This window comes from Roseomonas aerilata DSM 19363 (assembly GCF_000711725.1).
Taxonomy (GTDB): Bacteria; Pseudomonadota; Alphaproteobacteria; order Acetobacterales; family Acetobacteraceae; genus Roseomonas; species Roseomonas aerilata.
On sequence record NZ_JONP01000009.1, the window covers coordinates 1 to 108,614 of the forward strand.

Sequence of the window (108,614 nt, forward strand, 5' to 3'; positions counted from 1 at the left end):
GGGTGGCAAGGGAGCTGGGGATCCAGCCTTCGGTGCTGCGCAACTGGCGAGGTCGGCTCGGATCTGATGCCAGTCGGGCTCCTGTTGCGGAGCGCCCCGTCTCGACAGCAGCGACGATGTCGGCGGAGGGGGCTGAGATCCGCCGGCTGCGCAAGGAGCTCGAGCGGGCGCAGATGGAGCGCGCCATCCTAAAAGAAGCAGTCGGCATCTTCTCGGGCCCGCCGAGATGAGGTCTCGTTTCATCGAGGACCATCGCGAGGTGTTCCACGTGCGGGTCCCGCGCTCCTTTCCGGTTTTGATTGGCAGCGCGCGACGCTGCTGCACTCACGCCAGCGGCCCGAGGACTGGCCACGCTGGCTCGCGGCCGCCGGGATCGAGGTTCCGGACCCCACCCGCGGCCCCCGGTTCGAGAGCATCGCCCTTGCGCTCGACGCGGCCGCCGAGGGGCTGGGCGTTGCGCTCGCCATCCGCGCCCTGGTGGGCGCAGATGTCACAGCCGGCCGCGTGGTCGCGCCGTACCCCTTCATCCGCACCACTACCCGCAGCTTCACCCTGCTGCATGACGCGGAGCGGGAGACGGATCCAGCCCTCGCTGCGCTGCGCGCCTGGCTAGGGGCGGAGGCCGCCCGGGAGGGCTTCGACGATCTCAGGCGAATTTATCCGTGAGGCTTGCCGGCCATCGATCATCCGCCTGATCCATCCGTCGAGCGCCTCGGTAGCAAGAGGCTTGCCGAGCTGTGCACCTTCAAAGCGCGGCCGGCGATGCGCGGCATCCGCCGCGGCAGGACGAAACCGGTGCGGTGGTCATCCGGTTGATGTCGGCACATATTCTCCTTGGCAGTGATGGCACGGAAGACTAGCTCATGCGGCCCATGATGGACCTCTCAACCTGGGCCGACCGCAGCATGGACCGGCTCCTCGCGCGCCTTGCGCGTGAAGGGGTTTCGCTTCCACATGGCGTGCATATGACGGTTCGTCGCCGGCCGGCGCCTACACCGAGGGAGCCGGCGAGGGGCCGGCACGCAGATGGCCTGATCACGATCGCGTCTTACAATATTCACAAATGCATTGGCGTGGACAAGCGCTTCGATCCCTCGCGCGTGGCCGATGTCATCGCCGAACTCGATGCGGACATCGTTGCGCTGCAAGAGGCAGATCGCCGCTTCGGGCGCCGCATCGGCCTGCTGGACATGACAGCGATCGAGCGGCGCACAGGCCTTCGGATGGTGCCGATATCGAGCGCACCGGGCGGCCATGGCTGGCACGGTAACGCGCTGCTGGTGAGAGTCGGCCGGGTCGCCGCCGTTCGTCGCCTTGCGCTGCCCGGGGGCGAGCCCCGCGGTGCGGTGATGGTTGATCTCGACCTGCCCATGGGGCGCCTGCGCATCGTTGCCGCTCACCTTGGCCTGCTCAAGCGGCACCGCGAGGGACAAGCCGCCGCCATCCTCGCCGCCCTGTCCGAGGGAACGGACGCGCCCAGCGTCGTCATCGGTGACCTGAACGAATGGCGCCTGGGCCGCCGCTCCTCACTCTGCTTGTTGGAGAAAAGCTTCGGTGAGACGGGGCCTGTTGTCCCGACCTTTCCGAGCCGCCTTCCGACGCTGCCGCTCGACCGAATCCTCGTGAACCGCCGCGGCCTGATCCAAGCCGTGGAGGTGCACAACACCGCGCTCGCGCGGATTGCCTCCGACCATCTGCCACTCAGCGCGACGCTCAACCTGGGCATGGTCGCGAGAGCTCGCTTGCCCGAGGATGCAATCCCGGAGGTAGCCTAGCCATGGTCCTTGCCCTACCTGGCCGGAGCGACGAACCGGCATTGATCCGCGCCGAAGCCGAGTGGGGGCAGACCGGAATAGGGCTTCTCGTCAGCGGGCGAGCGGCCTTTGCGGCGCGCGCACGGGCCGCCCGGCTCGCCACGCAGACGCTCGATCTTCAGTATTACATCTGGCGGGACGACCTGACCGGCAACCTGCTCGCCCGCGAGGCATTGCAGGCCGCCGATCGAGGCGTGCACGTGCGGCTGCTGCTCGATGACATGTATGCGATCGGCCGGGAGCGGTTGCTCTCGACCCTGGACGCGCACCGGCATATCGAGGTCCGTCTGTTCAACGCGACGCATTGGCGTCGCTTCGGTCAACTTGGTTTTCTGCTGGAGATGCTTTTCGGCGGATGGCATCTCAACCGCCGGATGCACAACAAGGCCTGGGTTGCGGACGGCCGCCTGGCGATTCTGGGCGGGCGCAACGTCGGTGACGAGTACTTCGACGCCTCCGACACGTTCAACTTCCGCGACCTCGACCTCGCGGTGACAGGCGCCGCGGCGCGCGATGCGAGGTCGATCTTCGAGGCATACTGGAACCACCGCCTGTCACGCCCGGTCGCGGAGGTGAGCCGCGCGCCGCACAACCGCCGGGGCGGGCTGCGCAAGCTTTCGCACCGGCTCGACCGGGCGACACGGCTGGCGAAGGCGGAGCCCTTCTTCGCCGAAATCCTCCGGGGCGCCTCCACATCGAGTTACTATGGCAAGCCGGCTCGCCTGGTCTCGGCGCCAGCCGAGGATGTGCGGGTTATCGCGGACCCGCCGGATAAGGCGGCCCGAAAGGGGAGTGCGGCCGAATGGCTCGTCAGCGACGTCGTCCAGCTCCTTAAGGGAGCGAAGAAGGAGGCGCTGCTCATTTCCCCCTACTTCGTTCCGGGCGAGGAAGGCGCGGCGCTTCTGGAGGATCTCGCGGCGCGCGGAGTGCATGTGTCAGTCGTGACGAACTCGCTTGCGGCAACCGATGTCGTTGCCGTTCACGGCGGATATGCACGCTATCGCAAGCGGCTTCTGCGCGCCGGCGTGCAACTGCACGAACTTCGACCATCCGGCGGGGAGGGCACGAGCATGCTTGGCTCGCGCGGCGCGAGCCTGCACACGAAGGCACTTGTGGTCGATGGCACACGCGCCTTCGTAGGTTCGTTCAACCTCGATCCTCGTTCGCGGGCGCTGAACACGGAGATGGGAACCTTCGTTGACGACGTGGTCGTCGCCCAGGGAGTCAGCGAGGAGCATGCGCGCCTGGCGTGCCCGGACCGCAGCTGGCAGGTGAGCATCGATCGAGCGGGCAGCCTCCGGTGGGCGACGATGATCGACGGAGCGCAGGCAGCCTGCCGGACCGAGCCCGACGCTTCAGGTGCGCGGCGGGCGCTGGCCTGGCTCGCTCGCCATGCTCCCGTCGAATCCCAGTTGTAGATCGCGTCGGACGGATCGCGTTGCATTGGGCATCGGATGCTCATCGAAGAAGGGGCGATTGATGATCCGGGCGAGGCTGGCCGGCATCGGTGATCTTCAGGCGATTGCAGCGCTGATCGCCGAGAACTCCTCCGCGAATGGCGGGGCGCTGACGGGCGACTGGTCGCTGGACCGGATCGAGCAATGGTTCGCCCGCGGGGATGCGATCATCGTGGCGAGCGACGGCGACCGGGTGGTCGGCGCCTTGCTCACGAGCGAGGGGAGGCAGGCCGCAGGGCCTGCGGCCGTCGCCATGCTCGACGCCTATCCCGTAGGCCCATCGGCCTATGTCTACGGCCCGGTCTGCATCGACGCGCGGGAGCGGGGCAGGGGCATCCTGCCCGCCCTCCATGCTGAGGCGCGGCGGTATTACCCAGGGCGCGAGGCCGTCCTGTTCATTCGCGCGGACAACCCTCGCTCCCTCCAGGCGCACAGGAAGCTGGGCATGCGCGTGGTGGGCGAGTTCCCCTTCGCGGGGCAGCGCCACCTGGTCCTCAGCGACGCCGCGGGCTGAGCCGGAAAGGATCACGCCCGCGGTGCCCTGGTGCCCTCAGCCCAGTTGCAGTCGCCCGGCCAGTTCGCGGAAGAACTCCCGGTCCTTTGCAATATGCGCGTCGAAGGTCTGCGCGTCGGCGTAGCTGTAGCCGAGATTCACCTTGGCCAGGGCCTCCTTGAAGCCCGGCTCCGCGGCGGCCTTGCGGGCAATGTCACCCAGCACCTCCACCACCGGCGCGGGGGTCGCGCGCGGCACGCCCAGGCCGCGCCAGGTGCCGATGGTCAGGTCCACGCCGCGCTCCTTCAGCGTCGGCACTGAGTCGAAGCCGGGAACGCGGGTGTCGGCCATCACGGTCAGGGCGCGCATCTTGCCGCCCTGCACGAAGGCATTGGCCTCCCCGGGGCCGCAGCACATGGCGTCCACATGGCCGCCGAGCAGCGCCGTCAGGCCCGGCGCCGCACCCGGATAGGGAACGTGGAGGAAGCGCACACCGGTCTTCTCGGCCATCGCGGCGCCGGAGAGATGCCAGATGGAGCCTACGCCGGAGTCGCCGAGGGTCACCCCGCCTGGGCGGCGCTTTGCCTCGGCCAGGAAATCCTCGATCGTCTGCCAGGGCGCTTCCGTGCGCACCATGATGGCGGCGGGATCGGCGTTGAGCTGCGCGATCATGCGGAAGTCGTCGGCGGTGAACTTGATCTGATTCAGGAAGGGCAGGATCGCCAGTTCGACGAAGACGACGCAGACCTTGTAGCCGTCCGGCCGGGCATTCAGCGTCTCGGCGAAGCCGATGGCGCCGCTCGCGCCGGGGCGGTTCACCGTGATGAAGGGCTGGGGCGAGTGGTTCTTCGCGGCCTCGGCGAAGGCGCGGGCCAGCACATCGGTGCCGCCGCCGGCGGAGGCGGGCACGATCAGCTCGATCGGGCGGGTGGGATAGTCGGCGGCGCGTGCCCGCGGCGCGAGGCCGAGGCCGGCCGCCCCGGCAGCCAGCGCGATGAATTCGGAGCGGCGAATGGTGGTCATGGAGCGCTTCCTCGCTTGCTTGCCCGGGGGAGGAGAGGGCCGCGCCGGCAAACAGCGCCGCGGCCCTCGCCCGCTCTAGGGAAACGGAGCATTCCCGATGCGCAAGCATGTCGCAAGCCGCGGTCTCGCGAGGCCGGGCTTACCCCGCCGGCGTTGGCGCCGCCTCCGGCAGCACACCGGTCCTTTTCAACTCCTGCCAGAAGGCAGCCGGGATCGGCTGGTCCATCAGGGTGACGTTCTCCTGCACACGCGCCGGGTTCTTGGTGCCAGGGATGACCGAGGCGACCACCGGGTGGGCGGCGCAGAATTGCAGCGCGGCCGCGCGCAGGTCTACGCCGTGATCCTTCGCGATCGCGGCGAGCCGGTCGCGCGCCGCCACCTTCTCGGGCGGGGCCTCCTGGTACTCGAAGGTCCTGCCGCCCGCGATGAGGCCTGAGTTGTAGGGGCCGCCCACCACCACGTTGACACCCCGCTCGGCGCAGCGTGGGAAGAACACGTCGAGGGCCGGGTGGTCCAGCAGGCTGTAGCGCCCCGCAAGCAGGAAGACGTCGGGGTCCGCGCGCTCCAGCGCGAGCACGCAGGGCTCCACCCGGTTCACGCCGAGGCCCCAGCCACGGATGACGCCCTCCTCCCGCAACCGCGTCAGCGCCACGGCGGCGCCCTTCATGGCGATGTCGAACACCTCGGGCCAGCGCTGGCCATGCGCGTCCTCCGCGCAGTCATGGATATAGGCGACGTCGATCCGGGCCAGCCCAAGCCGCTGGAGGCTGTCCTCGATCGAGCGCCGCACGCCATCGGCCGTGTAGTCGTAGTCCACGCGGAAGGGCAGGCCCTTCACGAAGGGGCCGTGCTTGCCGCCCTTGCTCGCGTCCGCCCGTAGCAGGCGGCCCACCTTGGTGGAGAGGACGAAATCGTCGCGCGGGCGGTCGCGAAGGGCATGGCCGAAGCGGTGCTCGGAGATGCCCGGCCCGTATTCCGGCGCGGTGTCGAAATACCGGATGCCGGCGTCCCAGGCAGCCCCGAGGGTGGCCGCCGCGACGTCGTCCGTCACCTCCTCGAACATGTTCCCGAGCGGGGCACCGCCGAAGCCGAGGGGGCCCGGTGGCGCGAAGCGCTTGCTGGCTGGCATGTGTCGCGTCTCCATCCGCCGGAGCGTCGGCGTGCAGGGGGGAGAATGACCTTGCGCCGACGCGGTTGCCTCCCGATCGGAGATCAGGCGCCCGGAACTCCCGCGCGCGGCACGAGTTCTCCCGGCTGATCGTTCGGAGATGATGACATGCTCGCCTCCTTCCTGATGGGCCTGGTCGGCGGACAGCGCGGATTGACCCCGCTGGCAGCGGTCTCCGTGGCGGCGGCGCGCGGCGACCTACCCGCGGGTAACGGCGCCCCGCGACTGCTCGGGCATCCAGCGGTCGCCGCGGCCACCCTGGCCCTCGCGGTGGCCGAACTCGCTGGGGACAAGATGAAATCGGCACCTGATCGCATCGTGCCGATCGGCTTGGCAACGCGGTTCATCACCTGCGCCATCGCGGGCGCCTCCCTTTCGCCGTTTCGGCAGCGCTGGCCCGCCGCGCTGCTCGGCGGCTCCACGGCCGTCGTCGCCTCCTATTTCGGCTGGCGCACGCGGATCGCCGCCATCCCGCGCTATGGCCAGACGCCGACCGGTCTCGTCGAGGATGCCCTCGTCATCCTCGGTGCCGTTGCCATCCTACGTGGGTTGGACAGATCCTCCGGCGGTGCCGGTGTGGGCGACATGCTTCGGCGCCGCTTCGCCTGATACCCGCCGCCTGCCGTCGGCGCCGCGACGGCCAGAGCCTTCAAGCCTCGTGCTGGCTGATGAAGCTCTCGGGCGTGCCGTCCGCGGGATTCACGAAGATGATGTCCTTCGGATCCCGCCGCGGTGTGTCCACCGAGAGGAAGACCACCGGCCCCTCCAGGAGGTCCGGGATCGCGTGCACGGTGCCGCGCCGGAAGAAGAGGAGCTGGCCCGGCCGAAATTCCTCCTGCGTGTCCGCGCTCTCCATCCAGAAGGTACCGCGGCCCGAAACGACGTAGAGGTACTCGTCGCAGGTCGCATGATAGTGCGGCGGCGTCGGGCGATAGACACGGAACACGCGCGCGCTCGCGGCCGCCTCGTTGGTGAGGTAGCGGTCCAGAAGAAGCGTGTCGGCGCTTTCCGGAAAGCTCCCGGCGATCGCCATGATGTCGAAGCGACCGTGGGAAGCGGTGGGGTCGTCGGGCATGATCTGCTCCCCTTGCGCCATGTCGGCGCAAGCCTGGCTGCAACGCGCAAGCCCCTCTATCGGACGAGCCGCAGGGTTCCAGCCGATGGGATTTCGGAGGCGGATTTCTGCAGGTTCAGCAACTGCGTCGTCAGGGCCAGCACCCGCAGCGTCAGATCCTCGCCCTCGTCGTACTCGGCCACCCACCAGCGCCGTCCCTGGTACTCGGCCGAGAGCCGCGGCCGGGCCGGCCTCTCGGACCACAGGCGGAAGAGGCGGGCCGTGCCCGCGGCGCCGATGTTGATGCGATAGGGGATTCCGGCCTCCTCGCGCCGCTGCACCTCGCCGAGGTAGCGCAGCACCTCGTCCACCGAGCGCAGGTACCAGGAGACACCGGGCATCGCCGCCTCGCCCGCGCTGGAGGGCCGGTCCGCCACCTCGTCCGCCGTGCAGGGAGAGCCCTCCTGCGACATGGGGGAGGCCTGGGGGGCGTCGTTGTCGAGGGCGAGCGCGGTGTAGCGCCCCGGCGTCCCGTTGCCGCCCCCGCCGGGCACGCAGACAACGAGCTGGGGCAGGGCGCGGTAGAGCTGCCAGCCTGTGCCGTCCTGCCGCATCGTCATTCCCGGCTGCCGGGCCGTGGTGAGGTTCTCCGGGGCGATCGCCTCGGCCCTTGTCAGGCGGGGCCCGACGGGCACGAGGCGCGTGTAGCCGTTGAACTGCAGTGGGCCGTGGCCGGTGATCGCGTCCACCATCGCCTGGAAGGGATCGCAGGGCGGAGGGGCCGCGAGCCCCTCGCGGGCGCAGGCCGCGCGCGTTGCCGGGTCCAGGTCCTGCCGGCGGCGCGGGTCGTTCACCGCGATCCGCCCGCCCGGCCCCTCGTCGAAGCGCGACACCAGCAGGTGGAGCAGCAACTGCGCCGGCCATCCCTGGTCGGAGAGCAGCCGGAGCAGCGCCGGGTCGATTGGGCGCAGGAGGCCGCGCGCGAATTCCTGCCGGTCCAGCGGCCCGATATCGAAGCTCGGGCTGGTGGAGGCGATGAGCGCCGGTTCCGTGCCGCCGTTGACCTTCGAGAGGTCGTAGCCGAGTGCCGCCGAGAGGCTGAGCGACCCGTGGATAGAGCCCACCTCGGTGAAGTGGAGCGGCGCCTGGTCCCGCGCGCGCAGCACGTTCAGGACGAGAACGGTATCGGTCGCCGTCTGGACGCTGCCGTTGTACGCGATGCCGTGCCGCCCGATCGTGTCGCCGAGCGAGCATCCGGCGGCAAGGAAGGCCAGGGCCAGGCACAGGAGGGGCCGGAAGGGGCGCCGGGGAGGTGCCCTCATCGACGGCGGGGAAGTCTGGAGATCATCGGGGCCGCACCTTCACCACGCCGGGCGGGCGCCTTGTAGAATGAGGGGAAGCGGCCTGGAAAGGCACCCACCCGGAGCTAGGGGCACGCCCCGGGGCTCCCTTACGACGGGTTCGGGTCGCCCTCCCTGGGGAGCAGGCTGCTCCTGAGCGCCTCGGCCGCGGGCGAAAGGCTGCGCCCGGCGCGCTGGATGAGGCTGATCGAGCGCCTGATCTCCGGCGCCCTGATCGGCCGGGTCTGGAGCACCGGAGCGACGCGCAGGTCAACGGCGGAGGAGGGCAGGACACCGACGCCGAGGCCGGCCCGCACGAGGGCGACCGCGGTGCTCATGTAGGTCACCTCGTAGGCCGGCAGCGGGATCGTGCCCGCCGCCCGGCAGGCGCGGTCGAAAAGGGCGCGCACGCTACTTTCCGGGTCCATCAGCACGAGCGCCTCGCCCGCCAGCTCCGACAGCGGGATCGCGCGGCGGGCCTCGAAGCGGTGGCCGGCCGGCAGCACGGCGACCATTCGGTCCTCGAGGAGCGGCGTCACCTCGATCTCGGGATCGCGCTCGATCTCGGTTCCGATCCCGAGCTCGACGGCGCCGCTCCTCACCAGCGCCACGACGCCTCCGGCCACCGCATCGCGAACAACGACCCGGATGCCCGGATGGGCCGCGCGCAGGCGGAGGAGGACGGTGGGCAGCACCGTCGCCCCGACCGAGGGCAGGACGGCCAGGCGCACGAGCCCGGCCCGTCCCGCGGCGGCCTCCTTCGCGCCGGCCACGACCGCGTCGAGATCCTCCAGCACCCGGGCGAAGGCCTCCACCAGCCCTTGCCCGACCTCGGTCGGCACCGCCCCCCGCGCGCCACGGTCGAAGAGCCGCAACCCGAGCTCGGTTTCGGCCTCGCGCAACTGGACGGTGAGCGCAGGCTGGGAAAGGTGGAGCAGCGCCGCCGCCCGACCGAGGCTTCCCGTCTGCGCCACCGCGACGACAGCGCGCATCTGCCGCAAGGAGAGGCTCATAATCTGTCATTATGGGCGACCTAAAGAACTTTCAATTGTATTATCCATGCCCTTCCGGCTCTCTTCCCCGCAACAATGGAGGAAGGCGCCAGCATGGCCATGTCACCCGGGTTCCCGAGGCGCCGGATGCTGGCGACCGCAGCCAGCGGCCTCGCGCTTCCCGCACTCTCCCGCGCAGCCCTCGCCCAGGCCGGCTGGCCCGACCGGCCGATCCGCGTCATCGTTCCCTTCGGCGCGGGCACGAGCACCGACATCATGACGCGCCTCGTGACACCGCGGATGTCGCAGGAGCTGGGCCAGCCGATCGTCGTCGAGAACCGGCCGGGCGCCGGCGGCGTCGTCGGATCGGAGGCCGTCGCGAAATCCGCGCCCGACGGCTACAACCTCTGCATGGGAAGCATCGCCTCCCACTCCGTGAACGTCTCGCTCATGCCGCGCCTGCCCTACGACGTGCTGCGCGACTTCACACCGGTCTCCCTCGTCACGAACGCGCCGAACCTGCTGGTCGTCGGCAACGGGGTGCCCGCGCGGAACCTGCAGGAGTTCCTCACCTGGGCGAAGGGGCAGCGGGGCGGCGCTTCCTACGCCTCGGCCGGCAACGGCACCTCCAGCCATCTTGCGGGGGAGCTTCTGAAGCAGCTGACCGGCGTGCCGCTGGAGCACGTGCCCTATCGCAGCGGCGCGCAGGCGCTCACCGACATCATCTCGGGCCAGGTGGCCATGACCGTCTATCAGGTCACGGCCGTGCTGCCCTTCGTGCGCGACGGCAAGATGCGCGCGCTGGCCACCACCTCCTCGCGCCGCCTCGAATGGACACCCGAGGTGCCTACCGTGGAGGAACAGGGGGTGAAGCCCTTCGACGTCGCGGCCTGGCACGGGCTCTTCGCGCCGGCGAACCTGCCCGCACCGATCCTCGACCGCCTCTATCGCGCGCTGACGGTGGCACTGAACGACTCCGAGCTGCGGCCGAAGCTGAACGAGCAGGGGCTGGAACCCGTCGGCATGTCCCCCACCGATTTCCGCCCCTGGCTGGAGGCCGATATCGCGAAGTGGCGCGAGGTGGTCCGCGCCGGCAACATCAGGCCGGATTGAGCGGGTGAAGAAGGTCCGCATCGGCGCCGGCTCCGGCTTCTCCGGAGACCGGATCGAGCCCGCGGTGGAACTGGCCGAGCGCGGGGGGCTCCGCTACCTTGTCTTCGAATGCCTGGCGGAGCGGACCATCGCCCTCGCCCAACTTGCAAGGCGGCGCGACCCCGAGGCGGGCTACGACACGCTGCTCGCGGCCCGCATGCGCGCGGTGCTCCCGGCCTGCCGGCGACAGGGCATCCGCATCGTCACGAACATGGGTGCCGCCAACCCGCTCGCGGCCGCCCGCCGCGTGGCGGAGGTGGCTCGCGGCCTGGGTCTCTCCGGCCTGCGGATCGCCGCGGTCACTGGCGACGACGTGACGGACAGCCTGCGCGGGACGGACGCCGCGCTCGACGAGGGCGGCACCGTCGCGGCCCTCGGCAACCGGCTCGTCTCCGCCAATGCCTATATCGGCGCGCAGCCGATCATGGAGGCGCTGGCGGCCGGGGCGGAGGTGGTGGTGACCGGCCGCGTCGCCGACCCGGCGCTGTTCCTCGGCCCGCTGATGCACGAGTTCGGCTGGGCGGCGGACGACTGGACCCGCCTCGGCCGCGGCACGGTCGTCGGTCACCTCCTCGAATGCGCGGGGCAGGTGACGGGTGGCTATTTCGCCGATCCGGGGCTGAAGGAGGTGCCGGACCTTGCGCGCCTCGGCTTCCCGCTGGCCGAGGTTTCCGAGGACGGGATGGCGACGATCACGAAGGTGCCGGGCTCCGGCGGACGGGTGACGGCTGCGACCGTGAAGGAGCAGCTTCTCTACGAGGTGCACGACCCCGCGCGCTACCTCCAGCCCGATGTCGTCGCCGACTTCTCCGGCGTCAGGATCGAGCCGGCGGGCGAGGACGCGGTGCGCGTCTCCGGCGGCGATGGCACGGCGCGGACGGGCACGCTCAAGGTGTCCGTCGGCTGCCACGAGGGTTGGTTCGGGGAGGGGGGGATCTCCTATGCCGGCCCCGGCGCTGCGGCCCGCGGGCGGCTGGCGCTCGAGATCGTGCGGGAACGTCTGCGCCTGATCGGCCATGAGGCGGAGGAACTGCGCTTCGAGCTTATCGGGGTGGATTCCATCCTCGGCCCCGCCGCCGGTGCACCCGAGCCGCGCGAGGTACGCGTGCGAGTCATCGGCCGCTGCGCCTCGCCCGAGGAGGCGGAGCGGATCGGGCATGAGGTGGACAGCCTCTACCTCAACGGCCCCGCGAGCGGGGGAGGGGTGGTGAAATCGGTGCGAGAGGTGATCGGCATCCGCTCCTGCCTCATCCCCGAGGCCGAGCCGCGCATCGGCCTGACCTGGGTGGAAGCCTGAGATGATCCTCCGCGACCTCGCCCATGCCCGCGCGGGCGACAAGGGTGACATCTCCTGTATCTCCGTCATCGCCTACGATCCTGCCGAATACCCACGGCTGGAGCGCGAGGTGACGGCCGAGCGCGTGGCCGCACATTTCGCGGGCATCGTGCGGGGGGAGGTGCGCCGCTATGCGCTTCCGGGCATCGGCGCGCTGAACTTCGTGCTGGAGGGTGCGCTCGGCGGCGGAGTCACCCGATCCCTTGCCCTCGACGCTCACGGCAAGTGCCTTGCCTCGCGGATGCTGGAGCTTGAGGTCCAGGCGGACGGAAGCAAGGCGGAGTAGGACTGCCAACACTACCGGAGGAGCTAAGGCCCGACGTAACGACGCCGCACCGCAGCCCAACCTGCCGAGGCTTCCCGCATGCAGAAGGGCAGGGGCGAATGGATAAAGCTCTATGGACTGACCTATTGCTTTTTGCCTCCTGATCAGCCCATGAAGGCCGTACAGCCCGGCCAACGGGCGCATGTCAGGAGGAATGGATGCGTCGGGCCGAATTTCTGAAGCTGGGCGTCGCGCTGAGCCTGTTGCGCGCGGGCGCCGCCCGTGCCGAGACCTTCCCCAACCGGCCGATCCGCCTCGTGCTTCCCTACGCGCCCGGCGGTCCTGCCGATGCCTTCAGCCGCGCCATGGGGCGCGCAATGACGGAACGCCTGGGGCAGCCGGTGGTGGTGGATAGCCGCGGCGGCGCGGGCGGCGTGCTCGGCATGGAGATCGTGGCGAAGGCGCCGCCGGACGGATACACCATCGGCATCGGCGGCACGGGCTCGCTGGCCGGTGCGCTCAGCCTCATGCCGCAGATGCCCTATGATCCGCTGAAGGATTTCGCGCCCATCTCCATGATGGCGGCGGTGCCGGAGATCCTGGCCGTGAATCCGGGCCTGCCCGTCCGCAGCGTGGCGGAGCTGATCGCCCACGCGAAGCGCAACCCAGGCAAGATCTCCTACGGTTCCGGCGGAAACGGCACGGGGCCACACCTCGCCGGGGAGCTGCTGCGGCTGCATGGCGGGATCGACATCGTCCACGTGCCCTATCGCGGCGCGGCACCCGCCACCACCGACCTCGTCTCCGGGCAGATACAGATGATGATCGGCGAGGGGCCAGCGCTGCTTCCCTTCATCCAGTCCGGCCAGCTTCGCGCGCTGGCCGTGACGACGCGCGAGCGCATCGCGGCCCTGCCGGACCTGCCCACCTTGGCGGAGGCCGGGGTTCCCGACATCGAGCTGATGAACTGGTACTGCGTCCTCGCCCCCGCGGCCGTGCCAACGGACCGGCTGGACCTGTTGCGCCGTTCCGTGACGGAGGCGCTGGCGGAGCCTGAAGTGCAGCGGGTTTTCGCGACGCAGGGTGCCAGCGCGGCGCCGGGCACGCCCGAGGCGCTGATGGAGCATATCCGCCGCGAGATCGCGCGCTGGGGCGAGGTTTCCCGCGCTGCCGGCACCCAGCCGGGCTGAAGGGGGCCGCATGGCCGGACAATCCGTTGCCCAGAAGATCCTCGCCCGCGCGCTGGGGCGGGATTCGGTCGAGGTGGGCGAGTACGTCACCGTCTCGGCCGACCACACGGTCTGCCAGGAACTCTTCTGGCCCGGCCACCAGCGCAACCTGGAGCGGATCGGCGTGGGCCGCATCCCGCGCCCGGACAAGGCGGTGATGGTCATCGACCACTCCACCTCCGCCGCCATGGGGTCGCACCATTACCAGACGCACCGCAGCTTGCGGGACTGGTGCACGGCGCAGGGCATCGTGAACTTCTTCGGCCCGGGCAGCGGGCTAAGGCACCTCGTGATGGTGGAGAACGGGCTGGCCCGGCCGGGAATGCTCATCTTTTCCGACGAGGGGAACATCGCGAGCCTCGGCGCCGTGGGCGCGCTGAACATCCCGATCTCGACCGAGGTGCTCGTCTCGCTCATTGAGGATCAGAACTGGTTGGCGGTGCCGCCCTCCGCGCGCATCGCGCTCACCGGGCGCCTGGCTTTCGGAGTGACGGCGCGGGACCTTATCCAGACGATCGTCCGCGATTTCGGTGCGACAGACCGACTGCTCGGCTGCTGCGTGGAGTTCACGGGAGAGGCGATTGCCGGTCTCTCGATGGACGACCGGCAGACGATCCTTGCCTCCCTCTTCCACAGCGGTGCCTACACGGGCGTGATGCCGGTGGACGATGTGGCGCTCGCCTATGTCGAGGCGCGGGCGAAGGGACGACCCTATCAGGTGGTCGAGCCGGACGCGGGTGCCGACTACGTGCTCGAGGCGGCCTACGATCTCTCCGCCCTGGCGCCGATGGTGACCCGTCCGCCCGACCTGCACGGCGGCGTGCCCGTGGACGACGTGAGCGGCCAGCGCATCGATCAGGCGACGATCGGCTCCTGCGCCGGCAACCGGCTGGAGGACATGCGCGCCGCGGCCGCCGTGCTGCGCGGGCGGCAGTTGGCGGGGCATGTTACGCTCTACATCACGCCCGGCAGCCGCGAAGTCTATTCCGCCGCGGCGCGGGAAGGCTTGCTGGAGATCTTCTCCGATGCTGGCGCCACGGTTCTCGCGCCGGGCTGCACGACCTGCTGGGGCTACCAGGGGCAGCTCAACGACCACGAGGTGCTGATCTCCACGCAGCAGTTCAACTACCAGGGCCGCAACGGCAGCCGCCTGGCGGATGTGTACCTCGCCGGCCCCTACGCCGTGGCCGCCGCCGCCGTGGCAGGCCGGATCATCGACCCGCGCGAGATGCTGGCCGAAACGCGGGAGCACGCCTGATGGGCGGCACGGCGCTGCGCGGCCGCGTGTGGAAGTTCGGCGACAACATCAGCGGCGACGACGGGATCATCGAGTTCTCGATCATCCGCGAGGGCTTCGGCAAGGCCTTCGACGAGGGGGCGCTGCGGGCCATGTGCTTCCGCCGCCTGCGCCCCGAGTTCCCAACCGAGGTCAGGCCGGGCGACATTGTCGTGGGCGGACGAAATTTCGGCCACCATAACCATGTCGAGGTGAGCGTGGCGATGAAGGCCTCGGGCATCACGGTCGTGGTCGTGGAATCCTGCGAATCCGGCATTATCCGCCGCGCCCTGAACGTCGGGCTGCCGGTCATGATCTGTCCGGGCATCACGGATGCCGTGGCGGACGGCGAGGTGCTGGAGGCCGACCCTGCCACGGGCGCGATCCGCACCGCCTCCGGCCAGCATTTGCAGTCACGGCCCTTCTCCCCGCGCATGGTGGAGATCTGGCAGGCCGGCGGCTCGATCCCGCTGCTGCAGCGGGAATTCGCTGAGCGTCGTGCAAGAGAGTCACAAGAAATGGATGCGAGATGAGCGCCAGCGACAACTTCCACTTCGTGGATGGCGAAGGGCTGGACACGGCCGCCGCCTACCGGCTGATCGTCGGCTGCGTGGTGCCGCGCCCGGTCGCCTGGATCACCACGGTGGACGGGGAGGGGCGCGTGAACGCGGCGCCCTTCAGCTCCTACAACTACGTCGCGACCAGCCCGCCGATGCTCGGCGTGAACATCGCCGCCCGGGCGGGCGACGGCGCGATGAAGGACACGGCCCGGAATATCCTCGCGAGCCGCGAGTTCGTCGTGAATGTCGCGACCGAGGCGACGATGGAGGCGATGCACGGCTCCGCCCAGGAATTCCCGCCGGAGATCAGCGAGGCGGAGGCACTGGGCATCGACCTGCTGCCAAGCCGCCACGTGCGCGCGCCTCGAATCGCGGCCTCGCCCGTGCAGATGGAATGCCGCCTGGACCAGGTCGTGCCACTCGGGCGCGGCGTGAACACGCTCTATATCGGCGAGGTCGTGGCCTTCCACCTATCGCCCGAGATCTATGACGGCTCGCGCGTCGACAGCGTGAAAATGCGGCCCGTGGCGCGCCTCGGCGGCCCCTTCTACGCGGCGCTGGGGGAGATCATCCACCGCCCCATGCTTCAGCGCCCGCCGGGTGGCGAGGGGTGGACCGGCGTCGGGAAGGAAAAGGCCTGAGCGAGCGATGGCGTGGCGGCTCTGGAAAGGAGCTGCTCGCCGCTGGTGCGGGCCTGCTGGTCCTGAACTGGGTGAAGATGGCGGACAGGGTGGGATTCGAACCCACGATAGGCTTTTGACCTATACGCACTTTCCAGGCGCGCGCCTTCGACCGCTCGGCCACCTGTCCCGTGGCGGCGGGGTATAGGGGGCCTCGGCCGCAGGGGCAAGCCGGGTCAGAGCGATTTCAGCAGGGCCACTAGCGCTTCCTCGAAGGCCGAGAGGTTCCGCCAGCGCTCCGCCTCTGGCACGGCGCGCGCGACCAGCCGGTTTCCGGCCGCGCGAAGCCCACCGTCGATCATGAGGTTGTCGTGCAAGCCGAAGGACTCGATGTGTAGGCCCTCAGGGTCCTCCCAGTCGCCATCGGCCCTCTGCCGGGCGCCACCGCCGAGGAATCCCTGCGTGCGCTCGAGGAAGGGGAGGGCGTCGTTCGAGTACCCCGCCACCGGCCGCCCGAGGGCGCGCATGAAGCCCAGTTCGTACACTGTGCCGGCGTCGGCGGAGGGCCCGCGGAAGGGGGTCAGGTTGGCGATCAGCGCGTCCGCGCGGCGGATATGCGCCTCGTTGCGGAGATAGATCGCGAGCCACTCCTCGCCCGCGGCATCCGCTTCGGGGCAGGTCACGGGATCGGTGGGGAAAATGCCGGTGGCGCCGTGCCGGGCGCAGATGGAACGCTTGGCATCGGCCAGGGCGCTGGCATCCGGCAGGAAGACCTCGGGGCCCGCGAGATAGATGTGCATGCGGACCAGATAGCAGCTACGCGGCGGATCGCCAGCAACCGCCGGTGGTCATGGCGCTGCGGATGGCCCTGTCAGCCCCCCTTCCGCCGGGCCTCGACCTGCTCCGGCGTCACGCGCGGCATGTCGAAAAGGTCTGTCGTGCGGGCGTACCAGCCTCCCCCGTGCATGCGTCCGACGAGGCCAAGCTTCGGCGTGTCCACGTAGAGGCGGACGGGATCGAGCATGAATTCGTCCCGGATATGCACCGCCAGCACCTCGCCCAGCACCAGGTTGTGCGTTCCGATCGGCACTGTCTGAAAAAGCCGGCATTCCAGGGCGACGGGGCTCTCCGCGATCCGCGGCACCCTGATCCGCTCGGAAGCGGCGGTGGTCAGCCCAGCCATGGCCAACTCGTCCACGCCCGGCGGGTAGTCGGCGCCGGTCACGTTCATGGCCTCCGCCGTGCTCTCGCTGACGAGGCAGAGGGTGAATTCGCCGGTCGCGCGGATGTTGGACATGGTGTCCTTCATGTCCGTGCCCTCCTCGCCGCCCATGCCGCGCGCGCCCACGCCGATGCCCACCACCACCGGGTCGTTGCTGAGCACGTTGAAGAAGGAATAGGGCGCGGCGTTGTTCCGCCCCTCGGCATCCTGGGTCACCAGCCAGGCGATCGGCCGTGGGACGATGGTGGAGACCACCAGCTTGTAGCGGTCCCGCTTCGGCAAGGCCGCGAAATCGAAGTACATGCGGCGTTTCCCTCAGGCGGCGCGATGGGGCGGCTCGGTGCCGTGGATCAGCAGTGCGTCCAGGTTTTCGAGGCAGCGCAAACCCATGGCGTCGCGCGTCTCCACCGTCGCGCTGCCGAGATGTGGCAGCAGCGTGACGTTGGGCGCGCTGTAGTAGCCCTCGAAAATTGCAGGCTCCCCCGTGAACACGTCGAGGCCCGCCGCGCGGAGGTGCCCGGCCCGCAGGGCCTCGCAGAGGGCCGCGTCGTCCACCGTCGTGCCGCGGCCGGTGTTCACCACGATGGCGCCCCGGGGCAGCCTCGCGATGCGCGCGGAATCCAGCCAGTGGCGCGTCGCCTCGCCGCCGGGGATGTGCATCGACAGCACGTCGCAGGAGGCGAGGAAGGCGTCGTCCTCGGCGTGGAAGGTCGCGCCCTCTTCCTCCGCGGGCGGCAGGCGCGTGCGGTTGCGGTAGTGGATCGCCATGCCCATCCCGCGCGCCATCCGGGCCAGCTCCCGCCCGATCCGGCCCATGCCGAGGATGCCCAGCCGCTTGCCCTCCAGCGTCACGCCCATGAGCTGCGTGGGCGCCCAGCCCATCCACTCCCGGGCGCGCAGCAGCCGCTCGGCCTCCCCCGCGCGCCGGGCGCACATGAGGATGAGGAGCATCGCGATTTCGGCCGTCGCCACGCTCAGCACCTCCGGCGTGTTGGTGACGGCGATGCCCCGGGCGCGGGCGGCGTCGAGCGCAATGTGGTCGGTGCCGACGCTGAAGGTGGCGATGATCCGCACGCTGTCGGGCAGGGCCGCGATGGTCGCGGCGTCCAGCGCGTCGCCGGCGGCACAAAGTATCCCCTCGCAGCCCTCCGCGGCGTGCAGGAGGGAGGCGGAATCCAGGGCCCGGTCGGGCCCCTCCGGTCGCCGGATCTCGTAGTCGCGGGCGGCACGCGCCTCCACGGCCTCGGGCAGGGATCGGGTCTGGAGGAGGGTGGGGCGGCGCATGGCCGCGAGGATGCCCCGCCGCCGCGCCCTTGCCAAACCGCCGGGGCTGGCGTCCACAGGCGGCCGATATTGCCAGGACGAGGGGGCCGGTTCAGGTTCCCTGCCCTGATTCGACGGGAGGTCTGCGATGGAACTCGGGCTGCGGGGCAAGCGGGCGCTTGTGATGGGTGCCTCCAAGGGGCTGGGCCGCGCCATCGCGGAGGCGCTGGCGGCGGACGGGGCGTCCCTGGCCATCTCCGGCCGTGACGCGGAGCGCCTGGCGCCGGTCTGCGAGGCGCTGAAGGCCAAGGGCGCCGCCGCGGCCCACGCCTTCGCCGCCGATGTCGGCCGGGGCGAGGACATGGACGCCCTGGCCAAGGGCGCGGTCGCGGCCCTCGGCGGGATCGACATCCTCGTGCTCAACCACGGCGGCCCACCGGCCGGCACGGCGACGGACGTGACGGAGGAGGCGCTGGAGACCTGGTTCCGCCGCATCGTCCTCTCCCCGATCCGCCTCGCCAACCTGCTGCTGCCCGCCATGCGCGCGCAGAAGCACGGCCGTATCATTGCCGTGGGCAGCACGGGCATGGTCCAGCCGCTGCCGAACCTCGCGCTGTCGAACATCCTGCGTGCCAACATCGTCGGCTGGGCCAAGACCCTCGCGGACGAGGTCGGGCCGGACGGCGTGACGGTGAACATCGTCGCCCCCGGCGCCATCATGACCGACCGCAGCGTTGAACTGGCCGGCGCCGCCGCGTCGAAGAGCAACTCCACGCCGGAGAAGGTGATCGCCGACCGCGAGAAGACGATCCCCATGCGCCGCTATGGCACCCCGGAGGAGTTCGGCCGCGCCGCCGCCTTCCTTGCCTCCGACGGTGGCTCCTACGTCACGGGCACCATCCTGCGCGTGGATGGCGGTGTGGTCCGGGGGTTCTGAGGCTTGAGCACGGGCGCGAGGCTTGCCGCCGATATCGGCGGCACCTTCACTGACCTCGCTCTCGAGCGGGTGGACGGGCAAGGGGGAGTGGAGCGCTGGACCGCCAAGGTCCTCACCACCCCCTCCGCCCCCGAAGCCGGCGTGCTGGCGGGCATCCGCGCGGTGCTCGCCAAGGCCGGGATGGGACCGGCGGACGTGGCGCTCTTCATCCACGGCACCACGCTGGCCACCAACGCGGTGATCGAGCGCAAGGGCGCCCGCACCGCGCTGCTGACGACCGAGGGCTTCCGCGACGTTCTCGCGCTGGGCAATGAGAGCCGCTACGACCAGTACGACCTGAACATCACCCTGCCGCAGCCGCTCGTGCCCCGCCGCTGGCGCGTGACCGTGCCGGAGCGGCTGGAGAACACCGGCCGCGTGCTGCTGCCGCTGGACGAGGGCGAGGTTCGCCGCGCCACCGGCTTCCTGCGGGAGGAGGGCATCGAGAGCCTCGCCATCGGCTTCCTCCATGCCTTCGTGAACCCCGCGCATGAGCGGCGTGCCGCCGCCATCGTGCGCGAGGAATGGCCAGACCTTCCCCTCTCGCTCTCCTCCGAGGTGAGCCCGGAGATGCGGGAGTGGGAACGTTTCTCCACCACGGCCGCCAACGCCTATGTGCAGCCGCTGATGGCCAGCTATCTCGGCCGTCTGCGCGAGGGGATGAAGGAGGCGGGCTTCGCCTGCCCGCTCTTCCTCATGCTCTCCGGCGGCGGCCTGACCACGCTCGAGACGGCCGCGCGCTTCCCCATCCGGCTGGTGGAGAGCGGCCCAGCGGGTGGCGCCATCTTCTCCGCCCATGTGGCGCGGCAGAAGGGCTGGGACCGCGTGCTCTCCTTCGACATGGGCGGCACCACGGCGAAGGTCTGCCTCATCGACGATTTCGTGCCCCAGACCTCCCGCAGTTTCGAGGTCGCGCGCATCGGCCGCTTCAAGAAGGGCTCCGGCCTGCCGCTGCGCATCCCCGTGATCGAGATGGTGGAGATCGGGGCAGGCGGCGGCTCCATCGCCTCCGTCGACGCACTCGGCCGCATCCAGGTCGGGCCCGAGAGCGCGGGCGCCGACCCCGGCCCCGCGTGTTACGGCCGCGGCGGCGAGAAGCCGGCGGTGACGGACGCGAACCTCCTCCTCGGCCGCTACGATCCCGCGAGCTTCGCCGGCGGCAGCCTCGCGCTGCACCCCGATGCCTCCCGCGCGGCGATGGACGGCTCCCTCGGCGCGCTCGGCCTCCCGCCCGAGATGGCGGCGCTCGGCGTCGTGGAGGTGGTGGACGAGAACATGGCGAACGCCGCCCGCGTGCACGCGATCGAGAGCGGCAAGAGCTATGACGGCCGCGCGGTGATCGCCTTCGGCGGCGGCGGCCCCGTGCACGGTTACCGCGTGGCGGAAAAGATCGGCGTGAACCGCCTTCTCGTGCCCTCCGGCGCCGGGGTGGGCTCGGCCATCGGCTTCCTGCGCGCGCCCGTGGGCTATGAGGTGGTGCGCAGCCTCTACCAGCGCTTCCGGACCTTCGACCCGGTGGCGGTGAACGCGCTGCTGGCAGAGATGTCGGCCGAGGCGCGTGAGGTTGTCGCGCAAGGGGCCTTCGGAGCGCCCCTGGTGGAGCGGCGCATCGCTTACATGCGCTATGTCGGCCAGGGCCACGAGATTGCGGTGGACCTGCCGGTGAAGGAGCTGGCGGCGGAGGACGTGGAGGCCGTACGAGCCGCCTACGATGTCGCTTATGCCGGCTTCTACGACCGCCCCGTGCCGGGCAGCGATGTGGAGATCCTCTCCTTCGCCGTGACGGTCGCGACGGAGGTTGAGGCGCCGGAGCCGGTTGCCGACGTGCCCGTTGCCCCCGGCCCCGCGCCCATCCGCCACCAGGCCGTGCGCGACACGGCGCGCGGCGAGGTCTCGGAATGGCCGGTCTATGACCGCGCCGCTTTTGCGCCGGGCGCGGAAGTCCGTGGCCCCTGCATCGTGGCCGAGGCGGAGACGAGCACGCTGGTGGGGCCGGGCTGGACCTGCCGGATGGATGGGCTTGGCTATCTGGAGCTGACGCGATGAGTGACACCGCCCTCGCCACCATCCAGCGCCAGATCCAGTGGAACCGCCTCATCGCGGTGGTGGAGGAGCAGGCGCAGATCATGATCCGCACCGCCTTCAGCACCACGGTGCGGGAAGCGGGCGATCTCTCCGCCGGCGTCTTCGACCTCCGCGGGCGCATGCTGGCGCAGGCCGTCACGGGCACGCCGGGCCATGTGAACTCCATGATGGAATCTGTCGGCCACTTCCTCGCGAAGTTCCCGGCCCGCACGATGAAGCCCGGCGACCACTACATCACCAACGACCCCTGGCTCGGCACCGGACACCTGCACGACCTCACCGTCGTCACGCCGGCCTTCCGCAATGGTCGCATCGTCGCCCTCTTCGCCAACACCGCGCATGTCATCGATGTCGGCGGTCTCGGCATGGGGCCGGAGGGGCGCTCGGTCTTCGAGGAAGGCCTCTACATCCCCATCGTGAAGTGCTTCGACGGGGGGCGCGCGAACGAGACCTTCTTCGACATCCTCCGCGCCGGCACCCGCACGCCGGCCGAGTTGGAAGGCGATGTCTACTCCCTGTGCGCCTGCAACGACGCCGGTGCGCGCCGTCTCGTCGAGATGATGGACGAGTACGGGATGGAGACGATCGACGACCTCGCGGAATCTATCTTCGATGCCTCCTCTCGCGCCACGCTCGCCGAGATCGCGAAGCTTCCGCACGGTGAGTTCGCTGCCCAGATCAGCTCGGACGGCTACGAGGCCCCCGTCACGCTACGCGCCCGCATGACCATTGCCGAGGACCACATCAGGGTCGATTACGCCGGCACCTCCGGCCTCTCGGGGCGCGGAATCAACGTTCCGGCCGCTTACTGCCGCGCCTATGCCTGCTTCGGGATCAAATGCGTCGTTGCGCCGGAGGTGCCGAACAACTGGGCCTCCCTGCAGCCCTTCCGGATGAGCATCCCGGAGGGCTGCATCCTCAACGCGCCGCGCCCCTACCCCGTGGCCGTGCGCCACGTCGTCGGCCAGCTCCTGCCCGACCTGATGATGGGCTGCCTGCACCAGGCGGTGCCGGACCGCGTAGTCGCGGAGGGCTCCTCCTGCCTCTGGAACCCGCCCCTGCGCGGCGGCGGCCAGGTCAGCGGCGCCGAGGCCGAGTTGCCGGATTTCGAGGTCATCACCTTCAACTCCGGCGGCACTGGCGCGCGGCCGGGCCAGGACGGGCTGGACGCCACAGCCTTCCCCTCGGGCGTGCGGACCATGCCGGTGGAGGCAACCGAGAACGTCGCCCCCGTCGTCTTCTGGAAGAAGGAACTCCGCCCCGGCTCCGGCGGCCCAGGCCGCACCCGCGGTGGCCTTGGGCAGGTGATGGAGATCGGCGCGCGCGACGACGCGGAATTCGCCGTCAACGCCATCTTCGATCGCGTGGCGAACCCGCCGCGCGGCCGGGACGGCGGCGGCGATGGTGCGCCGGGCTGGGTCGGCCTGACGGACGGCACGACGATCCGCACCAAGGGCTATCAGGTCATCCCCCGCGGCAAGCGGCTGCGCCTGATGCTGCCGGGCGGCGGCGGCATGGGCGACCCAGCCGAGCGCGACCCGGCGCTCGCTGCGCGCGACCTGGCGGACGGCCTGCTCTGAGCGCGCCGCACATCCTGGTGGACGGCGACGCCTGTCCCGTCCGCGACGAGGTCTTCCGCGTCGCCGAGCGGCACGGCCTGCCGGTCACGGTCGTCGCCAACGGCTCGCGCGGGGTGCGCCTGCCGGATTGGGTGCGCCGGGTCATCGTACCCGACGGCCCCGACGTGGCGGATGACTGGATCGCGGACTCGATCCGCCCCGACGACATCTGCGTGACCGCCGACATCCCGCTCGCCTCGCGTTGCCTCGCCAACGGCGGCCACGCGGTGGCCCCCAGCGGCAAGGTCTGGGACACGACGAATATCGGCCAGGCCCTCGCCGGGCGCGAGATCGCCCGCCACATGCGCGAGGTGACGAACGGCCAGACGCGCCATTCCAGCTTCAGCGCCGACAACCGCTCCCGCTTCCTCCAGGCGTTGGAAACGACGGTTCAGCGGGCGATGCGCGGCCCCGCCCCGCCACCGCCGGCCATGCCGGACTTCTTCTCGGACTGAACCGCCTTCACGCGCGAGAAGGCCCAGACCATCCCGAGCCCGACCAGCGCCCCCCAGGCCACCTCGCCGACACGGGAGAGGAGCATGTGCTGGGGTGATCCCGAATGGGGCACGAGGATGATGATGGTGGCCGTGATGCCCGCCAGCCGGCTGGCCGAGGCGACGTTGATCAGCGCGCAGGCGAGCACCGAGAGAACGACGGCCAGCACATAGGCGGGCAAGGACTGCCCGAGGCCGAGCACGACCGCCACCGCGATCGCCCCACCGGTGGCCGAGCCGATCACTTGGTCACGCCCGGTGTTACGAGCCGCGCCGAACTCCGTCTGCATCACCGCGATGGCGGTGATGGCGCCCCAGAACCCCTCCCGCAGGCCCAGTGCCTGGGTCGGCAGGTAGGCCACCACTGCTCCCAGGGAGGAGAGCAGAGCCTGCTGCGCCCCGCCCTGCAGCCGGTCCGCCACCGGGATCGCCTTGGAAAGCGCCGTCGCCCGCTTCTCGAGCCGGTCGATCCGCCCGGCCAGCCGCTCGGCGGCCAAGCCGGGGAGTTCCTCGGGCGGGGGTGACGGAGGGACGATCGGCATCACCCCAAGAAGGCTGCCAGGCGCCGAAGGTTCCCCCGGCCCTGGATCGCCGCGCCGGGCGGGGCCATCATGCCCGCACCCTCCGGGAAGGTTCCGACATGGCGCTCCGCTGCGACACGATCATCCGCGATGCCACCCTCTTCGACGGCACGGGCGCCGCCCGGCGCCTCGGCGATGTCGGGCTGCGAGGCGACCGGATCGTGGGGGTGGGCGACCTCGGCGCCGCGACGGCAGACCGGGAAGTGATCGCGACCGGCAAGGCGCTGGCCCCCGGATTCATCGACAGCCACACCCATGACGACCGCGCCGTCCTCTGCGGCCCGGACTGCACCACCTGCAAGACAAGCCAGGGCGTGACAACGGTGGTGGTCGGCAATTGCGGCGTCAGCCTCACCCCGCTGCGCCTGAGCACCCGTCCCATCCCGCCGCTCGACCTGCTGGGCGACGAGGCCTGGTGGACCTTCGACAGCTTCGGCGATTATGCCCACGCGCTGCGGACCAAGGGCTCGGAGGTGAACACCTACGCCTTCGTCGGCCACCAGACGCTGCGCGTGGAGGCGATGAACGGCGACGTCTACCGCCCCGCGAAGGACGTCGAGATCGCCCGCATGCACGACCGCCTGCGCCAGGCGATGGGGGAGGGGGCGAGCGGCTTCTCAACCGGCCTCTACTATCCTCCCAACGCGGCCGCGACGACGGAGGAGGTGATCGCCGTCGCCGAGGCCATCCGCCCCTTCGGCGGCCTCTACTGCACCCATATGCGCGACGAGGCCGACCGCATCCTCGCCTCCATCGAGGAGACGGCGAAGATCGGCAAGCGCGCCGGGATCGCCGTGCATGTCAGCCACCACAAGTGCTCCATGCCCGAGAACTACGGCCGCTCCACCCAGACGCTGCCGCTGCTGGCCGAGTACGCGCGCACGCAGACGCTGACCTACGACGCCTATCCCTATCCCGCGGGCTCGACCGTGCTGATGCCGGACAAGCTGCGGGACGACGTGGAGGTGATGGTCACCTGGTCCGTCCCGCACCCCGAGATGGCCGGGAAGTACCTCAAGGACGTGGCGCGTGGCTGGAACACCGACATCAAGACCGCCGCCGCCCGCCTGCTGCCCGCGGGCCAGGTGACCTGGCAGATGGACGAGGAGGACGTGCGCCGCATCCTCGCCCACCCGCTCTCCGTCATCGGCTCCGACGGCATACCGCACGACGCGCACCCGCACCCGCGGCTCTGGGGCACCTTCCCGCGCGTGCTCGGCCACTACGTACGCGACGTCGGCCTCTTCAGCCTTGAGACAGCCGTGCACAAGATGACGGGGCAGGCCGCCGACCTCTTCGGCATGACGGACCGCGGCGTGCTGCGCGAGGGCGCGATGGCCGACATCGTGCTCTTCGACCCACACACGGTGCGCGACCGCGCGACCTTCGAGGATCCGAAGCAGCTCTCCGAGGGGATCGAGGAGGTCTGGTGCAATGGCGTGCCCACCTACGCCGCCGCGAAGGGCGCAACGGGCGAGAAGCCGGGCCGGCTCCTCACCCGCAACCGCTAGGGGCGCTACTCGGTCAGGCCGAGGGCGCGGATCAGCTCGCCCACTACCTTGTCGTCCGCTTCCATGCGGGCGGCGAAGGCGCCGCGGCCGAGATAGGTGGCGCGCACCGCCTGCTTCTCCGCGACCTCGCCATAGGCGTGGCTCGCTACCACCTCGCGGCAGGCCTCCTCCACGCGCGCCACGATCGGCTCCGGCGTGCCGGCGCGGAGGAAGAGCCCGCCATAGGTGACCGAGGCGACCGGCCCCAGCCCCAGTTCCGCCAGCGTCGGAACGTCCGGCATCGCCGGCAGCCGCTCGGCCGAGGCGGCGCCGAGGGAGCGCAGCCCCTGGGTTTGGATGAGGAAGGTCGTCGCGATGCCCATGTCGAGCGTGCCGGAGACAAGGTTCGTCGCGAAGTCCGCCTCTCCGCGATAGGGGATGTCCACCACCTCTACCCCCGCGTTGCGCCAGACCTGCGCCGCCAGCAGATGCGGTCCCGAAGCCGGACCCGTGTGCCCATAGCGTAGCTTACCCGGGTTGGCGCGCGCGAACTCGATGACCGAGCGCAGGTCTCGGAACGGCGAGGACTGCGGCACCGCGATGTGGAAGATGTTGTCGAAGGTCTGGCAGACCGGGATCACCGCCTCCTTGCCGTAGCCGAGGTTCCGGACCCGGTGCGGTTGGATGACGATGGGCGTGACCGGCGAGAAGGCGATCATGTAGCCGTCGGGCGGTGCATTCACCACCGCCTGCATCCCGATCGTCAGCGAGGCGCCGGTGCGGTTGTTTACCACCGCCCGCTGGCCAAGAACGGTCCCCAACTCCGTCGCGAAAACCCGCGCCATGAGGTCCGTGCCCGAGCCGGGCGGCAGGGGCATGACGATCTGCAGCGGCCGCGAGGGAAAGGTCTCCTGCGCGGCCGCACCGCCGACCAGCCCGAGGAAGGCGCCGAGCAGCGCCACCCTTGCGATATGCCGCCTTTCTTGGAACGCCATTTTTCCTGTCTCCTCCATTCCTTGTTGTCCGTGGCCGGGCTTCAGCCCGATGGCAGCCAGGGCAGGCGGGCCGCGTTACCGCCGGCCATTGCCGCGCAATCCGCTTCGGTGAAGCCTTCGGCCCGTCGCAGAAAGCCGAGCGGGTCGGCCTCGCCCACGGGGTAGTCCGAACCCATCAGAAGCCGGTCTGCGCCGACCACCCGCGCGAGCGCGCCGAGCACCCCGGGTTCATAGACGCAGGTGTCGTAATGGAAGTCGCGGAGGTAGTCGCTCGGCCTGCGGCTGATGTTGCGGGCGCTGGCGGGCATGTTCGCCACGTTGCGGTCCAGCCGCCCGCAGTAATGCGGCAGGAACCCGCCGCCATGGGAGACGACGATGGTCATCGCCGGAAAAGCGTCGAGCACGCCCTCGTAGATGAGGGAGGCCATGACCTTCGCCTCCTCGATCGGCTGGCCGAGCGAGTTCCAAAGGCTGTATCCCTGAAACCACGGCTCGCGGATGCCGTCGGGATGGATGAGCACGGCGACGCCCATCGCGTGCATCGCCTCCCAGAGCGGCCGCAGCGAAGGATGTCCAAGATAGCGCCCGCCGACCTGAGCCGGCAGGTTCGCCCAGCGAAGACCGAGCCCCTCCACCGCGCGCCGCATCTCGGTCAGGGAGAGATCCACGTCCTGCATGGGCAGCACGAAGCTGCCGGTGTAGCGATGCGGGAAGCGCGCGACCCATTCGGCCGCACGGTCGTTCACGCGGTGCACCATCTCCAACTCGGCCGCGGCCTCCGCCCAGCCCGTGTACTGGTTCACCGTGCTGGCGGAGACCAGGGCGTGGTCGATCCCACGCTCCGCCATCTCGGCGGCCTGAACCGCCGGGTCGAACATCCGCTCCATCAGCCGGTGGCGCGGCGTGCCGGGCGATCGGTCCGGCGGTGGGCGTGTGCCGCAGCCATAGAGAACGCTCATCGCCTCCGTCGCGGCCGCCACCTCGCGATCGAGGAAATGGGCGTGGATGTCGATGACCGGCACGCGCTTACTCCGGCCTCAGCCCTGCGGCGCGGATGATCTCGCCGTACTGGGCAATCCCCTCGCGCAGCTGGGCCGCGAAGACCCCTGGCGGGCTGCCGACCACGCGGATGCCATTGCCACTCAGCCGCGCCGCCATGTCGGGCATGGCGAGCACTTTCACCACCGCCTCGTGCATCCGGGCGGGAACCCCCTCCGGCAGCCTGGCGGGGCCGAAAAGCCCGAACCACGAGGCGGGCTTGCGGAAGCCAGGCACCGTCTCGGCCAGGGTCGGGATCTCCGGCCGGGCGGCGAAGCGCTCGCCCTCCAGCACCGCGAGGATCCGCACCCGCCCGGCCTCCGCATGGGCGCGCGCATCCACCAGCGCGCAGAACAGTGCGTCGATCTGCCGCCCGAGCAGCGCGACCATGGCGGGCCCCGTGCCGCGGAAGGGCACGTGCATCATCTCGAGGCCCGCGACCTCGTTCAGTACCTCGCCGGTCATGTGGAAGACGGAACCGGTGCCGGAACTGCCATAGGAGAGCTTGCCCGGCGAGCGGCGGGCGAGTTCCACCAAGCCGGCCGCGTCCCGCACCGAGGTCTCCACCGAGACCACCAGGCAGGTCACCGCCTCCGCCGCCGCGGTGATCGGCGTGAAGTCCCGCACGGGGTCGTAGGGCATGTTGCGGCTGAGATAGAGCGGCGTGATCTGGCTGCTCGGCGTCGTCATCAGCAGCGTGTGGCCGTCGGGCTGGGCACGGGCGACGTAGGCGGCGCCGATCATCCCGCTCGCCCCGTCGCGGTTCTCGATCACCACGGGCTGGCCCAGTACCTCCCGCAGCCGCGGCTCGATCAACCGCGGCAGGAAGTCGGCGGCGCCGGGTGGGAAGGGAACGATGATGCGGACGGGCTGCGAGGGAAAGCCTTGCGCCCGCGTGGCGGCCGATAGCAACGGCAGCGCGGCCGCGCCCCGGATGAGCGCGCGCCGCGTGGCCCTAACGGCCAGCATCGTGCCGCAGCCCCTGCGCGCGCGGCGGGCTGATCCGCCCCATCGCATCCTCCCCTTCTTGTCACCTCCTCGCGGCGGCCCCGGAAGGCCCGTCGCTTTCGCCCCGCCGCGATACCTGCGGCGGGGTTCCGCGCAGGGCCCGTTCAGGCCGCGCGCTTGAGGTCGCTGCGGTCGATGACGGAGAGGTTGAGCGCCTTCAGCAGGTTGTAGATCGTGTCGATCTCCTCCCCCTTCGGCTTGGGCATCGGCGAGCGCATGAAGGGGCTTGGGATCAGCCCGCGCAGCCAGGCGGCGGTCTTATAGCGGATGTGCAGCCGGCCCATGTCCGCGATGTACTCGTGCAGGTTCACCAGACCGCTGTCCCACACGCGGCAGGCGCCCTCGAGATCGCGGTTGTCCCAAGCATCGAGGTGGTCGAGCATCGGCTCCTTCGCGAAGGTCCAGAAGCCGCTGAGCGTGCCGTCGAACATGCCGGTCGCGCGGTACTCGTGGAAGCGCGACGCCAGCGCGCCCATGATCGCAACCGGGCGGTTGAGGCTGCGCAGCCCCTTCGCCACGATGCGGTACCCATCGTAGGTGTAGGTCATCTTCCAGCCGACGATGTTCGGCACCTCGCGGCACATGTGGAGCGCGGCCTTTACGGGCAGGCCGGGATAGAAGGGGAAGTCGCTGCCGCTGACGGGATGGGTGATGATCGGCAGGTCCACCGCGCGGTCCTGCGCGATGACGGTATCGAGCCAGATCTCCGGATAGGTGTCGGCGTCCCAGCAGGAGGTCACGTCCTGCGCGCCGCCCGGGGGCGTCACGAAGATGCCGTCCACGCCGAGCGCCTTCGCGTCGCGCGCCGTCTCGACCATCTCCTCCGTGCGCAGCGCCCAGGTGCCGGCGATGATCGGCAGCTTTCCGTGCGCCTCCTCCATCGCGATCTCGAGGACGCGGCGCTTCTCCTCGCGAGAGAGATAGAAGATCTCGCCGGCCTCGGGATTCACGCAGAGGCCACCCTCCTTCGCGAAGCGGGCGTCGTCCGCGTAGTAGCGGACGTAGCGGCGGAAGGCGCCCTCATCGACCTTCATGTTCTCGTCGAACGGCAGCAGCAGGGCGACGTAGCGCCGGTGGCCGATGGTGCTCATGGGGTTCCTCCTCAGGGCTGCCCTCTCGGAGGGTCGCCGGTGAGGAGGTATGGCGCCGCGCAGGAGCAGAAATCTATCTATACTTATTCATCTTATCATTAATCAGGTGCATGATCGTCGCTGCATGATCGACCTCTCCCGCGTGGACCTGAACCTTCTGGTCGTCTTCGACGCCCTGATGACCGAACGCCAAGTCACCCGCGCCGCAGCCCAGGTGCGGCTCACCCAGCCTGCCGTCAGCCACGCCCTGCGCCGCCTGCGCCACCTCTTCGAGGACGAGCTTTTCACCCGCGGCCCCGGCGGCATGCAGCCGACCCGGCGGGCGCAGGACCTGCACGTGCCCGTTCGCGCCGCTCTGGCCCATGTGCGGGCTGCGCTGGGCAGCCAATCCTCCTTCGACCCGCTGACCGTCCGTCGCAGCTTCCGCCTGGCCATGACGGAGGTGATGACGCTCGAGCTACTGCCGCGCCTCATCGCCCTCGTCCGCGGCCGCGCGCCCGGCGTGGACCTCGTCATCCTTGGCAGCGGTGCGGGGGAGGCAGGGGACATGGTGGCGGAGGGCGAGGCCGATATCGGCCTCGGCGTACTGCCGCAGCTTCCCGACGGCCTGCTCGCGCAGGAGCTCTACACGGATGCCCTCGCCTGCGTGGTGGACCGACACCACCCCCGGCTCCGCGACGGTCGGCTTGGGCTGGACGACTACCTCGCCGCCGACCACGTGACTGTCGCCGGCCCGCGCCACGTGGGGATCGAGTTGGACGAACTTCTCTCCCGCCTTGGCCTCGTCCGTCGCGTGGTGGCGGTGCTGCCCCACTACGTCGCGATCCCCGCCGTCATCCTCGGCACGGACCTCGTCGGCCATATCCGCGAACGCCTCGTCTCCATCCATGCCAACCGGGGCGACCTGCTGCTTTTCCCGCCGCCCATCCCCATGCCGGTGCCGCCGCTCCGCTTCCTCCAGGTCTGGCACACGCGCGATGACCGCGACGCCGGGCATCGCTGGATGCGGGCCCTCATTGCCGAGGCAGCGAGCGAGCCCTTGTCCTGAGCAGAAGGCGCGGCCTTTGACCCATCATTTCCGCCTCAGGTCCGTGACCTGAGGCGACCGTAAGGGCAGGAAGGGTGCCGGGAGGAGAACCGGCCTTCAATCATCGTATCCGTGTCAGTCAGATAGAGATCCAAGGCCCCCCGGCCCCTGGCTTGAAAGCGCCGCGCCTTATCCCGGGACTTCAAGCGCCGACACCATATCAGCTCCCGGCATACGCCAGCCCCGCGATGCCTTGCCAGCCCATGTAAAGGCCGACGAGGAGAATGACGGCCGCCGAGACATAGGGCGCCCGGCGCGTCACGCGCTCGAACAGCCCGGACCAGCGCCGTTCCGCGCGCCGCATGCCATAAGCCGCCGCCACGCCGACCGAGACCATCACCACCGCGAGGCCGACCGAGAAGCAGAGCACCAGCACGACGCCGAGGCTGAACTGGCGGAGCTGCAGGCAGAGCATCAGCACCGTGATGGCGGCCGGGCAGGGGATGAGCCCGCCGGTCAGGCCAAAGAGGATGATCTGCCATGTCGTCGCCTCGCGCCCGGCGAAGCGGCGGCGGATGTCCTCGGCATGGGCGCGCTCATGCGCGTCCTGGAAGGCGGGCTCACCTGCCGCCGGCCCATGGTGCGCATGGCCGTGCTCGTCGAAGGAGAGGGCGTATTCATGCGCGTGCCCGCTATGGTCGAGGCGCAGCCGTGCCTCGAAGGCGTGCGGCTCCGGAATCTCCTGAACGGATTCGAGGTAATCGCCGCGGTCCGCGAAGGCGAAGGCCTGGCGTGCACCGCCAGGGCGGACCGTCTCCAGGCTGACGCTGGCGGCGGGCCAGGCATCGCCGCCCTCGAAGCGCAGGCGCCAGCGGGGCGGCACGCCATCCTCGAAGACCTCCAGCGCCGCGACGCCGTGGCCGGTATCGATCCGCCGCGCCTCACCGGCGTGGTCGTGGTCGTGTCCGTGATGATGGTGGCCGCGCGCATCCCGCCAGCTGCGCGAGAGCATCCAGGCCGCCACCCCCACTACGACGACGGCGGAGGCAAGCTGGAAATAAGGCTCGGAGGTCTCCGCATCGAATTGGCCGGCATAGTGCAGCCCGACGAGTGCCACCGCCCACACCACGGCGGTGTGCGACAGCGCGGCGGCGAGGCCGAGCAGCACCGCCTGCGTCACCGTTCCCCGCACCGCGACGATGAAGGCCGCCATCATCGTCTTCGAATGTCCCGGCTCCAGACCGTGCAGCGCGCCGAGCAGGATGGCCGAGGGGATGAACAGCCAGGCGTGGCTCGCGCCCTGCTGGATGAGGTCCGTGAAGGATGTCACCGGCGGCCTCCTTTCACTTCATGTAGGTTCGGACGACACCGAGGAGCTGCTCGACAGCCGCCTCGTCGAGCACGCCGGGGTGCTTCTCGACGTCCACGAGGTGCGTGCGGACATGGTCCTCCACCACCTCGGCCATCAGCCCCGCCATCGCCGCGCGGGCGCTGGAGAGCAGGTGCATCACGCGCTCGCAGTCCGCCTCGGTGTCGAGGGCGCGCTCCACGGCCTCGACCTGTCCGCGGATGCGCCGCACGCGGGCAAGCAGCTTCTGCCGGTCACGGATCGTATGAGTCATGCGGCGTAGATAGGGTAGGGGGGTATCCTATGCAACCACTGCGTTGGTCACCCCAGCAGCAAGCGCGCGATGAGCCCCGCCAGGGCCGTCACGCCGAGCGTGGGAACAAGGCCGATCTTCGTGCGGAAGAGCAGCGCGGCCGCCAGCAACGCGAGCCCCAGCGCGACAGGATCGAGGCTCGCCGGCAACGGCAGGTCGAGCGCCATCGGCCCCACCTCCACGCGCCGCACGGCCGTGAAAAGCACGCGCAAACCGAACCAGAGCGCGAGGTTGGCGATCACGCCGACCACCGCCGCCGTCACGGCCGCCAGCGCGCCGGTCAGTGCCCGGTTCGCGTGCAGCCGCTCCACATAGGGCGCGCCGAGGAAGATGAAGGCGAAGCAGGGTGCGAAGGTAACCCAGACCGTCAGCAAGGAGGCGAGCACTCCCCAGCCCAGCCCGCCCGCTTGTGCGCCCGCGAGGAAGCCGACGAATTGCAACACGAGCACCAGCGGCCCCGGGGTCGTCTCCGCCAGGCCCAGCCCCACGAGCATCTGCTCGGGCGTCAGCCAGCCATAGCCCTGCACCGCCTCCTGCGCGACATAGGCGAGCACGGCGTAGGCCCCGCCCACCGTGACCACCGCCAGCTTCGAGAAGAACAGCGCGACATCCGCGAAGACACCTGCGCCGAGCAGCGTCAGCGCCGCGACCGGCAGCAGCCAGAGCGCGACCGCGACCAGCCCCGCCCGCCAGCCGCTGGCGGCCAGGCGGGCCGGGCGGCCAGGATCGGCGGCCAGCACCGCGTCCAGCAGGGCCGGCGGCCCATCCTTCGCCACGGCATGGGCCGATGCCCGGAAGGCGCCGGGCGCGAGATACCCGATCAGCGCCGCGCCGAGCACCACCACGGGAAAAGGGATGGCGAAGGCGTAAAGCGTGACGAAGGCCGCCGCCGCCATGGCCCAGGCCGGCCGTGTTCGCAGCGCCCGCCGCGCCACGCGCAGCAGCGCCTCCACCACCAGCACGAGCACGGCGCAGCGCAGGCCAAAGAAGAGCCCGGCCACGACCGGCACCTCGCCGAGCGTGGCGTAGAGGAGCGAGAGCGCCAGCATCACCGCCATGCCCGGCAGCACGAAGAGCGCGCCCGCCGCGACGCCGCCCCGCACCCCGTGCAGCAGCCAGCCGAGATAGGTCGCGAGTTGCTGCGCCTCCGGCCCCGGCAGCAGGGTGCAGAAGTTCAGCGCGTGCAGGAATCGCGCGTCGGAAACCCAGCGGCGTTCATCCACGACCTCGCGGTGTAGCATAGCGATCTGCCCGGCTGGCCCGCCGAAGGAGAGCAGGCCGATCTTCAGCCAGACGCGGAGAGCCGTGCCGAAGCTCGGCAGTTCCGGCGTCATGGCGAAGGGCACCCGAACCTGAAGGAGGCGGAGGGGCAGCGCCCGGCGTGCAGGGGGGAGGCGTGCCGCGGGCTTCCCGCGGCGCGAGGAAACGAAGGAGGGCGCAGAAGGGGGCTCCCCGGGGCGGTGAAAGGGACCCGATCCTACCGGGAAGAGGTGCCGCCGTCGAAGCCCCGCCCTATCCCCGCGCGCCCGGCAGGCCGCGCATCAGGAGCGGCGCCGCCCTCCCGGCCAGCGGGATGGCCGTGGCGCGGTAGGCATCGAGGTCGCGTCCACGCCCGGCCTCGGGTGTCGTGCCGGCCATGCGGATGACCGTCGCCGGCGGTGCCGCACGGATGCTCATCCCCGCCAGGCCGGCCATCGTGGTGCCAGGCATGGTGCCGGGCATGGCGCCAGGCCGGGGTTGGTTAGACCAGCCGGGCTGCCAGGCGGGCGCGCCGCCGGCCTGCTGCTGCTCTTCCGGCCAGCGCAATGCCACCTGCGCGCGGTAGGCATCAGCCCGGCCGGGCGTCTGCGAATGGTAGTGCCCAGCGGCCACCATCCAGTCCCCGGCATTGGCCTGCAGGTCCTTCAGGAAGCGCGCGGCGTAGCGTGCATTGGCCAGGGGGTCGAAGGCTTCGTCGAGCGAGGCGAAGGCGTTTGCGTGGTGGTACAGGTTGATCTGCATGCAGCCGACATCGATGATCCGCATGCCCCCGGCACGAAGCTGCCCCACCTCGGCAACCGCTTCCGCCTTGGAGGGGAAGAATTTTCCTCGTCCCTCCGCGTTCATCGTCCAGGGCCAGGGGCCCTGCTCCCCGGTGGCGGGATCGCGGCGGCCCGATTCCACCCGCCCGATCGCGGCCAGAAGCCCCGCGGGAATACCGTATTCCCGCTCCGCCGTGGCGATTGCGGCACGGCATAGGGCGGTGGGGGAGGGCTGGGCCAGGGCGATGCCGGGCAACAAGAGGAGGAGCAGGGCGAGGAGGCGCATGCTCCCCCCTGCTCAAGCCCCGTGCCAGCAGGGCCCCCGAAAAAATCGCATTCCCGTGATGGTGCGGCGCAGTAGAGCTCTTGCGAAACCCGGAGCCGAGGCCTACGTTGTGCATCGCAGCGACGCCTTCTGTTGCGTCGCTGTCTTTCTTGGACGTTTCCTCCCTAAACTCGGCGGTGCCTCTGGCACCGCCTCTTTTTTTGCCCGCACGAGGCCAGGTGTCAGCCGCGCAGGAAGCCCCAGTCCTCGTTCACCAGCAGCGCCAGCAACCGGTCCATATCGGCCCGAAGCGTGGCCAGCCCCGGCATGCGCCTGATCTGCCGCTCGTCCATGTAGAGGCTGCGCGCGATCTCCAACTGGATGACATGCACCCCCTGGCGCGGCCGCCCATAGTGCCGCGTGACATACCCGCCGGCATAGGGATCGTTGCGGCGCAGCCGGTAGCCGAGATCCGAGAGCGCCCCCTCCAGCAACCGCGTCGCCCGCGGGGCCGCGGCCGTGCCATGGGCATCGCCGAGGATCATGTCCGCCGCCCGCCCGGTCTCCCCAGGCAGGGAGGGCATGGAGTGGCAGTCGATCAGCAGGCAGCCACCGAAGCGCCGCGTGGTCTCCTCGATGAGGCCGGAGAGCGCGGCGTGATAGGGTTCCCAGAGCCCGCGCACCCGGTCCGCCGCCTCGTCGAAGGAGAGGCGGCGGCGATAAACCGCCTCGCCGCTCGCCACCACCCGCGCGATCGTGCCGAGTCCGGCCCCGACGCGCGGCGAGGCGCTGTTCACGAAGTCCGGCAGCGGCCCGTCGAACATGCCGGGATCCAGTTCCCAGGGCTCGCGGTTCGCGTCGCAGTAGACGCGGGGGAAGGTCGCGGCCAGCAGCGGTACGCCCCTCTCCGGGGCGCCGGCGAAGATCTCCTCCACGAAGCCATCCTCGGACCGGCGCAACGCCACCGGGTCCAGCCGGCTCTCCGCCAGGAAGGCGGCCGGGTAGTTCCGCCCAGAATGCGGGGAGGCGAGGACGAGGGGGGCGACCTGCTCCACCGGCCGCTGGAGCAGGAAGGGCGGCGGCGAATCGGCGTCGACAGGGGCGTTGATCGGAAGATCCATCTCGTTCGGAATCACCACAGCCGGGCGCGGCTGTCACGCATGCTTGGCCCCGATCCCGCAAATGGGCGCACGCAAGGGCGAGGGACAGGCTTGCCCCCGGCCGGAGGGCGCGCTAAACGGCCGCTCCCGGCGCGATGCGCCGGTTCCCGGGCGGATGGGCGCATAGCTCAGCGGGAGAGCACCTCCCTGACACGGAGGGGGTCACAGGTTCAATCCCTGTTGCGCCCACCATCCAGCCCCTTCTTCCCCTTCGGCTCGACCGTTCCATCCCCGGCAGTGTAGGGTCCGGCGATGCATTTCTGCCCCTTGCCGCGGTCCTGACGGGTGCTCTTCTCCCGTTCCGCGGCCCCTGCCGAACCATCCCTTCCGCCGGAAGCCGTCGTCTGGGCCTTTCGCCTCCTCCTCGGCCGTGAGCCAAGCGAGGCGGAGATCAGGACCCATCGCCGCCATCCTTCCGCGGAGGCCCTGCGCCGCGCCCTGGTGCCCGAGACCTACCGCATCCCGGTCTGGCTCCTCTCGCCCCCGGCCTCGCCGCTCGTGCCCTGGGTTTTCGAACCGCCGCGCCTGTCCCACCCAACCAGCCAGCTCTGCACCGCCGCCCAGTTCGACGAGCCCGACTATGCGGCCTGGTGCGCCACGATCGCCGAGGCGCCGCGGCCGCACCGCAAGCAGTGGGAATTCTGCTGGATCCTCGCCGTCCTCCGCGCGGCCGACGTGATCCGCCCCGGCGCGCGCGCCCTCGGCTTCGGCGTTGGCAACGAGCCGATCCCGGCCATGCTCGCCTCCCACGGGGTGCAGGTTCTCGCGACCGACGCGCCGGCCGAGATCGTCGGCACCCAGGGCTGGAGCGAGACGCAGCAGCACGCCTCGGACCTGTCGGGCCTGTACCGCGCCGAACTGCTGGACGAGGCCAGCTTTCGCCAGCGCGCCCGCTTCCGCGCCGTGGACATGAACGCCATCCCCGGCGACCTCCGCGACTTCGACGCCTGCTGGTCCTCCTGCTGCTTCGAGCACCTCGGCGGCCTCGCGGCCGGGCTCGACTTCGTGGAGAACTCGCTGGAGACCCTGCGCCCCGGCGGCGTCGCCGTGCACACCACCGAGTTCAACCTCGGTTCCAACGACCAGACGCTGGAGACACCAGGGCTGAGCTACTACCGCCGGCGGGACATCGAGGGCCTGCTGGAGCGCCTCGCCCGGCGTGGCCACACGGTCTGGCCGCTGAACCTGCACCCCGGCGACAGCCCGCTCGACGCCCACATCGATGTGCCGCCCTACGCGCTCCCGCACCTGAAGGTGGAGGCGATGGGGCAGGTCAGCACCTCCATCGGCCTCGTGGTGCAGCGGGCGGGCTGAGCCTAGCCCGCCCGCACGAGCACGTGGCGCTTGCGGCCGGCGGAGAGCTTCGCCGCGCCGTCGCGCAGGTCGTCCGCCGTCACCTCCCGCGCGATGTCCGACACCACCTCGTCGTTCAGCCGCAGGCCCGACTGGCCGACCAGCCGCCGTGCCTCGCCCTTGCTGGCCGCGAGACCGGCCGCGACCGCGAGGTCAAGCAGCCCCGCCGGAAGCTGCGCGGTGATGGAGGGAAGCGTCTCCGCCGCCACCCCCTGCTCAAAGGTCGCGCGCGCGGTGCCAGCCGCTTCCTCGGCCGCGGCGCGCCCGTGCAGCAGCGCCGTCGCCTCGGTGGCCAGCACCTTCTTCGCCTCGTTCACCTCCGCGCCCTGAAGCACCGCAAGGCGCGCGCACTCCTCCGCCGGCAATTCGGTGAAAAGCAGCAGGAAGCGACCGACATCCGCGTCCTCGGTGTTCCGCCAGAACTGCCAGTAGTCGTAAGGCGAGAGCTTGTCCGCGTTCAGCCAAACGGCGCCCGAGGCCGTCTTGCCCATCTTCGCGCCGGAAGCGGTGGTCAGCAGCGGTGTCGTCAGCCCGAAGGCGCTGGCACTCTCCATGCGGCGCACGAGGTCGGCGCCCATGATGATGTTGCCCCACTGATCCGAGCCGCCCATCTGCAGCGCGATGCCGTGCCGGCGGTACAGCTCCAGGAAGTCGTAACCCTGGAGGAGCATGTAGTTGAACTCGAGGAAGCTGAAGGCCTGCTCGCGTTCCAGGCGAAGCCGCACGCTGTCCATCGAGAGCATGCGGTTGACGCTGAAGTGCCGTCCGACCTCGCGCAGGAAGGGGATGTAGCGCAGCTCGTCCAGCCAGGCGGCATTGTCGAGCATGATGGCGTCGGTCGGGCCGCTGCCGAATTGCAGGAAGGGTTCGAAGGCACGGCGGATGCCGGCCTTGTTGGTCTCGATCTGCTCGTCCGTCAGCAGCGGCCGCGCCTCGTCGCGGAAGGAGGGGTCGCCCACCTTGCTCGTGCCGCCGCCCATCAGCACCACCGGCTTGTTGCCCGTGCGCTGGAGGAGCCGCAACAGCATGATCTGCATGAGGCTGCCGACATGCAGGCTGTCCGCCGTGCAGTCGAAGCCGATATAGCCGGGCAGCACCCCCTCGGCCATGCGGGCGACCAGCCCGGCCTCGTCCGTCACCTGGTGGATATAGCCGCGCTCGCGCGCGAGCCGGAGGAACTCGTTGGTGGCCTGGGTCGGGGTATCGGACATCGCGGCGTCAATCGGACCTTGCAAAGCGCCCCGCGCCTAGCACACTGCCCAGATGCTGCGAAACACGGCTATGCTGCGAACCATCGGGTTGATGAGCGGAACCTCGCTGGACGGGGTGGACGCCGCCTATGTCGAGACGGACGGCGAGAGAATCGGCCGCTTCGGCCGCAGCCTCACCATCCCTTACCCGCCCGCCCTGCGCCGGGATCTGCGCGCCCTGCTCGACGCCGCTCCCGCCCTCCACGCCGAGGGGCGGCTGGCCGGCCATCCCGCGCTGCTGGACTGCGCGGAGCGGCTGACCGAACGGCACGCCGAGGCCGTCCTCGCCCTCGGCACCGGTGCCGACCTCATCGGGTTCCACGGACAGACCATCCTCCACCGGCCGGCGACCGCGCCCGGCGAGCGCGGGCATACCTGGCAGATCGGCAACCCCGACCTCCTCGCCCGCCGCACCGGCATCGAGGTGGTGCACGACTTCCGCTCGGCCGATGTCGCGGCCGGCGGGCAGGGGGCCCCGCTCGTGCCCGTCTTCCACAGGGTGCTGGCGGAGGCGCTTCCCAAGCCCGTCGCCATCCTCAACCTCGGGGGTGTCGCCAACGTCACCTGGATCGGGCTGGACGGCGAGCTGATCGCCTTCGACACAGGCCCGGCCAACGGCCCGATGGACGACTGGGCGCGCCGCTCCCTCGGCCAGGACTACGACCGCGACGGGCTTCTGGCCGGCGCCGGCCTGCCGGACGGGGCCGTGCTGGGGCGGCTGATGGCTCATCCCTACCTCGCCGCGCCGCCGCCCAAGTCGCTCGACAGGCTGGATTTCGACGGGGCGCTCCGCGATTCGGGGGCAGGGGAACTCTCCCCGGCGGACGGCGCCGCCACCCTCGCGGCCTTCTGCGCGGTCTGCGTCGGCGCCGCGGCCCGGCATTTCCCCGAGCCGCCGCTGCAATGGCTCGTCGCCGGAGGCGGCCGGCGAAACCCGGCCCTCATGCGCGCCCTCGCCGGCGTGCTGGAGGCGCCCGTCCGGCCAGTGGAAGTCGCGGGCTGGGACGGCGACGCGCTGGAGGCCCAGGCTTTCGGCGTCCTGGCCGCCCGCGTTGCCCGGAACCTGCCGCTGACCTTCCCGGGCACGACCGGCGCGCCTTACCCGATGACCGGCGGCCGGCGGGTTCCGGCCCTGGCATGAAACGCGAAGGGGGCGGCGCACCGGGATGCGCCGCCCCCTCCATCATGGGCCAGGAATACGGGTGCTCAGTCGGCCGCCATCGACATCCGCGCCCGGTTGAGCACGGTCATCACATGGTCCTGGGTCGCGTCGGCCACCCGCACCGTCTGCTCGGGCGTGAAGACGTGAGTCGCGCCCTCCATCACCCGGTAGTCGATCTTGATGCCCTTTTGGGTGTTCAGCTTGTCCACCAGCTTCCGCACCGAGGGCTCCGGCACCAGCTCGTCCGCCTCGCCGTGCAGGATGAGGCCGGAGCAGGGGCAGGGGGCCAGGAAGCCGAAGTCGTAGTGGCTGGCCGGCGCCGCGATGGAGACGAAGCCACCCATCTCAGGGCGCCGCATCAGCACCTGCATGCCGACATAGGCGCCGAAGGAGTAGCCGGCCACCCAGAGCATCGAGGCCGCAGGGTTCACCGCCTGAAGGAAGTCGAGCGCGGCCGTGCCGTCCGAAATCTCGCCAATGCCGCCGTCATAGCGGCCCTGGCTCTTGCCGACGCCGCGGAAATTGAAGCGCAGAGTCGAGAAGCCCATGCCGCAGAAGCGCTCGTACAGGGCATGCACGACCCGGTTGTTCATCGTCCCGCCATGCAGCGGGTGGGGGTGCAGGATAAGGGCGGTGGGCGCATTGGGCTGCTTGGCGTGGTGGTAGCGACCCTCGAGCCGGCCGTCAGGACCAGCGAACATGACCTCGGGCATCATCACCTTCCGCCCCTCGCGGGGCGTTCATCTGGGGTGGGCCGGCCCCTTGGAAGGGACCGCCCCACCAGTTTCTTCATCACCGGCACCCCAGTCCGCCCCGCGGCGGCTCCCGGGCGGAGAGGGTTCGGCCCGCGCCCCGGAAGGAGCAGCCGGACGAGCCCGGTCCTCTGGATGGAATCGGCAACGGAACGTTCCGTCCGGCTGGGCCGACCCCGTCCGGAGGGGTGGCCAGGGGCGACGGGGGCGCTTCCGAACCGGATTCCGGGGGTGCCATGTGTTCCGCGCGGCCTTCCGGTACGCGGCACAGGCGCAATATAGGCATCGCCCGACGGGATTCATAACCAAAACATGGCATGGCCTCATGAATCAGTGCGCATGGCTGCCGCCCGCACCGGTCCTGCCCCCGCCGCAACGGCGGGGCGGCGGGGCTGAGATGCGGCTCTCCACCCGTGGTCGCTACGCCGTGATGGCACTGACCGAGATGGCGCGGCGCGGCCCGGGTGGGGCCAAGGAGGCGCCGATGACGCTTGCCGAGATCGCGCAGGCGCAGATGCTCTCGGTCGCCTATCTCGAGCAGCTCTTCGGGCGACTCCGGCGGGCGGGGCTGGTGCGCTCGGCCCGGGGCCCGGGTGGTGGCTACCGGCTGGGCCGCCCGGCCGTGGCTATCACCATCGCCGAGATCGTGGAGGCGGTGGACGACACCATCGCCGGCGGGCCCGAAGCGGCGGACATGCCGGACATGCCACCGGATCAGCGGGACCTCTGGCGCGAACTGGGGGAGCAGGTCCGCCTCTTCCTCTCCGCCATCTCGTTGCAGGACGTGGTGGACGGCCGGACCATGGGCCGCGCCGTGCCGGTGCCCGGCGGGGCGGCGTCCCCCGGGGAGGATTGATGCCCCTCTACCTCGACGCCAACGCGACGGAGCCGCTGCGCCCCGAGGCGCGCGAGGCGGCCCTGGTGGCGATGGAGTTGCTGGGCAATCCTTCCTCCGTCCACGCCGAGGGCCGCGCCGCGCGGCGGGTGCTGGAGGAGGCGCGCGCCCGCGTTGCCGCCCGCTTCGGGGGCGCCGCGCGAGATGTGGTCCTCACCTCCGGCGGTACGGAGGCGAACGCGCTCGCCATCGCCTCGCTCCGCCGAGGCCGGCGCGTCCTGGCCGGCGCGACCGAGCACCCGGCCGTGCTCCGCGCGGCGGAGGGCGCCGGGGTTCTCCCCGTGCTGGCCGACGGCACGCTCGACCTCGCCGCGCTCGACCGGGCGCTGGGGGAGGGCGGGCCGGCGCTCGTCTGCCTCATGGTGGCGAACAACGAGACAGGGGTGATCCACCCGGTCGCGGAGGCAGCCGCCCTCTGCCGCCGCCACGGCGCCCTGATGCACCTGGACGCCGTTCAGGCGGCGGGCCGAATCCCGCTCGCCTTCTCCGGGAGCGGGGCAGAGAGCATGGCCATTTCCGGCCACAAGCTCGGCGGCCCCAAGGGGGCGGGAGCGCTGCTCCTCCGCCCGGGGCTCGAACTCCAGCCGCTCATCGCCGGCGGCGGACAGGAGCGGGGGCGGCGCGGCGGCACGGAGGCGCTGCCCGCCATCGCCGGGCTGGGCGCCGCGGCCATGGTGGCCGAGCCGACGGCCGCCCTCCGGCTGGCCGCGCTGCGCGACGGGATCGAGGCGGCGCTCGGCCTGCCGGTCGCGGGGGAGGGGGCGCCGCGCCTGCCGAACACGACATGCCTCGTCCTCCCCGGCATCCCCGCGGAAACCGCCGTCATCGCCCTCGACCTCGAAGGCGTCCGGGTCTCGGCCGGCGCCGCCTGTTCCTCGGGCAAGGTCTCGCGCAGCCCGGTGCTCGCGGCCATGGGGCTGGGGGAGGAGGCAGGGCAGGCCATCCGCGTCTCCCTTCCATGGAACGCGCCCGACGACGCCCCGGCGCGCTTCGCCGCCGCCTGCCGAGCCGTGCTGGAGCGGCTTCGGGGGAGAGTGCCGAATGGGGCGCTCCCGGCGGTGGGCTGATCCGCGCCCGCCGGGCCTCGTCCCCGCCCGCCCGATCGCCCATCTTGGCGTCATGAGGGAAGCCGCGAACCGCCCCGCCTATCTCGATAACCACGCGACCACGCCGGCCGATCCGCGCGTGATCGCGGCGATGCGCCCCTGGTGGGAGGCGAATTTCGCCAATCCGGCGAGCATCGAGCACGCGCTCGGCCGCGAGGCCGAGGCCGCGGTCGAGGAGGCCCGTGCCCACATCGCGGCCCTCCTTGGCGCGGAGCCGCGGGAGGTCGTCCTCACCTCCGGCGCGACGGAGTCGAACAACCTTGCCATCAAGGGCGCGGCCCGCTTCGCCGCCTCCCAGGGGACGGAGCGGCGCCGGATCGTCACGGTGGCGACCGAGCACAAATGCGTTCTCGAGAGCGTCCGCGACCTCGCGGCCGAGGGCTTCGAGCCAGTGCTGCTGCCGGTGCGCCCCGACGGGCTGCTGGACCCGGAAGCCCTATGGCAGGCCCTCTCGGTCCCGACGCTGCTCGTCAGCGTCATGGCCGTGAACAATGAGACGGGCGTCGTTCAGGACATCGCCGCCCTGGCCGAAATCGCCCATGCGGCGGGCGCGCTCTTTCACACGGACGCCGCCCAGGCTGCGGCGCGCATCCCGCTCGATGTGGCCGGAATGGGAATCGACCTCCTCTCCCTCTCGGCCCACAAGATCTACGGACCCAAGGGTATCGGCGCCCTCTATGTCCGCCGGCGGCCGCGGGTGCGCCTCGCGCCACTGTTCTCGGGCGGCGGGCAGGAGCGGGGGCTGCGTTCCGGCACCCTGCCGGCACCCCTCGTCGTCGGCTTCGGGGAGGCGGCGCGGATCGCGCGCCTGGAGATGGCGCTCGACGAGGGCCGCATCGCCGGCCAGCGGGACCGCTTCCTTGCCGCGATGGAGGCGGGCATCCCGGGCCTGCGCGTGAACGGCTCCCGCACGAGCCGCGTCGCCGGAAACCTCAGCCTCACCCTGCCCGGCGGGGTGGATGCCCAGGCGGTGATGGCGGCGGCACCCGGCGTCTGTGTCTCCACCGGTAGCGCCTGCTCCTCGGCCAGTATCGAGCCGTCCTACGTGCTCCGCGCCCTCGGCCTGCCGGAGGCGGAGGCACGGGCGACCTTGCGGATCGGCATCGGCCGCTTTACCTCGCCCGCCGAGGTGGACCGGGCGGCAGCCGAGCTGTCGCGGGCCTGGAACGGGGTGCGGCAGCGGGCGGCGGCGGAATAGCGCCCCGGGCCGCCGCACCGGTTAGGAGAGAGCGATGCCCAAGATGACCTTCGTCGAGCGGGACGGAACGCGCCGCGAGGTGGAGGCCCCGCTCGGTCTCTCGGTTCTCGAGATCGCGCACAAGCACAACGTGGACATCGAGGGCGCCTGCGAGGGCAGCCTCGCCTGCTCCACCTGCCACGTCATCGTCGATGCCGGCTGGTTCAACAAGCTGGAGAGCCCGACCGAGGACGAGGAGGACATGCTCGACCTCGCCTTCGACCTGCAGGAGACGAGCCGGCTGGGCTGCCAGCTCATCATGACGCAGAAGCTGGACGGGCTGGTGGTGAAGCTGCCCGCCGGCAGCCGCAACGCGGGATGACGCATTCCGCGCCCTACGGCCGCGAGGGCGGGCTGTTCCGCGCCCTGCGCTCGGGCGCTGCCCGGGAATGGGATGCCTATTGCTGGCACCCCTTCGTGCAGGGCCTGGCCGAGGGCACGCTGCCCCTGGCCGCCTTCCGGCGCTACCTCGTGCAGGACTACCTCTTCCTCGTGCAGTTCGCCCGCGCCCAGGCTCTGGCGATCGTGAAGGGCGAGAGCCTGGAGGCGATGCGGGCCAAGGGCGCCGTGGTGCAGGCCATCCTCGACGAGACGAAGCTGCACCTCGTCTATTGCCGTGAATGGGGCCTCGACGAGGCGGCGGTGCTGGCCGAGCCGGAGGCGCCGGAGACGGTCGGCTACACCCGATGGGTGATGGACCAGGGCTTCCGGGGCGACATCCTCGACCTTGAGGTGGCGCTGGCCCCCTGCACGGTGGGCTATGGCGAGGTGGCCCAGCGCATCGAGGCCCATCCCGGCCGCCGGCGGGAAGGGAACCCCTACGAGAACTGGATCGTCCAGTACGCCAGCCCCGATTACCAGGCGGTGGCGCGCGGCGCGGCCGAGCGGCTGGACGCGCTGGGCGAGACCCATGGCGGGGCGGCGCGGATCGCTTCGCTGACGCGGGTCTTTGCCGAGGCGTCGCGCCTGGAGGCTGATTTCTGGCAGATGGGGCTGAACGCAGCATGAGGATCCTCGTCGCCATGTCCGGCGGCGTGGACAGCAGCGTCGTCGCCGGCCTGCTGGCGGAGGCGGGGCACGAGGTCATCGGCGCCACGCTCCAGCTCTACGACCACGGCGCGGCGGTCCAGAAGAAGGGCGCCTGCTGCGCGGGTCAGGACATCCACGACGCGCGCGACGTGGCGGACCGCCTGGGCATCCCCCACTACGTCCTCGACCGCGAGAGCCGGTTCCGGAATGCGGTGATCGAGGACTTCGCCAGCAGCTACGCGCGCGGCGAGACGCCCATCCCCTGCGTCCGCTGCAACCAGACGGTGAAGTTCCAGGACCTCGTGGCCCTGGCGCGCGACCTCGGCTGCGAGGCGCTGGCGACCGGCCACTACGCCCGCCGCGTCGAGGGACCGGCGGGGCCGGAGCTGCACCGCGCGGCCGATCCCGCCCGCGACCAGTCCTACTTCCTCTTCGCCACCACGCGCGACCAGCTCGCCTTCGCCCGTTTCCCGCTCGGCGACATGCCGGACAAGGCGGCGGTGCGGCGCGAAGCCGTGCGGCTCGGCCTTGCCGTCGCGGAGAAGCCGGACAGCCAGGACATCTGCTTCGTCCCCGAGGGCCGCTACCACGACCTCGTCGCCAAGCTGCGTCCGGAGGCGGCGGAGAGCGGGGAGATCGTGGACGAGGCAGGGCGCGTGCTCGGCCGACACGCGGGTCTCGCCCGCTACACCGTGGGTCAGGCGCGTGGCCTCGGCCTCCCCGGCGCCGCTGGCCTCCGGGTCGCCGCCCTCGATGCCGCCCGCGGCCGTGTGGTCGTCGCGCCCGCCGCCGCCATCCCTGTGCCCGAGGTGCCCGTCGGCGAGGTGAACTGGCTCATCGACCCGCCCACCACGCCCTTCGCCGCCACGGCGAAGTTCCGCGCAAGGGAGGTGCCGCAGCCCGTCACGGCCGCGTGGAACACGGAGGGCGGCATCCTCGTCGTGCGGCCCGAGCACCCCGTCATCTCCGCGCCCGGCCAGGGTTGCGTCCTCTATGACGGGGATCGCGTGCTCGGCGGCGGCTTCATCCGCGCGTCCCGGCGCGCAACGGCACCGGATCCGGTTGACAGTTCGGCGCCGGCGGCATAGTTCCGCGACCCCGGCAGGTGGCACGCTCTGGCGGGGTAGCTCAGCTGGTTAGAGCACGGCACTCATAATGCCGGGGTCACCGGTTCAAGTCCGGTTCCCGCTACCATTCGGCTTTGCCACCTGCCGACTTCCCGCACCGCGCATCCGTAATGGGTGAAAGAACGGTGTAAGCTTGGCCATGTAGACCTCTCCCGAAGCCGCGATCGGACGCGGCGAGGAGACCTCCCTCATGGCTCCCGCGGATGGATCCACCCTCGAGCCCCGCATCGCGCCCGAAGCGGCCGGTCTTCCTCGCCTCTCGGTGCTTCTCTGCGTCGGCAACGAGGCTGGCCGGATCGATTCCCTCCTCTCCGCACTGCCCTTCGCTGACGAGGTGATCCTCGTTGCCGACCGTTCCACCGACGGCACGGTCCGAACCGCGAGTCGTCTCGGCGCGGTGGTTGTGGAGGGCGCCTGGACGGAGGAGGGGCATCGCAAGCGCGCCGGCCTCGACGCCGCCCTCGGCGAATGGGTCCTTGAGCTGGAGCCGGAGGAGGGGCCCGACGCCCGTCTCCTGACAGCCATCCGCGGGATCGTCGGAGCGCCCGCGGCCGCCGACTACCATCGGCTGCGAGTCGAAGCGGGAAGCGGCGATGCGGTGCGGCTCTACCGCCGCGGCGCGAAGTCCTGGTCACCCGATGGCTCGCGCGTCCTCCTGCACGGCGTTGAGGGACCACGGCTACCGGGCGCACTTCGCCGCCGGGGCAGCCCGGCCGACGGGCTGCCGGCAATGCCTGGGAACCGTCCCGCCGCTCCCCGTCCCTGGCGCGCCCTGGCTGGGGTCGCCCTGCGCTTCTGGAAGGCGCACCGCCGCTCCCCGGTAGCGTGAGGCGCGGCGGGCGCTGGTGGGCCGCCCGCGGTTGCCTTCCCCGGCAAAAGCCCCAAGCTCCGCGCCGGGCATTTCGCCCCGGAGGTTGGCATGAAGGTCCTCGTCCTCGGCAGCGGCGTGATCGGCGTCACCAGCGCCTGGTACCTGGCGCAGGCGGGGCACGAGGTGGTGGTGATCGACCGCCAGGAGGGCGCAGGACGCGAGACGAGCTTCGCCAATGCCGGCCAGCTCTCCTACGGCTATTCCTCGCCGTGGGCGGGGCCGGGCGTGCCGATGAAGGCGGTGAAGTGGCTGCTGATGCACCACCGCCCCTTTGTCTTCTGGCCGCGCCCAGACCCGGAGATGCTCACCTGGCTCGCCCGCATGGCCGCGAACTGCACGGAGCGCGCCTACCATCGCAACAAGGGGCGGATGGTGCGCGTGGCCGAGTACAGCCGCCTCGCGCTGGCGGAGCTGCGGGCAGCCACGGGCATCGAGTTCGACCATCGCGCGCAGGGCACCGTGCAGCTCTTCCGCACCCAGGCGCAACTCGACCATGTCGGCGGGGACACCGCCGTGCTGGACGAGTACGGCGTGCCCTGGGAGCTGCTGGACCCCGAGGGCTGCATCGCGTCGGAGCCCGCCCTGGCCCGCGTGCGGGACCGTTTCGTCGGTGGCCTCCGCCTGCCCCAGGACGAGACGGGGGACGCCTTCCTCTTTACCCAGCGGCTGGCGGAGCTGGCGCGGGGAGCGGGCGTCACCTTCCACCTCGGCGTCAGCGTCGCGGGCATCCGCGCCGAGGGGGGCCGCGTGACGGCGGTGGAGACCGACCACGGCGACTTCAGCGCCGACGCCTATGTGGCCGCGCTGGGCAGCCACACCCCCGCCCTGCTGCGGCCGCTGGGGCTCCGCCTGCCGGTCTATCCGATCAAGGGCTACTCCCTGACCCTGCCCGTGACGGAGGAGGCGGCCGCGCCCGTCTCCACGGTGATGGACGAGACCTACAAGATCGCCATCACGCGCCTCGGCACCCGTATCCGGGTGGGCGGCACGGCGGAGATCGCGGGCTTCAGCAAAAGCCTCCGCGTGCCCCGGCGGGAGACGCTGGAGCATTCCGTGCGGGATCTCTTCCCGGAGGGAGGTGACATCGCCGCCGCTCAGTTCTGGACCGGTCTGCGCCCCATGACGCCCGACGGCACGCCGGTCATCGGCGGAACGCCGTTGGCGAACCTCTTCACGAATACCGGGCACGGCACGCTCGGCTGGACGATGGCCTGCGGGTCGGGGCGGGTGCTGGCGGATATCGTTTCGGGTCGCGCGCCGGAGATCGACGTCTCGGACCTCGGCATCGCCCGCTATGGCTAGGCGGCGGAACGTTCCCCGGCCAGCGCATCGCGACACGGGGCCCCCGCCCTTGGAACGAACGTGCCGACTGCCGACATGGCCTTGCATGACGGCTGCTGCACGAGTTGCGTGGGTGGAATAGGCCGAAGGCGCGTGTTAGCGTCGTGAAATTCGACCGGAGAAGGAGGAGGAAGTCGCATGACACTTCAGCTCGGGCAGATCGCCCCGGACTTCGAGGCGGACACCACCCAGGGGCGCATCCGCTTCCACGAATGGCTCGGCAATTCGTGGGGCGTGATCTTCAGCCATCCGAAGGACTTCACGCCGGTCTGCACGACCGAGCTCGGGTATGCCGCCAAGCTGAAGCCGGAGTTCGATCGCCGTGGCGTGAAGATCATCGGCCTCTCGGTGGACACGCTGGAGCGCCACGAGGGCTGGAACGCGGACATCGAGGAGACCCAGGGCACCGCGGTCAACTTCCCGATGATCTCGGACCCCGACAAGCATGTCGCGAACCTCTACGGCATGATCCATCCCGAGGCCGACGCGGCGGTGACGGTGCGGACAGTGTTTGTCATCGACCCGAACAAGAAGATCCGCCTCATGCTGATCTATCCGCCGAGCGCCGGCCGCAACTTCGACGAGGTGCTGCGCGTGGTGGACAGCCTGCAGCTCACCGATAAGCACAAGGTCGCCACGCCCGTGAACTGGAAGCCCGGTGACCGCACCATCGTCGCCGCCAGCCTTTCGGACGAGGAGGCGAAGAAGCACTTCCCGCAGGGCTTCAAGGCGGAGAAGCCCTATCTGCGGTGGGTCGATCACCTGGAGTGGACCTGAGAGCGGGCCAGGGTCGGGCATGACCGGCGTCGCACCCGATTTCTGGGGGGCCGTGGGCAACACGCCCCTCATCCGCCTGCGCCGCGCTTCCGAGGAGACGGGGTGCGAGATCCTCGGCAAGGCGGAGTTCATGAACCCCGGCGGCAGCGTGAAGGACCGCGCTGCCCTGGGTATCCTGCAGGAGGCCGTTGATCGCGGCCTCCTCACCCCTTTCCAGCCTGGCACGATCGTGGAGGGCACGGCGGGGAACACCGGCATCGGCGTCGCGTTGGCGGCCAGTGCGCGCGGCTGGAAGTCCGTCATCGTCGTGCCGGAGACGCAGAGCCGGGAGAAGATCGACTTCCTGCGCATGATCGGCGCCGATGTGCGGCTGGTGCCGCCGAAGCCGCTGAGCGATCCCGGCCACTACGTGAACACCTCCCGCCGCCTGGCCGAGGAGATGGGTGCGGTCTGGGCGAACCAGTTCGACAACAAGGCGAATGCCGCAGCCCACGAGGCGACGACCGGGCCGGAGATCTGGGAGCAGACCGGCGGCCGGATCGACGCCTTCACCTGCGCCTGCGGCACCGGCGGCACGCTGGCCGGCACGTCCCGGGCGCTGAAGGCGCGCAAGCCCGATGTGCGGATCGTGCTCGCGGACCCGCATGGCTCGGGCCTGTTCTCCTGGGTCAAGACCGGCACCGTCTCGGCCGAGGGAAACTCGGTCACCGAGGGCATCGGGCAGGGCAGCAAGGTTCCGGGCAACCTCGAGGGCGCGCCGATCGACGACGCACTGCGCATCTCCGATCCTGAGGCGCTGGAGCAGTGCTTCCGCCTTCTCTCGGAGGAGGGGCTGAGCGTCGGCGGCTCGGCGGGGCTGAACGTCGCGGCGGCGATCGCACTGGCGCGGCAGATGGGGCCGGGGCACACCATCGTGACCATCCTCTGCGACAGCGGCGCGCGCTACCAGTCGAAGTTGTTCAACCCGGAGTTCCTCCGGGAACGCGGTCTTCCCGTGCCGCCCTGGCTGGCATGATCCGGGAAGCGGTCGAGATCGCGCGCAGCATCCGCGCGCGAGACCCGGCGCGGCCGACCGTGGCGGAGTCCTTCCTCTGCTACGCGGGGCTGCACGCGGTGATCTGGCATCGACTGGCGCACCGCCTCTGGCGCGCGGGGTTCCGTGCGCCGGCGCGCTGCGCCTCGCATCTCGGGCGCTTCCTGACGGGCATCGAGATCCATCCGGGCGCGAGGATCGGCCGGCGGCTCTTCATCGACCACGGCATGGGCGTGGTGATCGGCGAGACCGCCGAGATCGGCGACGACGTGCTCATCTACCACGGCGTCACGCTCGGCGGCCTGACCACCCGGCCGGGCAAGCGCCACCCGACGCTGCTGGACAACGTGGTGATCGGCGCCGGCGCGCAGGTGCTGGGCCCGATCGTCATCGGCCGCGGCGCGCGCGTGGGCGCCAACGCCGTCTGCGTGGACCCCGTGCCGGACGGCGTGACGGTGGTCGGCATTCCCGCGCGCCCGCCGGGGCAGCCCTGCACCGATCCCACGGCGGGCTACGGCATCGCGCCGGGCCAGGTGGATCCCGTGATGGAGCAGATCGCGGCGCTGCGCGCCGAGGTCGCGGCCTTGAGGGAGCGAGCCTCCCTCAAGGCCTGACGCTTCAGCCCGCCTTCGCCTCGCGGCGGCGGCGGGTCAGGATGAACTCGGTGTAGCCGTTCGGCTGCGTCGCGCCCTCGAAGACGAGGTCACAGGCCGCCTTGAAGGCCACGCCGTTGTAGTCCGGCGCCATCGGCCGATAAGCGGGGTCACCCGCGTTCTGGCCGTCCACCACCTTCGCCATCCGCCGCATCGTCTCCTCCACCTGGGCGCGGTCCACGATCTCGTGGCGCAGCCAATTGGCGATGTGCTGGGCGGAGATGCGAAGCGTCGCGCGGTCCTCCATCAGCCCGACATCGTGGATGTCCGGCACCTTGGAGCAGCCGACGCCCTGGTCGATCCAGCGCACGACATAGCCGAGGATGCCCTGGGCGTTGTTGTCCAGCTCCGACTGGATCTCGTCGGGCGCCCAGTTCGTGTTTTCGGCCAGCGGGATGGTCAGCAGGTCGGAAAGCTTAGCGCGCTTCCCGCCCGCCGCCAGCTCCGCCTGCCGCGCCGCGACGTCCACCTGGTGGTAGTGCATCGCGTGCAGCGTGGCGGCGGTGGGGGAGGGGACCCAGGCCGTGCTCGCGCCCGCCCGCGGATGCCCGACCTTCTGCTCGAGCATGGAGGCCATGGCGTCCGGCGCGGCCCACATCCCCTTGCCGATCTGCGCGTGCCCGCGCAGCCCGCAGGCGAGGCCGACATCGACGTTGTTGTCCTCATAGGCCGCGATCCACGGTGCCTTGCGCATGTCGTTCTTCCGGACGACGGCGCCGGCCTCCATCGAGGTGTGGATCTCGTCGCCCGTGCGGTCGAGGAAGCCGGTGTTGATGAAGAACACCCGCTCCTTCGCCATCTCGATGCAGTTGGCGAGGTTGAGCGTCGTGCGCCGCTCCTCGTCCATGATCCCCATCTTCAGCGTGTTGCGGGGAAGGCCGAGCGCGTCCTCCACCTCGCCAAACAGCGCCACCGCCCAGGCCACCTCGGCCGGCCCGTGCATCTTCGGCTTCACGATGTAGACGCTGCCAGCCGCGCTGTTCATCCGCTTGCCGCGCAGGTCGTGCAGCGCGATCAGTGACGTGACATAGGCGTCGAGGATCGTCTCCGCCGTCTCGTGGCCGTCGAGCTTCACCGCATCGGTCATCATGTGATGGCCGACATTGCGGATCAGCATGAGAGAGCGGCCGCGCAGCGTCAGCTCGCCGCCATCTGGCGCCTTATAGGTGCGGTCGGGGTTGAGGCGCCGCTCCAGCGTCTCGCCGCCCTTCTCGAAGCTGGCGGAGAGGTCGCCGCGCATGAGGCCAAGCCAGTTGCGGTAGACGCCAACCTTGTCCTCGGCATCCACGGCCGCGACGGAATCCTCGGCGTCCATGATGGTTGAGAGGGCGGCCTCCAGCACGAGGTCCGCGACGCCTGCCTTGTCGGTCGCGCCGATCGGGTGGCTACGGTCGATCACGATCTCCAGGTGCAGGCCGTTGCGGGCGAGCAGGATAGCGGTCGGCTCGTCGGCCGTGCCGTTGTAGCCGCGGAACTGGGCGGGATCGCGGAGCCCCGCGGTGCTGCCGCTGTTGAGCAGGATGCTGAGCTTGCCGGCCTCCACGCGGTAGGCGGCGGCATCGGCGTGGCTGCCCTCGGCCAGCGGTGCGGCGTCGTCCAGCACGGCGCGGGCGCGGGCGATGACGGCGGCGCCGCGCTTCTGGTCGAAGCCGCGGGCCTTCGGGCCCTCCTGCGGGATGGCGTCGGTGCCGTAGAGCGCGTCGTAGAGGCTGCCCCAGCGCGCGTTCGCGGCATTCAGCGCGTAGCGCGCGTTGTTGACGGGCACGACGAGCTGCGGGCCGGCCAGGCGGGCGATCTCGTCGTCCACGTTCCCGGTCGTCACCTCGAAGGGCGCCGGCGGCTCCACGAGGTAGCCGATGCCGCGCAGGAAGGCCTCGTAGGCCTCCGCGTCCACGGGGCGGGAGGGATTGGCACGGTGCCACTCGTCCAGCCGCTCCTGCAGGCGGTCCCGGTCGCCGAGAAGGCCGGCGTTCTTCCGGTCCAGGCCCCGCAGCGTGGCCTCCATCGCGGCCCAGAAGGCCCCGGCCTCCACCCCGGTGCCGGGAAGGGCCTCCTCCTCGATGAAGCGGCGGAGGGCGGGGGCGACCTCCATACCCTGGGCTGTCTCGGACACGCGGCGTCCTCCTGTGGATTGCACTTGCCAGATAAAGCCCCGCGCCCGGCCCTGCAAACCGGGTGGGGCCGGGGCCTTGCCGCCGCGGCAAGGGGGCGCGACCCTTCCGTCCCGACACACGCCCCAGGTGACCGATGCCCGACCTTTCCGCCTACCTCCCGCCGCCGCACACAAGCCAGCACTGGGTGCTGACCAAGCCCGCGGCCTCCGGTAGCGGCGGCGTGGTCGTCTCTCAGTCCCGCGCGGCGGCGGAAGCGGGGGTGGCGGTGCTGGAGGCCGGCGGCAACGCGGCGGACGCGGCGGTGGCCGCGGCCTTCGCACTCGCGGCGGTGGAGCCCTGGAACAGCGGGCTCGGCGGCATCGGCTTCGCGATCGTCCACAGGCCTGGCTCGGCGCCGCAGGTGGTGGATTTCGGCCCGGTGGCCTCGGCGCGCGTCGATCCCTCGGCCTATCCGCTGACGGGCAGGTGGAAGCAGGACCTCTTCGCCTGGCCGGAGGTGGTGGGGGACGTGAACATCCACGGCCCGCTCTCCTTCGTCATTCCCTCCTCGGTCGCCGGCTACGACCTGCTGCGGGAGCGCTTCGGCACGGGGATGGGGCTCGACCGCCTGCTCGGCCCGGCCATCGCCCTCGCGCAGCGCGGCCTGCCGCAGGACTGGTTCACCCTGCTGAAGGTCTCCTCATCCGCCCGCGTGCTGCGGCTCTATGAGGAGAGCGCGCGCATCTACCTGCCGGACGGCCTGCCGCCCAACCCTCCTTACCAGGGGGAGCCCGGCTTCTTCCCGCTCGGCCGCCTCGCCGAGACGCTGGTGCGGCTGCGCGACCGTGGGCTGCGCGACTTCTACGAGGGGGTAATTGCGGCGGATCTCGCGGCGGATATCGCTGCCCTTGGCGGGGTGGTCGATGCGGCCGATCTCGCGGGCTGCCGCGCCGCGGTGCGCACCTCGACCCCGATCGACTGGCGCGGCACCCACACGCTCCACACCGCGGGCGGACTGACCGCCGCACCGACCATGGCAGCCGTGGTCGCGGAGATGAACCACCTGCCAGTGGGCGACGAGCCCCGGGCGGACTGGTTCCGTGGCTTCGCGCGCGCCATGCGTGGCGCCTATGCGGAGCGCCTCGCGGGCCTCGGCGCCGCGAAGGAGACGGCGGAGACCTGCACCACCCACCTGACGGTGACGGACGGAGAGGGGATGATGGTCTCGGTCACCACCACGCTCCTCTCCTCCATGGGCAGCCGCGTGGTGCTGCCGAGGACGGGCGTGCTGATGAACAACGGCATGATGTGGTTCGACCCGCAGCCTGGCAGCGCCAACGCCATCCGCCCGGGCGCGCGCCCGCTCTGCAACATGAGCCCCGTGACCGTCAGCCCCGCCGGCGAGGAGACGAACCCGGTGTTGGCGACCGGCGCCTCCGGCGGGCGGCGCATCCTGGCGAGCGTGCTGCAGATGCTCGCCTTCACGCTCGACTTCGGCATGGAGCCGGAGAGGGCCGCGCATATGCCGCGCATCGACGTTTCCGGGCCCGACGGAGTTACCGCGGACCGGCGCCTGCCGACCGAGGTGCTCGGTGTCCTGGCCGAGGATGGGCCGCTGGAGGTGGTGGAGCACGCGGTGCTGCCCGTGAACTTCGCCTGCCCGAATCTCATCCTGCGGAAGGGGAATGCGGCGACCGGGATCAGCGACGTCATGTCGCCGTGGTCGGCGGCGTTGGCGGCGAGACCATAGAACCTGAATGTTGCTTCATCGGCACAAAAGTCACACCGGGCAGGGTTGATCTGGTCCGCAGCGCGACTCCATAGGCAGTTCGTCCGAATGCGTTACATTGCCTCTGCCGGAACGATTGCCGGCAGAGGGGTGGCGATGATTTTCGGACGGTTTCGTGGGGGCAGGCGCATCATCGCGCCCGTCGTGGCCGCAGCACTGCTCGCGGGCTGCGTCAATCACAACGAGATTGCGATGCGGGTCGGGGCACCTCCGGCTGAGGCCGTGCAGCTTCGCGAGGTGCAGACGGCGCGCTTCGAAACGCCGGACGAGATGCTTCTCCTGACCGAGGCGACGCAGGTTCTTCAGGACCTCGGCTTCGGAGTTGCGGAGAGCGCGCCGCAGATGGGAGTCCTGACCGGTTATAAGACGCGTGACGCTGTAGAGGCTGGGCAGGTCGCGGCGCAGATCGCCCTAACTGTCGTTGCGGCGGCCTTCCTCGTGGCCTACGCGCCCACCTGGGACCAGAACCAGGTGATCCGGGTCACCCTTACCTCCCAGCCTGTGCCACAGAACCGCCAGACGGTGCTGCGGGCCTCCTTCGAGCGCCTCGTGGCCAACAACAGGGGCGAGGTTCGCGTCGAGCCGCTGCTGCAACCCGAGATGCACCAGGAGTTCTTCACCATGCTCCGAAACGGAATGGCTATCCGGGGAGGACGCACATGACCCTTCGCTATATCGTCCTTCTCCCACCCTTGTTGCTCGGCGCCTGTGCCGGGCAGCCGGAGAGGCGCTTTCAGGCCAGCGACAAGAGTGCAGTCGAAATGCGCGCGATGCAGGCGCGCGTCATAGAAGGCGACGCGCCGACGGTCACGCGCGGGGTCGTCGCCACCTTGCAGGACCTTGGCTACCGGATCAACAAGGCTGAGCCTGCGGCAGGCAGCATCACCGCGACGAAGCTGGAGCGCCTGCGCCTGACTACAGTGGTCCGCCCGGTGAGCAACAACCAGGCGGCCGTGCGGGCGAATGCGGTCGTCCTCCTGCCTCAGGTGGAGAACCAGGTGGACGATCCTCGATTCTATCAGGAAAATTTCTTCGCCCCCCTATCGGCCACCCTGGGGCGCGAGGCTTTCGCTGCCTCGGCCGAAACCCTGGTCCCAGAGGCGGCTCGGCCCCAGGTCATCTCCGATCTGCCGGGTTCCGGCAGTACAGCGAGCCAGGAAGCGCGGCGGTGAGGACGATGAGGTTTTCCCTCCTCTTGGCTGCCGGGTTGTTGGCTGGCTGCGCAACGGCCGGCGACCATGCCGCGCAAGTCGGGGCCGGCGGAGTCAGCAATGACCGCCTCGCCCTCGGTACGGTTCAGCGCGAGATCCGGGTTGGCATGACGACCGCGGAAGTGGTGGCGGTGCTCGGCGCACCGAACATGGTGACCACCGACGAGCAGCGGCGGGAGAACTGGGTATACGACCGGGTCTCCAGCGAAACCGTCTATTCCTCAGGCGCGGCTGGCGCGAACGTGCTCCTGCTCGGAGCCGTCGCCTCGTCCGGTGCCACGCGCCGTTCCCAGCGAACCTTGACCATCATCATCCGCTACGATGGAGTCGGGCGCGTGCGGGATTTCTCCTATCGCTCGAGCAGCTTCTGAGCTCAGTCGTGCATCGGCGCAGCCTCATCCGGTCGGGCGCCTTCGGATGCCTGGCCCTCCTTCCTGCCTGTCAGAACAGGGAGGAGATCCATGCCAACGCGCTCACGCCGGCATCCTCAGTGGTGTCGCAGCGCGTCATGCAGACCCGCCGCTTCGATACACGAAATGATACGCTGCTGCTGCAGGCCGCCGTCGGCGTGCTTCAGGATCTGGGCTTCGTCATCGAGGAGAGCCGTGCGCAGGCTGGCCTCGTGACCGGAACCAAAATGCGCGACGCGACGGAGGCCGGGCAGGTTGCCGGGCAGTTGCTCCTTGTCCTGCTCGCGGCCGCGGCCCGCACACAGCACCGCGTCGTCATGGACCGTGACCAGACCATCCGCGCACAGGTGGTGGTGAGGGCCGCGCCCGATCGCTCCGGCATGCTCGCCCGCGCGACCTTTCAGCGCGTCGTCCGAAACACCGACGGACAAGTCAGTAGGTTGGAGACGATCGAGGACACAGAGCTGTACCAGGGTTTTTTTGATCAACTCGCGCAATCGAGCTTCCTGACCTCCCATGAGATCTAGCCTTCCATTCCTCCTGCTCTCGGTCGGCATCGCGCTTCCCGGGTGCCAGATGGACAGCCGGCAACAGGTGTTGGCCACCGCGAACACCCAGGTGGCACAACGTGCGATCTCCACCCGCACCTTCGACACGCAAGACCGATCCGCTGTGTTCCGCGGCATCATCGCCACCTTCCAGGATCTCGGCTTCATCGTGGACCGGGCCGATGACGTTCTCGGAACGATCAGCGGAACTCAGTTTGCGAACGGCATCGTGCGCCTGACAGTGACGGTGCGGCCCATCTCCGGTCAGCGGGTGCTCGTGCGCGCCTCCGGACAGCACAACCTCGATGCGCTGACGGATCCTGTTCCCTTCCAGCGCTTCTTCGACGCCCTGTCCCAGGCTCTGTTCCTCACGGCCAACCAGATCGAGTAGCAAGGCTCCGAAACGGCACGCGGGTTGCTTGCCTGTAATTCGAAGGGGCCGACGGCGCCCCAGGATGCAGGACTTGCCATGATACGCCGCCGCTCTCTTCTCATCGCCGGGGCCTCTGGCCTTGCGCTTCCTGCACTCGCGCAATCCGCTTGGCGCCCGCGCCAGCCGATCCGCCTCATCGCCACCTTCCCGCCGGGCGGCCTGGCAGATGTCGTGGCCCGCCTCGTCGCCCCCAGCATCGGCGCCGCGCTGGGCGGGACGGTCGTGGTGGAGAACCGCCCCGGCGCCGGTGGCACGATCGGCGCCGACGCCGCGGCCAAGTCCGCGCCTGACGGGCAAACGCTGGTCATCAGCCATGCCTCGCCGAACGGCATCGCGCCCGGCATCTACCCAAGCCTGCCTTACGATCCGGTGAATGATTTCACTCATATCGCCATGCTCTGCGACACGGCGAACGTGCTGATGGTCAACAAGGGATCGCCTACCCCGACTCTCACCACCTTCCTCGAGAAGGCGCGGGGCCCCGGTGCCCGCTACGGCTCCTCCGGCATCGGCTCCATCACCCACCTCATGGGCGAGGTGCTGGCGCGCGAGGCGCGGGCGCCGAAGCTCGACCACGTGCCCTACCGGGGCAGCGCGCCGGCGATGCAGGACCTGTTCGCCGGCCATATCGAGAGCGTCTTCGACCCGCTGACCACGAATGTCGCGATGATCCGCGACGGAAGCGTGACGGCGCTCGCCGTCTCCTCCGCCGCGCGGGTGGCGGCGGTGCCGGAGGTTCCGACCTTCGCAGAACTCGGCCTGCCCGCCCTGACGGCCACCACCTGGATCGGCATCTCCGGTCCCAAGGGACTGCCGCCGGCCGTTGCGGAGGCGGTGCAGGCGGCCGTCCTCACCACCGTCGGCCAGCCGGAGATCGTGGCGAAGATGGCCGACCTCGCCTCCTACACCCCCACGACGCCGCTTACGGGCGCGGCTTATACGGCGATGATCGCGAAGTTCGCCGCGGACTGGACGGCCGTGGCCCGGGGGGCGGGGATCACCGTTTCCTGATCCCCGGCCGGGGGCGGTATGCTCCCGCGCGATGAGCGCCGCGGTCAGCATCCCCGAGGAAGTCCTCCTCCTCTGCCTCGACGACGAGACGGGGCGGCCGGTGGACCTGCCTGCGGCCGCGATGGACCTCTCCCTCGCGGGCGCGGTGCTGATGGAGCTGGCGCTCGCCGGGCGGCTGGACAGCGACCTCGACCGCGTCTTCGTCGCCAATCCCGCCCCGCTGGGCGATGCCCTGCTGGACCCCGTGCTGGCCCGCATCGCCGCGCGCCCGACGCCGCAGGACAGCGGGCAATGGATGGCGGAGCTCGCGGGCGGGGCCGCCGCCCTCCGAACCGCGCTGCTGAACCGGCTCGTCGCCCGGGGCGCCCTGCGGCGGGTGGAGGCGCGGCGCCTTCTCTTCCTGCGCGACATCCGGCACCCGAAGGCCGACCGCGCTCATTCCGAGGCCGCGCGGGCAAGGCTGCGCGCCGTGCTGCTGGAGGGCGATATCCCGGAGGCGCGGGACAGCCTCATGGTCGGCCTCTGCCGCGCGACGGGCCTCGTTGCCCTGCTGCTGTCGGACGAGGAGGCCGCCCGCGCCGCCCCCCGCATCGCCGCCGTCGCCGGGCTGGAGGAGATGGGCCGCTCCCTCGTGGCCGCGACGCGGGACCGCATGGCGAGCCAGGGACACTGACCGAGCCAGGCTTTCGCCACGCCCCCCGCTTTCGTCGCGCTCCCTGCGGGTCCATCCTGCCACCAGGATCTTCTCAGGGTAACGAATGACCGCCACCGATCCCGCGCTGATGAGCGCGGAAACGCTGCTCGCCCTCTACGCCCGCCGCGCCCTCAGCCCCGTGGAGGCGCTGAAGGCGGTGATGGAGCGGGTGGCCCGGCACAACCCCGCCATCAACGCCTTCGCCACCATGAACCCCCAGGCCCTGCGGCAGGCCGGGGAGAGCGAGGCGCGCTGGGCTGCCGGCCGCCCGATGGGCGTGCTGGACGGCGTGCCCTGCACGGTGAAGGACCTGCTGAACATGGTGGGCCTGCCCACCCGCCGCGGCAGCCGCACCACCGACCCCCGCCCGCAGACCGAGGACGCGCCGGCGGTGACAGGCCTGAAGGCATCCGGCGCCGTCATCGTTGGCAAGACCACCACCACCGAGTTCGGCTGGAAGACCCCCGGCGACTGCCCGCTGCACGGCATCACCCGCAATCCCTGGGACTTCAAGCGCACCACCGGCGGCTCCTCCTCCGGCGCCGGGGCCGCGGCGGCGGCAGCCTTCGGGCCGCTGCATATCGGCACGGATGCGGGGGGCTCAATCCGCATCCCCGCCGCCTATTGCGGCATCGTCGGCATGAAGCCGAGCTACGGGCGCGTGCCGCAATGGCCGCACGGCGCCTTCTCCGCCGTTGCCTGCGCGGGGCCGATGGCGCGGGGCGTGCGCGACGCCGCGCTGATGCTGAACGCCATCGCCCGCGCCGATGTCCGCGACCCCCTCTGCCTGCCTGACGAACCCCGCGAGTGGCGCGCCGGCATTGAGGACGGCGTGCGGGGCATGCGGATCGCCCTCGTCCGCCGCTGGGGCTACGAGCCGCCGCTGGACGCGGATGGGGAAGCCGCGCTCGCCCGCGCCGCCGACATCCTCCGCGCCGAGGGCGCGCTGGTGGAGGAGGCGGACCCCGAGCTGCCGGACACCCGCCAGATCTTCGGCCGCGTCTGGGGCGTGGCGCTGGCCAAGCTCGTGGCCAGCACGCCCGACGGTAAGCGCGGCGACCTCGACGATGGCCTGGACGAGGTGGCGCGACGCGAGGGCGGCCTCCCCGCCATCGACTTCCTGACCGCCGACGCGCTGCGGGTGGAGGCGGCGCACGCCATGGGCCTCTTCCATCTCCGATACGACCTCATCCTCACGGCCGCCACCCCGACCGCCGCCTTCGCGGCCGACCAGCCCACGCTGAAGCCGACCGAGGCGCTGTGGCGGGACTGGGCGCCCTGGACCTTCGCGCAGAACCTGACGCGCCAGCCCGCCATCGCCCTGCCGGCCGGGCTGGACGAGGAGGGGATGCCGCGCGCCGTGCAAATCGTGGCGGCGCAGGGCAGGGACGACCTCTGCCTGCGCGGCGCCCGCGCGCTGGAACGGGCGCTGGCGATGCCTGAGGCGAATCCCGTCGGCTGACCACCCTGAGGAGAGAGCGATGCCCGATACGAACCTCGCGACCGGATTGGCATCCATTCTCGTCGATCCCGCGGCCATGGAGTGGTCGCCGACCAAGTTCCCGGGCATCGCCATCAAGGTCCTCCTTCAGGTTCAGGCGACCGGCCTGCTGACTGCGCTGTTCCGCTGGGATCCCGGCTCCGTCCTGCCGGACCACGAACACGTTCAGATCGAGCAGAGCTACGTGCTGGAAGGCAGTATCGAGGACGAGGAGGGGGAGGTCATGGCGGGCCAATACGTCGCCCGCCCGGCTGGTAGCCGCCACGTGGCGCGCTCCCGCAACGGCGCGCTCATCCTCGCGGTCTTCCTCGAGCCGAACCGCTTCTTCGGGGAGGACGGCAGCGCGGAGCGCTTCGATACCACGCCCGCCACCTGACCTCCCGGGGTTGCGCGGACGGCCCGCCCGGTCCATCCCGGCCCTCGACCAAGATCCCCGGAGCGCGCGATGAGCGAGACCACCGAAGCCCGTGTCCTCGATTGGCTTTCCGGCCGCCAGGGCGAGATGCTCGCTCTGCTTGAGCGCATGGTGAACACCGACGGCGGCTCCTACGACAAGGCGGGCGTGGACGCGGTGGGTGCCCAGGTCCGCGGCTTCCTCGATGGGCACGGCATCCCCGTCGAGACCATCCCCGGGGAGCGCTTCGGCGACTGCCTGCGTGCGACGGTCGAGGGCGGGGAGGAGGGCGGCGCCAGCGGCAACGCCCGCCGGAACATCCTGCTCATGGGCCACCGCGACACCGTGTTCCCCAAGGGCGAGCCGGAGCGCCGCCCCTTCCGCGTGGAGAACGGCATCGCGACCGGCCCCGGCGTCGCCGATATGAAGGCCGGGCTGGTGATGAATATGTTCGTCCTCGCGGCCTTCAAGGCCGTGGGCGGCGCGCCGGGTCCGCTCGTCGGCCTCTTCACCGGCGACGAGGAGATCGGCTCCCCGGAGGGGCGCCCGGTGATCGAGGCCGAGGCCCGTCGCGCCCGCGTCGTCCTCAATTCCGAGCCAGGCCGCGCGAACGGCGGCGTCGTGACGGGCCGCAAGGGCGGCGTCTTCATGGTGGTGGAGATCGAGGGCCGCGCCGCCCATTCCGGCGGGAACTTCGAGGCAGGCATCAGCGCCATCGGCGAGCTGGCCGCCAAGGTCACGGCCATTCATGCCCTGACGGACCTCGCGCGCGGCATCACGCTGAACGTGGGCCTCGTCAGCGGCGGGCAGAGCGTGAACACCGTCGCCCCTTCCGCGCAGATGCAGATCGATCTGCGCTACGTGGAGCCCGCCGACCGCGAGGAGGTGATGGGCCGCATCCACGAGATCGTCGGCCGTTCCTTCGTCCCCGGCACCCGCGCCGCGCTGACGATCCGGGGCGAGTTCCTGCCGCTGACCCAGACGGCCGCGGCCGCGAAGCTGTTCGAGGCCTATGTCGAGGCCGCCGCGGAAAGCGGCCTCTCCGTCACCGGCGATTTCTCCGGCGGCTGCGCCGACAGCGGCTTCACCGCCGCGATGGGCGCGCCGACCCTCTGCGCGGTCGGTCCCGTGGGCGGCAAGGCGCACAGCCCGGAGGAATACCTGGAAGTGGCGACGCTCGTTCCCCGCGCCCAGGCCATGGCGCGGGCCATCCTGCGGCTCGACCGGGCCGGGCTCTGACGGGCCGGCATCATCCGGCAACCCGGCGCGGGAAGAAGGCGCGGGACCCACGGGGAAACCGCTCCTTGCCACGACGCCTGACGCCAGCCCTTCGCGCCCTTGCGCTGCCCCTGCTGCTTCTTCCCCCGCAGGCAGGGGCCGCCCCTGCCTGCGGGGCGCCCGCGGCGCAGTCCCGTCCGGAGCCGCCGCGGCGGAGCTGCTACGGCGGGGCGGACACCGTCGCCTTCGGGCGGCTGCTGGTCGATTACGGGCTCGCCACCCTACGCTACGGGGTCGGGCTCGTGCTCATCTTCCTGGGCCTCGTCGTCATGGCCCTCGGCTATCTCCTGATGCTGGTGGACCTGCTGCTCTGCTGGCGCTGATTGCGGCGCGCCCGGCGCCCCGGCATCCTCCGGCATGACCTTTCGTTTCCTCGCCAACCCGCGCCACGGCGTTCCCGGCATCGTGGTCCTGCCGGAGGGCGCGGGCCGGCGCGCCAGGGCCGCCATCGCCGCCTGGCCGGGCTATGCGCCCACCCCGCTGATCGACCTGACGGACGTGGCGGGCGCCCTCGATCTGGGCGCAGTCCATTACAAGGACGAGTCGGCGCGCCTGGGCCTCGGTTCCTTCAAGGCACTTGGCGGGGCACATGCCGTTTCACGCGTGATCGTGGGGGAACTCTCCCGTACCGGTATTGCCTCCGCGGCGACGCCCGCGGAGCTGGAATCCGGCCGGTACCGGGAGGCGACCGCGGCCATCACCGTCACCTGCGCGACGGACGGCAACCACGGCCGCAGCGTTGCCTGGGGCGCGCGGCGCTTCGGCGCCCGCTGCGTAATCTTCGTTCATCCCGGCGTCACCAGGGGCCGGCGGGAAGCCATAGCCGCCCTCGGCGCCGAGGTGCGGGAGGTGCCCGGCAACTACGACGATTCCGTCCGCGCCTCCGAGGCGGCGGCACGGGAAGGGGGCTGGCACCTCGTCTCCGACACCTCCTGGCCCGGCTACACCGAAACGCCGCGGGAGGTGATGCAGGGCTACCGCCTGATGGCGGAGGAGGCGCTGGACGCCCTGCCGGCCCCGCCCACCCACGCCTTCATCCAGGCCGGCGTGGGCGGCGTCGCGGCGGCAGTCTCGGTCGCGTTGCGGGCCCGGCACGGGCGCGGGCCGAGGCTGGTGGTGGTGGAGCCGGAGCGCGCCGCCTGCCTCCTCGCCAGCGCCGAGACCGGGGCGCCCACCACCGTTCCGGGCGAGCTGGACACGATCATGGCCGGGCTGGCCTGCGGGGAGCCGAGCCTGCTCGCCTGGCAGGAGCTGGAGCGCGCCGCCTATGCCTTCATGGCCATCCCCGACGAGGCCTGCGTGGGCGCGATGCGCTTCCTCGCCCGCCGCTCACCGTCCATCGAGGGGGGGGAGAGCGGCGTGGCGGGTCTCGCGGCGCTCGGCCTGGCCGCCCGGGATCCCTCTGCGCGCGCTGCCCTCGGCCTCGGGCCGGAGAGCCGCGTCCTGCTCTTCGGCACCGAGGGCGCCACGGACCGGGCAGTCTATGAGGACCTCGTGACCGGAGGGCCGGTTGACACGACTCCCCTGGCGGCCCTTCTGAGGTGAAGAAACTGCCATCTTTCCCGGAGGGTTCCCATTTGATCCAGCGCCGCCACCTGATCGCCGGCCTCGCCGCCGCCCCGCTCGCCGCCCCCGCCCTGCATGCCCAGGGCACCTGGCCCAGCGCGCCCGTCCGTCTGGTGGTGCCCTTCGCTGCCGGCGGCCCGACCGACGTGCCGGCGCGCCTCGTGGCAGACGAACTCTCGAAGCTGCTTCCCCAGCGCGTGATCGTGGAGAACCGCACGGGCGCCGGCGTCGTGGTCGGCTCGGACGCGGTGGCCAAGGCGCCGAAGGACGGGCAGACGCTCCTCTACACCACCATCGCCCACGCGGCGCTTCGCTCGATCTTCCCGCGACTGCCCTTCGATCCGTTGGCCGACTTCACGCCGGTCGCGCTCACCGGCGTCATCCCGATGCTGATGATGGTGAACAAGGACCTGCCGGTGAACTCGCTGCCGGAGCTCATCGCCCTGCTCAAGGCAAACCCGGGCAAGTACGACTACGCGTCCACGGGGAACGGGGCCGCGCTGCACCTGGCGACGGAGCTGTTCCTCAGCCAGGCGGGCGGGCTAAAGGCGACGCACGTTCCCTATCGCGGCTCCGCGGCGGCCATGCCGGACCTGCTGAACGGGACCGTCGCGATGATGCTGGACGTCGCGAACTCCGCACTGCCCTTCGTCACGCGCGGCGAGGTGAAGGGACTGGCCATCTCCGGCGCGCACCGGTTGCCGCAGGTGCCGAACATCCCGACGTTCGGCGAGGCGGGGGTGCCCGGCTACGAGGCCTATACCTGGCATATGGTGCTGGCACCGTCCGGAACGCCGGAGCCGGTGGTGAGCGCGATCAACGATGCGCTGAACAAGGTGATGGCGATGGAGAGCGTGAAGCAGCGCCTCTCCGACCTGACCATGGAAACCCGCTCCGACACGACGCCGGCCAGCGCGAAGAAGTGGCTCGACGACGAGATCGCGAAGTGGGAGCCGATCATCAAGGCCGCCGGAATTAAGGCGGATTGAGCAGCGGGCGGGGGGACCCTTCCCCCCGCCTCATCTTTCAGACCCCCTGGCCCATCGCCTTGATCGGCGGCGCGAGGTCCTTCGGCAGCGGGGACTCATAGGGACGTCCGCCCGTCCGCTCCTCGAACTCAGCCTTCGCGCGGGCGATCAGCGCGGGGTCGCGCAGCGCGTCCACTGCCGTGCCCGCCATCACCTTCGCCACGTGCACCATGCCCTTGTGCGCCGCCGGCGACTTGCCCTGAGCCGTGAGCTGCCAGGAATGGAAGGGCGTGCCGATGGCGCAGGTGGCGCCGCGCGCCTGCACCGTGGGCACCGCCCAGGAAACGTCGCCCACATCGGTCGAGCCGACGCCGCCCTCGCCGCGGTTCTCGATCGGCACGATGATGTCGCAGAGCGTTTTGCCCTTCTCCACCTTCAGGCCGTGGCGGCGGTGGGCGGCGCGGATGTCCTCCTCGCTCAGCGTCGCCTGGATCTGCGCGGCGTATTCCTTGTCCGCCTCGTCGAACTGCGGCGGGCCGAGACGCTGGAAGTTGTCGTACATCGCCCGCTCGAGCGGCGCGTTGCCGAGAAGGTTCGAGACGGCACTGACGACGGCCGTCTCCACCCGCGTCTCCGTCATCAGCGCCGCGCCCTCCGCGATCTTGCGCACGCGGCCGACCAGCATGTTCAGCTCCGGCAGGTCGCGCGCGCGGATGAGGTAGCGAACCTTCGCGCGGGACTGCACGACGTTCGGCGCGATGCCGCCGCCGTCCAGCATCGCGTAGTGGATGCGCGCGTGGTCGGGCATGTGCTCGCGCATGTAGTTCACGCCGACATTCATCAGCTCAACGGCATCGAGCGCGGAGCGGCCGAGTTCAGGCGCGGCGGCGGCATGGGCGGAGCGGCCGTGGAAGGTGAAGTCGATGCGCGTGTTCGCCAGCGACACCGCCTCGTTGACGCCGGAGAAGGAGGCGGGATGCCAGGAGATGGCGATGTCCACGTCGCTGAACACGCCGTCGCGTGCCATGAAGCCCTTGGCCGCGCCGCCTTCCTCCGCGGGGCAGCCGTAGTAGCGGATGCGGCCGGGAAGGTTGTTCTCCTTCAGCCAGTCCTTCACCGCGGCGGCGGCGAGAAGCGAGGCGGCGCCGAGCAGGTTGTGGCCGCAGCCATGGCCGGGGCCGTTCGGCACCACCTCCTTGTGTTCGGCAAGACCCGCTTCCTGCGAGAGGTTGGGCAGCGCGTCGTACTCGCCGAGGATGGCGATCACCGGCCCGCCCTCGCCGTACTCGCCCATCACGGCCGTTGGGATGCCCGCGAGGTCGCGCTCGATCCGGAAACCCTCCTTCTCCATCATCGCCAGGTGCTCGGCGACGGAGCGCGTCTCGGTATAGGCGATCTCCGGCATGTCCCAGACGCGATCGGAGAAGGCAGCATAGTCGTCGCGGCGCTCGTCGACCGCGCGCCAGACCTGTTCGTCGTTGCGCATGGATGCCTCGCTTTCTAATCGGCGCCGAGCCGGGCGCGGGGATGCGCGGCGGCGGCGGCTTCGGGGTGGATGGTGACCAGCCGCCCGTCCTGCCACTGCATCAGGCAGGGCCGGGCGCGGGTGTTCTGGCCGCGCTCGTCGAAGGCGGCGCCCCAGCCGGTGGGGGTGCTGCCCTCCGCGATATCGCTCGCGAGAACCGCGGCGCGCAGCTTGTCCTTGTCGAGCCCGCCCGCGCGCTGGATGGCATCCAGCGCCACGCGCGCCCCGAACAGGTTCGCCAGGCTGTGCCCGGAGCGCGGGTCCGCTCCGTAGCGGCGCTTATAGGCCTCGGCGAACGCCGCATTGCCGGGTGCCACGCGGTCGGCGATGGCAAAGGCGGGGAAGTCGATGCTCATCACCCCCTCGAAGGCGGGGCCTACGGCGCGGGCGGTGTCGGCCAGGCTGTAGCCGGCGCCGCTGCCGATCACCATTCTTGGCCGCCAGCCCGCCTCACGCATCGTCCTGAACAGCAGGATCGGGTCGTTCTGACCGCCCGTGTGCAGCAGCACCTCCGCCCCCGCCTCCCGCAGGCGCTGCACGGGGCCCGAGAGGTCGGTCGTGCGCGGCGGGTAGGAGATGCGCTCCAGCACCTCCACCCCGGCCTCGCGCAGCCGCGTGACCTGCATTTCTGAGACAGAAGCCCCGTAGAGCGCGTCTTCGTAGAGCAGCGCGGCGCGGGGCGGCGCACCGAGCAGGGAGGGCAGGATCGCGGTCACCGCCTCGGCCGTCAGGCGGGCGAAGTCGGCGCCCCGCGGGCAGGTGCGATAGAGATTGCGGAAGCCCCGCTCCGTGATGCTGTCGGCGATGGCGCCCAGCTCGAAATAGGGCACGCCCTGCCCCTCGCTCGCCTGGGTCGCGGCGAAGGAGAGGGTGGAACCATAGGTGCCGAAAAGCGCCGCGCATCGCTCGGGCCCGCCAAGCCGCCGCGCTTCGCCGACCGCCGAGGCCTCGTCCCCCGCATCGCCGCGCAGCAGCCGGATGGGGCGGCCGAGCAGCCCGCCGGCCACGTTGCGCTCCTCCACCGCCATCTCAAGCCCGCGGAAGGACTCGTCGCCCAGCAGGGCAGGGGCGCCGGAGAGGGGATAGATGGCACCGAAGCGCCACTCCGCCGCCGGGTTGCCCGTGGGCGTGCCCTGCACCTGGGCGGCGGCGCCACCCGGGACGCCGAGAGCCAGGGCGGCGAGGAGGCTGCGGCGCGGCGCGCCCATGCGCATGGGGCCTTCGTTCCTATCTCGTTCCGATGGGCGGCGGGATGGTCGCTGTTGGGGCGCCCGGGCGCAAGGCCCGGTCGCGCGGATGTGCCCAGGGGCATCCCCAGCTTGACGCACCCGATCGCGGCGCCGACCTTCCGCCGCCCCCGCCCGAGGAGTCCGCCCCGCATGCCCAACCTTCCCGAGACCATGACCTTCATCGCGCACGGCGCGGGTGGCGGCCCCGAGGTGCTGGTGCCGGCCACCGGCCCGGTGCCAAAGCCCGCCGCGGACGAGGTGCTGATCCGGGTCATGGCCGCCGGCGTGAACCGACCGGACGTGGCGCAGCGTGGGGGCAGCTACCCGCCGCCGAAGGGCGCCAGCCCCATTATCGGCCTTGAGGTCGCGGGCGAGGTGGTGGCGACCGGCGCCGAGGCGACCCGCTACAAGGTCGGGGACCGCGTCTGCGCTCTGACGAACGGCGGCGGCTATGCCGAATACGCCGTGGCGCCCGAGGCGCAGACCCTTCCCTGGCCCGACGGCTTCGACGCCATCCGCGCCGCCGCCCTGCCCGAGACCTTCTTCACTGTCTGGGTGAACCTCTTCGTCCATGGCCGGCTCCAGGCGGGGGAGACGGTGCTGGTGCATGGCGGCACCTCCGGCATCGGTTCCACCGCGCTCCAGCTTGCCCGCGCCCTAGGCGCGAAGCCCTACGCCACGGCCGGCAGCCCGGAGAAGGTCGCCGCCTGCCTCGAGTTCGGCGCGGTCGAGGCCTTCGACTACCGCAGCCAGGACTTCGTCGAGGAGATGAAGCGCGTGACAGGGCCCAAGGGCGCGGACGTAGTGCTCGACATGCTCGGCGCGCCCTATTTCCAGCGCAACCTGCGCGTGCTCGGCATGGACGGGCGGCTGGTGATCATCGCGACCATGGGCGGCAACGAGGTCGAGAAGGCAGACATCCGCCCGATCATGCTCAAGCGCCTGGTGGTTACGGGCAGCACCATGCGGCCCCGCACCACCGCCGAGAAGGGCGCCATCGCCCGCGCGCTGGAGGAGAAGGTCTGGCCGCTTCTCTCCACGGGCCGCGTCGCGCCCCGCGTGCACGAGACCTTCGCCCTCGCCGAGGCCGCGGCGGCGCATCGGCTGATGGAGAGCAGCGCGCATATCGGCAAGATCGTCCTCACGCTCGGCTGATCCCGTGGCGGATGGCGGGCAGGCGGTAAGGCTCCGCGACCTACGGATCCTCCTCTTTGGGGTTTTCCTCTTCGGCGCCGGCTGGCCGGTGACGAAGGACGCGCTGCAGGACGCGACGCCGCTCTGGTTCGCGGTCAGCCGGGCGGGGCTGGCGGCGCTCGGGGCGGCGGCGCTGCTCCTCGCCCTCCGGCGGCTCTCCTGGCCGGGGCGGCGGGACTGGCCGGCGGTGCTGGCGGTCGGGCTGTTCCAGCTCGGCGGCTTCTTCGCGCTCACGCACCTCGCCCTGGCGGTGCTGCCCTCCGGGCGCATCGCGGTGCTGTCGAACGTGACGATCTACTGGCTCGTCCCGCTCTCGGTCGTCGTGCTGGGGGAGAAAGTCTCGCGCACCCGCTGGGTGGCGGCAGGGCTCGCGCTGGCGGGCGCGGCGGTGCTGCTCGGTCCCTGGGCGATGGACTGGTCGCAGCCTGGCATCCTGACGGCGAACGCCCTGCTGGTCACGGCCGCCCTTCTCTGGAGCATCGCCATCACCGCCACTCGGCGCCTGGCGCCCGCGCGGCCGATGATGGAGCTGCTGCCCTTCTGCTTCGCGACCGCCCTGCTGGTCCTGGCGCCGCTTGCGCTGCTGCGGGAACCCTCGGGCGGGATCGGCCTCTACGCGTTGCCGCATGCAGCCTTCGTCGGCCTCGTTGCCGCGCCGGTTGGCACCTGGTGCGTGATCGAGGCGGGGCGGCGGCTGCCCTCCACGGTCGCCTCGGTGGGCTTCATGCTCGGCCCGGTGCTCGGCGTTGCCACTGGCGCGCTCTGGCTCGGAGAGGCGGTAGGATGGGATGTCTGGCTTGGCGGTGCGCTGATCGCGGCCGGCGTCGTCGTGGCGGTGCGGGGGTGAGGCGATGATCCTGAATGCGGTGGAAGCCGGGGAGGGGCGCCCGCTCGTCCTCCTGCACGGGTTGTTCGGCCAGGGCCGGAACTTTGGAGCTCTCCAGCGCCGCCTCGCCGCGCGGCGCCGCGTGATCTCGCTCGACATGCCCAACCACGGCGCCAGCCCGCACGCGGCGCGGATGGACTACCGCTCCATGGCCGGGGACGTCGCGGAGACACTCGCCGCCCGCGGCATCTCGGGCGCCGACGTGATGGGCCATTCGATGGGCGGCAAGGCCGCGATGATGCTCGCGCTCACCGCGCCGGTGCTCGTTGCGCGCCTGCTCGTGTCGGACATCGCCCCCGTCACCTACCCGCCACGCTACGAGGACCTGCTGCACGCCATGCGCGCCGTACCCGCCGGCGCCCCCCGCGCCGTCGCCGACGCAGCGCTGGCCGCCGCTGAGCCCGATCCGGCCACGCGCGCCTTCATCCTGAGCACTCGCTTGCCGGATGGCTCCGGATGGCGGATCGGGCTCGACGGCATCGCAGCCTCGATCGGCGCGATCACCGATTGGGCACCGCCCGAGGGCGCCCGCTTCGACGCGCCGACCCTCTTCGTCTCCGGCGAGCATTCCCGCTACGTGCGCGAGGAAAACCGGCCCGCCATCCGCGCCCTGTTCCCCGCGGCGCGCTTCCTGACGATCAAGGGCGCCGGGCACTGGGTGCATGCCGATCAGCCCGAAGCCTTTGCCGCGGTGCTGGAGGGGTTCTTCAGGATCTGAGGCAGGCTCCTGGTGGCCCTGGAGAGGGCTCCTCCCTTTCCTGACCTCGCCCGCCAAGGGCCCGAGGCTCTTGGAACCCCATTTGGCTGTCGCGAAGCGTTCCGGAACGTGCAGTCGCCTCTGGTTCATGACCCGGCGCGCACCGGCCGCCAAGTACTTCCAAACTTGAAGAGAAAGATGATGGTGAGGGGTTCGGGGAGAGGAAAAATCCCTCCTTCTTCTCCCCGGAGTGACGGGCCACGACCGATCAGAAGAATTGCAAAACTCACATCGCCGCCGGAACCCGGAAGCGCCCTGCCTTGTTCAGGTCCGCCGCGCGCCAGAGATACCAGGAGGCCGCCGAGCGGAAGGGCGCCCAGCGTTCGCCGATGAGGGCCAGTTCCTTGGGCTTCGGCTGCGCGTCCAGTCCTGCGGCCACGCGGTAGCCCTCGCGCACGCCGAAGTCGTCCACCGGCAGGATGTCGGGGCGGCCAAGAGTAAAGATGAGGAGCATCTCGACCGTCCAGCGCCCGACGCCGCGCAACGCGACCAGGCGCTCGATCAGTTCGGCGTCCGGCAGGCGCGCGGCGGCTCGGCGAGTGGGCACCCAACCCGCGGCCGACTTGTGGGCGATGTCGAGGATGGCTGCCTGCTTGGCCGCCGAGAAGCCGCAGGCGCGCAGCGCGCCCTCCGGCAGGCCCAGCACCTGGGCCGGCGTGGGGAAGGGCTCGTGGGGCGTGAGGGCGATGAGGCGGTTGAGCATCGCCTCCGCCGCCTTGCCGTGCACCTGCTGATGGGCGATGGCGCGCACCAGGGCCTCGTAGGGTTCGCGGTCCTTCACGGGCTTCAGCGCCATGGCCCCGACCTGGGTCACCACGGGACCGAGGACGGGATCGGCGAGGAGGTGCTGCCGGGCGGCGCGGGCGCTCATGCCGTTTTCCTAAGCCAGGCGCGGCAGCAGCGCTACCGCCGCCCAGCCCGCCGCCATGGCCGAGAGGATCACGGGCAGCGCGGCCCGCCAGAGGGCGGCGGGGCGCGTGCCGTCCGCAAGGAGCCCGCAGACGAGGGCGGTGTTCGCGAAGGAGTGCATGGCGCCGACGCTGCCGGCGAAGTTGTGCAGCCCCGGTGCCAGCCACGGCGGCAGCCCCGCCGCGAGCCCGAGCCCCGCCTGCACCGGCATGAGGGAGGAGGTTGCGCCCACGTTGCTTCCGGTCACCATCCCCGCGAGGAAGCCGAGCGGCGGGATGGCATAGGGCGCGAGCGGTCCGAGTGAGCCCGCGATCGCCACGGCAAGCGAGGTGGCCACGCCCGAACCGGCGATCCACCGGCCGAGCAGCACGTAGAGCATCATCGCCGCCGCCGGCCGCCGCATGCGCCGCATCGTGTCCCGCAGCAGCGCCGCGCCGTCCGGCCGCGCCGCCACGAAGCCGAGCGTGACCGTCCAGAGCACCACCGCCACATGGGTCACGGGCAGGGCCGGAAGATCGGCATAGGGCTTCCAAGACGGCGCATCGTGCCAGGATCGGGCGAGGAGGAGCAGCGCGCTCAGCAGCGCCCAGGGGCCGAGCGCGGTCAGGGCCCGCCGCCAGTCCGCGGCGTCGCGGGGCGGGGCGAAGTGCAGGAGCGCCGGCAGCAGCACCGCGCCGCTCGCCACCAGCGCGACCGTCTCGGCCGGAAGGAACCGAGCGGCGAGGAGGACGAGCGCGGCGAGCGCGGCCTGGAGCCCCATCTGCGCCGCTCTCTCGTGCGCCGGCACCGGCAGCCCGGCGCGCGCGAGGGCGGCCCAGGCCACCGGCGGGAGGCACATCATCCAGGCCGCATGCGGCAGGGCGGTGACGAGGGAGATCTCCGCCACCGGCCGTCCGGAAAGCGCTGCGCCGAGCGCAAGCCCCGGCCCCAGCCCGCCCCAGGGAACCAGCCAGAGGGAGAGCAGCGCGAGGATCCCGCCGGCGGCGCCGCGTATCCCCATCGCCCGCAGGGCGCCGAGGGCGAAGACGGCGCCGACCGCGAAGCCCGTCACGCTCTCCACGAAAGAGCCGGCGAGGATCATCAGGTAGGCGCGGCGCGGCGAGGCCGGCACGGGCGCATCCGCTCTCGGCGCCACGGCGAGGCTGAACAGCAGCCCGCCCGCGAGGATCGCCACCGGCTGCACGCCGAGGAAGGCGGCGCGCAGCGTCTCGGTGCCGAGGAAGCGTGCCAGGGAGGCTCCTTCCGGCAGGGCAAGGGCCAGGCCGGGCAGCGTGGCGGCGAGGGCGATGAGGCAGGCCGGCACCGGCGCCACCCGCCCGGAGGCGAGCAGCCCCAGGAGGAGGACCAGCGGAAGGGCCTCGACAAGAGTGGTCATTCGCGGCGAAGGGCTCTTACCGGCTGGTCGGGCGGGGCAGCAGCCCCCAGTGCGGGGCAACCAACCCCGCCGCCATGGTTTCTACGGCGCGCCGGCCGCGTCGCAAGCCCGCCGGATCGGAGGACCGCCTGAACCAGCCCCAGCCCCCCGCGCCGCTGATCCTCACGCTGCGCTTCGACGACGCCAGCTTCGCGCGGCTGGATTCGCTGCGCCGGGCGCATTTTCCGCCCGAGCGGAACCATATCCCGGCCCATCTTACCCTTTTCCATGCGCTGCCAGGCGAGGCGCTGGAGGAGGTGCTTTCCGGCCTGCGCTTCGCCTGCGCGGCGACCCCGCCGTTCGTCCTGCGCTTTACCGGCCCACGGTCGCTCGGGCGCGGGGTGGCGCTGGAGGTCGCCTCGCCCGAACTTGTGTCGCTGAGGCGGGCGCTGGCGGCGGGCTGGTCGCACATGCTCACACGGCAGGACGCGGGGGGCTTCCGCCCGCATGTGACGGTGCAGAACAAGGTCTCGGCCGAGGCTGCCGCCGCGCTGCTGGCCGAGATGACCGCGGGCTTCGAGAGGTGGGAGGCGCGCGGCGAGGGCCTCCTCCTCTGGCATTATCGCGGTGGGCCCTGGGAAACCGCCGCCAGCATCCCCTTCGCGGGGTGAGACGTCTCAGCGATGAGCGTGCCGGGAGGCGCGGCGCGGCTGCGGCACGGCCACGCCCTGCGCCGCAGCGGCCCGCTGCCGAACCAGTTCGTTCCGCGTCAGGGGCCGGCCCTGGGCATTGAAGTCGGAGGTGGGAGCGGCACCGCGCGACCAACCGGGGCGGGAGATGGCGCCGGTCGCGCCCTGGGCGAAGGCGGATGTGCCGGCGACCAGACCGCCGAGGGCGAGAAGCATCGCGAGACGGGTGTTCATGGCCTCTGCTCCGAGACGGGTTGACCGCCTCTCAATCGCGCGTTCGTGATCGTGGCGCAAGCGCTCGTCGCGCGTGGTCAGACACTCGCCAGCAACCCCGCGAGCAACCTGGCGCGGGGGACGAGGCTGTCCTCGCGGATATATTCGCCAAGCGTGTGGTAGCCCGCGCCGAGCACCCCCAGCCCGTCCAGCGTCGGGATGCCCATTGCACCCGTGAAATTCCCGTCCGAGCCGCCGCCGGCGCTCTCGTGCCCCATGCCATGGCCGAGCTCGGCGGCCAGGGTTCTGGCGCGTGCGTAGAGGTCCATCACCGCCGCGTCCGGCTCCCACACCGGGCGGGTGACGCCGCGGCGCACCTCCAGCACCGTGTCCGGTGCGCTGGCGCGCAGGCCCAGCATCCGCGTCACTGCCCCGTCCAGGTCGGATTGCCGTCGGGCCATGGTCAGCGCCTCGGCGTCGCAATGGGTGGCCACGCAGTTCACCCATTGCCCCCCGTGGACGACGCCCACGGAATAGGTGGCGGCCTCGGTCGTCATCGCCTCGATGGCCAGGATCTGCCGGCACATCTCGCGGATCGCTGAGCGCCCGTCCGAGAGCTTCGCGCCCGCGTGGCTCGGGCGGCCGGTGGTGCGCAGGTTGAAGCGGGCGATGGCGTAGCGGCCGGTGACCACGCCGCCCATCGGGCTGTCCCCTTCCGGCCGGCCCGGCTCGGGCACGAGCACAACCGCGTGGCGGGCGGCCTCGGCCTCGATGAGGTCGCGGGTGGACGGCGTGCCCACCTCCTCGTCCGGGGTGAGAAGGACGGTGACGGGGCGGGATGTCGGGATGCCCGCGCGGGCGAGTTCCCGCAGCGCCTCGAAGGCGAGCAGCGTGCCGCCCTTCATGTCGCAGATGCCGGGCCCGTAGCAGCGCCCGCCCTCGCGCCGGAAGGGCAGGGCGGAGAGGGTTCCGACGGGATGCACGGTATCGAGATGCGCGAGGACGAGGATGCCCGGCGCATCGCCCGCCGCGTGCGGGAAGCGCGCCCGGACGGCGTCGCCGAAGCCCATCCGCCCGGGGATGCGCTCCACCCGCGCGCCCATCATCGCCAGGTCGCGCCCGGCGAGATCGAGCATCCGGTTCACCGCCGCCGCGTCGAAGGTCGGGCTCTCGCACTCCACCCAGGGCCGCAGGCGGCCGAGGATCGCCTCCGCGTCGAATGGCAGGGCGAGGGCGGGATGGGCCGGCAGGGCATCCATGGCGCGGGCTCCTTGGCAATGGGAGGGCCAGCCTGCGCGCTCGGGGGCGCGGGGTGAAGGGCCGCATCCTTTGGCGCCATGGGACCGGCCGCGGTAAGAAGGGGCGGATGAGTGACCCCCTGAACGTCGTCCCGCGCCGCCTGGTGCCGATCGCCGGCACGCTGGCCTGGCTTCCCGCCGACCTTCCGCCGAGCGAGCAGATGATCCCGCTCGGCGCCGAGCACGCCGCGGAACTGGCTGCTTCCGGTCCTACCCCGCGGCTCGATGCCCTGGCCGAGGAACTGCGCCCCCGGCTGGACCACGGCCGCGGCTTCGCCCTGCTGCGCGGGTTGCCGATGGGCGAGGACCCGGCCGCGCCCTTGCAGGCGCTGGCCGCACGGGTCGGCACGCCCGTTCCGCCCGGCCCCGCCACCGGCAGCCGGCATGTGGAGGCCTGCGACATCCTGCTGCTGCGCGCCACCGCGCCGGCTTCCACCGTGCTCCGCGCCGCGGCGGGCGTGCACAACGCTCTCCTTCGCAGCGACCGCGCAGCGCTTGCCGCCCTCTACGAAGCGCGCGGGGAACCCCCCGTGCCGGTCTTCTGCCACGACGGCGGTGTCTTCGCCGCGCGCTGGGACGACGCGGTGCTGCCGCCGGACCGCCTGCCCTCGGCCTTGCCAGAGGCGCTGGGCGAGGGCTTGCCGCTGAACCTTCGTACCGGCGACATCCTTGCCCTGAACCCCTTCCTCGTCTGGGCGGACCGGGTGCCCGGCGCCATAGTGGCCGCCTGCCGGGCCGAGCCATCGCGGCTGGACAGCGCGGCCTTCGCCGGGCTCGCATAGGCCCATGCGAATCCTCCTGGCCAATGCCAACACCACCGAGGCCATCACCGAGCGCTGCGCGGAGACGGCGCGCGCCGCGGCCTCGGCGGGCACCGAGATCGTGCCGGGCACACCGCGCTTCGGCCCGGCCGTCATCTCCTCCCTTCTGGAGAACGCGATCGCGGCCCACGGCGTGCTCGATCTGCTAGCCGAGCACGCGGGGGCGGTGGACGCGGTGGTGCTGGCCGTCTCCCTCGACACGGCGCTCGACGCCGCGCGCCAGCTCATGCCCTGCCCGGTGGTCGGCATGACCGAGGCCGCCTGCCTCACCGCCTGCATGCTCGGCAACCGCTTCGGGCTGGTCACCTTCGGCGGGACGGAAGCCTACCGCCTGCTGATCGAGCGCCACGGCCTGTCCGGCCGCCTCTCGGGCCTTATCGGGGTTGATTTCACGCCCCAGCGCGCCCTCACGGACCCCGCAGGGGCGGTGCGCGCGGTGGCGGAAGGGGTGGCGACGCTCGCGGCGGGGGGCGCGGACAGCATCGTGCTCGGCGGCGCCGCGCTGGCGGGAATGGAGCCGGCGCTCCGGGCGGCCTCGCCCGTGCCGCTGCTCGACGGGATCAGGTGCGGGGTGCGGATGGCGGAGGCGCTCGTCGCCCTTGCCCCGCCCCGCGCGCGGCAGGGGCCGATGGCGCCGGTGCGCGGGCGGGATTCAGTGGGTCTCTCCCCGGCGCTCGCGACGCTGCTGCGCGGCGGGGACTAGCGGGGCATCGCCTCCAGAACCCGCAGCAGCAGGGCGAGGTCCTGCGGGCGGGAGAGGCGATGGTCGCCGTCCTTGATGAGGGTCAGCTCCACGTCCGGGCCTGGCAGGGCTTCCACCAGGCGCAGCGCGTGGGCCCAGGGCACGTCCGGGTCCGCCATGCCCTGCAGCAGCCGCACCGGACCGGTGTAGGGGATCGGGCCCGGCAGCAGCAGGTGTGCCACGCCCTCCTCCAGCAGCCGGCGGGTGATCGGGATGGGCTCGCCATATTCCGAGGGAGCGCGCAGCACGCCGTCCCGCTCCAGCGTCGCCCGATGCTCCTCCGTCAGGGCGGGGCGGATCAGCGCCTCCGTGAAATCGGGGGCGGCGGCGAGGCCGATCAGCCCACGCACGCGCGCCTCGCCCAGCCGGCGCGCGAGGAGAAGCGCGATCCATCCGCCCATGGAGGAGCCGACCAGCACCAGCGGCCCCGGCGCTCGCGCCTCGATCACCAGCGCCGCGTCCTCGGCCCAGGTGCCGATGGTGCCCGCCTCGAAATCCCCGCCGCTGGCGCCGTGGCCGGAATAGTCGAGCCGCAGGAAGGCGCGGCCGCGCGCAGCGCAGGCATCCCGCAGGTGCAGCGCCTTCGTGCCCTCCATGTCCGAGCGGAAGCCGCCGAGGAAGACCACGGTGGGCCCGCTGCCGGGAAGGGCGGCCCACGCCAGGGGGGTGCCGTCGGAGCGGGGGAGGGTGCCGCGGGTCTCGTTCATCCGATGGGGCTTGCCGCAGCCCGGCCGGTGGCACAAGCGCGACCAGGGTGACGCGCGGCCCGCCGCCTTGTAAGGGGCAGCGCCATGCCCGCGCCCCCGCCCACTGTCCTGCAGGTGCTGCCCGCCCTCGGCGCGGGCGGGGTGGAGCGCGGCACGCTGGAGATCGCACGCGCCCTGGTGGAGGCCGGCGGCCGCGCCCTGGTGGCCTCCGCCGGTGGCCCGCTGGTGCCGGCGCTGGAGGCCGGGGGCGCCCGCCACATCCGCCTGCCGCTGGACCGGAAGAACCCCGCCGCGCTTCTCGCGGGCGCGGCCGCCCTGGGCCGCGTGGTCCGCGAGGAGGGGGTGGGCATCGTCCACGCGCGCAGTCGCTTCCCCGCCTGGTCCGCCCTGATGGCAGCGCGCGCGACCGGCGTGCATTTCGTGACGACCTATCACGGCACCTACAACGAGGATTTCCCGGGCAAGCGCCTCTACAACTCCGTCATGGCGCGGGGGGAGCGGGTGATCGCCATCAGCGAGCACATCGCCGCCCTGGTGCGGGCGCGGCACGGCGTCGGGCCGGACCGGCTGCGCGTGATCCCCCGCGGCGTCGATCCCGCACGCTTCGACCCCGCCGCCGTGGAGCCGGCGCGGGTGGCCGCCCTGTGCCGCGCCTGGAACCTGCCCGCGGGCCGCCCGGTGGTCCTGCTGCCAGGGCGGCTGACGCGCTGGAAGGGGCAGGCCGTGCTGCTGCGCGCCCTCTCCCTCATGCCCGAACCCCGCCCGGTCGTGGTCCTGGCCGGCGATGCCCAGGGGCGCGAGGCCTATCGCGCGGAGCTGGAGGCGCTGGCCGCCGGCGCCGAGGTGAGGTTCCCCGGCCCGGTCGAGGACATGCCGGCCGCGCTGCTGCTGGCCGACCTCGTGATCCATGCGAGCACCGATGCTGAGGCCTTCGGCCGCACGGTGATCGAGGCCCAGGCGATGGGCCGCCCCGTGATCGCCTCGGACCTCGGCGGCCCGCGGGAGACGGTGGAGGAGGGGGTGACGGGCTGGCGCGTGCCGCCGGGCGACCCGCCCGCGCTGGCGGAGGCCATGGCCCACGCCCTCTCGCTGCGCGAGGAAGCGCGCGCCGCCATGGGCCGCGCCTCCCGCGCCGCGGTGCTCGCGCGCTACACCACCCGCGCCATGCAGGAGGCCACCCTGGCCGTGTACCGGGAGCTGACGTGAGCGCGCGGATCCTCGTCATCAAGCTTGGCGCGCTCGGCGATTTCGTGCAGGCCTTCGGGCCCTTCGCCGCCATCCGGGCGCACCACCCGGGCGCGGAGGTCACCCTTCTCACCACCCCGCCCTTCGCGGAGCTGGCGCGGCGCAGCCCCTGGTTCGACCGCGTCTGGGACCATGGCCGCCCACGCGGCACCGACTGGCGGCGGCGGCTGGCGCTGCTCACCGGCCTCGCCGGCGAGCGGTTCGACCGCGTGTACGACCTGCAGACCTCTCCGCGCTCCTCGCGCTACCGCCTGCTGGTGGGGCGGCGGGCCGAGTGGTCCGGCGTCGCGCGCGGCGCGAGCCACCCGCACGCGAACCCCGACCGCAACGCCATGCACACGGTGGACCGGCAGCGCGAGCAGCTTCGGATGGCGGGGATCGACAGGTTTCCGGCGCCGGACCTCTCCTGGCTTGAGGCCGATCTTTCCGGGCTGTCGCTGCCACCGCGTTTCGCCCTGCTGATCCCTGGGGCCAGCCCGTCGCGACCGGGAAAGCGCTGGCCGGGCTTCGGGGCGCTCGCCGCCGCCCTCGCCGGCGCCGGCCTGCCCTCGCTGGTGGTGGGCGGACCGGGGGAGGCACCCCTGGCGGCGGAGATTCTCGCCGCGGCTCCCGGGGCGACCGATCTCACGGGTCGCACGAGCCTTTTCCAGCTTGCGGCCCTCGCGCGGCGCGCCGCGGTCGTCGTGGGCAACGACACCGGCCCCACCCATCTCTCCGCCGCCGCCGGCAGCCCCACCCTCGCCCTCTTCGGGGGGGAGAGCGACCCCGCCCGTTGCGCGCCGCGCGGCGCCGAGGTTTCCGTCATGCGCAGGGAGCCGATTGCGGCGCTGACGCCTGCGGAGGTAGCAGAGAGGGCGCTCCACCTGGCCGGGCTGCCCGGATAAGCGGCAGGGCTCGCTGGCCGAAGGCGCCATCAGCCCGAGCGCGCCCTTGCGCGCCTGCCGCCCTGGTGTCGAAGATGCTCGCGGAATCGTCCCGGCACCCCCGGCGCGCAGCGGAGCAGACTCATGGCCCTTACCCGTCGGAACCTCGTGGCGGCCGGCACCGCCGGCGCCGCAAGCCTCGCCGCCCTCCGCGAGGCCCGCGCGCAGGCGGCGACGCGCTGGCAGTTCGCCACCCCCTACGCGGACACCAATTTCCACACCCGCAACGTGAAGGCCTTCGTGGAGGACATCCAAAAGGCGACGAACGGCGCGCTTCAGGTGCAGCTGCACACCAACGGCTCCCTCTTGCCGATGCCGCAGATCAAGCGCGGCGTGCAGCAGGGCCAGGTGCAGCTCGGCGAGATCCTCATCTCCGCCTATGGCAACGAGGATCCCTTCTTCGAGCTCGACGGCGTGCCGCTGCTGGCCCCGAACTTCGAGGCCGTGGTGAAGCTGGCCGCGGCGTCCCGGCCCTTCATCGAGGCCCGCTTCCAGCGCACCGGCCTCGCCATGCTCTACAACGTGCCCTGGCCCCCCGGCGGCTTCTACAGCAACGCGCCGATCGAGAACCTGGACGCGCTGAAGGGCACCCGCTTCCGCACCTTCAACACCATGACCAACCGCTTCGCGACGCTGGTCGGCGCCAACCCGACGCTCGTGCAGGCCGCCGAGGTGCCGCAGGCCTTCGCGACGGGCGTGATCAACGCCATGGTCACCAGCGCCGCCACGGGCGTCGACTCCCAGGCCTGGGACTACTGCAAGGTCTTCACCCCCGTGAACTTCAGCTACACCAACAACGTCGTGTTCGTGGGCCGCCGCGCGCTGGAGGCCCTACCGGCGGCGCAGCGTACGGCGGTGATGGAGGCCGCGAAGGAGGCCCAGGCGCGCGGGCTGGAAATGGCGCGCGCCTCCGACAAGGAGGCGCAGGACACGCTTGCCTCCCGCGGGTTGAAGATCGAGCAACCGAGCGCGGCGCTGAAGGAGGGGCTGAACCGCATCAGCGCCACCATGACCGACGAGTGGGTCGCCAAGGCCGGCGAGGACGGCAAGAAGCTTATCGACGCCTACAAGGCAGCCTGAGCGCAGGGCGGTGATCCGGCGCGGGCTCGACGCCCTCTACGCGGTGGGGGCGGCGCTGGCCGCGCTGTCCCTCCTCGGCATCTTCCTCGTCATGATGGCGCAGGTGGCCTGCCGCTTCCTCAACACGCCCTTTCCGGGGGCGGACGACATCAGCGCCTATCTCTGCGTCTCCACGACCTTCTTCGCCCTCGCCCTGACCTTCAAGCGGGGCGAGCTGATCCGCGTCGGCCTGCTGCTGGAGAGGCTGTCGCCGGGTCCGCGACGCATCATGGAGATGCTGGCCCTCGCGCTCGCGGCCATCGGCTGCGCCTATGCCGTGTGGTGGACGGCGGACGACGTGCTCTTCTCCATCGAGATCGAGGACGTCGCCCAAGGCGCGCTCGCCATCCCGCTCTGGATCCCCAAGCTCGCCATGCCGCTCGGCGCGGGCATCCTCCTCGTCGCGGTGCTGGACGAGCTGGCGACGGTTCTCCGCGGCGGGCGTCCGAACTACGTGATCGCCGCGGAGGAGCGCGCCGCGCGCGGCGACTTCTCGGCCGAGGTATAGATCCCGATGGAATTGCTGGAACTCTCGGGCCTGCTGCTCCTGCTGCTGGGCCTTCTCCTCGCCGGTGGGCTCTGGATCGGGATGAGCCTCGCGCTGGTGGGCTTCGTCGCCGTCAGCTTCGTCCATCCCCAGCCCGGCACCTACCTTGCCAGCGCCTTCTGGGAGGCAACGGGCTCCTGGACGCTGGCGGCGCTGCCGATGTTCGTCTGGATGGGCGAGATCCTGTTCCGCACGAAGCTTTCCGAGGAATTGTTCAACGGCCTCGCCCCATGGGTGCGGCGCATTCCCGGGCGGCTGCTGCACGTGAACATCCTCGCCTGTGGCATCTTCGGCTCCGTCTCCGGTTCCTCCGCCGCCACCTGCGCGACGGTGTCGAAGATCGCGCTGCCCGAGCTCAAGCGCCGCGGCTACGACGAGGATGTGGCGATCGGCAGCCTCGCCACCTCGGGCACCCTTGGGATCATGATCCCGCCCTCCATCATCATGGTCGTCTATGCCGTTGCGGCGGAGGTCTCGATCGTCCGGGTCTTCATCGCCGGCTGCATCCCTGGCCTGATCGTGATGGTGCTGTTCAGCCTCTACATCGCCGTTTGGGCGCTGCTGAACCCGAAGAAGCAGCCGCCGATGGAGCCGCGGATGTCGCTGCGGGAAAAGCTGCGGGAGTCCGCCCAGCTCATCCCCTGCGCCATCCTCATCGTCGGCGTGATCGGCACGATGTTCGTGGGCTGGGCGACGGCGACGGAGGCCGCGGCCTTCGGCGTGCTCGGAAGCCTGCTGCTGGCGGCGGTCACACGCTGCCTCACCTGGGAGAGCTTCCGCGACAGCCTGACGGGCGCAACGCGGCTCTCCTGCATGATCATGTTCATCCTGGCGGGCGCCGCCTATCTAACGAAGGCAATGGCGCTCACGGGCATCCCGGCAGCCCTCGCCACCGCCGTCGCGGGGCTGGGCCTCGGCCCCTACGGCATCATCGCGATGCTCACGGTGGTCTATGTGCTGCTCGGCACGGCGCTGGACGGCACCTCGATGATCGTGCTGACCACCTCGATCGTCGTGCCGATGATCCAGCAGGCCGGCTTCGACCTCGTCTGGTTCGGCATCTTCATCGTGCTGCTCGTGGAGATCGCCGAGATCACCCCGCCGGTCGGGTTCAACCTCTTCGTCATGCAGACGATGACGGGAAGGGAGCAGACGGCGGTTGCCAAGGCGTCGCTGCCGTTCTTCCTCATGCTGGTGGTGACGGTCGCCATCATCACGCTCTGGCCGCGTACCGTCACCTGGCTGCCGGACGTCCTGCTGAGTCGCTGACATGAAAAAGCGCCGCCGGGGCATGCCCGGCGGCGCCTTTCAATCTTCCCGGGGCCTTGCAGCCCCGGGCGCGGCTCACATCACGGGACGCAGGCTGCCGTCCGGCGCGCGCTCGAAGACGCCGCCGCCGCCCATGTAGGCGCTGTCCGGATTGTTCGCAGCGCGGCGGTTGGCGCGCATCTCGCGGCGCATCGCCTGGCGCTCACGCATCGCGCGGCGGTGGTGCATGCCACGCTGCGGCATGTCGGAGGACATCGCGCCGCTGGTGGCGGGCACCATCGCGCGGCCGCGCGGCATGGTGGCACCGGACATGCCGGCGCCCGGGTTCGCGCCCGGGGCGACCATGTCGCTCTGGGCCTGGGCATGGGCGCCCGGCGCGGCGGCGACGAGGGCGGTGAAGGCGAAGGCGGCGGCGAGCACCGTCAGCTTGCGGGACATGGAAGTCTCCTGTTCTGCGATCCCTCGGGCGCGGCGAGGGCCCGTCCTCGGTGGATCGGGGACGCAACGTGGCGAAGGTGGCGTGGGTTTCCCTCAGGTGTCCCATCGGCAACCGCGGCTGGGCATCCTCGTTGCGCCCCTATGTGGGAAGCGCTGAAAGCCTTGTTCCGTTCCTGGGGGCTGGTGGCGCTGGCCACGCTGCTCGGGCTGCTGGTGGCCTGGCGCTTCGTTTCCCCGCCACCGCCCGAGACCATCCGCTTCGCCGTCACCGCCGAACCCGGCAGCGCCTATAACCGCGCGGTGGACCGCTATGCCGAGGAACTCGAGGCCGAGCGCTTCAAGGTGGAGCGGGTGCCCGCGCAGGGATCCGTGGAAAACCTTCGCCTCCTGCGGGAGGGGCGGGTCGACCTCGCCCTCGTTCAGGGAGGCGTGCCCTCCTCCACTGGGGCTGCCGGGCTGGCGACACTCGGGCAGGTTTTCTACGAGCCGGCCTGGGTCTTCGTCCGCTCGGCGCCGGAGGGCGGCAACCCGGTTTCCACGCTGCGTGGCCGAAGGGTGGCCGTGGGGCCGGAGGGTAGCGGTACGCGGGTGCTGGCGTTGGCCATGCTGGCGGCGAACGGCCTTCCGGCGGAGGCCATCCAGGCCGTGCCCCTCGCGGGGGCCGCCGCGGCCGATGCGCTTCTCAGCGGCGACGTTCAGGCCGCGATCCTCGTCGCCGCCGAGCCGAGCGTGGGGATCGAGCGTCTCGTCCGGGCGCCGGGGATCACGCTGTTGAACTTCGCCAGCCGCGCTGCGGCCTACGAGGCGCAACTGCCCTACCTCTATCGCGTCGTGCTGCCCAACGCGGCGCTGAGTCTTGCCGAGGACCTTCCGCGCGGCGACGTGACGCTGATGGCACCGGCCGCCTCGCTGCTCGCGCGCGCCGACCTCAACCCGCAGGTGGCCGCGCTGATGATGCGGATCCTGCGCGACACCCACAAGAACCGCACCCTCTTCGCCCCGGCAGGGCGCTTCCCCTCGGGCCTGGACCACGAGGTGCCACTGCAGGGCGATGCCTCGCGCTTTTACGAGAAGGGCATCTCCTTCCTGCAGACCTATCTACCCTTCTGGCTGGCGATCACCGTTGAGCGGCTCTGGGTGCTGCTGATCCCGCTCGTCACGCTGCTGCTGCCGCTCGCGCGCATCGCGCCGCCCATCTACACCTGGCAGATCGAGCGCCAGCTCTGGAGCATCTACAACCGCGTGCGGAAGGTGGACGAGGAGAGCGAGAAGGGCCTTTCCATCCGCGCCGCCGCCCGGCTGGAGGCGCTGGAGAAGGAGGCTGCCGCGCTTAAGCTGCCCGACAGCTACGCAAACCGCATCTACGAGCTGCGGCGCCACATCGCCTGGCTGCGGGAGAGGAAGACGGGAACCGCGCCCGCCGTGCCGCTGAGCTAGGCGCGGCCTAGAAGGAAACCCGTCCGAACAGCGCGTGCAGGATCGCGAAGAGCGCCCCGCCCGCCAGCGCGCCGACGACGGTGCCGTTGATCCGCACGTATTGCAGGTCCCGCCCGACGCGCAACTCGATCTTGTCCACGACCGTCGCCGTGTCCCAGCCAGCCACGACATCCCCGATGAAGCCTGCGATCCGCCCCTGGGCAGCCGGCAGCACTGCCAGGAGCGCGGCCTCGATCCCGCGGTCCAGCCGCGCCCGAGCCGCGCCGTCCTGCTCCAACAAGTCGCCAAGGTTCGTCAGCAGGCCCGCGATGAGGGACACCGTGCGGCCTGAGGGGCGGCCCGCATCCGCCTCCAGCGCGCCGCGCAGCCGCGTCCAGGCATCGCCCAGCCAAGCGGCGACGGCGGGGTGGGAGAGGGCGCCGCGCAGGGCTGCGGAAATCGCCTCCGCCCGGCCGGGATCGTTCTCCAGCCGGTCGATCTCCGCTTCCAGCCAGGCCTCGAAGGCGGCGCGCAGCTCGCTGTCCTCCGGGTCCATCTTCTCCAGCTCGGCGTTGAGCGCGGACAGGACGCGCCGGGCGACGGCGGCACCCGCCATCCAGCCGACCAGCGCGCCGCCCTCCGCCCGCACGCGCTGGGCGATGGCGGCTTTCAGGCTTTCCTCCTTCGCCGCCATCAAGGCGCGGAGCTGCGAGAGGGCGACGTCGAACACCTCGTGGTGCCGCCCGCCCTGCATGAGAAGTCGCAGCGCCCGCGCGACCAGCCGGGCGGCGGCCGGGCCGGAGACCATGCGCGGCAGCAGCCTGAAGAGGAGCCGCCGCGCCCTGCCGTCCTCCAGCGAGCGGAGGATGCGGGGCAGGGCGGCCGCCACTCCCTCGGCCATCGGGCGCACGGTCTCGGGGTCCGAGAGGAAGCGGCGCAGCAGCGCGGGGGCATCGATCCGCCCGGCCACCCGGCGCACTTCGGCCTCGGTCAGTACGTGGTTCGCAACGAAGCGGCCCAGCCCCTGGCCCAGCCGCGCCTTCTCGCGCGGGATGATGGCGGTGTGCGGGATGGGCAGGCCCAGCGGGTGGCGGAACAGGGCGGTGACCGCGAACCAGTCCGCCAGCCCGCCCACCAGCCCGGCCTTGCCCGCTGCCTGAAGCAGCTCCGTCCCATAGCCGGGCGGAAGGGCGTAGGAGCCGAGCGTCACCCCCGCCATGCCCGCGAGAAGCCCGTTCGCGATCCTCCGCTGCCGGCCCAGCCGCGCCCGCAGGGCGTCGTCGCCACGGTCTACCCGCGGGGCTTGGAGAAGAGAGGCATCGGGGGGCGTCATGTCCATCCTGGCGAAGAGTGGCGATCCGGCCGCCGCATCTCCAGGGTCGTCCTTCCCGCATCGGGGTTGGTGGGCGTTGAACGCCGGGGAGGGGAGGCGTATGTTATGTCGTAACACCATGACCGACGCCTCCCGCATCCGCCTGGAAGACCCCCTCTCGCTCTCCGCCGGCGCCCTGCCGCGGCTGGGTTGGGGCGCCGCCGTCTCGGCGCTGCTCTGGGGCGCGGTCGCCTGGGCGCTGGCGGCATGAGCGGGGCGATCCGCCTCCGCGACGTGACGCTCTCGCACGAGCGCCACCCTGCGGTTCACCACCTTTCCGGCGAGTTCGCGCCCGGCAGCCTCACGGCCGTGGTGGGCCCGAACGGCGCCGGCAAGACGACGCTGCTGCGGGCCATCGCGGGGCTCCACCCGCTGGACGAGGGGCGGATCGAGCGGCCGGCGGGGCGCATTGCCCTCCTGCCGCAGATGTCGGCCCTCGACCGCTCCTTCCCGATTGGCTGCCTGGACGTGGCGCTGCTCGGCCACTGGTCCCGCACCGGCGCCTTCCGCGCCATCGGCCCCGAGGAGCGCGCGCGGGCGGAGGCGGCGCTGGAAGCGGTCGGGCTTGGGGGCTTCGGCCGCCGGCCGGTCGGCAGCCTCTCGGCGGGGCAGTTCCAGCGGCTGCTTTTCGCGCGGCTGCTGGTGCAGGATGCCCCCATCATCCTGCTGGACGAGCCCTTCAACGCCGTGGACGCGCGCACCGCGGCCGACCTGCTCCGCCTCGTGCGGGAATGGCACGGGCAGGGGCGCACCGTGGTCGCCGTGCTGCACGACCTCGATCTCGTGCGGCGGGAATTCCCGGAAACCCTCCTCCTCGCCCGCGACCCCATCGCCTGGGGTGGTACGCAGGAGGCGCTAGGCGCCGCCAACCGGATGCGTGCCCGCATGATGGCCGAGGGCTGGGACGCCGCCGCCGCCCCCTGCGATCGGGCCGCCTGATCCCCTGCTGTCCGGTTCCCTTCCTTACGACCTCCTGATCGCGCCCTTCGCCGAGTTCGGCTTCTTGCGGCGCGCGCTGGTCGGTTGCCTCGCGCTCTCGGTCGCGGCGCCCCCGCTCGGCGTCTTCCTCGTGCTGCGGCGGATGAGCCTGACGGCGGACGTGCTTGCCCATGGCATCCTGCCGGGCATCGCCGCGGGCTTCCTCGTCGCGGGGCTCTCGGTCACGGCCATGTCGCTCGGCGGGCTGGTGGCGGGGCTGGTGGTCGCGCTCGGTGCCGGGGCGCTCTCCCGGGCCACGGGGGGGAGGGAGGATTCAACCCTCGCCGCCCTCTACCTCGTGGCGCTGGCCCTCGGCGTGGTCATGATCTCGATGGGCGCGGGATCTGTGGAACTGACTAACCTTCTCTTCGGCAGCGTCCTCGGCGTGGACGACCCGGCGCTGCTGATGATGGCGGGAGTGGCCACGCTGACCCTCCTGGCCCTTGCCCTCGCCTGGCGGCCGCTGGTGCTGGAGTGCTTCGACCCCTCCTTCGCCGCGGCCGAGCGCGCGGGCGGCGGGCTCTGGCACATGCTCTTCATGGGGCTGGTGGTGCTGAACGTGCTGGCGGCCTTCCAGGCGCTGGGCACGCTGATGGCCGTCGGGCTGATGATGCTGCCCGCCGTCGCTTCGCGGCACTGGGCGCGGGGCGTGGGTGGCATGGCCTATGCGGCCTCCGGCATCGCCATCCTCTCCTCCGTCGCGGGGATCCTCGCCTCCTATCACCTGGACGTGCCCACCGGGCCGGCGGTGGTGCTGGCGGCCGGGCTGGTCTGGCTGGTCTCGGTCGTCGCGGGGCCGGTCGAAGGGGTGCTCGCCCGGGTGCTGCGGCGCCGGCATCTCTCGGGCTGAGCGGGGCGCCTGCCACGCGCCCGTGCCTGCCGCGTTTCTCTTTGATCGCCGCAAAGGCGACGAAGGAGATGGACATGGCCTCGAAATGGGACGACCGGCTGCGCCAGGCTGCGGAGACGCGCGGCACGGTGACGATCACCTGCACGGAGGGTGAGAAGGACGATATCGCCGCGGCGGCCGAGGCGGTCGGCGCGCGCTACCACCTGCACCCGCAGCTCGACCGGGCGCCCGCCAACGGCATGCGTGTCGGCTTCCGCCACGCCGGCGGCGAGGGCGAGCCGCCGCTGAGCTGAACGTGCCGCGGACCGGCGGCGCCTGCACGGCGCGCCCGCGCCGGGAGCAGGCTCCTCGCTCCGCGAGGGTGCCCCGCCGATCCCCTACCGCAGCCCCTTGCTGGCAGGCCCGCCCGGGCGGCACAACGGCCCCGCTATTATAAGCGGCAGCGAGGACAGAACATGATGGCAATCCGGCGTCTGGCGGAGGAGGAGCGCCTGAGCGGCGCGACGGTGGCGGGCGGCTTCGTCTTCCTGGCCGGGCAGGTGGCCGACGACGCCACCCTCGACGCCGAGGGACAGACCGCCGACATCCTCCGCCAGATCGACGCCTTGCTGGCCGAGGCGGGCACGGACAAGCGCGCGCTGCTCCAGGTGCAGATCATCCTGGCGGACATCAAGGACGCGCCCGCGATGAACCGGGCCTGGGATGCCTGGCTCGACCCGGGCGCGAAGCCCGCGCGGATGACGATCCAGGCGCCCCTGGTGAACCCGTCCTGGCGGGTTGAGATCACCGGCATCGCCTTGGCCCCCGCCGGATGAACCTGACCGGCCAGCGCGCCTGGTTGCGGCCCTTCCTGGCGACCATGGGCCTTGGCGGCCTCGTGGCGCTGGGGGTGGGGGACGACGGGATCTGGTTCCCCCTCGTCGTGCTGGCCACCGCCGGCTTCGGCTTCGCGGTGCTGTTCCGCGTCTTCCCGAAGGGGCTCGACTTCGCGCTCGGGGCGGCGATCGGTTTCGCGACCTATGCCGCGCTCTTCGCGGTCATCGCGCGCACCGCCTTCCCGGAGGCGCCGGACGCGCTGGTGGGCCTCGCCTTCCTCCTTCCCATGGCGAGCTTCCTCCTGGCCGTGCTGGCGAGCGAGGCCTCGCTCCGCCGCATCGTCGAGGAGGGCGAGACGCCGGACGAGCGGCACCTGCGGCGCATCGGGCGGATCATCCTCCTGCTCGCCATCATCGCGACGGCGAGCCTCTCCTTCCCGTTCAACCGGCTGGCGCCGTTGTGGCAGGGGATCGTGATGCTGGGCGGCGCCGGCCTGATTGGCGCGCTGGCCGCCGGCACCGTGCGGGAACTCGTCCGCCTGATGGTGGACATGGCGCAGTTGATGGACGCGATCAGCGGGCGGGTGGTGGCGCTGGTGGTGCCGATCGCGGCCTATGCCGCTCTGTTCTCCCTCATTACCATCGTCTTCGCCTGCCTGTTCCGCATCGCGGACGGCCACTCGCAGATTGCCCTGTTCTCCGGCCCCGCGGGCCCGATACGGCTGAATTTCCGCGACGCCCTGCACTTCAGCATCGTGACCATCTCCACGGTCGGCTACGGCGATATCTGGCCGACTGATGACGGGGCGCGGCTGCTGGCGGCGGTGGAGGTGCTCGCGGGCCAGATCCTCCTTCTCTTTGGCTTCTTCGAGATCACCCGCAGCCGCCTCTCCGTCGGCGAGGGTGGCAAGGGCGAGGGGGGCGCATGAGCCCGCCGCCCCAGCGAGACACCCCCTGGACACTGCCCGGCGGCCGCCGCATTTCGGTCCCTCTTCCGCCCCGGCCGCTGGCCAGGATGGGCGATGCCGGGAAGACGGCGCGGTTCAAGGGGCGGCGATGAACGGGGTTTGGCAGGGCAGGCGCGTTCTGGTGACGGGCGGGGCGGGTTTCCTCGGCTCGGCGCTCTGCCAGGCGCTGGGCGAGGCGGGGGCGGAGGTCGTGGCGCTCGACGCGCTGATGCCCGGCACCGGCGCCCGCCGGCGCAACCTCGAGGGCAGCGGCGCGCGACTGGTCGAGGGCGACCTGCGCGACATGGACTTGCACCCCCTGGCCGAGGGCATCGATGTCCTCTTCAACATGGCGGGGCAGACGAGCCATGCCGGCAGCCAGGCCGATCCCTTCACGGACCTCGCAATCAACGGCCATGCCCAGCTCCGGCTGATCGCGGCGCTGCGCGAGGCGGCGCCGCTGGCGCGGGTGGTGCACGCCTCCACTCGCCAGTTCTACGGCCGCCCGCGCAGCCTGCCCGTGGCCGAGGACCACCCGATCGTGCCGCCCGACGCCAACGGCGTGTCGAAATTCGCGGCCGAGCAGTACTGGCTGCTGGAGAACCGGGTGCACGGGCGCCCTGTGACGGCACTGCGGCTGACGAATTGCTACGGGCCCCGGATGCGCGTGGTGGACGCCCGCCAGACCTTCCTCGGCATCTGGGTGCGGCGCGTGCTAGAGGGGCAGCCTTTCGAGGTCTGGGGCGGCGAGCAGCTCCGCGACTTCTCCTATGTCGATGATGTGGTGGCGGCCTTCCTCGCCGCAGCCCTGGCGCTTGAGACGCCCGGCGGCGCGGCGGGCCGGCCCTTCAATCTCGGCGGGGATGCCCCGGTGAGCCTCCAGTCCCTGGGCGACGCGATGGTGGCGGCGGCCGGGGAGGGGAGCTACCTCCTCAAGACCTTTCCGGCCGAGCGCGCGGCCATCGACATCGGCTCCTACCACGCCGACGACCGCGCCTTCCGGGCGTTGACCGGTTGGGCCCCGCGCGTCGCGCTGGCCGAGGGGCTGCGCCGCACGGTCGACTGGTTCCGCCCCCGCCTTGCCGCCTACCTCGCCGACGAGATCTGAGGCCTGCCCCGATGAACGCACAGGATATCACCGTCCCCCAGGCCGATCTCGGCGCCGCCTACCGAGCGCATAAGGAGGCGATCGACGCCGCCGTGGCGCGGGTGCTGGCCAGCGGCTGGTACATCCTCGGCCAGGAGGGCGCGGCCTTTGAGCGGGAATTCGGCGCCTGGCTCTCGGCCGGAGGGCCCGGCATGACGGCGGTCGGCTGCGCGAACGGCACGGACGCGATCGCCCTCATCCTCCGCGGCCTTGGCATCGGGCCGGGCTGCACGGTCGCCACCGTCTCCCACACCGCGGTCGCGACGGTTGCCGCGATCGAGATGGTCGGCGCGACACCGCTGCTGATCGACATCGACCCCCGCACCTTCTGCATCGACGCGGCCGAGCTGCTGGAGGTCCTGCGCAACCCGCCGCCCGGCCTGCCGCCGGTCCGTGCCGTAATCCCCGTGCACATCTACGGCCATGCCTGCGACATGGAAGCGATCATGGGCCCCTGCCAGGCCGCGGGAATCGCGGTGGTGGAGGACGTCGCCCAGGCCCATGGCGGGCGGCTCCATGGCCGGATGCTCGGCACCATCGGCGACGCCGCGGCGTTCAGCCTTTATCCCACGAAGAACCTCGGCGCGCTGGGCGATGCCGGCATCACCGCGACGCCCGACGCCGCGCTGGCTGCGCGCATGGGCGCCATCCGCCAGTACGGCTGGCGCCGCCGCTACATCTCGGACGAGCCCGGCGTGAACAGCCGGCTGGACGAGATGCAGGCCGCGATCCTCCGCGTGCGCCTGCCGCTGCTGGACGCCGGCAACGCCCGTCGCCGCGAGGTCGCCTCCGCCTATGACGCCGCCCTGGCCGACGGCCCCTTCGCGGCCCCCTACCGCGCCCCGGGCGTGGAGCACGTGTTCCACCAGTACGTGCTGCGCGTGCCGAACCGCGAGGCGGTGATGGAGCGCCTGCGGGTGCAGGGGGTGGCTACCGCCATCCACTACCCCGTGCCGGTGCACGAGCAGGCCGCCTACAAGGGCCGCACTGCCCTTGGCCCGTCCGGCTGCGGCGAGACCGCCCGGGCGGCGGCGGAGGTAATGAGCCTGCCCGTCTTCCCCGAGATCACCGACGCCCAGGTGGAGCGCGTCTGCGCCGCCCTGCGCTCCCTCTAGCCTAGGCCGCGGGCGAGGAGCTGCGCGCCGAGCGCCAGAAGGCCGAGGAAGAACCAGCGCCGGAACACCTCGGCGCTGACTCGCCGCCGGAGCGCGTTGCCCAGCCCCATCCCCGCCAGGGCCGGGAGCACGGCGGCCGCCGACCCCCAGGCGAGCTGCGCGCTGAACACCCCCTCCGCCCCGAGCGACAGGGCAAGGGCGAGGGTGGAGACGGTGAAGGAAAGGCCCAGCGCCTGCACCAGCTCGTCCCGCGAGAGGCCGAGCGCGCCGAGGAAGGGGACGGCCGGAATGACGAAGACACCGGTGGCCGCGGTGACGAGCCCGGTGGCGGCGCCGACCAGCGCCCCTGCCCAGCCCTCGCGCCGCGGCGGCACGCGCGGCAGCTTCCAGGGCAGCAGCCCGACCGCGGCATAGGCCAGGAGGGCAAGGCCGAGCCCCGCCATGGCCGCGCCGGTATTCGCCCCAGTCAGCAGCCCGGCGCCGAGCCAGCTTCCGGCGACGATCCCAGCCAGCATCGGCCAGAGCCGCCGCAGCAGCGGCCCGAGGCCGGGCCCGCCAGCCATCTGCCAAAGATTTGTCACGATGGAGGGGATCACGAGCAGCGCCGCGGCCTGGGAGGGGGGCATGAGGGAACCGAGCAGGCCCATCGCGATGGTGGGTAGGCCCAGTCCGATCACCCCCTTCACGAATCCGGCGATGATGAAGGTGGCGGCGATCAGCGCGGCATCCATGGCGTCCTCCCGGTGGTGCCCGGCAAGGTTGGGCTGCTCCTGGTCTCGAATGCTTCGGCCCTGGCCGTAGCATGGCCGCCTCGCCGCGCGGTATCGCGGCGAGGAGTCCTCGGAGACGCTCCATGGTCAGCACCGCCGCCCTGGCCGAGACGGCCGCCGCCCTCGGGGATCCCGCGCGGGTGGGGATGCTCTCGGCCCTCATGGACGGGCGCGCCCTCACGGCGGGAGAACTGGCCGGCGTTGCGGGCATCGCGCCCACCACCGCCAGCGGCCATCTCGCGCGGCTGGTGGGGGCGGGATTGCTGGTCGTGGAGCGGCAGGGGCGGCACCGCTATCACCGCCTCGCCTCGCCGGAGGTTGCACGGGTGCTGGAAGGGCTGATGGCCCTCTCGGGCGCGCGCCGCCCGCCCCGCACCGGCCCGCGCGACGCGGCGCTGCGCGAGGCCCGGACCTGCTACGACCACCTCGCCGGGCGGGTGGCGGTCGGCATGACGGATGCGATGGTCGCGCGCGGCCAACTGGACCTGGCGGCGGACGGCGCCGTGCTGACCGCGCCGGGCGAGGCCTTCCTCGCCGAGTTGGGCGTGGACGTGCCGGCCGCTGGAGGGCGCTCCTTCTGTCGTCCCTGCCTCGACTGGAGCGAGCGGCGGCCGCACCTCGCCGGCGCGCTCGGTGCGGCGCTCTGCCGGCGGTGCCTCGAACTCGGCTGGATGCGGCGCGTGGCGGGCTCGCGGGCGCTGACGGTCACGCCCGCCGGACGCCTCGGGCTGCGCGAGGCCTTCGGCCTGGATCAGTCGGCCGCGATCTCCGCTGCCCGGTAGCCCTGGGCATAGAGCAGGGCGCGCAGGTCGTTGTGGTCCACGCGCGCCCGCGCGGCGGCGGCCACCACCGGCTTCGCCCGATAGGCGACGCCCAGCCCGGCTGCGCCGATCATCGCAAGGTCGTTCGCGCCGTCCCCCACCGCGAGCGTCGCCAACAGGGGCAGCCCCTTCTCCGCCGCCAGCGCGGTGAGCGTGGCGAGCTTCGCATCCCGGTCGAAAACCGGCTCGGCCACCGCGCCGGTCAGGGCCGCGCCGTCGTCGAGCAGCACGTTCGCGTGGTGGCTCGAGAAGCCGCAGAGAGCGGCGACGCGGCCTGTGAAGAAGGTGAAGCCGCCGGAGGCGAGGGCGCAGTGGGCGCCGTTCGCGACCATCGTGCGCACCAGCGCGCGGGCGCCGGGCATGAGGTGCGTGCCCTGCCAGGTCGCCTCCAGCGCCTCAAGGCGAAGGCCCTTCAGCATGGCCACGCGTTCCCGCAGGGCGGTCGCGAAGTCGATCTCGCCGTTCATGCTCCGGCGCGTGATCTCCGCCACGCGGTCCTTGAGCCCGGCATAGGCGGCCAGTTCGTCGAGCGTCTCGGAGGTGACGATCGTGCTGTCCATGTCCGCCACCAGCAGCCCCTTGCGCCGGCCCTCGACGGGCTGGGCGATGGCGTCCACGGGAGCGTCGCCGATCGCGGCGCGGACGGCGGCCACCGCCTGCTCGGGGTTGAGGCCGGTGAAGGGCAGGTCGGCCGCTTCCGTCTCGGCGAGCCAGTCCGGTGTGCCGGGATCGGCCCCGAGGGCGGCGATGGCCTCCCGCGCGCGGGCAGGTAGGGCAGGCGGGAGCTGCCCCGGGGGTGCGACGAGGGTGAGGACGTGCGACATGGGGGCGGTTCATGCCCGCGGAGCCCGATCTGAGCAAATGAACGCCGAGGATCCTCCGGCCCTTCTGATCGCCGGCCCCACCGCGTCGGGCAAGTCGGCCCTGGCGCTCCGCCTTGCGCGGCGGCTCGGCGGTGTGGTGATCAATGCCGACTCGATGCAGGTCTACCGGGAACTGCGCGTCCTGACCGCCCGGCCCGCGCCCGAGGAGGAGGAGGCCGTGCCGCACGCGCTCTACGGCGTGCACCCGGCGGCCTCGGCCGCCTCGGTCGCCTGGTGGCGCGAGGAAGCCGTGGCCGCCATGGCGCGGGCGCGGGAGGAAGGCCGGGTGCCGATCCTTTGCGGCGGCACGGGCCTCTATTTCAGCGCGCTGACGAAGGGCCTCTCCGCCATCCCCCCCATTCCGGCCGCTGTGCGGGAGGAGGCGCGGGTGCTGCTGGAGCAGGAAGGCGCGCCCGCCCTGCACGCGCGCCTGCTCGCCGAGGATCCGCGCAGCGCGGTCCGTCTGCGGCCAGGGGATAGCCAGCGCCTCGCCCGCGCCTGGGAGGTGTGGCGCGCGACAGGGCGGGGCATCGCCGAATGGCAGGCCGAGGCGCCCTCCACCGGCCCTGCGCCCTACGCCTTCCGCGCCATCCGACTGGACCCGCCGCGCGAGATCCTGCGCGCCGCCATCGCTGCGCGCTGGGAGGCCATGATGCAGGATGGCGCGGTGGAGGAGATTCAGTCGCTGCTCGCCCTGGGTCTTGATCCGGTCCTTCCGGCCATGCGCGCGCATGGTGTGCCGGAAATCTCCGCCATGCTGGCAGGCCGGATCACCGTGGCGGAGGCCGGACGGCGGGCCTGCCTCGCCATCGGGCAATACACGAAGCGGCAGGCCACCTGGTTTCGCCACCACGAGCTTGCCCCGTGCCCAGCGCATATCATCAATGCGCGGATCAGCCATCAGGCGCAATTTTCAGAAAGTCGAATAGACGAAATCTTATCATTCTTGAAATTGCCGCATTGACGCGCTGCGGCATGGCCCGTAGATCACCCCTCCCGCGAGACTTCGCCGGAGGAGCCGCCATGTCCGCTACCCTTCCTGCCCAGACCGACCAGAGCACCCTCACGGGAGCCGAGATCGTCCTTCGCGCGCTGAAGGAGCAGGGCGTCGAGGTTATCTTCGGCTACCCCGGCGGCGCGGTATTGCCGATCTACGACGCGCTGTTCCAGCAGAACGCCATCCGCCACGTCCTCGTCCGCCACGAGCAGGCGGCGGTGCACGCGGCCGAGGGCTACGCGCGCTCCACGGGCAAGGTGGGCTGCGTGCTCGTCACCTCCGGCCCCGGCGCCACCAATGCAGTGACGGGGCTGCTGGACGCGCTGATGGATTCCGTGCCGCTGGTCTGCCTGACCGGCCAAGTGCCCACGCACCTCATCGGCAACGACGCCTTCCAGGAGGCGGACACGACGGGCATCACGCGCCCGGCCACGAAGCACAACTACCTCGTGAAGCGGATCGGCGACCTCTCCCGCACCGTGCACGACGCCTTCTACGTGGCGCGCTCGGGCCGCCCGGGCCCGGTGGTGATCGACCTGCCGAAGGACATCCTTCTGGCGAAGGGCACCTACGAGGGCGCACCCCGCGAGGAGCACCGTTCCTATCGCCCGCAGACGCGGCCGGACGGCGCGGCGATCGCGAAGGCGGTCGCGCTGCTCAAGGGCGCGCGCCGCCCCGTGGTCTATGCCGGCGGCGGCATCATCAACGCGGGGCCTGAGGCGAGCGAGTTGCTGACGAAGTTCGTGCGCATGGCCAACATGCCCTGCACGAACACGCTGATGGGGCTCGGTGTGTTTCCCGCCAGCGACCCGCGCTTCATCGGCATGCTCGGCATGCACGGCACCCTCGAGGCGAACCTCGCGATGCATGGCTGCGACGTCATGTTCAACATCGGCGCCCGCTTCGACGACCGCGTGACGGGGCGGCTGAACGCCTTCTCCCCGGGATCGAAGAAGATCCACGCGGACATCGATCCCTCCAACATCAACAAGAACGTCAAGGTGGACGTGCCCATCGTGGGCGACGCCGGTGCCGTGCTGAGCGCGCTCATCGAGGCCTGGGAGGCCGACGGCGCCGAGCAGGACCGTGAGGCTGTCGCCGCCTGGTGGCGCGAGATCGATAGCTGGCGCGCCCGCGACTGCCTGCGCTACGAGCAGTCGGGCTCGATCATCAAGCCCCAGCACGCGGTGAAGCGCCTTTATGAGATCACGCGCGAGAGCGGGCGCGACACCTTCATCACCACCGAGGTCGGCCAGCACCAGATGTGGGCCGCCCAGTATTTCGGCTTCGAGAAGCCGAACCGCTGGATGACCTCGGGCGGGCTGGGCACCATGGGCTACGGCCTGCCCGCCGCTGCCGGCGTGCAGATCGCGAACCCCGACGCGCTGGTGATCGACATCGCGGGCGAGGCGAGCATCCTGATGAACATTCAGGAGATGGGGACGCTTGCGCAGTACCGCCTGCCGGTGAAGGTCTTCATCCTCAACAACGAGTACATGGGCATGGTGCGCCAGTGGCAGGAGCTGCTGCACGGATCGCGCTATTCCGAGAGCTATTCCGCCTCGCTGCCCGACTTCGTGAAGCTGGCCGAGAGCTTCCACGCCCGTGGGCTGCGCGCGACGGATGCTAGCCAGCTTGACGACGTGATCCGCGAGATGCTGGCGCATCCTGGCCCGGTGATCGCCGACATCTGCGTAGACCAGAAGGAAAACGTCTTCCCGATGATCCCCTCGGGCGCCGCGCATAACGAGATGATCCTCGGTGCGGGCCAGACGGGCGGCGTCGCCGGCGTCACCGACGAGGGCAAGGTGCTGGTCTGAGCATGTCCGACACGACACAGCGCACGGCGACCATCGCCGTGCTGGTGGAGAACGAGGCCGGCGTGCTCGCGCGCGTCATCGGCCTGTTTTCCGGCCGTGGCTACAACATCGAGAGCCTGACGGTCGCGCCGGTCGATGCGGAGCGCCGCCTGTCGCGCATCACCGTCGTTACCACCGGCACGGACATGATCATCGAGCAGATCAAGGCGCAGCTTGACCGGCTGGTGCCTGTTCACACAGTGTCCGACCTCTCGCTGGAGGGGCCGCACCTGACGCGGGAGCTGGCGCTGATCAAGGTGATCGGCCGGGGCGATGCCCGCATGGAGGCGCTGCGCCTGGGCGACGCCTTCCGCGCCCGCGTGGTCGATGCGAGCCACGAGAGCGCCACCTTCGAGATGACCGGCACGGCCGAAAAGATCGACGCCTTCGTGGCGCTGATGCGGCCGCTTGGCTTGGCGGAGGTGTCCCGCACGGGCGCCGTCGCCATCGCGCGGGGTCCGCGCAGCCTCGCGGCCTGACGATATCCGACCACAAGGAGTGACTATGCGCGTTTACTACGACCGCGACGCGGACGTGAACCTGATCAAGGCCCGCAAGGTCGCGGTCATCGGGTTCGGCAGCCAGGGCCATGCCCACGCGATGAACATGCGTGACTCCGGCGTGAAGGACGTCGTCATCGGCCTCCGCCCCGGCGCCTCCGCGAAGAAGGCCGAGGCCGCGGGCTTCACCGTCATGTCCCCGGCCGATGCGGCGAAGTGGGCCGACGTCGTCATGGTTCTGACCCCCGACGAGGGCCAGGGCGACCTCTACCGCGAGCACCTGCACGCGAACCTGAAGGAAGGCGCGGCGCTGGCCTTCGCGCACGGCCTGAACGTGCACTTCAACCTGCTCGACCCGCGCCCCGACATCGACGTGTTCATGATCGCCCCGAAAGGCCCCGGCCACACCGTGCGCGGCGAGTACCAGAAGGGCGGCGGCGTGCCCTGCCTCGTGGCCGTTCACCAGAACCCCTCCGGCAACGCGCTCGAGATCGCGCTCTCCTACGCCTCCGCCATCGGCGGCGGCCGCTCGGGCGTCATCGAGACGACCTTCAAGGAGGAGTGCGAGACGGACCTCTTCGGCGAGCAGGCGGTTCTCTGCGGCGGCCTCGTGGAGCTGATCAAGGCGGGCTTCGAGACGCTGACCGAGGCCGGCTACGCCCCCGAGATGGCCTATTTCGAGTGCCTGCACGAGGTGAAGCTGATCGTCGACCTCATCTACGAGGGCGGCATCGCCAACATGAACTACTCCATCTCCAACACCGCAGAGTACGGCGAGTACGTCACCGGCCCGCGCATCGTGACGAGCGAGACGAAGGCGGAGATGAAGCGCGTGCTGGACGACATCCAGAGCGGCAAGTTCGCCCGTGACTGGATGCTGGAGAACAAGGTCAATCAGGCCTCCTTCAAGGCCACCCGCCGCCGCCTCGCCGAGCACCCGATCGAGCAGGTGGGCGAGCGCCTGCGCGCCATGATGCCCTGGATCAAGAAGAACCAGCTCGTCGACCAGACGAAGAACTGAGGCTTCGGCCCCCTTCCTTCACGGGGAGGGGGCACCCTTTCAAGCTTGCTTCGGTCGCCCCCGGAAGTTACCATCTCCCTCATGCAGGCGACCCACGCCCGTTTCGCGCCTACCCGCACCGGCCTTCTGGCCGTTGCTGCCGCGCGTCCGGCCCTCGCCCTCCTTCCGCTTCTCCTTCGACTTCCTCGCCCCTGGGCGTGACGCGCGGCTGAAGGCCCGCATCGCTCAGGGGGAACCCCGGGCGACGCGCCCGCATGTCATTCCATCGAGAGATCAGAGGAGCGGCCCATGACCGCGAACCACCCCAGCTTCGGCAACATCGCCGACGACCGCGTCATCATCTTCGACACCACGCTGCGCGACGGCGAGCAGTCCCCCGGCTTCTCCATGAACCTGGAGGAGAAGCTGCGGATGGCGGAAAGCCTGGCGGAACTCGGCGCCGACGTGCTGGAGGCCGGCTTCCCCATCGCAAGCCCCGGCGACTTCGACAGCGTCCACTCCATCGCCACCCGCTTCGCCAAGGACGGCCCGGTGATCTGCGGCCTGTCGCGCTCGGCCGACGGCGATATCCTGCGTGCCGCCGAGGCCATCAAGCCCGCCGCCCGCGGTCGCATCCACACCTTCATCTCCACCAGCGAACTGCACATGCGCGTCAAGCTGCGCATGTCCAACGAGGAGGTGCTGGCCGCCGTGGTGCGCAGCGTCACGCTGGCCCGCAACCACACGGATGACGTGGAGTGGTCCGCCGAGGACGGCAGCCGCACCGATCCGGACTTCCTCTGCCGCTGCGTGGAAGCCGCCATCAAGGCCGGCGCCACCACCATCAACGTGCCGGACACGGTCGGCTACGCCCTGCCCGAGGACATGACGCGCATCTTCTCCATGCTGCGCGAGCGCGTGCCGGGGGCGGATGGCGTGATCTTCTCCACCCACAACCACGATGACCTCGGCCTCGCGGTCGCCAACACGCTGGCCGCCATCCAGGCCGGTGCGCGGCAGGTGGAGTGCACAATCAACGGGATCGGCGAGCGCGCGGGCAATGCCTCTCTCGAGGAGGTCGCGATGGCGCTGCGCACGCGCGGCAACGCGATCGCGCGGCGCACCGGCATCAACACGCCGAACATTCTGCGCACCTCCCGCCTGCTGGCGACCATCACCGGCTTCGACGTGCAGCCGAACAAGGCCATCGTCGGCCGCAACGCCTTCGCGCATGAGTCGGGCATCCATCAGGACGGCGTGCTGAAGGACGCCTCCACTTACGAAATCATGACGCCGGAGAGCGTGGGCTGGACCACCAACTCCCTCGTGCTCGGCAAGCATTCCGGCCGCGCTGCCTTCCGCGACAAGCTGAAGGCACTGGGCTACGAGCTCGGCGACAACGCGCTGAACGACGCCTTCCGCCGCTTCAAGGACCTCGCGGACCGCAAGAAGGTCGTCTACGACGAGGACGTCTCGGCCCTGGTCGATGACGAGGTGGTGCGCCAGAACGACCGCGTGAAGCTGACGGCGCTGACCGTCACCTCCGGCCTGAACACCCGCCCCATGGCCACGCTGAAGCTCGAGATCGACGGCGAGGAGATCGAGGGCACGGCGGTGGGTGACGGCGCGGTGGACGCCACCTTCAACGCCATCCGCTCGGCCTATCCGCACGAGGTCGCGCTGAAGCTCTATGCCGTCCAGTCCGTCACGGGCGGCACCGACGCCCAGGCGCGCGTCACCGTGCGCTTCGAGGAGAAGGGCAAGCTCGTGGACGGGCAGGGGGCGGATACCGATACGATCGTCGCCTCCGCCCGCGCCTATGTCCACGCGCTGAACAAGCTGCTGGTGAAGCGCGAGCGCACGGCGCCCGCGGAGATGGCGGCGCCGGCGGCCTGAACCGGTTACGGCCGCGCCCTCCGGCGCGGCCGCCCGCGCCTCAGACCTTCAGGCGGGGGATCAGAGCCTCGGCATTGCCGCACTCGATGGCGCGCAGCGTGGCCGGGTCCAGTCCGCAGCCGGCCAGCCCCTGAACCTGCTCCGGACTCGTGCGGTAGGGAAAGTCGGTACCGAGCACGATCTGGCTCGTCGGAACGAGTTGCCGCAGGGCGCCGAGCGCGACGGGGTTCGCGGCCTGCGCCGTGTCGTAAAGGAAATGCCCGAGCGCCGGCCGCACCGCGCCGCCGTAGAGCTTTGCCGATTGCGCCGGCGGGCGCGCCTGGAAGTCCAGCCGCTCGATCAGGAAGGGTAACGTGCCGCCCGCGTGCGAGAAGATGAAGCGGATATCCGGATATTTCGCGGCCGTGCCGGAGAACATGAGGCTCGCGATGGTGCGGCTCGTGTCCGTCCCGAACTCCACCACCGTGTCCGCGATCTGCGGCACCACGTTCGTGCAGCATTGCGGGGAGAGCGGGTGCGTGGCGACGATCGCCTTGCGGCGGTTCAACTCCTCATAGAGGGGGTGAAGCTTCTCGTCGCCCAGCCAGGTGTTGCCGTAGCTGGTGAAAAGCAGCAGCCCGTCCGCCTTCAGCGTGTCGAGGGCATAGACCGCCTCCGCCAGCGCGCCGTCCACGTCGGGCAGTGGCACGGCGGCGAAGGAGCCGAAGCGGCCGGGGTGGCGCTGGGCCATCTCCGCCGCGTACTCGTTGCACACGCGCGCCAGGCGCCGCCGCTCCTCGCCTTCCGCGAAGCCAAGGCCTGGCGTGCTGACCGAGAGCATGGCCACGTCGATCCCGGCGGCGTCCATGTCGGCCACCGTTTTCTCGGGCGTCCAGTCGCGGGCCGGCGGCGACATCTCCACGCGGCTCAGCGCCACGTCCTTGTAGAGGGGCGGGGTCAGGTGGTGATGGACGTCGATGCGGCGGGGCTTGGACGCGGCGGCCTGCGCCAAGGCGGGTGTCGGCAAGAGGGCCGACCAGGCGAGGCCCGAGCCCAAGGCCGCGCCCAGTGCCGCCGCCCCGCGCAGCAGCCCGCGCCGCCCGGTTCCGCAGCCGCATGCCGGCGCGTGCCCCGCTGGTTCGCAGGTGAATATGGCCATCTCTTCGTTTCCCACCCCTGGCGCGCTGCGTGTGAGGCATCGCCAGGCCGATGGAAAACCTCGTTCCTTCTCTGTGCAAGCCCAATCGTTTGCAGGGGCCGGAAGGAAAAGAAACGGGGCGCCCCCGAAGAGGCGCCCCGCTCGACTTACGTCAGGGAGTCCTGGCTGGCTCAGCGCCAGACGGGGCGCCCGAGATTCACGTTGTTGCCGCTGGTCAGCGCACCGCCCGCCGCACCGGCCGCGCCGCCGATCAGCGCGCCGGTGCCCGCGTTGCCGGAGAGCGAGCCGATGACGCCGCCGGCGCCGGCCCCAAGCAGGCCACCCGACACCGCACGGTCGCCGGTGCTGTAGCCGCAGGCACCGAGGCTCAGCCCGGCGAGGGCGAGAAGGGCGAGGCTGGTCTTCCTCATGGGCTTGTTCCTTGCGTTGTTGATCGCTGGCTTAGGAACGTCTGCCCGAGCGTACGGTTTCCGTAACGTCATCTTCCCGCCCCAGCTGGCGGTTCGCACTTGAGCGCGCGCCCCCGTGCCGCTAGTCACCGCCACGCCCGGCGCGCCGGGCTCGTCCCGTTCATGCCGAGGCCCGACGCCCATGCTCTCAAGCCTGTTCGGCTTCCTCTCCGCCGACATGGCCATCGACCTCGGTACGGCCAACACGCTCGTCTACGTGAAGGGCCGGGGCATCGTCCTGAACGAACCCTCCGTCGTGGCCATCGCCGATCTCCGCGGCCGCAAGCAGGTCCTCGCGGTGGGGGAGGAGGCGAAGATGATGCTTGGCCGCACGCCCGGGAACATCTCGGCCATCCGGCCCCTAAGGGATGGCGTGATTGCCGATTTCGAGGTGGCGGAGGAGATGATCAAGCATTTCATCCGCAAGGTGCACAACCGCCGCTCCTTCGCCTCGCCGCTGATCATCGTCTGCGTTCCCTCCGGCTCCACCGCCGTCGAGCGCCGCGCCATCCAGGAGAGCGCCGAGTCGGCCGGTGCGCGGAAGGTGCTGTTGATCGAGGAGCCGATGGCCGCCGCGATCGGCGCCGGGCTGCCGGTGACGGAGCCCTCTGGCTCCATGGTCGTGGATATCGGCGGCGGCACGACGGAGGTGGCCATCATCTCCCTCGGCGGCATCGTCTATGCCCGCAGCGTGCGCGTCGGCGGCGACAAGCTGGACGAGGCGATCATTTCCTACGTCCGCCGCGGGTTCAACCTCCTCATCGGAGAGAGCACGGCCGAGCGGATCAAGATGGAGGTCGGCGCCGCCATCGCCCCGGAGGACGGGGAAGAGGGCCCGATCTGCGAGGTGAAGGGCCGCGACCTCATGAACGGCGTCCCGCGCGAGGTCTATGTCTCTCGCCGCCAGATCTCCGAATGCCTCGCCGAGCCCGTCTCCCAGATCGTGGAGGCGGTGAAGGTCGCGCTCGAGAACACGCCTCCCGAGCTCGCGGCCGACATCGTGGACAAGGGCATCGTCCTGACCGGCGGCGGCGCCCTGCTGCACGGGATGGACGCCGCGCTGCGGGAGCAGACCGGCCTGCCGGTGATCGTGGCGGAGGAGGCGCTCTCCTGCGTGGCCCTCGGAACGGGGCGGGCCCTGGAGGACATGAAGCGGCTTCGCCACGTCCTGTCCTCAATGTACTAATGCATCACCGATCTGGGGGCGGGGCCGTAACGCCCTGATCTCGCAGCTGCAACGGCTTGCGGCGTCTTCATCCCGGCCTGGATGAACTGACGTCGAGGGGAACGAGGATGATCCGGCTGAGCGTCCCGCTGCGCCAGGCCATCGCCCGCCTCTCCGTTCCCGCGCTTATCGCCGCCGCCTTCGGCACCATGCTTCTCGGCAAGGCCGATACCGCCCTCGTGGAGAGGGGCCGGATGGCCGTGGCCGACCTTCTGGCGCCCATCTACGCCGTCTCCTCCCGGCCAGTCCTGGCGGTCCGCTCCGTGGTTCTCGAGGCCGAGGCCCTGCTCGACCTCCGCCGCGAGGCCGCGCGCCTGCGGGAGGAGAACGAGCGCCTGCACCAGTGGCAGGCCGCCGCCCTCGCGCTGGAGGCGGAGAACGCCATGCTGCGCCGCCAGCTCCTCTTCGTGCCGGACCCGGCGCCGAAGTTCCGCACCGCCCGCGTCGTCGCGGATGCCGGCGGCACCTATGCCCGCGCCGTGCTCATCGCGACCGGCCCCTTCCTTCAGGTGGAGAAGGGACAGGTGGCGCTGGACGAGCGCGGCTTGGCGGGGCGGGTGACGGAGGTCGGCGCGCGTTCCGCCCGCATCCTGCTCGTCACCGACATGAACAGCCGGATCCCCGTCGTTCTCGAGGGATCCCGGGCGCGGGCGATGATGGTCGGCACCAACGGCGCCCGCCCTCGGCTGCAGCACTGGCCCTCGGGCATGCAGCCGCAGGAGGGGGAGCGCGTGGTCACCTCGGCCGAGGCCGCGACCTTCCCGGCCGGCCTGCCCGTCGGCGTCGTGCGGATTGGCGAGAACGGCTGGCCGGAGGTGGAGCTCTTCGCGCAGCTCGACCGGCTGGACCTGCTACGGATCTTCGAGTTCGGCCTCGCCGGTATCCTGCCGCCCGAGGCCGTGGCCCGCCCCGACCCTGCCCGGAGGGGGCATTAGCGGCGGCATGGCCATCAAGGGACGTCCCGCCGAGGCGCCCGGCCTCCTGGCGCAGCTCGACGCCATCGCCCGCGCCGCGATGCCCGGCGTGACCACGGCGGCCGCGATGGTGCTCGCGGCGGCGCCGGTGGGGCTGCCCTCCCTCGTCCCGGCCGTCGCTCTCGCGGGTGTTTTCTACTGGAGCCTTTTCCGTCCCGGCTACATGCCCGCCGCCGCTGCCTTCGTGCTGGGGTTGCTGCAGGACCTGCTCGGCTTCGCGCCACTCGGCATCGGGGTGCTCTCGCTGCTGCTGGTCCATGCCGGGGCGCTCCGGGCGCGGCCGGCGCTCGTGCCGCGCTCCCTCCTCCTTGTCTGGATTGCCTATCTCGGCGTCGCGGTGCTTGCGGTCGGGCTCGGCTACCTGCTCCAGGCCGTGCTCGGCTGGGCGCTGCCGTCCCCGCGGTCCGCGGCCGTGCAGCTCGGGCTCACCGCCGGCCTCTACCCGCTCCTCGCATCCCTGATGTCACTCCTGCGCCGCGGCCTGCAGCGGGCCGAGAGCCTGGCATGAGGGTGGCTGCGTGAGCCAGGCCCGCAAGGAGGAGGAGGTGCGCCGGGGCGTCTTCATCCGGCGCGCCCTGGTGGTCGGCGGCATCCAGTTCGGCGCCCTCGGCTTTCTCGGCTGGCGCCTTCGCAAGCTGCAGGTGGAGGAGGGGGAGCGCTACGCGACGCTGGCCGAGGAGAACCGCATCTCCGCCCGCCTCGTCGCCCCGCCGCGTGGCCGCGTGCTGGACCGGGAGGGAAGGGTGGTCGCCGGCGGACAGCTTAACTGGCGCGCCCTGATCGTGGCGGAGGAGGCGCGCGACGTACCTGCGGTGCTCGAGACCTTCGGCCGCATCGTGCCACTGAGCGAGGCGGAGCGCGGCCGGATCGAACGCGAGGTGCGCCGCCGCCGCCGCTTCATCCCCGTGACCGTGCGGGAATTCCTCACCTGGGAGGAGATGGCGCGGATCGAGCTGAACGCGCCGGACCTGCCGGGCATTTCCGTCGATGTCGGCACCATCAGGGAATACCCCGAGCGCGAGCACATGGCCCATGTGGTGGGCTACGTCGCCCCGCCGGCCGAAGCGGACATGGGCGAGGACCCGCTGCTGGAGCTGCCGGGCATCCGCGTCGGCCGTGCAGGCGTCGAGCGGTTCCACGACAGGGTGCTGCGAGGCCAGGCGGGCTCCATCCGGCTGGAGGTGAACGCGGTCGGCCGCGTGATCCGGGAACTCGACCGGCGGGAGGGCCAGCCCGGTCAGGACATCGGCATCAGCGTCGATGCGGAACTCCAGCGCACCGTCCGCGCCCGCTGCCAGGAGGGCACGAGCGCGGTCGTGCTCGACTGCCGCAACGGCGAGGTGCTGGCGATGGCCACCCAGCCCTCCTTCGACCCGAACATCTTCAACGCGGGTGTCTCCACCGCCCAGTGGCGGGACTGGACGAGCCGGCGGCAGACCCCGCTGATCAACAAGACCACCAACGGCCTCTACGCGCCCGGCTCCACCTTCAAGATGGTGGTGGCCCTCGCCGCGCTGGAGGCGAGGGCCTGCACCCCGACCGACCGCGTGACCTGCCCCGGCTACTACGACCTCGGCGACACGCGCTTCCACTGCCACGCGCGCTACGGCCACGGCAGCCTGGACATGAGGGGCGGCATCAAGGCCTCCTGCGACGTCTACTTCTACGAGATGGCGAAGCGGACCGGCATCGACCGGATCGCGGCCATGGCGAACCGTCTTGGCCTCGGCGTGGATCTCGAGATCGAGCTGCCAGGCACCCGCCGCGGCCTGGTTCCTACCCGCGCCTGGCGCCAGGCGCAGGGCAAGCCCTGGAACCTCGGGGATACCGTCGTGCACGGCATCGGCCAGGGCTTCTACCAGCTCACGCCGCTGTCTCTCGCGGTCATGACGGCGCGGCTGGCGAGCGGGCGGGCGCTGCAGCCGCATCTCACGCGCACCATCGGCGGCAGGCCCGCGCGGGGCGCCGATCCCGAGAATTGGCCTTCTCTCGGCATTCCCGAACGCGATCTGCGCCTCGTGCGCGAGGCCATGTGGGCGGTGGTGAACGAGGATGGCGGCACCGCGCGCATCGGCCGGCTGCCGCCGGGCCTCGGGCAGATGGCGGGCAAGACCGGCACTACCCAGGTCCGCCGCGTCTCCCGCGAGGCACGGGAGCGGGGCTTCCGGGTGGAATCCCTGCCCCGCGAATGGCGCCCGCACGCGCTGTTCGTCGGCTTCGCGCCGCATGAGGCCCCGCGCTACGCCGTCTGCGTGGTGGTGGAGCACGGCACCAGTGGCTCCGGCGCCGCGGCCCCGATCGCGCGCGATATCATGGCCGACACCATCACCCGCTTCCGCCGGGAGGGCGCGCCCGGCGGGCGGGTGGCACAGGCCCAGGGAGGCCCCCGCCCATGATCCGCGAGCACGGGACCTACGAGCGGCGCCTCCTCATGCGCGGGCCCGACTTCGGCATCCTCGAGAAGTTCCCGGCCATTCCCTGGCTCTTCGTCCTCCTCCTCTGCGCGCTGGCCGGGGTGGGCTATGTCGCGCTGCTTTCGGCGGGTGGCGGCTCGGCGGAGGCCTACGCCTCCCGCCACGCGCTCCGCTTCGGCTTCGGCCTTGTCCTGATGCTCTCGCTTTGCCTCGTGGACATCCGGGTCATCGCGCGCCTTGCCTGGCCTGCCTATGCGGTGACGGCCGGGCTGCTCGTGCTGGTGCTGCTGCACGGCAATGTGGGCAAGGGGGCGCAGCGCTGGATCGAGCTCGGCCCGCTCCAGCTCCAGCCCTCCGAGCTGATGAAGATCGCCCTCGTCCTCGCCCTCGCTTCCTGGTTCCGCCGCGCCCCCTGGGAGCGGATGGGCAACCCCCTCTTCCTCCTGCCGCCCGCCTTCGCCGTGGCGGTGCCGATGGCGCTCATCCTGAAGCAGCCCAACCTCGGCACGGCGCTGATCACGGGGATGATCGGCGCGGCCATGTTCTGGGCGGCGGGGGTGCGGTGGTGGAAGTTCGCCATCCTCCTCGCCGGCGCGGCCTTCGCGGCGCCGATCGCCTATGAGCGGCTGCACGACTACCAGCGCGCGCGCATCACCACCTTCCTCGACCCCGAGAGCGATCCGTTGGGCGCGGGCTACAACATCATCCAGAGCAAGATCGCCCTCGGTTCCGGCGGGATGTGGGGGAAGGGGTTCATGCAGGGCACGCAGGGCCATCTCAACTTCCTGCCGGAGAAACAGACCGACTTCATCTTCACGATGATCGCCGAGGAATTCGGCCTCGTCGGCGCCCTCGGCACCCTCGGACTGCTGGCGCTCGTGATCGCCTTTGCGATGCTGACGGCGCTGCGCTGCCAGCACCAGTTCGGCCGGCTGCTTGCGCTCGGCCTTGGGGTGAATTTCTTCCTCTACGTCTTCGTCAACATCGCGATGGTCACGGGCAGTATCCCCGTCGGCGGTGTGCCGCTGCCGCTGATCAGCCATGGCGGCTCGGCGATGATCACGGTCATGCTCGGCTTCGGGTTGCTCGGCAGTGCCTATGTCCATCGCGACGCGGAGTTCGCCTCCTCCTCGGAAAAGGGGCTGCTTTAAGGGTTGACCTGCCGGGCGGATGGGGTAGAAGGCGCCGCCCGGGCGATGCGGAACGCGCCGCTCCGGAGCCCCGAAGCCGGAAGGCCTGGGACGGTGGTGTGGGCGCATAGCTCAGTTGGTAGAGCAGCTGACTCTTAATCAGCGGGTCGTAGGTTCGAGCCCTACTGCGCCCACCATCCTCACTTGGAAGCCAGGCTTCCATCTTCGCCACGAATTCTATCCCTTCTGTCTCGCAACGGCCACGCGCGGGCGACGTCCGGACGCAGGTCTCTCTCCGAGCTGAAGCAAGCCCGCAAGCCTTTCGAGCGTCGGCGCAATAGTATCGGCACCGTTTGAACCTGTGGCAGGGCTGGGGCGTGCCCCGGAGCTGCGGCATGATGGGCCTGACCGGGCTGCATGTCCTCGGTTGGGAGAAACGATGCCGCAGCGCCGAACGCCCCGCTTCCGTCCGGCCCTCGCGCCGCTCCTCCTGGCCGGCCTGGCGCTGCCCGCCTGTTCCGAGCTGCTGACCGAGGGCAGCGCGGCCGTGGCGGGGCTTACCGGTGCCGGCCTCGCGAATGCCGTCGGCGCCGGAGCCACCGCCACGACGGGAATCGGTCTCGGCGTGCAGGCCGGGGCGCGGGCGGGGCTGCACTATGCCCAGCGCCGCGCCCATGCCGCCGCGCAGGACAGCGTGGCCGGTGCCGCCGGTCCGCTCCCGGTCGGCGGGGTGGCGGCCTGGTCCGTCACCCATGACGTGCCGATCGAGCCGGACGAGCGCGGCCAGGTGACGGTCGTGCGCGTGATCGAGGCGGGGCCGATCCACTGCAAGGAGATCATCTTCTCCGTCGATGCGACGACCCGGCCCGAGGAGGCGCCGCGGCGCGGCTTCTACACCGCCTATGTCTGCCGGGACGGGGCAGCCTGGCGCTGGGCCTCCGCCGAACCGGCGACGGAGCGCTGGGGCAGCCTGCAATGAGGCGCGGCCTCGCGCTGCTCCTGCTGATGCCGCTCGCCGGCTGCGGCCTGGCGGCGGACCTGACGGGGGCCGCGGCCGGCATTGCCGCCGGCACGGTCACGAGCAATCCGGCGGCCGGCTTCGCCATCGCCGTCGGCACGCGAGCCGGTGTCCAGGCGGGCCTCGATTGGGCCGTGCGTGCGCGGGCGAGGGGCGAGCAGGACGCGGTCGCCGAGGTCATCGGAAGCCTCGCGCCCGGCGAGGTGCGGCCCTGGCGCATCCGGCACGACATCCCCTTCGGCAACGACGAGGGCGAGGTGCGCCTGCTGCGTGAGATGACCAGCCCTCTCTCGACCTGCCGGGAGGCGCTGTTCAGCGTGTCGGAGGGTGGGTGGTTCGTCACCACCGCCTGCCGGCAAGGCGAGGGCTGGAAGTGGGCGGCCGCGGAGCCCGCCGTGCCGCGATGGGGCGCCCTGCAGTAAGGGCCCCGCCTGCCGGAACCCCGTGCGCATCGGCGAAGAACCGGCCTGCTACACGCATCGTTCATGGGCGCCCCCGTATAGGCACCGGACGGCCTCGATCCTCGCGGCTCCAGGGGAATGTCCGCCATGAAGAAGCTCGTGCTCGCCGCCTGCCTCACGCCCGTCCTGCTCGCCGGCCATGCCGCGCAGGCGCAGAAGGAGGCGATGGGCATGTTCTACCAGATGCAGATGGCGCCGCGGGTCTGCGGCTGGACCAACGCCGCGCCCACGACGAAGATCGACGCCACGGTCACCGCCCAGGAGCAGGGTCTGCGCGTTACGGCGGCCGAGCGCGCGGAATTCAGGCGCCTCGCGGAAGCCGAGCTTCGTTCGGATC

Annotated in this window: 114 protein-coding genes and 4 tRNA genes (1 of these 118 running past the window's edge); 83 read left to right on the forward strand and 35 right to left on the reverse strand. The window is 71.3% G+C overall.

The window, feature by feature from the left end; translation table 11 throughout:
* The 5 genes from BO39_RS31030 to BO39_RS11970 form a co-directional block, all read left to right on the forward strand.
* Positions 1-230: transposase (locus BO39_RS31030; RefSeq protein ID WP_043833484.1), on the forward strand; the 230-nt coding region annotated here is incomplete at its 5' end.
* Positions 231-315: 85 nt separating this feature from the next.
* The gene (locus BO39_RS31035) at positions 316-666 is read left to right on the forward strand and encodes a LysR substrate-binding domain-containing protein (RefSeq protein ID WP_084698064.1); all 351 of its coding nucleotides are present in this window, start codon (positions 316-318) and stop codon (positions 664-666) included.
* 239 nt (positions 667-905) lie between these two features.
* Complete coding sequence (locus BO39_RS11960; RefSeq protein WP_043833804.1) at positions 906-1,775, forward strand: endonuclease/exonuclease/phosphatase family protein; 870 nt, start codon at positions 906-908, stop codon at positions 1,773-1,775.
* A gap of 41 nt (positions 1,776-1,816) precedes the next feature.
* A complete protein-coding gene (locus BO39_RS11965) occupies positions 1,817-3,232 on the forward strand; it encodes a phospholipase D family protein (protein ID WP_043833486.1) in 1,416 nt (471 codons plus the stop codon).
* A 61-nt stretch (positions 3,233-3,293) separates the two neighbouring features.
* Complete coding sequence (locus BO39_RS11970; protein WP_043833806.1) at positions 3,294-3,785, forward strand: GNAT family N-acetyltransferase; 492 nt, start codon at positions 3,294-3,296, stop codon at positions 3,783-3,785.
* Between the two features lie 36 nt (positions 3,786-3,821).
* Here BO39_RS11970 and BO39_RS11975 read toward each other — a convergent pair whose 3' ends face one another.
* Both BO39_RS11975 and BO39_RS11980 read right to left on the reverse strand, forming a co-directional pair.
* Positions 3,822-4,787 (reverse strand): tripartite tricarboxylate transporter substrate binding protein, encoded by a 966-nt coding sequence (locus tag BO39_RS11975; RefSeq protein ID WP_156963663.1) that lies wholly within the window; start codon positions 4,785-4,787, stop codon positions 3,822-3,824.
* Between the two features lie 139 nt (positions 4,788-4,926).
* Positions 4,927-5,916, reverse strand: coding sequence for an aldo/keto reductase (locus BO39_RS11980; RefSeq protein WP_043833488.1), 990 nt, complete (start codon positions 5,914-5,916; stop codon positions 4,927-4,929).
* Positions 5,917-6,063: 147 nt separating this feature from the next.
* On the opposite strand from BO39_RS11980, the gene BO39_RS11985 reads away from it, so the two are divergent.
* Positions 6,064-6,564, forward strand: a complete 501-nt coding sequence (locus BO39_RS11985; protein ID WP_156963664.1) for a DUF4126 family protein — start codon at positions 6,064-6,066, stop codon at positions 6,562-6,564.
* Between the two features lie 40 nt (positions 6,565-6,604).
* On the opposite strand, the gene BO39_RS11990 is transcribed toward BO39_RS11985, so the two are convergent.
* The 3 genes from BO39_RS11990 to BO39_RS12000 form a co-directional block, all read right to left on the reverse strand.
* Positions 6,605-7,030, reverse strand: a complete 426-nt coding sequence (locus tag BO39_RS11990; RefSeq protein ID WP_043833814.1) for a cupin domain-containing protein — start codon at positions 7,028-7,030, stop codon at positions 6,605-6,607.
* A gap of 56 nt (positions 7,031-7,086) precedes the next feature.
* On the reverse strand, positions 7,087-8,331 hold the full coding sequence (locus BO39_RS11995; protein WP_043833489.1) for a hypothetical protein: 1,245 nt from the start codon (positions 8,329-8,331) through the stop codon (positions 7,087-7,089).
* Between the two features lie 128 nt (positions 8,332-8,459).
* Complete coding sequence (locus tag BO39_RS12000) at positions 8,460-9,362, reverse strand: LysR family transcriptional regulator (protein WP_043833494.1); 903 nt, start codon at positions 9,360-9,362, stop codon at positions 8,460-8,462.
* Positions 9,363-9,455: 93 nt separating this feature from the next.
* Between BO39_RS12000 and BO39_RS12005 the strand changes: the two genes are divergently transcribed.
* From BO39_RS12005 to BO39_RS12035, 7 genes are all read left to right on the forward strand, one after another.
* The gene (locus BO39_RS12005; protein WP_245615131.1) at positions 9,456-10,454 is read left to right on the forward strand and encodes a Bug family tripartite tricarboxylate transporter substrate binding protein; all 999 of its coding nucleotides are present in this window, start codon (positions 9,456-9,458) and stop codon (positions 10,452-10,454) included.
* Between the two features lie 4 nt (positions 10,455-10,458).
* Positions 10,459-11,790 carry an acyclic terpene utilization AtuA family protein gene (locus BO39_RS12010; RefSeq protein ID WP_043833497.1) on the forward strand — a complete coding sequence of 444 codons (1,332 nt, stop codon included), beginning with the start codon at positions 10,459-10,461 and terminating at the stop codon, positions 11,788-11,790.
* A gap of 1 nt (position 11,791) precedes the next feature.
* Positions 11,792-12,115 carry an AtuA-related protein gene (locus BO39_RS12015; protein WP_043833499.1) on the forward strand — a complete coding sequence of 108 codons (324 nt, stop codon included), beginning with the start codon at positions 11,792-11,794 and terminating at the stop codon, positions 12,113-12,115.
* A 197-nt stretch (positions 12,116-12,312) separates the two neighbouring features.
* Positions 12,313-13,284 (forward strand): Bug family tripartite tricarboxylate transporter substrate binding protein, encoded by a 972-nt coding sequence (locus BO39_RS12020; RefSeq protein ID WP_043833501.1) that lies wholly within the window; start codon positions 12,313-12,315, stop codon positions 13,282-13,284.
* 10 nt (positions 13,285-13,294) lie between these two features.
* Positions 13,295-14,581: a 3-isopropylmalate dehydratase large subunit gene (locus tag BO39_RS12025; RefSeq protein ID WP_043833503.1), complete on the forward strand. Its 1,287-nt coding sequence runs from the start codon at positions 13,295-13,297 to the stop codon at positions 14,579-14,581.
* The gene (locus BO39_RS12030; protein WP_043833505.1) at positions 14,581-15,132 is read left to right on the forward strand and encodes a 3-isopropylmalate dehydratase small subunit; all 552 of its coding nucleotides are present in this window, start codon (positions 14,581-14,583) and stop codon (positions 15,130-15,132) included. The genes BO39_RS12025 and BO39_RS12030 overlap by 1 nt, the downstream gene beginning before the upstream one ends.
* Positions 15,129-15,800 carry a flavin reductase family protein gene (locus BO39_RS12035; RefSeq protein ID WP_052401993.1) on the forward strand — a complete coding sequence of 224 codons (672 nt, stop codon included), beginning with the start codon at positions 15,129-15,131 and terminating at the stop codon, positions 15,798-15,800. The genes BO39_RS12030 and BO39_RS12035 overlap by 4 nt, the downstream gene beginning before the upstream one ends.
* A 78-nt stretch (positions 15,801-15,878) precedes the next feature.
* Here BO39_RS12035 and BO39_RS12040 read toward each other — a convergent pair.
* The 4 genes from BO39_RS12040 to BO39_RS12055 all read right to left on the reverse strand — a co-directional run bounded on the left by BO39_RS12040 (position 15,879) and on the right by BO39_RS12055 (position 18,285).
* A tRNA-Ser gene (locus BO39_RS12040) sits at positions 15,879-15,969 on the reverse strand.
* 46 nt (positions 15,970-16,015) lie between these two features.
* A complete protein-coding gene (locus tag BO39_RS12045) occupies positions 16,016-16,579 on the reverse strand; it encodes a nucleoside 2-deoxyribosyltransferase (RefSeq protein ID WP_043833507.1) in 564 nt (187 codons plus the stop codon).
* 71 nt (positions 16,580-16,650) lie between these two features.
* Complete coding sequence (locus BO39_RS12050; RefSeq protein WP_043833508.1) at positions 16,651-17,304, reverse strand: flavin reductase family protein; 654 nt, start codon at positions 17,302-17,304, stop codon at positions 16,651-16,653.
* A 12-nt stretch (positions 17,305-17,316) separates the two neighbouring features.
* A complete protein-coding gene (locus BO39_RS12055; RefSeq protein ID WP_043833510.1) occupies positions 17,317-18,285 on the reverse strand; it encodes a 2-hydroxyacid dehydrogenase in 969 nt (322 codons plus the stop codon).
* A gap of 127 nt (positions 18,286-18,412) precedes the next feature.
* On the opposite strand from BO39_RS12055, the gene BO39_RS12060 reads away from it, so the two are divergent.
* From BO39_RS12060 to BO39_RS33945, 4 genes are read left to right on the forward strand one after another with little or no spacing between them, the layout of a single operon-like run.
* Positions 18,413-19,201, forward strand: coding sequence for an SDR family oxidoreductase (locus tag BO39_RS12060; RefSeq protein WP_043833513.1), 789 nt, complete (start codon positions 18,413-18,415; stop codon positions 19,199-19,201).
* 3 nt (positions 19,202-19,204) lie between these two features.
* Positions 19,205-21,286: a hydantoinase/oxoprolinase family protein gene (locus tag BO39_RS12065; protein ID WP_043833515.1), complete on the forward strand. Its 2,082-nt coding sequence runs from the start codon at positions 19,205-19,207 to the stop codon at positions 21,284-21,286.
* The gene (locus tag BO39_RS33940) at positions 21,283-22,905 is read left to right on the forward strand and encodes a hydantoinase B/oxoprolinase family protein (protein ID WP_043833517.1); all 1,623 of its coding nucleotides are present in this window, start codon (positions 21,283-21,285) and stop codon (positions 22,903-22,905) included. Before BO39_RS12065 ends, BO39_RS33940 begins: the two co-directional genes overlap by 4 nt.
* Positions 22,906-22,922: 17 nt before the next feature.
* Complete coding sequence (locus BO39_RS33945; protein WP_420493639.1) at positions 22,923-23,399, forward strand: YaiI/YqxD family protein; 477 nt, start codon at positions 22,923-22,925, stop codon at positions 23,397-23,399.
* Here the strand turns inward: BO39_RS33945 and BO39_RS12080 are convergent.
* Entirely contained in the window at positions 23,336-23,980 is a 645-nt protein-coding gene (locus tag BO39_RS12080) for an FUSC family protein (RefSeq protein WP_084698067.1), read from the reverse strand. The genes BO39_RS33945 and BO39_RS12080 overlap by 64 nt on opposite strands.
* Before the next feature lie 98 nt (positions 23,981-24,078).
* Between BO39_RS12080 and BO39_RS12085 the strand changes: the two genes are divergently transcribed.
* A complete protein-coding gene (locus BO39_RS12085) occupies positions 24,079-25,530 on the forward strand; it encodes an N-acyl-D-amino-acid deacylase family protein (protein WP_043833519.1) in 1,452 nt (483 codons plus the stop codon).
* Positions 25,531-25,535: 5 nt separating this feature from the next.
* Here BO39_RS12085 and BO39_RS12090 read toward each other — a convergent pair whose 3' ends face one another.
* The 4 genes from BO39_RS12090 to BO39_RS12105 all read right to left on the reverse strand — a co-directional run bounded on the left by BO39_RS12090 (position 25,536) and on the right by BO39_RS12105 (position 29,641).
* Positions 25,536-26,504, reverse strand: coding sequence for a Bug family tripartite tricarboxylate transporter substrate binding protein (locus BO39_RS12090; RefSeq protein ID WP_169742755.1), 969 nt, complete (start codon positions 26,502-26,504; stop codon positions 25,536-25,538).
* Between the two features lie 41 nt (positions 26,505-26,545).
* Positions 26,546-27,526, reverse strand: coding sequence for an amidohydrolase family protein (locus tag BO39_RS12095; protein ID WP_043833522.1), 981 nt, complete (start codon positions 27,524-27,526; stop codon positions 26,546-26,548).
* Positions 27,527-27,530: 4 nt separating this feature from the next.
* Positions 27,531-28,559, reverse strand: a complete 1,029-nt coding sequence (locus tag BO39_RS12100; protein WP_084698069.1) for a Bug family tripartite tricarboxylate transporter substrate binding protein — start codon at positions 28,557-28,559, stop codon at positions 27,531-27,533.
* 95 nt (positions 28,560-28,654) lie between these two features.
* Positions 28,655-29,641 carry a dihydrodipicolinate synthase family protein gene (locus BO39_RS12105; protein ID WP_043833527.1) on the reverse strand — a complete coding sequence of 329 codons (987 nt, stop codon included), beginning with the start codon at positions 29,639-29,641 and terminating at the stop codon, positions 28,655-28,657.
* 124 nt (positions 29,642-29,765) lie between these two features.
* On the opposite strand from BO39_RS12105, the gene BO39_RS12110 reads away from it, so the two are divergent.
* Complete coding sequence (locus tag BO39_RS12110; RefSeq protein WP_043833530.1) at positions 29,766-30,689, forward strand: LysR family transcriptional regulator; 924 nt, start codon at positions 29,766-29,768, stop codon at positions 30,687-30,689.
* A 199-nt stretch (positions 30,690-30,888) separates the two neighbouring features.
* Here the strand turns inward: BO39_RS12110 and BO39_RS12115 are convergent, their stop codons facing one another.
* The 5 genes from BO39_RS12115 to BO39_RS12135 all read right to left on the reverse strand — a co-directional run bounded on the left by BO39_RS12115 (position 30,889) and on the right by BO39_RS12135 (position 35,736).
* A complete protein-coding gene (locus BO39_RS12115) occupies positions 30,889-31,998 on the reverse strand; it encodes a nickel/cobalt efflux transporter (RefSeq protein WP_043833532.1) in 1,110 nt (369 codons plus the stop codon).
* 13 nt (positions 31,999-32,011) lie between these two features.
* Positions 32,012-32,290 (reverse strand): metal/formaldehyde-sensitive transcriptional repressor, encoded by a 279-nt coding sequence (locus tag BO39_RS12120; protein WP_043833534.1) that lies wholly within the window; start codon positions 32,288-32,290, stop codon positions 32,012-32,014.
* 47 nt (positions 32,291-32,337) lie between these two features.
* Positions 32,338-33,663 (reverse strand): chromate efflux transporter, encoded by a 1,326-nt coding sequence (gene chrA, locus BO39_RS12125; RefSeq protein WP_043833826.1) that lies wholly within the window; start codon positions 33,661-33,663, stop codon positions 32,338-32,340.
* A gap of 178 nt (positions 33,664-33,841) precedes the next feature.
* Complete coding sequence (locus BO39_RS29870) at positions 33,842-34,636, reverse strand: transglycosylase SLT domain-containing protein (protein ID WP_052401995.1); 795 nt, start codon at positions 34,634-34,636, stop codon at positions 33,842-33,844.
* 221 nt (positions 34,637-34,857) lie between these two features.
* A complete protein-coding gene (locus tag BO39_RS12135) occupies positions 34,858-35,736 on the reverse strand; it encodes an N-formylglutamate amidohydrolase (RefSeq protein ID WP_052402036.1) in 879 nt (292 codons plus the stop codon).
* Positions 35,737-35,892: 156 nt separating this feature from the next.
* Here BO39_RS12135 and BO39_RS12140 point away from each other — a divergent pair.
* Positions 35,893-35,967, forward strand: a tRNA-Val gene (locus tag BO39_RS12140).
* Positions 35,968-36,060: 93 nt separating this feature from the next.
* Complete coding sequence (locus BO39_RS12145; RefSeq protein WP_052401996.1) at positions 36,061-37,089, forward strand: SAM-dependent methyltransferase; 1,029 nt, start codon at positions 36,061-36,063, stop codon at positions 37,087-37,089.
* A 2-nt stretch (positions 37,090-37,091) separates the two neighbouring features.
* On the opposite strand, the gene tyrS is transcribed toward BO39_RS12145, so the two are convergent.
* Entirely contained in the window at positions 37,092-38,339 is a 1,248-nt protein-coding gene (gene tyrS, locus BO39_RS12150; RefSeq protein WP_043833536.1) for a tyrosine--tRNA ligase, read from the reverse strand.
* Between the two features lie 73 nt (positions 38,340-38,412).
* On the opposite strand from tyrS, the gene BO39_RS12155 reads away from it, so the two are divergent.
* Positions 38,413-39,519, forward strand: coding sequence for an anhydro-N-acetylmuramic acid kinase (locus BO39_RS12155; protein ID WP_156963672.1), 1,107 nt, complete (start codon positions 38,413-38,415; stop codon positions 39,517-39,519).
* A gap of 65 nt (positions 39,520-39,584) precedes the next feature.
* Here BO39_RS12155 and BO39_RS12160 read toward each other — a convergent pair whose 3' ends face one another.
* Entirely contained in the window at positions 39,585-40,253 is a 669-nt protein-coding gene (locus tag BO39_RS12160) for an alpha/beta hydrolase (RefSeq protein WP_043833836.1), read from the reverse strand.
* Positions 40,254-40,689: 436 nt separating this feature from the next.
* On the opposite strand from BO39_RS12160, the gene BO39_RS12165 reads away from it, so the two are divergent.
* From BO39_RS12165 to cysE, 12 genes are all read left to right on the forward strand, one after another.
* Positions 40,690-41,148, forward strand: coding sequence for an Rrf2 family transcriptional regulator (locus tag BO39_RS12165; RefSeq protein ID WP_043833541.1), 459 nt, complete (start codon positions 40,690-40,692; stop codon positions 41,146-41,148).
* A complete protein-coding gene (locus BO39_RS12170) occupies positions 41,148-42,254 on the forward strand; it encodes a cysteine desulfurase family protein (protein ID WP_052401997.1) in 1,107 nt (368 codons plus the stop codon). Before BO39_RS12165 ends, BO39_RS12170 begins: the two co-directional genes overlap by 1 nt.
* Before the next feature lie 52 nt (positions 42,255-42,306).
* Positions 42,307-43,491, forward strand: coding sequence for a cysteine desulfurase family protein (locus BO39_RS12175; protein ID WP_043833841.1), 1,185 nt, complete (start codon positions 42,307-42,309; stop codon positions 43,489-43,491).
* Positions 43,492-43,525: 34 nt separating this feature from the next.
* Positions 43,526-43,852 carry a ferredoxin family 2Fe-2S iron-sulfur cluster binding protein gene (locus BO39_RS12180; RefSeq protein WP_043833544.1) on the forward strand — a complete coding sequence of 109 codons (327 nt, stop codon included), beginning with the start codon at positions 43,526-43,528 and terminating at the stop codon, positions 43,850-43,852.
* On the forward strand, positions 43,849-44,538 hold the full coding sequence (gene tenA / locus BO39_RS12185) for a thiaminase II (RefSeq protein WP_043833547.1): 690 nt from the start codon (positions 43,849-43,851) through the stop codon (positions 44,536-44,538). Before BO39_RS12180 ends, tenA begins: the two co-directional genes overlap by 4 nt.
* Positions 44,535-45,647, forward strand: a complete 1,113-nt coding sequence (gene mnmA, locus BO39_RS12190) for a tRNA 2-thiouridine(34) synthase MnmA (protein ID WP_043833549.1) — start codon at positions 44,535-44,537, stop codon at positions 45,645-45,647. Before tenA ends, mnmA begins: the two co-directional genes overlap by 4 nt.
* A 29-nt stretch (positions 45,648-45,676) precedes the next feature.
* Positions 45,677-45,753: transfer RNA gene (locus tag BO39_RS12195), tRNA-Met, on the forward strand.
* A gap of 123 nt (positions 45,754-45,876) precedes the next feature.
* Complete coding sequence (locus BO39_RS29875) at positions 45,877-46,515, forward strand: glycosyltransferase family protein (protein WP_052401998.1); 639 nt, start codon at positions 45,877-45,879, stop codon at positions 46,513-46,515.
* A 90-nt stretch (positions 46,516-46,605) separates the two neighbouring features.
* Positions 46,606-47,859 (forward strand): D-amino acid dehydrogenase, encoded by a 1,254-nt coding sequence (locus tag BO39_RS12205; protein ID WP_043833552.1) that lies wholly within the window; start codon positions 46,606-46,608, stop codon positions 47,857-47,859.
* Between the two features lie 177 nt (positions 47,860-48,036).
* Entirely contained in the window at positions 48,037-48,675 is a 639-nt protein-coding gene (locus BO39_RS12210; RefSeq protein ID WP_043833554.1) for a peroxiredoxin, read from the forward strand.
* A gap of 19 nt (positions 48,676-48,694) precedes the next feature.
* A complete protein-coding gene (locus BO39_RS12215; protein ID WP_043833556.1) occupies positions 48,695-49,690 on the forward strand; it encodes a cysteine synthase A in 996 nt (331 codons plus the stop codon).
* Positions 49,687-50,322, forward strand: coding sequence for a serine O-acetyltransferase (cysE, locus tag BO39_RS12220; protein ID WP_043833559.1), 636 nt, complete (start codon positions 49,687-49,689; stop codon positions 50,320-50,322). The genes BO39_RS12215 and cysE overlap by 4 nt, the downstream gene beginning before the upstream one ends.
* A 4-nt stretch (positions 50,323-50,326) precedes the next feature.
* Here the strand turns inward: cysE and BO39_RS12225 are convergent, their stop codons facing one another.
* Positions 50,327-52,453, reverse strand: a complete 2,127-nt coding sequence (locus BO39_RS12225; RefSeq protein WP_211257444.1) for a malate synthase G — start codon at positions 52,451-52,453, stop codon at positions 50,327-50,329.
* Between the two features lie 155 nt (positions 52,454-52,608).
* Between BO39_RS12225 and BO39_RS12230 the strand changes: the two genes are divergently transcribed.
* The 14 genes from BO39_RS12230 (at position 52,609) to BO39_RS12295 (ending at position 64,278) form a co-directional block, all read left to right on the forward strand.
* Complete coding sequence (locus BO39_RS12230; protein WP_052401999.1) at positions 52,609-54,204, forward strand: gamma-glutamyltransferase; 1,596 nt, start codon at positions 52,609-52,611, stop codon at positions 54,202-54,204.
* Between the two features lie 135 nt (positions 54,205-54,339).
* Complete coding sequence (locus tag BO39_RS12235) at positions 54,340-54,906, forward strand: hypothetical protein (RefSeq protein WP_052402000.1); 567 nt, start codon at positions 54,340-54,342, stop codon at positions 54,904-54,906.
* Complete coding sequence (locus BO39_RS12240; protein ID WP_052402001.1) at positions 54,903-55,415, forward strand: hypothetical protein; 513 nt, start codon at positions 54,903-54,905, stop codon at positions 55,413-55,415. Before BO39_RS12235 ends, BO39_RS12240 begins: the two co-directional genes overlap by 4 nt.
* 5 nt (positions 55,416-55,420) lie before the next feature.
* The gene (locus BO39_RS12245) at positions 55,421-55,825 is read left to right on the forward strand and encodes a hypothetical protein (RefSeq protein WP_043833563.1); all 405 of its coding nucleotides are present in this window, start codon (positions 55,421-55,423) and stop codon (positions 55,823-55,825) included.
* A gap of 137 nt (positions 55,826-55,962) precedes the next feature.
* Positions 55,963-56,391: a hypothetical protein gene (locus BO39_RS12250; RefSeq protein ID WP_156963665.1), complete on the forward strand. Its 429-nt coding sequence runs from the start codon at positions 55,963-55,965 to the stop codon at positions 56,389-56,391.
* Entirely contained in the window at positions 56,381-56,803 is a 423-nt protein-coding gene (locus BO39_RS12255) for a hypothetical protein (RefSeq protein WP_043833565.1), read from the forward strand. The genes BO39_RS12250 and BO39_RS12255 overlap by 11 nt, the downstream gene beginning before the upstream one ends.
* Before the next feature lie 78 nt (positions 56,804-56,881).
* On the forward strand, positions 56,882-57,856 hold the full coding sequence (locus tag BO39_RS12260; RefSeq protein ID WP_043833567.1) for a Bug family tripartite tricarboxylate transporter substrate binding protein: 975 nt from the start codon (positions 56,882-56,884) through the stop codon (positions 57,854-57,856).
* Positions 57,857-57,887: 31 nt separating this feature from the next.
* Positions 57,888-58,529 (forward strand): GOLPH3/VPS74 family protein, encoded by a 642-nt coding sequence (locus tag BO39_RS12265; RefSeq protein WP_052402003.1) that lies wholly within the window; start codon positions 57,888-57,890, stop codon positions 58,527-58,529.
* A gap of 85 nt (positions 58,530-58,614) precedes the next feature.
* Complete coding sequence (locus tag BO39_RS12270; RefSeq protein WP_052402004.1) at positions 58,615-60,012, forward strand: amidase; 1,398 nt, start codon at positions 58,615-58,617, stop codon at positions 60,010-60,012.
* A 19-nt stretch (positions 60,013-60,031) separates the two neighbouring features.
* A complete protein-coding gene (locus BO39_RS12275) occupies positions 60,032-60,427 on the forward strand; it encodes a cupin domain-containing protein (RefSeq protein WP_043833570.1) in 396 nt (131 codons plus the stop codon).
* A 69-nt stretch (positions 60,428-60,496) separates the two neighbouring features.
* A complete protein-coding gene (locus BO39_RS12280) occupies positions 60,497-61,684 on the forward strand; it encodes a M20 family metallopeptidase (protein ID WP_043833572.1) in 1,188 nt (395 codons plus the stop codon).
* 65 nt (positions 61,685-61,749) lie between these two features.
* Positions 61,750-62,046, forward strand: coding sequence for a hypothetical protein (locus BO39_RS12285; RefSeq protein ID WP_043833574.1), 297 nt, complete (start codon positions 61,750-61,752; stop codon positions 62,044-62,046).
* Between the two features lie 34 nt (positions 62,047-62,080).
* The gene (locus BO39_RS12290) at positions 62,081-63,268 is read left to right on the forward strand and encodes a diaminopropionate ammonia-lyase (protein WP_052402005.1); all 1,188 of its coding nucleotides are present in this window, start codon (positions 62,081-62,083) and stop codon (positions 63,266-63,268) included.
* A gap of 32 nt (positions 63,269-63,300) precedes the next feature.
* A complete protein-coding gene (locus BO39_RS12295; RefSeq protein WP_342666321.1) occupies positions 63,301-64,278 on the forward strand; it encodes a Bug family tripartite tricarboxylate transporter substrate binding protein in 978 nt (325 codons plus the stop codon).
* 37 nt (positions 64,279-64,315) lie between these two features.
* On the opposite strand, the gene BO39_RS12300 is transcribed toward BO39_RS12295, so the two are convergent.
* The gene (locus BO39_RS12300; protein ID WP_043833576.1) at positions 64,316-65,743 is read right to left on the reverse strand and encodes a M20 family metallopeptidase; all 1,428 of its coding nucleotides are present in this window, start codon (positions 65,741-65,743) and stop codon (positions 64,316-64,318) included.
* A 14-nt stretch (positions 65,744-65,757) separates the two neighbouring features.
* Positions 65,758-66,996: an ABC transporter substrate-binding protein gene (locus BO39_RS12305; protein ID WP_084698071.1), complete on the reverse strand. Its 1,239-nt coding sequence runs from the start codon at positions 66,994-66,996 to the stop codon at positions 65,758-65,760.
* A 165-nt stretch (positions 66,997-67,161) separates the two neighbouring features.
* On the opposite strand from BO39_RS12305, the gene BO39_RS12310 reads away from it, so the two are divergent.
* The 3 genes from BO39_RS12310 to BO39_RS12320 are packed head-to-tail and all read left to right on the forward strand — an operon-like array spanning position 67,162 to position 69,809.
* Positions 67,162-68,166: an NAD(P)H-quinone oxidoreductase gene (locus BO39_RS12310; protein WP_043833579.1), complete on the forward strand. Its 1,005-nt coding sequence runs from the start codon at positions 67,162-67,164 to the stop codon at positions 68,164-68,166.
* 4 nt (positions 68,167-68,170) lie between these two features.
* The gene (locus tag BO39_RS12315; protein ID WP_052402006.1) at positions 68,171-69,052 is read left to right on the forward strand and encodes a DMT family transporter; all 882 of its coding nucleotides are present in this window, start codon (positions 68,171-68,173) and stop codon (positions 69,050-69,052) included.
* Positions 69,053-69,056: 4 nt separating this feature from the next.
* On the forward strand, positions 69,057-69,809 hold the full coding sequence (locus tag BO39_RS12320) for an alpha/beta fold hydrolase (protein ID WP_043833581.1): 753 nt from the start codon (positions 69,057-69,059) through the stop codon (positions 69,807-69,809).
* Positions 69,810-70,074: 265 nt separating this feature from the next.
* Here BO39_RS12320 and BO39_RS12325 read toward each other — a convergent pair whose 3' ends face one another.
* Positions 70,075-70,719, reverse strand: coding sequence for a DNA-3-methyladenine glycosylase family protein (locus BO39_RS12325; RefSeq protein WP_043833583.1), 645 nt, complete (start codon positions 70,717-70,719; stop codon positions 70,075-70,077).
* A gap of 9 nt (positions 70,720-70,728) precedes the next feature.
* Entirely contained in the window at positions 70,729-72,132 is a 1,404-nt protein-coding gene (locus BO39_RS12330) for an L-lactate permease (protein WP_043833585.1), read from the reverse strand.
* A gap of 74 nt (positions 72,133-72,206) precedes the next feature.
* On the opposite strand from BO39_RS12330, the gene BO39_RS12335 reads away from it, so the two are divergent.
* On the forward strand, positions 72,207-72,782 hold the full coding sequence (locus BO39_RS12335; protein ID WP_084698072.1) for a 2'-5' RNA ligase family protein: 576 nt from the start codon (positions 72,207-72,209) through the stop codon (positions 72,780-72,782).
* 6 nt (positions 72,783-72,788) lie between these two features.
* Here BO39_RS12335 and BO39_RS12340 read toward each other — a convergent pair whose 3' ends face one another.
* Complete coding sequence (locus BO39_RS12340) at positions 72,789-73,034, reverse strand: hypothetical protein (RefSeq protein WP_043833587.1); 246 nt, start codon at positions 73,032-73,034, stop codon at positions 72,789-72,791.
* 77 nt (positions 73,035-73,111) lie between these two features.
* Entirely contained in the window at positions 73,112-74,272 is a 1,161-nt protein-coding gene (locus BO39_RS12345) for a M20/M25/M40 family metallo-hydrolase (RefSeq protein ID WP_043833589.1), read from the reverse strand.
* A 107-nt stretch (positions 74,273-74,379) separates the two neighbouring features.
* On the opposite strand from BO39_RS12345, the gene BO39_RS12350 reads away from it, so the two are divergent.
* Positions 74,380-75,093, forward strand: a complete 714-nt coding sequence (locus BO39_RS12350; protein WP_043833591.1) for a hypothetical protein — start codon at positions 74,380-74,382, stop codon at positions 75,091-75,093.
* Positions 75,094-75,097: 4 nt separating this feature from the next.
* Complete coding sequence (locus BO39_RS12355; protein ID WP_043833593.1) at positions 75,098-75,835, forward strand: aspartate/glutamate racemase family protein; 738 nt, start codon at positions 75,098-75,100, stop codon at positions 75,833-75,835.
* Here the strand turns inward: BO39_RS12355 and BO39_RS12360 are convergent.
* Complete coding sequence (locus BO39_RS12360) at positions 75,832-76,581, reverse strand: alpha/beta hydrolase (protein ID WP_043833595.1); 750 nt, start codon at positions 76,579-76,581, stop codon at positions 75,832-75,834. The two genes, BO39_RS12355 and BO39_RS12360, sit on opposite strands and share 4 nt — an antisense overlap.
* A gap of 84 nt (positions 76,582-76,665) precedes the next feature.
* Between BO39_RS12360 and BO39_RS12365 the strand changes: the two genes are divergently transcribed.
* From BO39_RS12365 to BO39_RS12385, 5 genes are all read left to right on the forward strand, one after another.
* Positions 76,666-77,787 (forward strand): glycosyltransferase family 4 protein, encoded by a 1,122-nt coding sequence (locus BO39_RS12365; protein ID WP_043833597.1) that lies wholly within the window; start codon positions 76,666-76,668, stop codon positions 77,785-77,787.
* On the forward strand, positions 77,784-78,710 hold the full coding sequence (locus tag BO39_RS12370) for a glycosyltransferase family 9 protein (protein ID WP_043833599.1): 927 nt from the start codon (positions 77,784-77,786) through the stop codon (positions 78,708-78,710). The genes BO39_RS12365 and BO39_RS12370 overlap by 4 nt, the downstream gene beginning before the upstream one ends.
* Positions 78,711-78,833: 123 nt before the next feature.
* Positions 78,834-79,829, forward strand: coding sequence for a TRAP transporter substrate-binding protein (locus tag BO39_RS12375; protein WP_052402007.1), 996 nt, complete (start codon positions 78,834-78,836; stop codon positions 79,827-79,829).
* 10 nt (positions 79,830-79,839) lie between these two features.
* Positions 79,840-80,376 carry a TRAP transporter small permease gene (locus BO39_RS12380; RefSeq protein WP_043833601.1) on the forward strand — a complete coding sequence of 179 codons (537 nt, stop codon included), beginning with the start codon at positions 79,840-79,842 and terminating at the stop codon, positions 80,374-80,376.
* A 6-nt stretch (positions 80,377-80,382) separates the two neighbouring features.
* A complete protein-coding gene (locus BO39_RS12385; RefSeq protein WP_043833603.1) occupies positions 80,383-81,684 on the forward strand; it encodes a TRAP transporter large permease in 1,302 nt (433 codons plus the stop codon).
* Positions 81,685-81,759: 75 nt separating this feature from the next.
* Here BO39_RS12385 and BO39_RS12390 read toward each other — a convergent pair whose 3' ends face one another.
* Positions 81,760-82,122 (reverse strand): hypothetical protein, encoded by a 363-nt coding sequence (locus tag BO39_RS12390; RefSeq protein ID WP_043833605.1) that lies wholly within the window; start codon positions 82,120-82,122, stop codon positions 81,760-81,762.
* 162 nt (positions 82,123-82,284) lie between these two features.
* Between BO39_RS12390 and BO39_RS12395 the strand changes: the two genes are divergently transcribed.
* Positions 82,285-83,559, forward strand: a complete 1,275-nt coding sequence (locus tag BO39_RS12395; RefSeq protein ID WP_052402008.1) for a TAXI family TRAP transporter solute-binding subunit — start codon at positions 82,285-82,287, stop codon at positions 83,557-83,559.
* 7 nt (positions 83,560-83,566) lie between these two features.
* Here BO39_RS12395 and BO39_RS12400 read toward each other — a convergent pair whose 3' ends face one another.
* The gene (locus tag BO39_RS12400; protein ID WP_052402009.1) at positions 83,567-84,871 is read right to left on the reverse strand and encodes a DUF445 domain-containing protein; all 1,305 of its coding nucleotides are present in this window, start codon (positions 84,869-84,871) and stop codon (positions 83,567-83,569) included.
* Between the two features lie 100 nt (positions 84,872-84,971).
* On the opposite strand from BO39_RS12400, the gene BO39_RS32585 reads away from it, so the two are divergent.
* From BO39_RS32585 to BO39_RS12435, 8 genes are all read left to right on the forward strand, one after another.
* Entirely contained in the window at positions 84,972-85,121 is a 150-nt protein-coding gene (locus tag BO39_RS32585) for a hypothetical protein (RefSeq protein ID WP_156963666.1), read from the forward strand.
* Positions 85,118-85,849, forward strand: a complete 732-nt coding sequence (locus BO39_RS12405) for a metal ABC transporter ATP-binding protein (protein WP_043833609.1) — start codon at positions 85,118-85,120, stop codon at positions 85,847-85,849. Before BO39_RS32585 ends, BO39_RS12405 begins: the two co-directional genes overlap by 4 nt.
* Before the next feature lie 64 nt (positions 85,850-85,913).
* Entirely contained in the window at positions 85,914-86,738 is an 825-nt protein-coding gene (locus tag BO39_RS12410; RefSeq protein WP_245615134.1) for a metal ABC transporter permease, read from the forward strand.
* Between the two features lie 74 nt (positions 86,739-86,812).
* Positions 86,813-87,031 (forward strand): hypothetical protein, encoded by a 219-nt coding sequence (locus tag BO39_RS12415; RefSeq protein ID WP_156963667.1) that lies wholly within the window; start codon positions 86,813-86,815, stop codon positions 87,029-87,031.
* Between the two features lie 165 nt (positions 87,032-87,196).
* Positions 87,197-87,553, forward strand: a complete 357-nt coding sequence (locus BO39_RS12420) for a RidA family protein (protein ID WP_043833869.1) — start codon at positions 87,197-87,199, stop codon at positions 87,551-87,553.
* Positions 87,550-88,482, forward strand: a complete 933-nt coding sequence (locus BO39_RS12425) for a potassium channel family protein (protein WP_043833615.1) — start codon at positions 87,550-87,552, stop codon at positions 88,480-88,482. Before BO39_RS12420 ends, BO39_RS12425 begins: the two co-directional genes overlap by 4 nt.
* A 127-nt stretch (positions 88,483-88,609) precedes the next feature.
* The gene (locus BO39_RS12430; RefSeq protein WP_043833618.1) at positions 88,610-89,608 is read left to right on the forward strand and encodes an NAD-dependent epimerase/dehydratase family protein; all 999 of its coding nucleotides are present in this window, start codon (positions 88,610-88,612) and stop codon (positions 89,606-89,608) included.
* Between the two features lie 11 nt (positions 89,609-89,619).
* On the forward strand, positions 89,620-90,762 hold the full coding sequence (locus tag BO39_RS12435) for a DegT/DnrJ/EryC1/StrS family aminotransferase (protein WP_043833620.1): 1,143 nt from the start codon (positions 89,620-89,622) through the stop codon (positions 90,760-90,762).
* On the opposite strand, the gene BO39_RS12440 is transcribed toward BO39_RS12435, so the two are convergent.
* Positions 90,759-91,493 (reverse strand): sulfite exporter TauE/SafE family protein, encoded by a 735-nt coding sequence (locus BO39_RS12440; RefSeq protein WP_043833622.1) that lies wholly within the window; start codon positions 91,491-91,493, stop codon positions 90,759-90,761. The two genes, BO39_RS12435 and BO39_RS12440, sit on opposite strands and share 4 nt — an antisense overlap.
* A gap of 122 nt (positions 91,494-91,615) precedes the next feature.
* Here BO39_RS12440 and BO39_RS12445 point away from each other — a divergent pair, with 122 nt between their 5' ends.
* The gene (locus BO39_RS12445) at positions 91,616-92,314 is read left to right on the forward strand and encodes an ArsR/SmtB family transcription factor (RefSeq protein WP_043833624.1); all 699 of its coding nucleotides are present in this window, start codon (positions 91,616-91,618) and stop codon (positions 92,312-92,314) included.
* Here the strand turns inward: BO39_RS12445 and serB are convergent.
* Positions 92,284-93,177, reverse strand: a complete 894-nt coding sequence (serB, locus tag BO39_RS12450) for a phosphoserine phosphatase SerB (RefSeq protein ID WP_043833626.1) — start codon at positions 93,175-93,177, stop codon at positions 92,284-92,286. The genes BO39_RS12445 and serB overlap by 31 nt on opposite strands.
* A gap of 37 nt (positions 93,178-93,214) precedes the next feature.
* Here serB and miaA point away from each other — a divergent pair, with 37 nt between their 5' ends.
* The 5 genes from miaA to BO39_RS12475 all read left to right on the forward strand — a co-directional run bounded on the left by miaA (position 93,215) and on the right by BO39_RS12475 (position 99,468).
* On the forward strand, positions 93,215-94,180 hold the full coding sequence (gene miaA, locus BO39_RS12455; RefSeq protein ID WP_084698075.1) for a tRNA (adenosine(37)-N6)-dimethylallyltransferase MiaA: 966 nt from the start codon (positions 93,215-93,217) through the stop codon (positions 94,178-94,180).
* Positions 94,181-94,239: 59 nt separating this feature from the next.
* Positions 94,240-96,033, forward strand: coding sequence for an acetolactate synthase 3 large subunit (locus BO39_RS12460; RefSeq protein ID WP_043833630.1), 1,794 nt, complete (start codon positions 94,240-94,242; stop codon positions 96,031-96,033).
* A gap of 2 nt (positions 96,034-96,035) precedes the next feature.
* On the forward strand, positions 96,036-96,551 hold the full coding sequence (ilvN, locus tag BO39_RS12465) for an acetolactate synthase small subunit (RefSeq protein WP_043833632.1): 516 nt from the start codon (positions 96,036-96,038) through the stop codon (positions 96,549-96,551).
* Positions 96,552-96,576: 25 nt separating this feature from the next.
* Complete coding sequence (gene ilvC / locus BO39_RS12470) at positions 96,577-97,593, forward strand: ketol-acid reductoisomerase (RefSeq protein ID WP_043833634.1); 1,017 nt, start codon at positions 96,577-96,579, stop codon at positions 97,591-97,593.
* Positions 97,594-97,881: 288 nt separating this feature from the next.
* Positions 97,882-99,468 carry a 2-isopropylmalate synthase gene (locus tag BO39_RS12475; protein WP_043833637.1) on the forward strand — a complete coding sequence of 529 codons (1,587 nt, stop codon included), beginning with the start codon at positions 97,882-97,884 and terminating at the stop codon, positions 99,466-99,468.
* A 40-nt stretch (positions 99,469-99,508) separates the two neighbouring features.
* Here the strand turns inward: BO39_RS12475 and BO39_RS12480 are convergent, their stop codons facing one another.
* Both BO39_RS12480 and BO39_RS12485 read right to left on the reverse strand, forming a co-directional pair.
* Positions 99,509-100,606: an amidohydrolase family protein gene (locus tag BO39_RS12480; RefSeq protein WP_043833639.1), complete on the reverse strand. Its 1,098-nt coding sequence runs from the start codon at positions 100,604-100,606 to the stop codon at positions 99,509-99,511.
* 170 nt (positions 100,607-100,776) lie between these two features.
* Entirely contained in the window at positions 100,777-101,016 is a 240-nt protein-coding gene (locus BO39_RS12485) for a YMGG-like glycine zipper-containing protein (protein WP_043833641.1), read from the reverse strand.
* A gap of 181 nt (positions 101,017-101,197) precedes the next feature.
* Here BO39_RS12485 and BO39_RS12490 point away from each other — a divergent pair, with 181 nt between their 5' ends.
* From BO39_RS12490 to BO39_RS12530, 9 genes are all read left to right on the forward strand, one after another.
* Positions 101,198-102,241, forward strand: a complete 1,044-nt coding sequence (locus BO39_RS12490) for a rod shape-determining protein (protein ID WP_043833643.1) — start codon at positions 101,198-101,200, stop codon at positions 102,239-102,241.
* Positions 102,242-102,348: 107 nt separating this feature from the next.
* Positions 102,349-103,215: a rod shape-determining protein MreC gene (gene mreC / locus BO39_RS12495; RefSeq protein ID WP_043833645.1), complete on the forward strand. Its 867-nt coding sequence runs from the start codon at positions 102,349-102,351 to the stop codon at positions 103,213-103,215.
* Between the two features lie 7 nt (positions 103,216-103,222).
* Positions 103,223-103,762, forward strand: a complete 540-nt coding sequence (gene mreD / locus BO39_RS12500; protein ID WP_043833647.1) for a rod shape-determining protein MreD — start codon at positions 103,223-103,225, stop codon at positions 103,760-103,762.
* 10 nt (positions 103,763-103,772) lie between these two features.
* Positions 103,773-105,650 (forward strand): penicillin-binding protein 2, encoded by a 1,878-nt coding sequence (mrdA, locus tag BO39_RS12505; RefSeq protein WP_043833649.1) that lies wholly within the window; start codon positions 103,773-103,775, stop codon positions 105,648-105,650.
* Complete coding sequence (gene rodA / locus BO39_RS12510; RefSeq protein ID WP_043833652.1) at positions 105,647-106,819, forward strand: rod shape-determining protein RodA; 1,173 nt, start codon at positions 105,647-105,649, stop codon at positions 106,817-106,819. The genes mrdA and rodA overlap by 4 nt, the downstream gene beginning before the upstream one ends.
* Positions 106,820-106,919: 100 nt before the next feature.
* Positions 106,920-106,995: transfer RNA gene (locus tag BO39_RS12515), tRNA-Lys, on the forward strand.
* Between the two features lie 242 nt (positions 106,996-107,237).
* Complete coding sequence (locus BO39_RS12520) at positions 107,238-107,777, forward strand: hypothetical protein (protein ID WP_043833654.1); 540 nt, start codon at positions 107,238-107,240, stop codon at positions 107,775-107,777.
* A complete protein-coding gene (locus tag BO39_RS12525) occupies positions 107,774-108,238 on the forward strand; it encodes a hypothetical protein (protein ID WP_043833656.1) in 465 nt (154 codons plus the stop codon). Before BO39_RS12520 ends, BO39_RS12525 begins: the two co-directional genes overlap by 4 nt.
* 126 nt (positions 108,239-108,364) lie before the next feature.
* Positions 108,365-108,614, forward strand: partial view of a hypothetical protein gene (locus BO39_RS12530; protein ID WP_043833659.1) — the 5' portion only. 59 nt of this gene lie beyond the right edge of the window; the window shows 250 of its 309 coding nt (coding positions 1-250); the start codon lies at positions 108,365-108,367; its stop codon lies beyond the right edge, outside the window.

Excerpts from the sequence above, each read along its gene's own strand:
- BO39_RS12255 (WP_043833565.1), top strand. The coding sequence starts at position 56,381 with ATGAGATCTAGCCTTCCATTCCTCCTGCTCTCGGTCGGCATCGCGCTT.
- BO39_RS12405 (WP_043833609.1), top strand. The coding sequence starts at position 85,118 with ATGAGCGGGGCGATCCGCCTCCGCGACGTGACGCTCTCGCACGAGCGC.
- BO39_RS12480 (WP_043833639.1), bottom strand. The coding sequence starts at position 100,606 with ATGGCCATATTCACCTGCGAACCAGCGGGGCACGCGCCGGCATGCGGC.
- BO39_RS12275 (WP_043833570.1), top strand. The coding sequence starts at position 60,032 with ATGCCCGATACGAACCTCGCGACCGGATTGGCATCCATTCTCGTCGAT.
- BO39_RS32585 (WP_156963666.1), top strand. The coding sequence starts at position 84,972 with ATGTTATGTCGTAACACCATGACCGACGCCTCCCGCATCCGCCTGGAA.
- mnmA (WP_043833549.1), top strand. The coding sequence starts at position 44,535 with ATGAGGATCCTCGTCGCCATGTCCGGCGGCGTGGACAGCAGCGTCGTC.
- BO39_RS12105 (WP_043833527.1), bottom strand. The coding sequence starts at position 29,641 with ATGAGCACCATCGGCCACCGGCGCTACGTCGCCCTGCTGCTGCCGTTC.
- BO39_RS11975 (WP_156963663.1), bottom strand. The coding sequence starts at position 4,787 with ATGACCACCATTCGCCGCTCCGAATTCATCGCGCTGGCTGCCGGGGCG.
- BO39_RS12250 (WP_156963665.1), top strand. The coding sequence starts at position 55,963 with ATGCAGACCCGCCGCTTCGATACACGAAATGATACGCTGCTGCTGCAG.
- BO39_RS12020 (WP_043833501.1), top strand. The coding sequence starts at position 12,313 with ATGCGTCGGGCCGAATTTCTGAAGCTGGGCGTCGCGCTGAGCCTGTTG.
- BO39_RS12305 (WP_084698071.1), bottom strand. The coding sequence starts at position 66,996 with ATGCGCATGGGCGCGCCGCGCCGCAGCCTCCTCGCCGCCCTGGCTCTC.
- mreD (WP_043833647.1), top strand. The coding sequence starts at position 103,223 with ATGGCCATCAAGGGACGTCCCGCCGAGGCGCCCGGCCTCCTGGCGCAG.
- BO39_RS12245 (WP_043833563.1), top strand. The coding sequence starts at position 55,421 with ATGAGGTTTTCCCTCCTCTTGGCTGCCGGGTTGTTGGCTGGCTGCGCA.
- BO39_RS12055 (WP_043833510.1), bottom strand. The coding sequence starts at position 18,285 with ATGCGCCGCCCCACCCTCCTCCAGACCCGATCCCTGCCCGAGGCCGTG.
- BO39_RS12485 (WP_043833641.1), bottom strand. The coding sequence starts at position 101,016 with ATGAGGAAGACCAGCCTCGCCCTTCTCGCCCTCGCCGGGCTGAGCCTC.
- BO39_RS12035 (WP_052401993.1), top strand. The coding sequence starts at position 15,129 with ATGAGCGCCAGCGACAACTTCCACTTCGTGGATGGCGAAGGGCTGGAC.
- BO39_RS12320 (WP_043833581.1), top strand. The coding sequence starts at position 69,057 with ATGATCCTGAATGCGGTGGAAGCCGGGGAGGGGCGCCCGCTCGTCCTC.
- BO39_RS12310 (WP_043833579.1), top strand. The coding sequence starts at position 67,162 with ATGCCCAACCTTCCCGAGACCATGACCTTCATCGCGCACGGCGCGGGT.
- BO39_RS12015 (WP_043833499.1), top strand. The coding sequence starts at position 11,792 with ATGATCCTCCGCGACCTCGCCCATGCCCGCGCGGGCGACAAGGGTGAC.
- BO39_RS12045 (WP_043833507.1), bottom strand. The coding sequence starts at position 16,579 with ATGCACATCTATCTCGCGGGCCCCGAGGTCTTCCTGCCGGATGCCAGC.
- BO39_RS29875 (WP_052401998.1), top strand. The coding sequence starts at position 45,877 with ATGGCTCCCGCGGATGGATCCACCCTCGAGCCCCGCATCGCGCCCGAA.
- BO39_RS11995 (WP_043833489.1), bottom strand. The coding sequence starts at position 8,331 with ATGAGGGCACCTCCCCGGCGCCCCTTCCGGCCCCTCCTGTGCCTGGCC.
- BO39_RS12270 (WP_052402004.1), top strand. The coding sequence starts at position 58,615 with ATGACCGCCACCGATCCCGCGCTGATGAGCGCGGAAACGCTGCTCGCC.
- BO39_RS12520 (WP_043833654.1), top strand. The coding sequence starts at position 107,238 with ATGCCGCAGCGCCGAACGCCCCGCTTCCGTCCGGCCCTCGCGCCGCTC.
- BO39_RS12100 (WP_084698069.1), bottom strand. The coding sequence starts at position 28,559 with ATGCGATGGGGCGGATCAGCCCGCCGCGCGCGCAGGGGCTGCGGCACG.
- BO39_RS12230 (WP_052401999.1), top strand. The coding sequence starts at position 52,609 with ATGCCCGACCTTTCCGCCTACCTCCCGCCGCCGCACACAAGCCAGCAC.
- BO39_RS12135 (WP_052402036.1), bottom strand. The coding sequence starts at position 35,736 with ATGGATCTTCCGATCAACGCCCCTGTCGACGCCGATTCGCCGCCGCCC.
- rodA (WP_043833652.1), top strand. The coding sequence starts at position 105,647 with ATGATCCGCGAGCACGGGACCTACGAGCGGCGCCTCCTCATGCGCGGG.
- BO39_RS12330 (WP_043833585.1), bottom strand. The coding sequence starts at position 72,132 with ATGACCACTCTTGTCGAGGCCCTTCCGCTGGTCCTCCTCCTGGGGCTG.
- BO39_RS12490 (WP_043833643.1), top strand. The coding sequence starts at position 101,198 with ATGCTCTCAAGCCTGTTCGGCTTCCTCTCCGCCGACATGGCCATCGAC.
- BO39_RS12005 (WP_245615131.1), top strand. The coding sequence starts at position 9,456 with ATGGCCATGTCACCCGGGTTCCCGAGGCGCCGGATGCTGGCGACCGCA.
- BO39_RS12060 (WP_043833513.1), top strand. The coding sequence starts at position 18,413 with ATGGAACTCGGGCTGCGGGGCAAGCGGGCGCTTGTGATGGGTGCCTCC.
- BO39_RS12375 (WP_052402007.1), top strand. The coding sequence starts at position 78,834 with ATGGCCCTTACCCGTCGGAACCTCGTGGCGGCCGGCACCGCCGGCGCC.
- BO39_RS11985 (WP_156963664.1), top strand. The coding sequence starts at position 6,064 with ATGCTCGCCTCCTTCCTGATGGGCCTGGTCGGCGGACAGCGCGGATTG.
- BO39_RS12400 (WP_052402009.1), bottom strand. The coding sequence starts at position 84,871 with ATGACGCCCCCCGATGCCTCTCTTCTCCAAGCCCCGCGGGTAGACCGT.
- ilvC (WP_043833634.1), top strand. The coding sequence starts at position 96,577 with ATGCGCGTTTACTACGACCGCGACGCGGACGTGAACCTGATCAAGGCC.
- BO39_RS12325 (WP_043833583.1), bottom strand. The coding sequence starts at position 70,719 with ATGAGCGCCCGCGCCGCCCGGCAGCACCTCCTCGCCGATCCCGTCCTC.
- BO39_RS12080 (WP_084698067.1), bottom strand. The coding sequence starts at position 23,980 with ATGCCGATCGTCCCTCCGTCACCCCCGCCCGAGGAACTCCCCGGCTTG.
- BO39_RS12215 (WP_043833556.1), top strand. The coding sequence starts at position 48,695 with ATGACCGGCGTCGCACCCGATTTCTGGGGGGCCGTGGGCAACACGCCC.
- BO39_RS12360 (WP_043833595.1), bottom strand. The coding sequence starts at position 76,581 with ATGAACGAGACCCGCGGCACCCTCCCCCGCTCCGACGGCACCCCCCTG.
- BO39_RS29870 (WP_052401995.1), bottom strand. The coding sequence starts at position 34,636 with ATGCGCCTCCTCGCCCTGCTCCTCCTCTTGTTGCCCGGCATCGCCCTG.
- mreC (WP_043833645.1), top strand. The coding sequence starts at position 102,349 with ATGATCCGGCTGAGCGTCCCGCTGCGCCAGGCCATCGCCCGCCTCTCC.
- BO39_RS11990 (WP_043833814.1), bottom strand. The coding sequence starts at position 7,030 with ATGCCCGACGACCCCACCGCTTCCCACGGTCGCTTCGACATCATGGCG.
- BO39_RS12345 (WP_043833589.1), bottom strand. The coding sequence starts at position 74,272 with ATGGATGCCCTGCCGGCCCATCCCGCCCTCGCCCTGCCATTCGACGCG.
- cysE (WP_043833559.1), top strand. The coding sequence starts at position 49,687 with ATGATCCGGGAAGCGGTCGAGATCGCGCGCAGCATCCGCGCGCGAGAC.
- BO39_RS12525 (WP_043833656.1), top strand. The coding sequence starts at position 107,774 with ATGAGGCGCGGCCTCGCGCTGCTCCTGCTGATGCCGCTCGCCGGCTGC.
- BO39_RS12425 (WP_043833615.1), top strand. The coding sequence starts at position 87,550 with ATGAACCTGACCGGCCAGCGCGCCTGGTTGCGGCCCTTCCTGGCGACC.
- BO39_RS12355 (WP_043833593.1), top strand. The coding sequence starts at position 75,098 with ATGCGAATCCTCCTGGCCAATGCCAACACCACCGAGGCCATCACCGAG.
- BO39_RS12120 (WP_043833534.1), bottom strand. The coding sequence starts at position 32,290 with ATGACTCATACGATCCGTGACCGGCAGAAGCTGCTTGCCCGCGTGCGG.
- BO39_RS11980 (WP_043833488.1), bottom strand. The coding sequence starts at position 5,916 with ATGCCAGCCAGCAAGCGCTTCGCGCCACCGGGCCCCCTCGGCTTCGGC.
- BO39_RS12225 (WP_211257444.1), bottom strand. The coding sequence starts at position 52,453 with ATGGAGGTCGCCCCCGCCCTCCGCCGCTTCATCGAGGAGGAGGCCCTT.
- BO39_RS12025 (WP_043833503.1), top strand. The coding sequence starts at position 13,295 with ATGGCCGGACAATCCGTTGCCCAGAAGATCCTCGCCCGCGCGCTGGGG.
- tyrS (WP_043833536.1), bottom strand. The coding sequence starts at position 38,339 with ATGTCCGATACCCCGACCCAGGCCACCAACGAGTTCCTCCGGCTCGCG.
- BO39_RS33940 (WP_043833517.1), top strand. The coding sequence starts at position 21,283 with ATGAGTGACACCGCCCTCGCCACCATCCAGCGCCAGATCCAGTGGAAC.
- BO39_RS12440 (WP_043833622.1), bottom strand. The coding sequence starts at position 91,493 with ATGGATGCCGCGCTGATCGCCGCCACCTTCATCATCGCCGGATTCGTG.
- BO39_RS12445 (WP_043833624.1), top strand. The coding sequence starts at position 91,616 with ATGGTCAGCACCGCCGCCCTGGCCGAGACGGCCGCCGCCCTCGGGGAT.
- BO39_RS12210 (WP_043833554.1), top strand. The coding sequence starts at position 48,037 with ATGACACTTCAGCTCGGGCAGATCGCCCCGGACTTCGAGGCGGACACC.
- BO39_RS12165 (WP_043833541.1), top strand. The coding sequence starts at position 40,690 with ATGCGGCTCTCCACCCGTGGTCGCTACGCCGTGATGGCACTGACCGAG.
- ilvN (WP_043833632.1), top strand. The coding sequence starts at position 96,036 with ATGTCCGACACGACACAGCGCACGGCGACCATCGCCGTGCTGGTGGAG.
- BO39_RS12090 (WP_169742755.1), bottom strand. The coding sequence starts at position 26,504 with ATGGCGTTCCAAGAAAGGCGGCATATCGCAAGGGTGGCGCTGCTCGGC.
- BO39_RS12430 (WP_043833618.1), top strand. The coding sequence starts at position 88,610 with ATGAACGGGGTTTGGCAGGGCAGGCGCGTTCTGGTGACGGGCGGGGCG.
- tenA (WP_043833547.1), top strand. The coding sequence starts at position 43,849 with ATGACGCATTCCGCGCCCTACGGCCGCGAGGGCGGGCTGTTCCGCGCC.
- BO39_RS11970 (WP_043833806.1), top strand. The coding sequence starts at position 3,294 with ATGATCCGGGCGAGGCTGGCCGGCATCGGTGATCTTCAGGCGATTGCA.
- BO39_RS12085 (WP_043833519.1), top strand. The coding sequence starts at position 24,079 with ATGGCGCTCCGCTGCGACACGATCATCCGCGATGCCACCCTCTTCGAC.
- BO39_RS12160 (WP_043833836.1), bottom strand. The coding sequence starts at position 40,253 with ATGCCCGAGGTCATGTTCGCTGGTCCTGACGGCCGGCTCGAGGGTCGC.
- BO39_RS12365 (WP_043833597.1), top strand. The coding sequence starts at position 76,666 with ATGCCCGCGCCCCCGCCCACTGTCCTGCAGGTGCTGCCCGCCCTCGGC.
- BO39_RS12460 (WP_043833630.1), top strand. The coding sequence starts at position 94,240 with ATGTCCGCTACCCTTCCTGCCCAGACCGACCAGAGCACCCTCACGGGA.
- BO39_RS12260 (WP_043833567.1), top strand. The coding sequence starts at position 56,882 with ATGATACGCCGCCGCTCTCTTCTCATCGCCGGGGCCTCTGGCCTTGCG.
- BO39_RS12050 (WP_043833508.1), bottom strand. The coding sequence starts at position 17,304 with ATGTACTTCGATTTCGCGGCCTTGCCGAAGCGGGACCGCTACAAGCTG.
- BO39_RS12420 (WP_043833869.1), top strand. The coding sequence starts at position 87,197 with ATGGCAATCCGGCGTCTGGCGGAGGAGGAGCGCCTGAGCGGCGCGACG.
- BO39_RS12300 (WP_043833576.1), bottom strand. The coding sequence starts at position 65,743 with ATGCGCAACGACGAACAGGTCTGGCGCGCGGTCGACGAGCGCCGCGAC.
- BO39_RS12415 (WP_156963667.1), top strand. The coding sequence starts at position 86,813 with ATGGCCTCGAAATGGGACGACCGGCTGCGCCAGGCTGCGGAGACGCGC.
- BO39_RS11960 (WP_043833804.1), top strand. The coding sequence starts at position 906 with ATGGACCGGCTCCTCGCGCGCCTTGCGCGTGAAGGGGTTTCGCTTCCA.
- BO39_RS12180 (WP_043833544.1), top strand. The coding sequence starts at position 43,526 with ATGCCCAAGATGACCTTCGTCGAGCGGGACGGAACGCGCCGCGAGGTG.
- BO39_RS12205 (WP_043833552.1), top strand. The coding sequence starts at position 46,606 with ATGAAGGTCCTCGTCCTCGGCAGCGGCGTGATCGGCGTCACCAGCGCC.
- BO39_RS12170 (WP_052401997.1), top strand. The coding sequence starts at position 41,148 with ATGCCCCTCTACCTCGACGCCAACGCGACGGAGCCGCTGCGCCCCGAG.
- BO39_RS12175 (WP_043833841.1), top strand. The coding sequence starts at position 42,307 with ATGAGGGAAGCCGCGAACCGCCCCGCCTATCTCGATAACCACGCGACC.
- miaA (WP_084698075.1), top strand. The coding sequence starts at position 93,215 with ATGAACGCCGAGGATCCTCCGGCCCTTCTGATCGCCGGCCCCACCGCG.
- BO39_RS12390 (WP_043833605.1), bottom strand. The coding sequence starts at position 82,122 with ATGTCCCGCAAGCTGACGGTGCTCGCCGCCGCCTTCGCCTTCACCGCC.
- BO39_RS12435 (WP_043833620.1), top strand. The coding sequence starts at position 89,620 with ATGAACGCACAGGATATCACCGTCCCCCAGGCCGATCTCGGCGCCGCC.
- BO39_RS12030 (WP_043833505.1), top strand. The coding sequence starts at position 14,581 with ATGGGCGGCACGGCGCTGCGCGGCCGCGTGTGGAAGTTCGGCGACAAC.
- BO39_RS12290 (WP_052402005.1), top strand. The coding sequence starts at position 62,081 with ATGACCTTTCGTTTCCTCGCCAACCCGCGCCACGGCGTTCCCGGCATC.
- BO39_RS12235 (WP_052402000.1), top strand. The coding sequence starts at position 54,340 with ATGATTTTCGGACGGTTTCGTGGGGGCAGGCGCATCATCGCGCCCGTC.
- BO39_RS12000 (WP_043833494.1), bottom strand. The coding sequence starts at position 9,362 with ATGAGCCTCTCCTTGCGGCAGATGCGCGCTGTCGTCGCGGTGGCGCAG.
- BO39_RS12340 (WP_043833587.1), bottom strand. The coding sequence starts at position 73,034 with ATGAACACCCGTCTCGCGATGCTTCTCGCCCTCGGCGGTCTGGTCGCC.
- serB (WP_043833626.1), bottom strand. The coding sequence starts at position 93,177 with ATGTCGCACGTCCTCACCCTCGTCGCACCCCCGGGGCAGCTCCCGCCT.
- BO39_RS12280 (WP_043833572.1), top strand. The coding sequence starts at position 60,497 with ATGAGCGAGACCACCGAAGCCCGTGTCCTCGATTGGCTTTCCGGCCGC.
- BO39_RS12265 (WP_052402003.1), top strand. The coding sequence starts at position 57,888 with ATGAGCGCCGCGGTCAGCATCCCCGAGGAAGTCCTCCTCCTCTGCCTC.
- chrA (WP_043833826.1), bottom strand. The coding sequence starts at position 33,663 with ATGACGCCGGAACTGCCGAGCTTCGGCACGGCTCTCCGCGTCTGGCTG.
- BO39_RS12110 (WP_043833530.1), top strand. The coding sequence starts at position 29,766 with ATGATCGACCTCTCCCGCGTGGACCTGAACCTTCTGGTCGTCTTCGAC.
- BO39_RS12350 (WP_043833591.1), top strand. The coding sequence starts at position 74,380 with ATGAGTGACCCCCTGAACGTCGTCCCGCGCCGCCTGGTGCCGATCGCC.
- BO39_RS12385 (WP_043833603.1), top strand. The coding sequence starts at position 80,383 with ATGGAATTGCTGGAACTCTCGGGCCTGCTGCTCCTGCTGCTGGGCCTT.
- BO39_RS12335 (WP_084698072.1), top strand. The coding sequence starts at position 72,207 with ATGGTTTCTACGGCGCGCCGGCCGCGTCGCAAGCCCGCCGGATCGGAG.
- BO39_RS12475 (WP_043833637.1), top strand. The coding sequence starts at position 97,882 with ATGACCGCGAACCACCCCAGCTTCGGCAACATCGCCGACGACCGCGTC.
- BO39_RS12240 (WP_052402001.1), top strand. The coding sequence starts at position 54,903 with ATGACCCTTCGCTATATCGTCCTTCTCCCACCCTTGTTGCTCGGCGCC.